Raw genomic sequence first — 101,442 nt, 5'->3', positions numbered from 1 at the left:
AGAAGGTCAGGAACTTCGAGGGGCTCCTGGATGCGCGAAAAAGAGACGCGACGGGGACCGGCGGGTACGGCGGAGGCGTTGCGCGAGGCTGCCAAGGGGTGTCCTTCCGGAAGGCACGGACGGAATCGGACTGCGCGCATGCCGAACGCCCCGGCAGGAGCCAGGGCGTGGAAGGGCAGCGCGAGGGAGCAGCATAACGCAAACAGGAAACGGATGTCCACACGTACTATAAGCGTCAACCTCGGCGCCGCCTTCAGGATGACACAGCGGGGTGAACTCGTCAACTTTCCCGCCGATCCGAAGCCCGGCGCCTTGACCTGGACAGGTTGCCTGCCCGTCAAATATCGTTAACTCTTAGGAAGGTTTCCTTTTTATTCCTGTCTCATCCCCCCAGGAGCACAGGTGCGCAAGAGCACAGTCGCCGCCATGACCGCCGCCACAGGAATGCTGGTCCTGCTGCCGGCCTCCGCGGCCCACGCCCACGGAACCATGTCCAACCCGCCCAGCCGCGTCTACGTCTGCAAGAACGAAGGCCCCGAGGCGCCGAAGTCCGACGCCTGCAAGGCCGCCGTGGCCGCCAGCGGGCCCCAGGCGTTCTACGACTGGAACGAGGTCTCGCTGCTCGAAGCGGGTGGGCGGCACCGCCAGCTCATCCCCGACGGCAAGCTCTGCAGCGCGGGCCGCGAGAAGTATCGCGGGCTCGACCTGCAGCGCGCCGACTGGCCCGCGACCCAGGTGCGGCCGGGCAACTTCACGCTGACCTACCACGCGTCCGCGCCGCACGGCAACAGCAACTTCGAGTTCTACATCACGCGCGACGGCTGGAACCCGACCATGCCGCTCAAGTGGTCGGACCTCGTCCACATCAAGACGTTCAACGGCCAGAACCCGACGACGTTCACGAACTGGACCATCAACCTGCCCCAGCGCAGCGGCAGGCACATCCTCTACTCGATCTGGCAGCGCGTGGTCGGCAGCAACGAGGCCTTCTACACCTGCTCGGACGTCGACTTCGGCGGCGGCAGCACGCCCACCCCGACGCCCACGCCGACGCCGACCCCCACGCCCACCCCGACCCCGACGCCGACTCCCACCCCCACGCCGACGTCGACGCAGCCCGGCGGCACGTGGAGCGCGGGCACGGCCTACCGGACGGGTGACCGGGTCACCTACGGCGGCGCGACCTACGAGTGCCTGCAGCCGCACACCGCCCTCACCGGCTGGGAGCCGCCGAACGTGGCCGCCCTCTGGAAGCGGATCTAGGAATTGGCCGGAACAGCGGCACGCTGGACCGCCACAGTCCTGAGTCTGCTGCTGGTCGTCGCCTGCGGACCCACCCGGTCCGCAGGCGATCCGGTCAACGCCGAGGACGTGATGTTCGTCCAGATGATGGTCCAGCATCATCGCCAGGGCATCGAGATCGCCGAAGTGGGCGCCGCCAGGGCGAAGACGCCGGAGCTGAAGACGCTGGCGTCGGCCATCGCGCTCACCCAGCAGGACGAGGTCGAGATGATGCTGCGCTGGCTGCACGCCTGGTCGCAGCCCCTGACCGCCGCCTCGGACTCCCACGACCACCACGGCGGCATGCCGGAGACCGACCGGAAGCAGATCGCCGACCTGAAGAAGTCCAAGAGCTTCGAACGTGACTTCCTCAACTTGCTGATCGCCCACCAGGACGACGCCGTCCAGATGGCCGGCGCCGAAACGGCAGGCGGCGCCAACCCGGAGGTGAAGCAGTGGGCGACCCGCGTCGAGGCGTCCCGCAAGGAGCAGATCCAGCAGATGCTGGCCCTGCTCAAGCGCGAACCCGCAAAGCGGACGTAGCCGGCGAACGGACCTGACCGGCAGGTCACCTCTCCACAGGTGGGGCGGTGACGCGCCGGTTGGCGTACAGGCTGGTGAGCGTGACGGTCGTCAGGACCGCGACGATCACCCCCAGCGAGGCGAGCGTGGGGATCTCCGGCACCGCCGGCCAGATGCCGTGCGCCCAGTGCAGCACGAGCTTGAGGCCGATGAAGCCGAGGATGACGCCGAGCCCGTGGTTCAGGTGCCGCAGCTTCTCCAGCACGCCCTGCAGCACGAAGTACAGCGCGCGCAGCCCCAGCAGGGCGAAGGCGTTGGTGACGAAGACCAGGAACGGGTCCTCGGTCACGCCGTACACCGCGGGCACCGAGTCGACGGCGAAGACGATGTCCGTGGCGAAGACGGCCACGATGGCGAGCGCGAGCGGGGTCAGGGCGCGCCGGCCCCCCTCGCGGACCGTCAGCCGGGAGCCCCGGTAGTCGCCGGTGACCGGCATGAACCGCCGCAGCAGGCGCACCGAGCGCATCGAGTCGATGTCGACCTGCTGCTCCCGGCCGCTCAGCGCCTCCTTGAGGATCTTCCAGGCGGTGACCACCAGGATGCCGCCGAACAGCAGGAACGCCCACGTGCCGCTCTGCAGCACCGCGGCGCCCAGCGCGATGAACACCGCGCGCAACACCAGCGCCCCGATGATCCCGTACAGCAGCACCCGCTGGGCCAGCTCGCGCGGCACCGCGAACGCGGACAGCAGCAGCATGAACACGAACAGGTTGTCCACCGACAGCGACTTCTCCACCACGTAGCCGGTGTAGAACTCCACCGCCACGCCGCCGCCGAACGCGCTCCACACGTAGACGCCGAACAGCAGCGGGAGCGCCAGGTAGAACACCGACCAGCCGACCGCCTCGCGCATCCGCACCTCGTGCGGGCGCCGCGTCAGGACGAAGTCGACGCCCAGCAGCAGGACCAGGCCGGCGATGGTGACCCCCCACAGGCCGGGTGAGCCGATCGTCTCCAGCTGGGCAGCCGTCATCGAACCGGGTGGAGCGAGCATGGAACCTCCTCGAACGAGAGCCGTTCGAGGTCTCCTTCACCCGCGGCGCGCGGGCGGCCGCCCGGGGACGAGGTCACGTCCGTACTGACCGGGCCGGCGCTTGGGAAGTACTCCCCTCGCCCCCCAAGAGTAGGCGAACCCGCCGGTACGAGCCACCGCCGGGAGACCGATTGACCGGTGCGGGGCCCCGGGACGATAGTGGAGGAAGCACGGAGGGGAGTACCCGCCGTCCGACGTCCCGGCCGTCATCACGGCCTCCGCAGGCCCGGCGGGACGGCCCTTCCCGGCGCGGGAGGGTGCGGGAAGACCTTCGTCCTCGCAGTCGAGGCCGAAGGAGTCCTCATGTTCTTCGAAATTCTGCTGGGCGCCCTGCTGATCCTCTCCGCCCTGGTCGCGGCCGCCGTGCTGTGGGTGGGACCGCCGCGCTCCCACGCCGAGCGCCGGCACCGTACGATCCCCGTCGAGGATCGGCCGGACTGGCCGGGACGGCGGGGCTGACAAACCTGGTAAGCTACGTGCCGTTGGTTCGGATTCGGCTGGAGGGAGGTGAGGTTTGATGACCGCGGTGAAGACCGCTGCCCTGCGCAGCGCCCGGACAATCCTCACGTCCCGGGCCCCGGTCTGACCCACTTCCACCCCTTGCCGTAAGCCGTCGGGCTTGCGTGGCGGGGTGATGCCTGCGTCTCGTCGGGGCCCCTTCCCGCAAGGTGTCTCACGTTGCCACAACTTTTCACCGATCCATCCGACGACGGTCTGACCCGATACGGGTGGACCGACGCGCTCGACGAAGACTTCGCCCCTCACCGGGCGGCCGGTCTGGTGCCGGCCCGGATCGTGCGCGTCGACCGCGGCCGCTGTGACGCGGTCACCGAGACCGGCCCCGTACGCGCCGGTCTCGCGGCGCTGCACTCCCCCGATCCGCTCCTGGCGCCCTGCACCGGAGACTGGGCCGCGCTGCGGCCGGGCCCCGAGCCGGAGCTGGTGGCGCTGCTGCCGCGCAGCAGCGCGATCGTCCGCTCGTCGGCGTCCGGCACCTCCCACGGGCAGGTGCTGGCCGCCAACGTCGACGTCGTCGCCATCGCGCTCTCGCTCGCGGCCCCGCTGGACGGGGCCCGGCTGGAACGCATGCTGGCCCTGGCCTGGGAGAGCGGCGCCCGGCCGCTGGTCGTGCTCACCAAGGCCGACCTGGCCGCCGACGCCGAAGCCGCCCGCGCCGAGGCGGCCACGCTCGCACCGGGCGTCGACATCCTGGTCACCAGCGTCACCACCGGCCAGAACATCGACGTCCTCACCGCGTCGCTGAGCGGCACCACGGTGCTGCTCGGCTCGTCCGGGGCGGGCAAGTCCAGCCTCGGCAACGCGCTGCTCGGCGACGACCTGCTCGCCATCGGCGCGGTGCGGGAGCGTGACGGCAAGGGCCGCCACACCACCGTCCGCCGCGAGCTCGTCCCGCTGCCGTCCGGAGGCGTCCTCATCGACACCCCCGGCCTGCGCGGGATCAGCCTGTACGACGCCGCGGACGGCCTGGAGCGGACCTTCGCCGAGATCGAGGCGCTGGCCCGCGACTGCCGCTTCGGCGACTGCGCCCACGACACCGAGCCAGGCTGCGCGGTGCAAGCCGCCATCGAGGCGGGCGAGCTGACCGAACGCCGCCTGAACAGCTACCGCAAGCTGCAGCGCGAGAACGCGTGGGCCGCCGCGCGGACCGACGCCCGGCTGCGCGGCGAGCGCACCGACAGGCAGAAGGCCATCACCAGCCATCTGCGCGCCACCTACAAGTTCAGGGACCAGCAGACATGACCGCCGACACGCCGCCAGCGGCGGCCGACCCGGTCGTGACCGCGTTCTTCGCCCTGCACGACGGCCTGCGCCGGGAGGGCCCCGGCTCCGACGCGACCACCCGCCGCCTGCTCGACCTGGCGGGGCCGCTGCCGGCGCGCCCGCGCGTGCTGGACGTCGGCTGCGGCCGGGGCCCGGCCGCGCTGCTGCTCGCCCGGGAGGCCGGCGCCGAGGTGACCGCGGTCGACCTGCACCAGCCGTTCCTCGACGACCTGGACCTCGCCGCCCGCGAGGCCGGGCTGCCCGTCCGCACGCTGCGGGCGTCGATGGCCGAGCTGTCCTTCCCCGGCGGGAGCTTCGACCTGATCTGGGCTGAAGGTTCCGTCTACAACATCGGCTTCGACACGGCGCTGCGCGTGTGGCGGCGGCTGCTCGCCCCCGGCGGCACGCTGGTCGTCACCGAGTGCGAGTGGAGCACCGGCTCCCCCTCGCCCGAGGCACGCGCGTTCTGGGACGGCCACTACCGGCTGCGCACCCACGAGCAGAACGCCGCCGCCGCCCGCGCCGCCGGCTACGACGTCGTCGCGGTGCACCCGCTCCCCGACGGCGACTGGCTCGACGAGTACTACACGCCGCTCGCCGAACGGGCCCGCGCCGCCGACCCGGCCGTGCCCGGGATGCGCGAGGCCGTCGAAGCCACCCTCCAAGAGATCGCCATGCGCCGCGACCACGGCGCCGAATACCAGTACACCGGCTACGTCCTGCGCCCGCAGGCCACCACGGAAACGGACATCATGACCACCTCCTGGATCACCCGCCCCGAGACCACCGCCGACCTCGCCCGCATCCGCGAGGTCAACCTCGCCGCCTTCCCCAGCGCGCACGAGGCCGACCTGGTCGAGGCGCTGCGGGCCGACTCCGAGGCGTGGCTGCCCGGCCTGTCGTGGGTCACCGAGACGGCCGACGGCGAGCTGGCCGGGTTCGCGCTGCTGACCCGCTGCCACGTCGACGGTGAGCCCGCGCTCACCCTGGGCCCGTGCGCGGTCTCGCCCGAGCACCAGCGGATGGGCGCCGGCTCGGCCGCCATCGAAGGGGCCCTGCGCGCCGCCCGCGAGCAGGGCGAGAACCTGGTGCTGGTGCTCGGCCACGCCGAGTACTACCCGCGCTTCGGCTTCACCCCGGCGTCCGGCTTCGGCATCCGGCCGCCGTTCGAGGTCGAGGACAAGTACATGATGGCGCTGGCCCTCGACCCGGCCCGCCCGGTGCCGACCGGCACGATCCGCTACCCGGCGGCGTTCGGGGTCTGACGGATGCGCGTGGACGGCGGCCGGGCAGTCCGGCCGCCGTCCACCGCCAGGGCATGACCGACGGTGAACGCGGCCTCCGCCGAGCACAGCAAGAGCACGGCGGAGGCGATCTCCCCGGGTCCGCCCACGCGCCCGGCAGGCTTCTGGCCGATCCCGCCCTGGCGGCCCTCGGGGGCGCCGCCTTGCCGGCTGATGCCGACCACGCCGTACGCATTCGTCGTCACTGATCCCGGCGTCCACGGCGGCGCACGCCCTGGTCACGGGGTCAGGGCTGCAGGAGGACCTTGACGGCGCGGCGCTCGTCCATCGCCCGATAGCCCTCGGCGGCCTGCTCCACGTCCCGGTACGGCCACAGGTCCGAGCCGCAGACGCAGGTGGCCGTCAGCCGGATGACCGCGTCGGTCGGCTCGATGATCGCGGGGTCCTGGCGGTCCTCGACACGGATGTCACCCGGGGCGTACAGCACTGCTCCCCGCATGAGTGGATCCCCTTCGGACGGCAGCGGATGCCCGCCCTCACACCGGGAACGGGCGGGCGGTCCGCGTCCGGGGACAAGATGGCCGTCCTTAGGCCGATGCTTTGCCCCGCTGAGCGCGGCCCGTACGGCAAGGACCTCACCGGCCTGGCCGGCGAGCTGCCGGGCGGTCGATCGGGTCGTTCCTGGAAGAGGCTCCTACCGCTCCGCCGGCTGGGGAGCGCGGTGGGAGGCGACGAGGCTGAGCACGCCGATGACGAGCACCGGCCAGCCGCCCGTGACCGGGAAGTAGAGGACGCACAGCCCGAGGCCGAGGACGAGCAGGTACCAGCCGAGCTGCGCGGGCAGCCGCCCGGTCGTGCGGATGATGTGCGCCGCCATCGTGCCCATGGCCAGCAGCGCGACCCCGGCGACCATGAACCACACGCTCGTCTCGCGGGCGTAGTAGTCAGGGAGGCTGTCGTCGGCGACGCTGCGGTAGAAGCCGTCGGCGGCGATCGCGCCCCACGCGTTGGGCTGGACGAACGCCCAGGCGAAGTGGAGCAGCGCCGTGGCGATGACGAGCCGGGGGATCCAGCGGGTCAGCGCGTTCATGCGGGCTCCGCCTCCTTCTGCGGGGCCAGCCGCAGCGCGCGCTGGTAGATGTCGCGCAGCTGGGGCGCGGGGACGGCCGGGATGATCTGCTGGGCGCCGATGAGGACCAGGTAGAGCAGGTGGGCCATGGGGTCCACGTCGCTCTCCGGGCCGCCGAGGTCCCGCCACAGCACCCGCAGGTAGTCGATGCGGGTGCGGTCGACGCGCTCCTGCACGGCGCGCACCTCGGCGTCCTGAAGCGCCCAGGCGCGCACCGCCGAGTCCAGTCCCTCGCTGACGCTCTCGTCGTCGAGGACGAGGTCGACCAGGGCGCGCAGCCGGGCGTCGGCGGTCCCCTCCGCCTCCTCCACCGCCGAGATGAAGCGCGCGGTGTGCTCGGCCTCGAAGTGCGCGAGCAGGTCGGTCTTGAAGCCCGCCATGCCTTTGAAGTGGTGGTAGAAGGAGCCCTTGGTGAGGTCGAGCTCCCCGCACAGCCGTTCGATGGTCAGCGCCCGGGCGCCGTCCTCGGTGAGGACGCGGAGCCCGGTGCGCAGCCAGTCGCGTTTTGACGCCATGCCAGCGACCATACCGTACCGTATGGTGCTGAGAGGTGAGGGGGTCAGCCGACCTCCGCGAGCGCCCTGCGGTAGAAGGCGACCTGGTCGACGGCCACGCGTTCGCGCAGCTCGGGGTCGGTGTAGAAGGTGAAGTGGGTGCCCGGGAAGACGCGCAGCTCGCCGTGCGGCGCCCGGTCCGCGAGCTCCCGGCTCGTCTCCAGCGGCGTCTCGTGGTCGTCGGCGGCGGCGCAGACGAGCAGCGGGCAGCGCAGCCGCGCCGCGGCCTCGGCGGGACGGTAGCGCATCATGTCCAGCAGGGCGCGGGGGGCGATGCTGTTGCGCCACAGCGTCTTCGTGTTCCCGCCGGTCAGCGTGCGGATGTGCGCGTCGGCCTCCGGGGTGGCCGTGACCGCCCGCTCGCCGGGCCGGCCCACCATGGGGATGTAGTGCGGGCTCAGGCCGAGCCTGCCGCGCACCGCGTCCCACACGATGGAGCTCATCAGCCGCAGGGTCTGGGAGGTGTCGCGGTTCTCGACCCCTTTCGGGAACCCGTTGAACGGGATCTGCGCGACCACGGCTGCGACCTTCGGATCGTCGGCGGCCACGACGATGGCGTGCGCGCCGCCGAGCGAGTTGCCCCAGAGCGCCACCCGCGCCGGGTCGATCCGCTCGTGGGCGCGGGCGAAGGCGAGCGCCGCGCGCAGGTCGTCGCGCTGCCCGGCGAGGTCGGGAAGCTGCCGGGGCTCACCGCCGCTCTCGCCGAAGCTCCGGTAGTCGAACACGAGCGCGCCGAACCCCTCCCCGGCGAACCCCTCCGCGTACGGGAACAGACGGTCCATCGTGCCGCTGAAGCCGTGGCACAGCACCACGCAGGGCACCCGCCCGGCGCCCGCGGGCAGGTAGAGGTAGCCGGCGCACCGGACGCCGCCGACGGTGAAGGACACCTGGGTCCGCTCGAACATACGGATCACCTCGAAGCCGTAGACTGACTGTCGGTAAGCACTCTAGCCCCGGAACTGACCACAGGTAAGTGAGATCCATGACACCCCAGCGGATCCTCGCCGCCGCCAGGACCCTGTTCGCCGCCCGCGGCTACCGGGCCACGTCCATGCAGTCCATCGCCGACCGGGTCGGCATCACCAAGGCCGCCCTCTACTACCACTTCGACTCCAAGGAGGAGATCCTCCACCAGCTCACGCTGCCCCTGCTGGACGAGTTGGAGGCGGTGCTCGCCGAGGCCGAGGCGTGCGGCGATCCCGGCGAGGTGCGGTGGCGGGCCGTCGAGGGCTACGTGGACGTGCACCTGCGCCACCGTGAGACGCTCACCATGCTGGTCAAGGACATGACGCTGCTGGTCCAGGCGCCGGTGGCCGAGCGGTTCCGCGCCGCGATCGCGCTGGCCAACGAGCTGGTGGCGGGGCCCGGCGGCGGGCTGGAGCAGCGGGTGCGCGCCTCGCAGGCGGTCGCCGGGCTGGCCGACCCGGTGGTCCTGTTCCGCGACGTGCCCGCCGACCGGCTCAGGGCCCTCATCCTGGACGGCACCCGCGCGCTCCTCGGCGAGCCGCCCCGCCCGCCCGAGTCCCCTCGCCCGCCAGAGCCGCCACGCCCACCCGAGTCCCCCCGCTCGCCCGAGTCCCCCCGCTCCCTGGAGGTGTCCCGCCCGCCGGAGGTCCCCGCCGGGCGGGGGCGTGCACGGGGCAGGAGCGGCGGGCGGCCGGCCGCGCTGACCCCGGAGCAGGCCGCGCGGGCCCGTGAGATGCACGCCGAAGGGCGCTCCGCCGAGGAGATCGCCACCACGTTCGGCGTCTCAAGAGCAACCGTCTACCGCAGTCTCAAAAACAAATGATTATGAGACTTTGATTTCGAGACAAGCACACGGAGGCGCGTTGCCGTTTTAGCAAGAATGTTTGCCATGATGACGGAGGCTGACGCACCATCACGCCATGATGAAGACGCAGTATGACGTGATCGTCGTCGGAGGCGGCGCCGCCGGACTGAGCGGCGCCCTGACGCTGGCGCGGGCGCGCCGCTCGGTGCTCGTGATCGACTCCGGCCTGCCGCGCAACGCCCCGGCGTCCGGAATGCACAACTACCTGGGACGCGAAGGCATCGCGCCGTCGGAGTTCCTGGCCATCGGCCGCGAGGAGGCGGCCTCGTACGGCGCCGAGATCGTCACCGGCGTGGCCGTGACCGCCGAACGGCTGGACGGCGGCGGGTTCCGCGTGGTGCTGGAGGACGGCACCACCCGCACGGCCGCGCGCCTGCTGGTGACCACCGGGCTGGTCGACGAGCTGCCCGAGGTGGCCGGGCTCGCCGAACGCTGGGGCCGCGAGGTGCTGCACTGCCCCTACTGCCACGGCTACGAGGTGCGCGACCGGCGCATCGGCGTGCTGGCGAGCGGCCCCATGGCCGTGCGGCAGGCGCTGCTGTGGCGGCAGTGGAGCGACCGCGTGACGCTATTCCTCAACGACGTGCCGGCGCCGACCGGCGAGGACCTCGAACAGCTCGCGGCCCGCGACATCGCCGTGGTCGGCGGCAAGGTCACCGGCCTGGAGGTGACGGACGACGCGCTCACCGGGGTGAACCTGGCCGACGGGCGGGTCGTCCCGGTCGAGGCCGTCGTCGTGGCGCCGCGCTTCACCGCGCGGACGGGCGTCCTGGCCGGGCTCGGCCTGGAGCCGGTCGACCACGAGATGGCCGGGCACGTGCTCGGCTCGCACATCGCCGCCGACCCGACGGGATCCACCGAGGTGCCCGGCGTCTGGGTCGCCGGCAACGTCGCCAACGTCGCCGAGGTCGTCATCGGCTCGGTCGCGGCGGGCGTGAAGGCCGCCGGCGCGATCAACGCCGACCTCGTCGCCGAGGAGACCCGCGAGGCCGTCGCCGCCCGCCGCACCCAGCCCGCCGAGCCCGGCGCCACCCCGACCGCCGACCACCCCGCCGAGCACGGCGGCACTCAGGTTCTCGGCGGGGAGGAGTTCTGGGACGCCCGCTACAGCGAGAGTGACCGCGTCTGGAGCGGCAACCCGAACGACATCCTGGTCCGCGAGGCCGCCGACCTTCCGCCCGGCACCGCGCTCGACCTGGGGTGCGGCGAGGGCGCCGACGCCATCTGGCTGGCCGGGCGAGGCTGGCGCGTCACGGCCGTGGACGTCTCCGGCGTGGCCCTGGAACGCGCCGCCCGCCAGGCGGCCGAGGCGGGCGTCGCCGACCGCGTCGACTGGCAGCGGCACGACCTCGGCCGGTCCTTCCCGGAAGGCGTCTACGACCTGGTCTCGGCGCACTTCCTGCACTCCTACGCCGAGCTGCCCCGCGAACGCGTCCTGCGCCGGGCCGCCGAGGCCGTCGCGCCGGGCGGGGTGCTGCTGATCGTCGGGCACGCCGGGTTCGCCTCCTGGGAGGAGAACCCGCACCCCGACGTGCACTTCCCCACCCCGCAGGAGGTCCTGCGCAGCCTGGAGCTCCGCGACGGCGCCTGGCAGGTGGAGCTGGCCGAGGAGCACGAGCGCGTCCAGATGCGCCCCGACGGCACCCCCGGCACCCGTACGGACAATGTGCTCAGGCTGCGGCGCCGCACCGGTTGAGCGGCGATGACGCTGGACGGGACGCGGGCGCGGCGGGCAACGTGGGGCGGGTGCACCACGAAACCTGGTACGACCGCCCCGAAGCCCGCCGCTGGACCTGCGAGCCCGCCCCCGCCGGGGTGCGGGAGTTCCACGCCGGCCTGGCCGGTTACGCGCCCACGCCGCTGACCGAGGTCCCCGGCCTGGCCTGGCCGCTCGGGGTGGGGCGGCTCCTGGTCAAGGACGAGTCGAACCGGCTGGGCCTGCCCGCGTTCAAGGCGCTGGGCGCCTCCTGGGCGATCCACCGGATCCTGGCCGCCCGCCCCGGGAACGATCCCGTACGGCTGGTCACCGCCACCGACGGCAACCACGGCCGGGCGGTGGCGCGGATGGCGCGGCGGTTCGGGCAGCGGGCGCACGTGTTCGTGCCGGAGGGCGTGCATCCGGCGGCGGTCGCGGCCATCGCGGCCGAGGAGGCGCGGGTCACCGAGGTCGCCGGCGACTACGACGAGGCGGTGCGCCGGGCCGCCGAGGCGGCGGAGGAGCCGGGCTCGGTGCTCGTCCAGGACACCGCCTGGCCAGGCTACGAGGAGACGCCCGGGTGGATCGTGGCGGGCTACTCGACGCTGTTCGCCGAGATCGACGAGCAGCTCGGCACCCCGGACCTGGTGGTCGTCCCGGCGGGCGTGGGGTCGCTCGCCCAGGCGGCGGTGATCCACTACCGCTCCGGCTCCGCTCCTGTGGCGCTGATGACGGTGGAGCCCGAATCGGCCGCCTGCGTGCTGGCCAGCCTCCGGCGGGGCGCGCCCGTCAGCGTCGGGACCGGCGACACGATCATGTCGGGGCTCAACTGCGGCACCCCGTCCAGCCTGGCGTGGCCGTACCTGAGAGACGGCCTGGACGCGGCGGTCGCGATCGGCGACGACGACAGCGCCGCCGCCGCGCGGGAGCTGGCCGGGCACGGGGTCGCGGCGGGCCCGTGCGGCGCGGCCTCGCTGGCGGGCGCCCGCGCGGCCCTGACCGGCGACGGCGCCGCCGCCCGCCGCGCGGCGCTGGGCCTCGGCCCGGACGCCACGGTCGTCCTGCTCAGCACCGAAGGCCCGGACGCCAACCCCGCCCTCTGACCGAGCGGCGTACGATCCCCCGCCCAGGTCCCGTGACCTGGGCGATATCAGGATGCGCCGGGCGATGCGGACGCAGTAGCGTCCAGACCCATGACACCCTCACGCACCAGGCCCCCCTTCGTAGCGGACGAGCGCACCCAGCTCGTCGGCTGGCTCGACATGCAGCGCGCCATCGTCCACTGGAAGTGCGAGGGCCTCTCCGAGGAGGACGCGCACCGCCCGGTCCTGCCGGACTCGCCGCTGATGACCGTGGCCGGCCTGGTGTCGCACCTGCGCTGGGTCGAGCACTGCTGGTTCGAGGTGCTGTTCATGGGCGGCCCGGCCGTCGGCCCGCAGTTCGACGAGGACGGTCCCGAGGACGCCGACATGATGGTCGACGACGTCCCGCTGGCCCGCCTGCTGGAGGAGTACGAGCGGCAGTGCGCCGTGTCGAACGAGATCATCGCCGCGCACTCCCTGGACGACGTGGGCAAGCATCCCGACTTCCGCTCCGCCGCCGCCAGCCTGCGCTGGATGCTCATCCACATGGTCGAGGAGACCGCCCGCCACGCCGGCCACCTCGACACCGTCCGCGAGCTCGTCGACGGGACCAAGGGCTACTACTGACGCGGGCGCCTCTTGCGGACCGGCGGCGCGCGCGTTCATGCTCGACTGGCAGCACGAGCCGATCCCGGGAGGCGCGGTGCACGGCCAGGTTCCTGACGACGCCCGCCGGAGCCGCCCATGACGGTGACGGCGACGCCGCCGGTCCGGCGCGCGGCGGCGGTCCCCAGGCGGGTGCGCACCCTCGCCGGGCTGTCGCTGCTGTCGCTGGCGCTGCTGCTGGCCGCGATCCTGGCCGGCGCGGCCAGCACGGGCGCCAGCCTGCGCACGATCGGGCATGACGCCGGGCCGCAGGTCCTCGCCACCACCGGCCTGTATCGGCAGATGTCGGAGATGGACGCGCTGGTGGCCGAGACGCTGCTGCTGGGCAGGGAGTACGGCCCGCAGCAGCAGGCCGACCTGACCGCCTACGACCAGCGGCGCCTGGAGATCTCCGAAAGCCTGCTCAAGGCCTACCGGCTGGCCCTGGACAACCCCACCGAGCAGCGTACGGTCGAGGCGCTGATCGAAGGGCTGGGCCGCTACGAACGGCTGGCGGCCGAGGCCCGGCTGCTCGACCGGCAGTCCGGGCACACCGCTGGTCAGCCGCCCGCCCCCGTGGTCGCCGCCTACCGGCGGGCCACCGACCTCATGCACCGCGAGCTGCTGCCCAAGGCGTACAACCTGACCCTGGAGACGGGCACGATCGTGCGGCGGGCACACGACGCCGAGCAGTCGGCCACCGCCCTGGCCCGCACCGCGGTCGTCCTCACCGGGATGCTCGCGCTCGCCTGCCTGGTGGGCCTGCAGACCTACCTGACGCGCAGGTTCCGCAGGGTGTTCGCGCCGGCCCTGGTGGTCGCGACCGTGCTGGGCGCGGCCGGGCTGGTGACCGGCGCCGTCCTGATAGAGCGGCAGGGCCGGGCGCTGGAGGAGGCCAAGCGCGGCGGGTTCGACGCGGTCCTGACGCTGACCAGGGCGCGGGCGATCAGCAGGAGCATGCACGGCGACCAGAGCCGCTACCTGCTCGACCCCGGGCGCAAGGACACCTACGAGCACACCTTCCTGGACAAAGCGCGGGCGATCGCCGCCGTCGAGTCCACGAGCCTGCCCGACTACCAGAGCAGGCTCGGCCCGGGCTTCCAGGGCCTGCTCGGCGGCGTGACCGGCGCGGACCGGACCAGGCTGTTCACCGCCTACCAGAGGTTCCAGCAGGCCGACGCGCGGATGCGCGGGATGTCGGGCGCGGCGGCGATCAAGTTCTGGGACGGCGAGCTCACCCAGGCGTACGAGGGCTACGACAAGGTGCTGGAGGAGCTGGTCCGGCGGCACGAGTCCGACTTCGAGCGGGCCATCGACAGCGGCGACGGGGCGCTGGAGACGCTGTGGCGGCTGGTCCCCGCCGGGCTGGCCGCCGGCGCCCTGCTCGTCCTGGCCGGCGTGTGGCCACGACTCAGGGAGTACCGGTGAGACGACTGCTGATCTGCCTGCTCCTGCTCCTCACCGCCTGCGGCACGGCGCGGCCGGAATCGCTCGTGGACAAGGACGAGGTGATCGTCGCCATCCGCTCCGACGTGCCGCTGATCAGCTTCAAGGGGCCGGACGGCGCCTACCACGGCTTCAACATCGACGTGGCCGAGGACCTGGTCTCCCGGCTGGGCAAGCGGATCCGCTGGCTGGAGATCACCGCGGGCGACCAGCTCACCGTGCTGACCGGCGGCCGCGCGGACCTGGTCTTCGCCCACATGTCGGTCACCCCGGAGCGCAAGAAGGTGATCGACTTCGCCGGGCCGTACCACGTCGACTTCCAGGACATCGCGGTCCGCCCCGCCGACAAGGACGCCATCCGCGACGTACGGGACCTGGAGGGGCGCAGGATCTGCTGGGTGCGCGGCACGAACATCGCCCAGCGGATCGTCGGCGAACGCCGGGTCCGGGCGATCCCCGTCGAGGCGCCCGACTACAACGTCTGCCTGGACATGATCGAGGACGGCCGCATCGACGCCATCTCCACCAACGCCCAGATCCTGGCGGGGCTGCTCACCAAGCCGGGCGTCGACCTGCACCTGGTGGGCGCGACGTTCAACGAGCAGCGCACCTCGATCGGCGTGCGCAAGGGCGACGTCGACGGCTGCGAGGAGCTCAACCGGGCGATCACCCAGATGTACCAGGACGGCACCGCCCACATGCTGCTGGACAAGTGGTTCGGCAGGTCGGGCATCGACCTGTCGGTGATCGCCGTCCCCCAGTTCGAGGGCTGCTCGTAGCCGGTTCAGGCGGGTGGCTCGGCGACCTCGGCGCCGAACCTGGCGACGAGTGACTGCTTGGCGCGGCCGGCGGCTTCGACGTCGTAGGGGACGAGCTTGACGGCCGCCGGGTCCGCGGCCTTGGAGTGGGCGGGCACCTCCGTGTTGGTGGGCAGCGCATAGAACCGCACGAGCGGTCCGAGCCGCTGGGAGGCGCCGCTGAGCGCCCAGTCGACGTACGTGCGCGCGCCGGCCGGGTTGTGCGCCCCGGCCAGCACGGCCAGGCCGCCGAGTTCGTAGCCGGTGCCCTCCTGGGGGAAGGTCACCTCCAGGTTCGGGTAGCCCTGCTCCTGGGCTGCGACGCAGTCGTGGGAGAAGACGACGCCGACCGCCGCCTCCTCCTTGGCCGCCTGCACGGCCGCCGCGCTGCCGGAGGCGTTGTAGCGCAGCACGTTCGGGTGGAGCCGGCGCATGTAGGCGAGCGCGGCGTCCTGGTCGCCGCCGTTGAGCAGCGCCTGGGTCCACAGGGCGGTGTAGGCGGTGCCGGAGGTGGCCGGGTGGGCGATGGCGACGCCGCCGCGCAGCCGCTCGTCCAGCAGGTCCGTCCAGGAGCGGACCGGCTTCAGGCCGCGCCTGGCCAGCTCCTCGGTGTTGTTGCAGAAGGCGAGCACGCCGGCGTAGACGCCGCTCCAGGCGTGCTCGGGGTCGACCGGATCCGCTCCAGCGCCTCCCCGCTCGACAGCCGGACGAAGTCGGCCTCCACGCCGGTGGCGTCGGAGAACCGCTTGACCATCATCGAGCACCACCGCTCGCTCGCCCCGCACGCGACCGTGATCTTGTCCCGGCGCTGCGCCGAGCACCCGGCGGCCAGCAGGACCGCCACCAGGGTGATGGCCAACGGCCTCATCGCGTCTCCCCACGGTTCGCCGGTGTTGCGCGGGTGCCGCTCCCATTCGACACTCCGCGGCGAGCCCCGCGCAACCGGTCTCAGCCGCGCGGCGCGTACATGATCACCAGGACGCCCGCCAGGCAGACGAGCGCGCCGATGACGTCCCACCGGTCGGGCCGGAAGCCGTCGACGGCCATCCCCCACGCGAGCGACCCCGCGACGAAGACGCCGCCGTACGCGGCGAGGATGCGGCCGAAGTTCGCGTCCGGCTGCAACGTCGCGACGAACCCGTACAGGCCGAGCGCGACGACGCCGGCCCCGATCCACAGCAGGCCCCGCTGCTCGCGCACGCCCTGCCAGATCAGCCAGGCCCCGCCGATCTCGGCGAGGGCGGCCAGGGCGAACAGCAGCAGGGAACGCGCGACGGTCATGCAGGCCAGTAGACCGCATCGCCGGCACTACGTTGACATTCTAGGGCATCTATGTTTTTTTAATGACTCTAAGCAAACTTACGGGCTCTCCAGGAGGATTCCTGACATGCCGCGCAACCCTCTGGCCGCCGTCTTCGGCAAGTACGCCACGGAGGCGACCGTCGCCGTCGCCGAGCACGTCACGCCCACGATGCGGCGCGTGCGCCTCGAGACCGACCGGCCCGTGGACTTCCCCTACACCCCTGGCCAGCACGTCAGGATCCAGCTCAAGGACCCGCTCTCGGTGGCGGGGATCATGCGCCCGGCCGACACGCTGCGCACGTACACGATCTGGGAGCTCTCCCCCGGCCGCCGCGCCCTGGAGCTGCGGATCCACCTGTACGACGGCGACGGCATCGGCCTGGAGTGGGCCCGGGCGGTCCGGCCGGGCGACCGGGTGACGTTCTGGTGGCCGCAGGGCGACTTCTTCACCCGCGAGGCGGACTTCCACGTGTTCGTCGGCGACGAGACGGCCGGCGCCGCCTTCGGGCCGATGATCGCCGGGCTGGACGGCTCGGCGGCGGTGTTCGGCGTGCTGGAGAGCGAGGGCCCCGAGCACGACCTGCCGATGCCGGGAGACCCGCCGCTGCGCCGCGTCCACCGGCACGGCGCGCCGGCCGCCTCCTCCCGCGTGCTGCTCGCGGCCGTGGCCGAGCTGGACCTGCCGGGCGACGCCGGGGCCGCCTACGTGGCCGGTGAGGCCAGGACCTGCCAGATGGTGCGCGACCACCTGGTCCGCGAGCGCGGCTGGCCGCGCACCTCGATCAAGGTCAAACCGTTCTGGGCCCCCGGCAAACGGGGCCTGCACTGACCCTTTCCGTTCCCATCACCAAGGAGAGACCATGAAAGTGATCATCGTGGGCGGCGGCATCGGCGGCCTCACCGCCGCCGTGGCGTTCCACCAGCGCGGCTGGCAGGTGGAGGTCCTCGAACGCGCCCCCGCGTTCACCGAGATCGGCGCGGGGCTGTCGATCCAGCCCAACGGCCTGCGCGCGCTGGACGTGCTCGGCCTGGGCGACACGCTGCGCGCCGGCGGCCAGGCCGAACCCCTCGCCGGCGTGCGGCACGCGAGCGGGAGCTGGCTGATCCGCAACGACACCGCCGACCTGAAGCGCAGGTTCGGCCAGTGGGTGATCGTGCACCGCGCCGACCTGGTCGCCCTGCTGTGCTCCGCCCTGCCGGGCGAGGCGCTGCGGGCCGGGGTCGACGTGCGGCACGTCGGGCCCGACGGCACGGTGGCCCACAGCGGCGGCACCTCGACGGCGGACCTGGTCGTGGGCGCCGACGGCGTGCGCAGCGTCACCCGGCGCTCCCTCTGGCCGCGCCTGCGCGGGCCGCGTTACGTCGGATACACCACCTGGCGGCTCATCGTCGCGCCCCGGCCCATCGAGGGCAGCGTGGAGACGTGGGGCGAGGGGCAGCGGTTCGGGCACCAGCCGATGCCCGACGGCAGCGTCTACTGCTACCTGATGGCCAACGCCCCGGCCGGCTCCCGTCACGGCCTCGACCACTTGCGCGAGCGCTTCGCCGGCTGGCACGACCCCATCCCCGCCCTGCTGGCCGACGCCGACCCGGAGACCGTGCTGCAGCACGACACCTACGAGCTGCCCGGCCTCCCCTCCTACGTCCAGGGCCGGGCCGCGCTCCTCGGCGACGCGGCGCACGCCATGGCGCCCAACCTCGGCCAGGGCGCCTGCCAGGCGCTGGAGGACGCGGTCACGCTCGCCGCCGCGGTCGACACCCGGGGCGTACGGGCCGGGCTGGCGGAGTACGACCGGGTCCGCAGGCCGCGCACCCAGAAGATCGTCCGCCTCTCGCGCCAGGCCGGGGCGCCCGCGCACTGGACCTCCGGTCCCCTGACGGCCCTGCGTGACCTGGCGCTCCCGAGGCTGCCCGACGCGTTCTTCGAGCGCTCGATCGTGCCGACCTACACGTGGACACCGTGACGCGCGCCCTTGCGCGCCGCCACGACGACGAGGAGCCCGGCGACGACCCCCGCGACGTACGGCGACGGCACGAGCAGGATCCCGCCCACCGCGCACCAGGCGGCGAGCCCCCACCCGGCCCAGGCGGGCACGGGCACGCCGCGTCCGGCCAGGCGCCAGATCAGGCAGCCGAGCAGGATCAGCGGCACGCTGAAGCTGCCGGGGCCCGCCCAGAAGGTGACCTCGTTCTGCAGTGACCCGACGGTCGGGGCGGCGCCGCCGCCGGTGAGCGCGAGCGGGACGGCCGCCCACAGCCCCCTGCTCGCCCAGCCGGTGATGTCGTCCCACGCGATGAGCGCCAGCAGCGTCAGGTGCCCCGCGCCCAGCACGACCATGATCCCGCTCGCCCAGCGGAGCAGCGGCTTCGTGGAGTCCATCGTGACGTCCCCTTCCGGTGGCCGTGATCTATACGGAGCCGTACAGAACGATGTGTACGGTAACGTACAAACCCGGACGCGATCAACGGAGGTGGCTGCGATCCCCGCCACACCACGCACGACCCGGGCCCGCTGGATCGAGGCGGGCCTCGAAGCGCTCGCCCGGGGCGGCCCCGACGCGGTGCGCGTCGAGACGCTGGCCGCCACGCTCGGCGTGACCAAGGGCGGGTTCTACGGCTACTTCGACGGCCGGCCCGCGCTGCTGGCGGAGATGCTGGACGAGTGGGAGCGCAGCTGCACCCGCGAGCTCATCGCCCAGGCCGAAGCCGAGGGCGGCGACCCGGCCGACCGCATCCGCCGGGTCGGCCAGCTCACCTTCACGGACGACTTCCACCGGGTCGACCTCGCGGTCCGGGCCTGGGCGCGGCATGACGAGGCCGTCGCCGCGCGGCTGCGGCGCGTGGACAACGAGCGCATGGACTTCCTGCGCGAGATGTTCGGGGCCTTCGTCGCCGATCCCAGGGAGGTCGAGGCGCGCAGCATCCTGGCGTTCTCGCTGGCGATCGGGCGCTACTTCATGGCCGTGGACCACCCCGGTTACAGCACGCTCGAAGCCGTCCACCTGGCCGGCGAGCACCTGCTGCGCCCGCCGTCGTGAGCGTGACGGTCAGGCCCAGCGGCCCGTGAACAGCTCCTCGCCCGGCGGGTCGCCGGGCAGACCGCCGGGGGCGCCGGGGCGCAGCCCGTCGAGCGCGATCGCGACCAGGCGGGCGCGGGCCCGGACGGCGGCGGGAAGCAGGTCGTCCCTGCCCTGCTTGCGGAGCTGATCCACCAGCGGGGAGCGGCCGAGCTGCTCGATCAGCAGGGCGACGTCGACGGCGGCGACGTCAGGGCGCAGCACCCCGGCGTCCTGGGCGCGCCGCACCAGGGCGTCGAGCAGGTCGTCGCCGCGGCGCGACGCGGCGTCCATCTCGTCGCTCACCTCGACGGCCCCGGCGATCGGGGCCAGCGTGCCCTGGCCGAACTCCACGCACGCGGCGACGAACCCGGCCAGCCCCGCCCACGGGTCGGGATCGGCCAGGCCCTGCTCGGCGGCCTCGTTCCAGTGCTCCAGTGACAGCACGGCGAGCCGCTGGAACAGCTCCTCCTTGGTCCGGTAGCGCCGGTAGAGGCTGCCGATGCCGACGCCCGCGCGGGCGGCGATGGCGGCGACGGAGGCGTGCGCGCCGTCCTCGGCCAGGATGGCGCGGGCGGCTTCGAGAAGCGCCCGGTCGTTGCGCGCGGCGCGATCGGTGCGGCTGGTCATCGCCCTGATCCTAGCAGACTTGCGGAGCGATTCGCTCCGGTGTAACGTCGCGGTCGAACCGGAGCGAATCGCTCCGCTATTGCTGAGGAGACGGACATGAACACCGAGAGGGCCGCGATCGAGCAGGTCGTCCGCGACGCCGAGAAGCTGCAGAACGACGTGGACGGCTTCACCGGGCTGCTGGCCGAGGACGTGTCGCTCGTCAACTTCACCGGCATCCGGCTGCGGGGCCGTGAGCAGGTGCGCGAGGTCATGGCCAAGGCGCTGCGCAGCCCGCTGAAGGACGTCCTCACCACCAACGAGCTGCAGGACGTCACCTTCCTGCGGGAGGACGTGGCGCTGGCCACCCTGGTCAAGCACGTCAATGACGGCAGGCGTGGCGCGCTGACGTTCGTGCTGGTCAAGGAGGGCGGCCGGTGGCTGATCGCGCTGGCCCAGACGACCCCGATCGTCTGACCCCCGGCTTAGTGGTTCGATCGGACCACGACGCCGCGGCCTCCCCGGCCACGCCCGCCGCCCCCGTCGCCATGACGGGCCCGTCGGCGACCGGCGCTGGCGGCCACCGGCGCCGGTGAGGCCCTGGCCCGGCGTCCGTGACGCGACGGCAGCCGGACCGGCGTGCCCGCAGCCCGGTGCGCCCGACATGCCGGAAGGCATCGCGCAGAGCGAGGACTGCCTGACCGTGGAGGTGACCGCACCGGCCCGCCCCGGGAAGAACCGGCCCGTCATGGTCTGGCTGCCCGGCGGGGGGTTCGTCACCGGCGCCGGCTCCATCTACGACCCGGCCCGGCTGGTCACGACCGGCGACCCCAACGGGCCGGGCAGCCCGCGCTGGCCCCGCCTGGACGCCGCCGACCGTGCGCTCCGGCTCGCCCCCGGCGCGGTACGGCCGTTCGACCTGAAGAACGCCCACCGCTGCGGCCTCTGGTCTTGACGGAACGGGGTTCCGCCCGTGCTCACGACGTGACCCGGCCGCGACATGATCACATCATGAGACGGCTGATCATCTCGTTGGCGGCACTGGGCGCGCTGCTGGGGGGCGCCGCCCCCGCGCAGGCGGTGGCCAAGGACCCTGTCCAGGCACTGAAGGCCGTTCTGGGCCCCGGGCGCGGCGTGAGCTTCACCGAGACGGCCACCCTCGCCGACGGCGCCTTCGAGCAGGCCGAGCTCCGGCGCAGGGGCGCCTTCGAGCTCGACGCCGAGGGGCGCGTCAAGGCCCTGGACGTCACCACCACCGGCGGCGAGCACGGCCCCGAGCGGGCCATCGGCTTCAACCACCGCATCGGCGGCACCAGCTACCGTTCCGGCGGTCTTGTGGGGAAGTGGCTGAAGAAGGGCAAGACCTGGTGGGAGGACCGCCACCAGATGCACCTCTGGCACACCGAGCTGCTGGGGTATGACGAGCAGCTCGTCAACCCGGGCGAGCCCGCGACGCTGGCCGCCCTGCTGAGGAACGGGGTGCGGAGCGGCGACACCGTCACCGGCGCGATCACGTTCAAGGAGCTCGAGCGGGTCTCCCGGTGGGCGGAGCACGCCTCGCACATCGGCTGGGACGGGGGCACGAGGGTCTCCTACACCCTCACGCTGAGCCCTTCGGGCCTGGTTAGCGGGGTGCGGAGCACGTTCACGCTCGCCGGCGGCCTCGACGAGCTGGTGGGGAAGACCGTCCACGTCGACACCCGCTACGAGCGGTGGGGCGGCAAGGTGCCGATCAAGGCGCCGGACCCCCGGAAGACGACCTCCGAGCTGTGTGTCGAGAAGCTGTGCAAGTGGCGCCTGCCTAGCTGAGAGCTTGATCGAAGTTGACCTTGACACCGTGACAAGGTCTTCACTGGGGCCGAGGAGGTGGCCCCATGCCGCTGCAGGAAACGGTTACGGTTCAGGTCGTGCGAGGGTTGGCGGACGACGGTGCGTCGGTGCGCCTGCGGGCCGCGATGGCGGCCGGCACGACGCCTGACCCGGGGTTCGTCGGCGCGCTCGTCGAGCGGTGCGCGGTCGAGCCCGACTTCCAGGTGCGGGAGATGCTGACGTGGGCGCTCACGCGCCATCCGGCGTCGCTGACGGTCCCGGTGCTGGTCGACGAAGTACGCTCGGAGCGGGCGCAGGCACGGAGCCAGGCGCTGCACACCCTGTCCAAGATCGGGGATCGGCGAGCCTGGCCGGCGATCACGCCGCGGGTGCTGGCCGACGCCGACGACGAGGTGGCGCGGAGCGCCTGGCGGGCGGCGGTCGCGCTCGCGCCCGAGGACGAGCGGCCGGAGCTGGCCGTGGCGCTGACCGCGCAGCTCGGGCGGGGCGGGCGTGAGGTGCAGCTGAGCCTCAGCCGGGCGCTGGTGGCGCTCGGCGAGGTGATCGAGCCGGCCCTGCGCGCCGCCGCGGCGGACCCCGACCCTCGGGTGCGCACGCACGCGGCGGCCACCGAGCTGCTGCTGCGCGACCCCGACTCCGGGTTCGAGTTCGCCATCGAGGAGGCCAAGCGCGCCGTGGCGCTCGGCGTGGAGTAAGAGCGTGGAGTGACAGGGTGGAGTGAGAGCGTGGAGTGGCAGGGTGAGCAGCAGCGACAGGTGAGGAGGAGTGGCAGGCGGTGTTGATCGGTGAGGTGGCGCGACGGTCCGGGGTCAGCGCGCGCATGCTCAGGCACTACGACGCGCTCGGCCTGGTGCGGCCGACGGGCCGCACCAGCGGCGGCTACCGGGAGTACGCCGCCGAGGACATCCGGCGGATCTTCCACATCGAGAGCCTGCGCTCGCTGGGGCTGTCGCTGCGTGACGTCGGCCGGGCGCTCGACGATCCCGATTTCACCCCGGACGCGCTCGTCGACGACCTCATCCGCCGGACCCAGGAGCGCATCGCGGCCGAGACGGAGCTGCTGACGCGGCTGCGCCGGATCGGCGCGGCGGAGCCGGAGGGGTGGGAGGACGTCCTCCAGGCCGTCGCGCTCCTCCAGGCGCTGGGCTCGAAGAGCGCCGGGCGGCGGCAGCACGCGGCCCTGTCGTCGGTCCAGGAGGCGGCGGTGCCGGTGGAGGCGCTGGCCGAGGCGGTGCTCAGCGAGTCGAACCCGCACGTCGCGGGCGCGCTGCGCTGGGCGCTGGCGCGCTCGGGCGGTGACGGGCCGGCGCTGCTGGCCGAGGGCCTGTCCTCGCCGGCGGCCGAGGTGCGCGAGCGCGCCGTCCGGTCCCTCGCCGAGCTTCCCGGCGCGGAGGCGGCCGCGCCGCTGCGCGACGCCCTGGCGAGCCCGGACCCGGTGGTCCGCAGGCACGCGGCCCTGGCCCTGGGGCCGCGCGGGGTGGCCGACGCGGTTCCGACGCTCGTCGACATGGTCGTCGAGGGGACGAAGGACGTCGAGGCGGCCGACGCGCTGGGCGCGCTGGCGGCCGATCCTGCGCTGGCCGACCGGATCGCCACCATGCTCGCCGATCGCCTCGCCCCCGCGGGAGTCGACCCGGCCGCACGCCGGCGGCTGCCTCAGGCGCTCGCCGACATCCCGGGCGCCGTGGCCTCCCGGATCCTGACGGAGCTGTCCGGGGACGGGGACCGCGCCGTCGCGCTCACCGCGTCCTACGTCCTCGGCCTGCGCGCCGCCCTCTGACGGTCATCCCGCGGCGCGGACCCGGGACTTGGCCAGGTAGTACAGCCCCGTCGCCAGCCCGGTGACCAGCAGCACGAGCCCCAGCGCGATCATCACCGCGATGACCGGCCAGCGCAGCCCGTCGGGCACGTGCAGCGCCAGGAACCAGGACCGCTCGGCCGCGCCGCCGGACAGCATGAGCGCGGGTACGACGCCCTGCGCCACCAGCGGCACCCAGCACAGCGTCAGGCTGACGATCACGTACGCGCGCCGCCCGGCCGGGGCCAGGTCGAGCCCGAGCCGTTCCAGCCAGGCGTCGGGCCGCTGCGGCCGGACCCGGTGGGCCGCTGCCACCCGGGGCGGGACCAGAGGCAGGGACGGCCGGCGGCGGGCGGGCCGGGAGCCGGTGCGCAGCAGGTGGAGGAGCTCCGGCGCGGTGCGGCCCAGGACGGCCGCGGCGACCCGGCCGAGCAGCCAGGCCAGCGCCGCGCCGCTCACCACGCCCACAAGGGGCCCCGCCCACACGGGACCGAAGCGTACGGCGAAGAAGGCGGGCGCGGCGCAGGCCGCGGTGAGGATCAGCACCAGCAGCACCTGGGTGAAGTCGGTGCCGTTGTCCAGCAGGTTGCCGCCGCGCCGGTGCGGGTCGGCCATCGGCACCGGGCGCAGCACCGAGACGAGCACGGTCACGCCGGCGCCGCCGCCCAGCAGCGCGGGGACGAGCGCGGCCGGCCACGGCCACAGCGCGTACTGCCCGGACAGCGCCGTGAAGGCGATCGTGAGGACGAGGGTGGGCGGCGCGGCGACCAGCAGCCAGCCGAGCTGGCGGCCCCGGACGTCGTGCCGGGCGGCGCCGGGGATCATCAGCTTGCCCCACAGCTCGGTGCCGTCCTCGCCGTAGAGGTTGGCCGACACGGCGGCGGTCCACAGCGCGAACAGCAGCCCCGTCCACGGCAGGAAGACGGGCGCGCCGACGGCCAGCGGCAGCAGGCAGAACACCATCGCGTAGCCGAGCGCGAAGCACGCGAGGTGGAAGCGCAGCAGGTCACGGGTCCAGGTGCGCAGCTCGCGGGCGGCGACGGCGGTGACCGGGCCGCGTACCCACCGGTCGGCGGAGGCGCGCATGGGCCGCCCGCTCGCCCGGCGCGTGGTCAGCCGGCGGCGCAGCAGCACCGACCAGCCGGCCAGGCAGGCGACGCCGAGCGCCGCCAGCCCGGCGAGGGCCGCGGCCGTGGTGAGCCAGTCGCCGCGCCCTGCCGCCCGGACGGCGGTCAGGCTCCACCCGGACGGCAGGGTGTGCACCCAGGCGGAGAACGCCGGGGGGAACCCGGTGCGCAGCGCCTCCCCCACCAGCGGCGACAGCACCCAGCCCGAGTGCGTCCCGGCCAGGAGGGCGGCGCTGACGAACCCGGCCAGCGCCGCCCCCACGCGTGACCGCATGACCTGCCCGAGCAGCGCGGTGACCAGCTTGGACGCCAGGACCGTGCCGCCGAGCTGCAGTACGGCGGCGAGCACGCCGACGGCGACGGCCGCCGGGCCGAGCCCGGCCGTGACGCCCGCGACCACGAGCGCGGCGAGCGCCACCAGCGTGACTACGGGGGCGACGCCGACGAACGCGGTCGCGGCCAGCCCCGTCGCCAGCGCGCGGTGCGTGAACGAGTGCAGCGCGAAGTGCTCCGGGCGCAGCGTCTCGTCGCCGCCGCCGAACAGTGCCGGGCCCAGCAGCCAGCCCGCCGTCCACACGGCCAGCGCCGCGCCGACCAGGTCGAACCGCAGCTCGGCGACGGGGTAGCGCTGTGCGGCCAGCAGCAGGACGCCCGCGGCCAGCGCGAGCCCCACCAGCCCGCCGGTGATCATCTGGGCCGCGCGCGGGCCGGTCATGGAGTTGCGCAGGACGGCCAGCTTCATCCGGATCAGGACGCCAGCCACGCCAGCTCCCCCACCTCAGGCAGCTGGCCGCCGACCAGGCTGACGAACCGCTCCTCCAGGCTCAGACCGCCGCGCACCGCCGCCAGCGGCCCGGTGGCCACGACCCGGCCGGACGCGATCACGGCGACGTGGTCGCAGAGCTGTTCCACCACGGCCATGACGTGGCTGGACAGCACGACCGTCCCGCCGCCCTCGACGTAGCGGCGCAGGATGACCTTGATCGTCGCCGCCGAGACGGGGTCGACCGCCTCCAGCGGCTCGTCCAGCACCAGCAGCCTCGGCGCGTGCAGCAGCGCGGTGGCCAGGCCGATCTTCTTGCGCATGCCGGTCGAGTACTCCATCACCAGCGTGCGGCCGGCGCCGTCCAGGTCCAGGACGGCCAGCAGCTCGTCCGCGCGCCGGTCGACGTCGGCCCGGTCCATGCCGCGCAGCAGCCCGGTGAAGCGCAGCAGCTCGCGGCCGGTCAGCCGTTCGGGCAGGGCGAGCCCGTCGGGCAGGACGCCGATGAGGCGCTTGGCGGCGGGCGCGTCGGCCCACACGTCGACGCCGAAGATCTCGGCGCGGCCCGCGTCCGGCCGCAGCAGGCCGATCGCCATGGACAAGGAGGTGGTCTTGCCCGCCCCGTTGGGCCCGACGAGGCCGAAGAACGACCCGTCGGGCACCTCCAGGTCGAGGGCGTCGACCGCGCGCTTGGGCCCGAACGTCTTGGACAGGCCGGCGAGCCGCAGCGCCGGCGGATGGCCACGCATGACTTCCCCTTCAAGCTCTGAACGGCACGTGTCGTACCGTTTCGAGGGCAAGTGTGTGGGCGGCGTTCCGCTCGTGTCAATACGGCACGTGCCGTGCCATCCGCCGTGGTCAGCGGTTGCGCAGCTCCGCCGCCACCGCGCGTTCGCGCAGCCGCTCGGCCTCGGCCCGGGACGCCTCCAGCTCGGCCCGCAGATCCTCCAGCCGCGCCCGCTCCAGCCGCAGGTCGAGCAGCACCTGGTCACGCTCGCGCCCGGCCGCCGCAGTCTCTTCCCGGGCGCGTTCGCTCTCCCGCCGCGCCCGCTCGGCCTCCTCGGCGGCCTGTACGGCCTGCGCGCGGGCCTCCTCGGTACGCGCCTGGGCCGCCTCGACGCGCTCGGCCAGCTCCTGAACGGCCTGATCCCTGGCCCGCTCGACCAGCTCGACGTGCCGCGCTGCCTCCTCGGCCCGCCGCTCGGCCGCCTCCGCGCGCCGCCCCGCCTCCTCCGCGGCCTGCAACGCCTGCCGCTCGGTGCTGGCCGCCTCCCGCAGCGCGGCGAGCGCCTGCTCCCTGGCCCGTTCGGCGTCGGCCAGCGCGGTGTCGCGCTCGGCCTCGGCCTCCTCCAGCCGCACCCGCATGTCGGCCGTCTGCCGCCGGGCGTGCTCGGTGGCCTCGCGGGCCAGTCGTACCTGCTCGAAGGCCTGCTCGCGCTCGGTGCGCGCGATCGCCACCCGCGTGTAGGCCTCCGCCTGCACGGCGCTGAGCCGGGCCTCGACCCCGGCGGGGCTCAGCTCCTCGGCCAGCGCCCGCGCCAGCGGCTCGATGGCCGCCGCGAGCCCGCTCTCCATCCGCTCGTAGAGCTGCTCGGCCCTGGCCAGCGCCCCTTCCAGGCCTGGCGTGGCCCGCCGCAGCTCCCGCTCGCGCTTGGCCGTGGCCTGGCAGTCGCGGCCCGGACAGTATTCCCTGGGCCGGCCGCGGCCCCGCTTCTGCTCGATCGCCGCTCCGCACTGCTTGCACGGGGTCACGGTGACGGCGTCGTCCGGGGCGGTCATTGGCGCACTCTAGCATTTCTGTTTTCCAGAAATTGAAATTCAGAAATTCGGTCACACGACGGCTTGACTCTTACGTGACGTGAGTCCGTACGGTCACCGGCATGGCGAAGAAGAAGATGACCTCCCCCCTCACCGCCGAGGAGAAGCGTGAGGTCTGGGGCGAGTGGGCCGACCGGGAAGAGGAGTACCTGGACGAGGTCGAGCAGCGGTGGGGCGACTCCGAGGCGTACGCGCAGTCGGCGAAGCGGGTCGCGACCTACGGCAAGGAGGACTGGGAGCGGATCAAGAGCGACAACGCGGCGATCGAGGCGCGCATCCGCGAGCTGATGGACGCCGGCGCCGACCCGGCCGGCGAGGCGGCCATGGACGTGGCCGAGGCGCAGCGGCAGCACATCTCGCGCTGGTTCTACGACACCACGCACGACTTCCACGTGCTGAAGGGCGAGCTGTACGTGGACGACCCGCGCTTCCGGGCGGGCATCGAGGCCGGCACGCGTCCGGGCGCGGCCGAGTGGCTGCGTGAGGCGATCCGCGCCAACGCCGAGCGGTTCAGCCGCGCGTGACGCCGCCGACGACCGTGGTCACCATCCGGTGCACGGCGTCCGGCTCGGGCCGGGCGCCGGTGCGGTCGGCGTAGAGCAGGTGGCCGGCGCCGATCAGGGTGGCGCCGAGCGTGTCGACGTCGGCGTCGGCGGTGACGCGGCCCAGCTCGCGTTCGGCGGCGAGGTAGGCGGCCAGCATGGTCGCGGCCTCCGTCAGGACCGGGATGCCGACGGGCCAGGTCGCGCGCAGCCGAGCGCGCAGCTCGTCGCGGAAGACGACGAGCGCGACGATTGCCACCGCGACCGACTCGAACAGGGCCGACAGCGCGGCCGTGAGGTTGCCGGCGACGGTCCCGGTGCCCGCGGCCTCGCGCAGGGCGGTGATCTGCGGGGCCATCCGGTGGACGCGGTCGAGCACGAACTCGGCGAGGAAGGCGTCGAAGTCGGCGAAGTGCCGGTGCAGGACGCCCTTGGCACAGCCCGCCTCGGTGGTCACCGCCCGGCTGGTCAGCGCGTTGGGCCCGTCGCGGAGCAGGATGCGCTCGGCCGCGTCGAACAGCTGATCGCGCACGTCGCGAATGGCCACACCGGTCGGCATCGTGCGTCCCCCTTGTCGAGTGGGCAGTTGCCCACTATGGTGGGCGCATGCCCACTATACCGTTGGGGGCCTCCGAGCCCCATCATGCCCGGCAGGTCGCCGAGGGGTTCGGCGCGGACGCCACCCTCTACGACCGGACCCGCCCCCGCTATCCCGGCGCCCTGATCGAGCGGATCGTCGCGAGCAGTCCCGGAGCCGACCTGCTCGACGTCGGCAGCGGGACCGGGATCGAGGCCCGGCAGTTCCAGGAGGCGGGCTGCCGCGTGCTCGGCGTCGAGCCCGACGAGCGGATGGCCGCCTTCGCCCGCGGCACCGGGGTCGAGACCGAGGTGGCGGCCTTCGAGACCTGGGACCGCGCCGGCCGGACCTTCGACGCGGTCGTCTCCGGGCAGGCCTGGCACTGGGTGGACCCGGTCGCGGGAGCCGCCAGGGCCGCGGAGGCGCTGCGGCCCGGCGGCCGGCTGGCGCTGTTCTGGAACGCGTTCCAGCCTCCGGCCGACTTCGCGGAAGCCTGCGCGGCGGTCTACCGCAGGGTGCTGCCCGAGCTGCCGATCTTCAGCCGTACGGTGCCCGACGTGGAGACGTACACCGCGCTGCTGGACAGGGCCGAGGACGGCATCCGGAAGGCGGACGCGTTCGGCGAGCCGGAGCGGTGGCGCTTCGACTGGGAGCGGCGCTACACCCGGGACGAGTGGCTGGAACAGATTCCGACGTTCGGCGGCCACAACCAGCTCCCGCCCGGCAAGCTCCGCGACGTCCTGGCGGGCGTCGGGGCCGCCGTCGACGCCTTGGGAGGCGCCTTCACGATGGGGTACGCCGCGGTCGTGGTCACCGCGGCCCGGACGGTGTGAACGCGGCGGCTACCCGGCCCTCTCCCCCGGCCGGGCCCGGCCGGGGGCGCTCCCTCAGCGCGTGAGCGACCGCTCGTGCTCCTCCTCGTCCAGGGGAACCTTCTCCCCGCCGTACGCGAGCGACATCCGGGCGCGCAGCCGGCCGAGCGGGCCGCGCAGCCGGGCGGGCGGGACCTCGGAGGCGGCGGGGGCGGCGTCGGCGAGCATCGGCACGGGCTCCTTGCCGCGCAGGTGCGCCTCCATGTCCTCGGCCAGCGGCGCGTGCACCTCGGTGAACGCGCCGCCGGGCAGCCGCTTGACCACGCCGGTCGGCAGGCCGTGCCCGACGAGCTCGGCGTCGGAGCGCTGCAGGCCCAGGCAGATCCGGTACGTGATGACGTACGCGAGCACGGGCCCGGCGATCACCAGCACGCGACCGGCGTAGGTGGTGGCGTTCAGGCTGATGTGGAAGGTGGCGGCGAGCTCGTCGTTGGCCCCCAGCAGCCACAGCACGCCGTAGAAGACGACGGTGGTCATGCCGATCGCCGTGCGGTGCGGGTTGTTGCGCGGCCGGTCGAGGACGTGGTGCTCGCGCTGGTCGCCGGTGATCCAGCGTTCCAGGAACGGGTAGAGCACCATGCCCGTGAGGACGAGGCCGAGCGGCACCAGCGCCGGGACGACGACGCTGAGCGGCACCGTGCCCGCATGGCCGGTGCCGAACAGGTTGACCTCCCAGGCGGGCATCAAGCGCAGCGCCCCCTCCAGGAAGCCCAGGTAGAAGTCGGGCTGGGAGCCGGCCGAGATGTCGGCCGGGGTGTAGGGCCCGTACAGCCACACGGGGTTGATCTGGGCGAAGCTGGCGAGCCCGGCCACCGAGCCCAGCGTGAACAGGAAGAACGCGCCGGTCTTGGCCATGAACGACGGGTAGAGCGGGGCGCCCACGACGTTCTTGCGGGTGCGGCCCTTGCCCGGCATCTGGGTGTGCTTCTGCACCCACATCAGCACCAGGTGCACCGAGACGAGCGCCAGCAGGATGCCCGGGATGAGCAGGATGTGCAGCGCGTAGAAGCGGGAGACGACGTCCTCGCCCGGATACTCGCCGCCGAACAGCAGGAAGGTCGCGTACGTGCCGACCACCGGCAGCGACATGAGCACGCCCTGGGTCACCCGCAGGCCGGCGCCCGACAGCAGGTCGTCGGGGAGCGAGTAGCCCGTCAGGCCCTCCAGCAGGGCCAGCGCGAGCATCGTGACGCCGATGACCCAGGTGAGCTCGCGCGGCTTGCGGTAGGCGCCGGTGAAGAACACGCGCAGCGCGTGGACCATCATGCCGCCGATGAACAGCAGGGCGGACCAGTGGTGGATCTGCCGGATGAGCAGCCCGCCGCGCACCTCGAAGCTGATCTGCAGAGTGGAGGCGTACGCCTCCGACATCTGCACGCCCTTCAGCGGGGCGTACACGCCGTCGTAGACCACGTGGCTCATGCTCGGCTTGAACCAGAACGTCAGGAACGTGCCGGTGAGCAGCAGGATGACGAAGGAGTAGAGCGCGATCTCGCCCAGCAGGAAGGACCAGTGGTCGGGGAAGATCTTGCGCAGGTTGCGGTTCAGGAAGCGGGCCGCTCCCAGGCGTTCGTCGAGGAACGACGATGTCCGGGCGACGCCGCCGGGGACCGTTTCCATGCGTGCTACTTCCTTTCTGTCCGCGTTCACCACTAAGACGCCACAGGGCGAGGAAATGTGACATCGGCGACGTCGCATGGGGTGCGCCCGATGTCACAATCGGCGGCGCTGCGGCGTCTTATGAGCGACTGACGCACGTTCGAGACACGGCGAGGTGAGCCATGGCGACCCCTTCACACACCGGCCCCGGCTCGTGGCACATCGTCCTGGAGGCGACCGAGGCGAAGCTGACGGCGCGCGGCCTGAAGGGGCCCCGGCTCCTGTTCGCGCCCACGCGGCTCGACGGCGCCTTCTACCTGCGGCCCGACGCCGTCCTGGCGGGCTTCGCGCTGGAGCTGCCCCTGCCCTCGCACCGGGCCGAGCCGCCGGTGCTGCGCTGGGAGTCGGCTGAGCTCGACCGCGACGGGCACGCCTGGCTGCGCTTCGGCAGCCAGGCGGTGCGCTCCCCCGTCACGGTCATGTGCGCGGAGATCCCCGGTGAGCGGCCCTACGTGAAGATCGTCCTGGAGACCGTGTTCTCCTCGCGGAACCTGCGGCTGCCCGCCTGGTTCCTGCCGCGGACGGTCACGCTGCGGCTGTTCACCGAGCTCCGCCCCTGGTGACCGGGGGCGGTCCTCACCACGAGATCGGGCCGAGCCGGTCGCTGAAGGTCCCGGTCGGCCCGTCCGCGCCGATCGTCGCGAGCCTGACGATCGAGTCGGTGCCCTCGGTGACGGTCAGCGTCCCGGTGTGGTGGTTCATGTCGGTGGCGGCGTAGGTGCGGTTCACGACCTCGCCGGGCGTGATGGCGTTGAACTTGATCTCCGGGAGCGCCTGCGCGTATCGGACGGTGAGCATGTTCAGCGCGGCCTTGGACGAGGCGTAGGCGAGCTCGTGCATCGACGCGGAGGGCTGGTCCGGGTCGGTGATCACCGCGAAGGAGCCGGCGCCGCTCGACACCATCACCACCCGCGGGCACTCGGCCTCGCGCAGCAGGGGCAGGAACGCGTGCGTGACCCTGACCGGCCCGTACACGTTCGTGTCGTAGACGGCGTGGATCTCCTCCGCCGTCGCGTCGGCGGGCGGGACGCCCCTGCCGGACGCGCCGGCGTTGTTGATCAGCACGTCCAGCCGGTCGGTGTGCTCCCGGACGAGCGTGACGGCGGCGGCCACCGACTCCTCCGACGTCACGTCCAGCGGCACCAGGACCACGCGCGCGCCGCCCGCGGCCAGCTTGCCGGCCGCCTCCCGCCCCCGGCCCTCGTCACGCGAGCCGAGAAAGATCGTCCACCCCAGCTCGCCGAGCCGCCGGGCGGCCTCCAGGCCCAGCCCCTTGTTGCCCCCGGTGATCAGCGCCGACGTCGTACGGACTGCCATGTCCACTCCCCATGTCAGGTGCGGGTCGTTCATTCGGTCGGCCATGAAGATGCCGGTGACCCGGCCTTTGTGACGTCGAGATGTCACAGATTCGGGGGAAGTGGCATCTTGTGCACGAAACCGATGGCGCACGACCAGTCAGGAGCACTCATGTCCAGCGGCGCGGATCCCGCCACCGAGGCGTTCGTCGCCCACCGCAACCTGCTGTTCACGGTCGCGTACGAGATGCTCGGCTCCGCCGCCGACGCCGAGGACGTGCTGCAGGAGACCTGGATGCGCTGGGCGGGCGTCGACCTCGGGGTCGTGCAGGACCCGCGCGCCTACCTGGTCAAGATCACCACCCGGCAGGCGCTGATGCGGCTGCGCGCCCTGGGCCGGCGCAAGGAGTCCTACGTCGGGCCGTGGCTGCCCGAGCCGCTGCTGACCGCGCCCGACGTGGCCGAGGACGTGGAGCTGGCCGACAGCGTGTCGATGGCGATGCTGCTGGTGCTGGAGACGCTCACGCCGACCGAACGGGCGGTGTTCGTGCTGCGCGAGGTGTTCGACCTGGGCTACGACGAGATCGCCGATGCCGTGGGCAAGAACGCGGCCGCCGTCCGCCAGATCGCCCACCGGGCCCGCTCCCACGTCGCCGCCCGCCGCCCGCGCGGCGACGCCTCCCCCGCCGAGATCCGGGGCGCGCTGGAGGCGTTCCGGCGCGCGGTCGAGACCGGCGACCTGCAGGGGCTGCTCGACATCCTCGCCCCCGACGTCGTCGTCCTGAGCGACGGCGGCGGCGTCAAGCAGGCGCTGCTGCGGCCCGTGCGCGGCGCCGAGCGGGTCGTCCGCGTCTTCGCCACCGGCCTGAAGAGGTTCGGCGCCGCGATGTCGCTCGAACCGGCGCAGGTCAACGGCGGCCCCGCGATGCTGATCCGGCTCGACGGCGAGCTCGACGGCGTCCTGGCCGTACGGGTCGAGCACGGCCTGGTCACCGGCCTGTACTACGTGCGCAACCCCGAGAAGCTGTCACGCGTAATGAGCGAGACCGCCATCCACCTGTGACCCGCGCGCGGGCTAGCGGTTGTAGAGCCGCCGCGCCAGCAGGTAGCCGGTCAGCGCGATGACCGCGCTCCACACCGCCGCCTGCGCCAGGCTCGCCCCCGGCGCGCGTCCGTCCAGCAGCGCGCGCAGGGACTCGATCACCGGCGTGAACGGCTGGTTCTCGGCGAACCAGCGCAGCCCGGCCGGCATCGACTCCGGCGGGACGAAGCCGCTGCCCAGGAACGGCAGCATCATCAGCGGCATCGGCAGGTTGCTGGCCGTGGCGACGCTCTTGGACATCAGCGCGAGCGCCACCGCCAGCCAGGTGATCGCGAAGGTGAACATCGCCAGCACCGCGGCCACGCCGAGCCAGTCCAGCACCGAGGCGGCCGGGCGGAAGCCGATCAGCAGCGCCGCCAGCAGCACCACCGCCATCGCGATGAACGTCTGCACCATCGCGCCGAGCACGTGCCCGGTCAGGACCGAGACCCGGGCGATGGCCATCGTCTTGAACCTGGCGATGATGCCCTCGGTCATGTCGGTGGCCACCGAGATCGCGGTCCCCTGCGCGGCCGCCGCGACCGTCATGATCATGATGCCGGGGGTGAGGTAGCCGGTGTAGGCGGCCCGGTCGCCGCCGATGCCCACGCCCATCGTCCCGCCCAGGACGAAGACGAACAGCAGCAGGAACACCACGGGCACGGCCGCGAACGTGATGATCAGCGTCGGGTAGCGCCAGATGTGCTTGACCTGGCGGCGCAGCATCGTGGCCGAGTCGATGACCGCGTTCATCGGGCGGGCTCCTTGGTGAGGGTGAGGAAGACGTCGTCCAGGTCCGGGCTGTGCACGGTCAGCTCGGCGACCTCGACGGCCTGGCCGTCCAGCCAGTCGAGCAGCTTCTTCAGCGTCCTGACGCCGCCCTCGTTGGGGATCTGGGCGGTCAGCGTCGCGTCGTTGCGCGAGGCGGCGCCCAGGTACGGGACCACCCTGCGGTAGCCGTCGGCGTCGGCGAAACGCACGACCACGCGGCCGCCCGGCACCAGCCGCTTGAGCTCGTCCGGGGTGCCCTCGGCGACCAGCTCGCCCTGGCTGAGCAGGGCGATGCGGCCGGCCAGCTCGTCGGCCTCCTCCAGGTACTGCGTGGTCAGGAAGATGGTGACGCCGTCCTGCTCGACCAGGTCGCGGACGATCTGCCACATCGTGCGGCGGCTGCGCGGGTCCAGGCCGGTGGTCGGCTCGTCGAGGAAGATGAGCCGGGGCGTGCCGACCATCGTCATCGCCAGGTCGAGCCTGCGCCGCATGCCGCCCGAGTAGGTGGCCGCCGGCTTGCCCGCGGCCTCCGTGAGGTCGAAGCGCTTCAGCAGGTCGCGGGCGCGTGCCCGGCCCCGGGCGCGGCCGAGGTGGAGCAGGTCGGCCATGAGCCGCAGGTTCTCCTCGCCGGTGAGGAAGCCGTCCACGGCCGAGAACTGGCCGGTGACGCCGATCGCGGCACGCACCTTGTCGGGCTCCGCGGCCAGGTCGTGCCCCGCCACCCGGATCTCGCCGGCGTCGGCCTTGATCAGCGTGGACAGGATCTGCACCGTGGTGGTCTTGCCCGCGCCGTTGGGGCCGAGCAGGGAGAAGATCGTGCCCTGCGGGATGGTGAGGTCGATGCCGTCCAGGACGCGGTGCGGCCCGTACGCCTTGCGCAGCCCGGTCACCGAGATGGCGGCGTCCGCCACCGCGCTCACCTCCGGTCCCAGGTGACGGGCAGGCTGACGACGCCCTGCACCTGCGTGGGGTCGGTGCGCGTCCGCACCTCGTGCTCCGGCACGGCCAGGCGCAGGCCCGGGAAGCGGGCGAGCAGCGCGGGGAAGGCGACGCGCATCTCGACGCGGGCGAGCTGCTGGCCGAGGCACTGGTGCACGCCGTGGCCGAACGCGAGGTGCCCGGCGGTGGCGCGGCGCAGGTCGAGCAGGTCGGGGTCGGGGAACTTGGCCGGGTCCCGGTTGGCGACGTCGAGCGCGACGACGACCGTGTCGCCCGCCTTGAGCTGGACGCCGTCGAGCTCGACGTCCTCCCGCACACCGCGCATGCCGAGGGCGGCGATGGACAGGTAGCGCAGCAGCTCCTCGACGGCGCCGCCGATCAGGCCGGGGTCGGCGCGCAGGGCGGCGAGCTGCGCGGGGTTGCGCAGCAGGGCGTAGGTGCCGAGCGCGAGCATGTTGGCGGTGGTGTCGAGCCCGGCGCTGAGCAGGAAGGCGGCCACGCCGCCGAGCTCGTCGTCGTCCAGCTCGCCGCCCTGCGCCAGGTCGCTGAGCAGGTCGTCGGTCGGCTGGGCGCGCTTGGCGAGCGCGAGCTCCCGCAGGTACACGCCGAGCTCGGCGAACGCGGTGTACTGGGCCTCGGCGGCCTCCGCCGTCCCGGCGTCGGCGAGCGTCCGCGTCTGGTCCTGGAACCGGCCGCGGTCCTCGTACGGGACGCCGAGCAGCTCGCAGATCATGAGCGCGGGGACGGGCCGGGCGAAGACGTCGAGCAGGTCGGCGGGCGGCCCCTGCCGCTCCATGGCGTCGAGCCGCTCGCGGGTGATCTCGGTGACCCGTTCGGTGAGCAGGTTCATCCGGCGGACGGTGAACCGGCCCGTGAGCAGCTTGCGGAAGCGGGTGTGCTCGGGGGCGTCCATGCCGGTCAGGTCGCCGACGGGGGCCGGCGGCAGGTGCCCGCCCATCAGCGGGTGGTACAGGGTCTCGTAGCGGGAGCTGAAGCGCGGGTCGGCGAGGATCTGCCGGACCGCCGCGTAGCCGGTGGCCAGCCACACGCCGGGCGCGCCCTCGGGCGTGGCCAGGCGGGCGATCGGCCGTTCGGCGCGCAGGGCGGTGAGCGCGGGGGCGGGATCGAAGGGGCAGCCGGGCGCGCGGTCCAGGGACGGGGCGACCGGCTCATCGCGATAGTACGTGTTCGACATACGTTGAAAGCTACGTTGCGCCGGAAAATGCTGTCAATCAACCGGAGTGCATAAGTCCAGGTCAGAGCGGCGAAACTGGTGCAATGACGATGGGCGCGAATGCACCGTCTTGTTGCAATGGGTGATGGCGAACGCAATACTGACGGCATGCCTGGAGGACGCTTGACCCAGCGGGACCGGCAGCGCATCTCGGCCGGGCTCGCCCAAGGGCTGCCCTATGCCGAGATCGCCCGGCGGCTCGACCGGCCGACCTCGACGATCAGCCGGGAGATCGCCCGCAACGGCGGTCCCGCCGCCTACCGGCCCGAGCAGGCCCACCGGGCGACCGAGCGGCGGGCCCGGCGCGGCCCCCACGCCGCTCCCCGGTCCGCCGGATCGGCCGCCGGCCGGGCCGCCGAGGCCGAGGACACCGTCGTCGAGATGGCGGTCGCGATGGGGCTGCCCAGGATGATGGCCCGCGTCCTCATCGCCCTGTGGCTGAGCGACGAGGGCAGGCTCACCTCGGCCGGGCTGTCCGACCGGCTCAGGGTCAGCCCCGCCTCGGTCTCCCTGGCCGTCGGCTACCTGGTCCAGCAGGGGCTGATCAGGCGCGAGCGCGACCCGCAACGCCGCCGCGACGTCTACGTGGTCGACGACGACGCCTGGTACCAGGCGATCGTGACCAGCGCGTGGCAGACGCTCCACGCGGCGGAGACCGCCAAGCAGGCGGGCGAGAGCTTCGGCCCCGAGACGCCCGTCGGCCGCCGCCTCGCCCACGGCGGCGCCTTCCTGGAGCGGATCAGCCTCGACGTCCTGGAGTCCGCCGAACGCTGGCGCCACCTGCTGCCGTGACCCCCGCCTGGTCAGGTCCGGCCCTGGGCGCGGTCCTTGCCGAACGTGACCTCGGGGTGTCGCGGCGACGGCCCGTCCAGCAGCGGCTGCCGCGTGCCCCTCAGGTGCCGGTCGAGGAAGGCCGCCACGTACGTGCGGGTGAGCTCCACGGCGCGCCCCGCCGCCATGATCCCGGTCGCGGGCCGGACGCCGAAGGCGGCGGTCAGCACCGGCCCGTCGGTGAACGACTGGTGCTCCGCGCCGGTCACGACGAGCCAGCGCTTCCACCCGGTCAGCAGCTTCCAGTCCCGGTCCCACGAGCCGTCGCCGCCGCCGGGCCCGTGCTGCGGGGTGCCGACGAACATGAACGGCCGCGCGAGCCCGCCCCGGGGGATCCTGGCGTAGGTGCTGCCGTCCAGGTCGATCCCGGCGCGCACCCGGGGGTCCGTCACCATGGCCGCCAGGGCGGCGGCCCCGCCGATCGACTGGCCCGCCATCGCGATCCTGCCCGGATCGACCAGCCCGGTGCCCGCCAGCCGGTCCAGGACGAACGACACGTCGGCCGCCCGGCCGCGCACCACACGGGCGCCGAAGCCGGGGTCGGTGTCGCTGTCGCAGGCCAGGCACTCCGCGACCGTCCCGTCCCGCCACGTGGTCGCGTAGCTCTCATGGGTGTGGTCGATCCCCGCCACCGCGTACCCCCGGCTGGCCAGGTCCTCGGCCAGCGACGTGAGCAGGCTGACCGGCTTGGTGAAGCCGGGCGACAGCACCACCAGCGGCAGCTCGCGCCCCGCCGGCTCGGCGTCCCGGATCGCGTGCGTCCGCGTCCGGCTCAGCAAGTCGTACGGGACGCCCGCGATCCGGCCGCCCTTCAGGTTGAGCTCCGACTCCTTCGGCGTCATGTACGGGGCCGGCTCCCCGTCCCGCCGCTCGGCCGGATACCACAGCGTGACCTTGAGCCGCCGGGTCCGGGCGTCGGGGTCCCAGGGGTCGGGGCGGGAGTCGTCCTCCACGTACATGGTCCTGGTGCCGACCCGGTGCGGGCCGGTGGGGGCGGGCAGCGTGGCGGGACCGGCCGGCGTGGCCGGGGCGGCGGCCGTCCGGGGCGGGGCGGGCGCGGCGCACGCGGTCGCCAGCGTGACGACGGCGAGCGCCGCCAGGATCGCTCTCATGAGGCCTCCCTCAGCAGGCGCAGGCCCTGCGCCAGCGCGGGATCGCGCCCGGCGGCGGCGTCGCGCGGGGTCAGGGGCGCGTAGTGGTCGGGCGGCACGCCGATCCGGTCGATCACCTCGCGGTGCGGCCCGAGATGGCGCTTGCCCGGCAGGCTCAGCGTGGTGTGGTTGCCGAGCCGGTACGCCTGCGCCGGGCCGGAGATCACCCCGGCGGTCCTGGTGCCGACCAGCTGCCCCGCGCCCAGGGCCTTGACGGCGGAGCTGAAGTGCTCGCACGCCGAGGCGCAGCTGCGGTCGACGAGCACGACCAGCGGCAGTCCGACCAGCTCGACGGTGTCGTCGGTGCGCGACGTCTCGCACCGGCCGTCGCCCGCGCACTGGTAGGCGGTGACCTGGCCGTGCGCGAACGCGCTCACCAGCCGCACCGCCTCGTCCGGGCTGCCGCCGCCGTTGCCGCGCAGGTCCAGCACGACACCGGCGAGCGTCCGGCCCGCGCGCAGCCGCGCGATCGCCCTGAGCGCCCGGTTCGCCGAGTCGGGCGCGAACCCGGCCACCCGTACGTAGGCGACGTCGTCGTCCAGCAGCCTCGACCGCACCACCTGGAGCTCGGCCAGGTCCCGCTGGTAGAGGCCGGGCCTGAGCGTCACGCTCCAGCGGCGGCCGGTGCTCTCCCGCAGCAGGCTCAGCCGGACCGGCCGGGCCCGGGGGTAGGGCTCGTACAGGGCGGCGATCGCGGCCGTGGCCTTCCCGCCGATGAACGGGGCCGATCCGTCGATCGACTCGATCACGTCGCCGGGCCGCAGCCCGGCGGCCCGCGCCGCGCCGCCGTGCACGGCCGTGACGAACAGCGGGGGCACCGCGGCGGCGGGGTTGCCGTGCACCTGCGGGCCGTCGGCGCTCGCCTGGAGGCCCAGGCCGTAGCCGTCGCCGTCGTAGTGGCCCGGCGGCCGGGCGAGGCCGTGCGTCCAGCGGGCGTGGTTGTCGCCGAGGCTCGCCACGATGGCCTCCAGGGTGACGACGGCCGGCTGGTCGCCCAGCCCGGGGACCTGGCCGGTGATCTTCCGGAAGGCGGTCTCGAACGCGGCCCAGTCGGCCTTCCGGTCGCCGGTCAGCGCGGGCATGGTGGCTTCGGGCAGGTCGCGGCCGTGGCGGTCGAGCTCCCGCGTCAGCGCGGCGAACCCGGCGGTCAGCAGCGAGCGGGCGTCCAGGGCGGCGCCGCCGTAGTAGGAGCCGAGGATGCAGAAGTACGCCTGCTCGATGACGTCGATCGTGGTGGCCGTCTCGGCGGCGGGCGGGCCCGCGGGACGCTCGCAGGCCGTCCCGGCCGCTGTGCTGCCTGTGCCGCCCTGGCTGCGCGGCGGCGCGGGCGCCGTGCACGCGGTGGCGGCCAGGAGCAGGGCGAGCCCGGCGGCCGCTGTCCTGGCCGTCATGACAGGCGCCTCCGCACCCACCGGAAGGACAGCCCCGTCAGCGCGGCGGTGAGCAGCGCGTAGATGCCCGTCTCCATCCACTGCAGGGCCCAGAAGCGGTCGAGGGGCTGGTAGGCGGCCCGCTGCCGGTAGCCGAGCCGGCTGAGCTCGGCCAGGCAGGCCTCCGGGCCCTGCCGCGCCTGCTGTGTCCCGCAGGGCCCGGAGGTGACGGAGACGCCGTGGACGACCGCCTCGTCACCGCTCGCGGCCAGCGTGCGGCCCGAACCGTCGATGAGCTCGCTCGACAGCACCCACGCCCCCGTGTGCCCGGGGATCGCCTGGGTCAGCGTCACCGTGGTCAGCCCGTCGCGGCGCACGCCGAACATGTCGACGTTCTCCTGGGCGAGGTCGAACGTCGAGGTGACCGGCGGCATCAGGTGCGGCCTGACCAGCAGCGGCATGGCGACCTGGACCGCGGTGAAGACGAGCAGCGTGAGCGCCATCGCGGGCAGCGTCCGCTTGACGAGCATGCCGATGCTCACGCCGAGGACGAAGGCGAAGGCCGCGAAGCCGAGCGGAAGGATGCCGCGCGCGCTGAACACCAGCGGGTCCATGAGCGCGAAGCCCTCCGGCGCCGACTGGTCGAGCGGGCCCGACCACCAGGTGACCGCGAGCCCGCTGACCCCGGCGGCGGCGGCCGCGACCAGGCCGGTGAGGGCGAGCTTGACCGCCAGCCAGCGCCTGCGGGTGATGCCCTGGTTCCACACCAGCAGGTGGGTGCCGGCCTCCAGCTCGCGGGTGATCAGCGGCGCCCCCCAGAAGAGGCCGACGAGGGCGGGCAGGATCAGGACCACGAGGGTGCCGGCCAGGAACGGCATCCGGTACGCGTCGAAGAACCGGTCGTAGAAGTGCAGGCACTCCGCGCCGGGCGCGCAGGCGGCGAGCCCGGCCGCGTAGTCGGCGGCCAGCCGCGAGCCGGTCGGCGCCAGGACGGCGGCGAGCGCCACGAGCAGGGCGGACGTCATCAGGGCCGCGCCGCGGAACTGCCGCCAGGTGAGCCAGATCATCGCCGCACCTCCAGGGCGGGCCGGGGGTCGGCGGCGGTGGAATCGTCCATGTACGCCAGGACCAGGTCCTCCAGCGTGAGCCGGCTGACCGTCCAGGCCGGGTCGAGTATCGGCCGGTCGGTGCGGACGACGTACGTGCTCTGCCGGTCGGTGTGCCGGGCGGAGACGACGTGCTGGTCGGCGGGCAGCGTGCCGGGGTCGCGGCGCGGGCCGGTGAGGCGGTGGTGGGTGGCCAGCAGCCGCTCGGCCTCCCCCGCGATCCGGACCCGGGAGTCGACCAGCACGATCAGGTAGTCGCACGTCCGTTCCAGGTCGGAGACCAGGTGGGAGGAGAGCACGACGCTGAGCTCGTGCTCGACCGTCGCCTCCATCAGCCCTTGCAGGAACTCGCGGCGGGCCAGCGGGTCGAGCGAGGCGACCGGCTCGTCCAGGATCAGCAGCTCGGGCCGCTTGGCCAGGCCGAGGGTGAGGGCGAGCTGGGCGCGCTGGCCGCCGGACAGCCGGCCGGCGCGCTGGGCAGGGTCGAGGCCGAGCCGGGCGATCCGCTCGCGCGCCGTCGCGGCGTCCCAGCCGGTGTTGAGCCGGGCGCCCAGCCGCAGGTGCTCGGCGACGCTCAGCCCGGCGTAGACGGGGGTGTCCTGGGCGACGAAGCCGACCTTGGCCAGTTGCGCGGGCCCGGCGGCGGGCCGGCCGCCCAGCACCGACAGCCCGCCGGTCGTCGGCTGGAGCTGGCCGCCGGCCAGCTTCAGCAGCGTGGTCTTGCCGGCTCCGTTGGGCCCGACCAGCCCGACGACGTGCCCGTCGGGGATGTCGATGGTGCACTCGCGTAACGCCCAGCGTCTGCCGTATCGCTTGCCCAGCCCGCGGGCCTCCAAGACGGAACTCACGCGATGTCCTCCTGTGCGGCGGTCCTGAATGTGGTCATGAAGAGGGCCTCGATGCTCTCGTCGTCGAGCCCGGCCCGGCGCGCCTTGGCCAGCCAGTGCCGCAGCTCCAGCCGCAGCGGGCCGTGCGCGGCCAGCGACGTGCCGGCGAGCGTGGCCGTCACGAACGTCCCGACGCCCGGCCGGGCGGCGACCAGGCCCTCGTGCTCAAGCTCCCGGTACGCCTTGAGGACGGTGTTGGCGTTGATCGCCAACTGCGCCACGACCTCCTTGAGGGTCGGGAGCTGGTCGCCCTCGTGGAGCAGCCCCAGCCGGAGCGCGTGCCGTACCTGCTGGACGATCTGCTGGTAGGGCGCGAGGCCGGACTTGGCGTCCAGGTAGAACTCGATCACCATTTCTCCATTTATCTAGTGTTCTAGGACATTAGATGGTTGCAGATATGGCCAGGGTTAACTACTCCGGAAGCGCGCACGACCTGCACAGGACCCGCACACAGGCTGCGCGGCGCCCGCAAACCCGTCTGCTTTGATGACGCCGTGCCCGAGGGGACAAGGAGCCGAACCGTCATGCGTCATCCCACAGAACACCCGCCCCGGCGCGCCGTCCGGGCCGTCCTGCGCAGCCCCGTGGCCGCCGCGCTCGCCGTCGCCGTCGTCCTGGCGGGCGCGGGCACGGCCGCCGCCAACGACTGGGTGCCGATCTTCCGGACCGAGCGGATCGAGCCGGTCGGCGTCGGCGCCGCCGACCTCGTCGCCCTGCCCGACCTGAGCGCGTACGGCGACGTCGTCGTGACCGGCGGCGACGGGCCGCGCGAGGTCCCGGACGCGGCGGCCGCCAAGGCGCGCACCGGGCTCGACGTGCCCGTGGTGCGCACGCTGCCGCGCGGCGTCGCCGGCGAGCCCGTCCACCAGGTCGTGGACGAGATGACCGCGACGTTCACGTTCTCCGCGGACCGGGCCGGCAAGGCCGCCGCCGAGGCCGGGCAGCCGCTGCCGCCGCCCCCGCCGGGGCTGAACGGGCAGCGGGTGCGCCTGGTCGCCGGGCCCGGCGTGGCCGGGATCTGGTCGCAGCCCGCCGGGGTGCCCGCCCTCGTCGTCGGCCGCGCCGTCGCGCCCCGCGCGCTGTCGTCCGGCGTCCCGTACGCGAGCGTGCGCGACTACCTGCTGACGCTGCCCGGCCTGCCGGACGAGGCCGCCGCGCTGCTGCGCGCGTTCGGCCCGGAGCGGGACACCCTGCCGCTGCCCGTGCCGGCCGGGCGGTTCACCACCTCCCGGGCGATCGTGCATGGGGTGCCGGCCACGGTGATCGCCACCCGCGACCGGACGCTGGCGGCCGTCGTGTGGGTGGACGGCGGCGTGGTGACCGCCGTGGCGGGCGCGCTGGACGCCGCCGAGGTGCTGGCGGTCGCCCGGGACCTCCGATGACCGGAGGCACGCCGCCGAGCCCGCCCGCCGTGCGGTGCTCGGGCCTGCGCAGGCGCTACGGCAGGCGGCCCGCCGTCGAGGACGTGTCGCTGGAGGTGGGCCGCGGCGAGGTGGTCGGGCTGCTCGGCCCGAACGGCGCCGGCAAGTCCACGGTGATCAAGATGCTGCTCGGCCTGGTCCGCCCCGACGCGGGCGAGGCGGCGCTGCTCGGCCGGCCCGCGGGCGATCCCGCCTCCCGCGCCCGCGTCGGCTACCTGCCGGAGCTCTTCCGCTACCAGCCCTGGCTGAGCGCGGCCGAGGTGCTGGCCCTCCATGTCAGGCTGGCGGGCGTCACCGTGCCCGCGCCGGAGCGGCACGAGTGCCTGTCCCTCGTCGGGCTGGGCGAGCGCGCCGCCGACCGCGTGGGCGGCTTCTCCAAGGGCATGCAGCAGCGGCTCGGCCTGGCGGTCGCCCTGGTGGCCCGGCCCGAGCTGGTGATCCTGGACGAGCCGACCAGCGCGCTGGACCCGCTCGGCCGCGCCGACGTGCGCGACATCGTCCTGTCGCTGAAGGCGCGCGGCGTCGCCGTGCTGCTCAACTCGCACCTCATCGGCGAGGTCGAACGGGTCTGCGACCGCGTCGTCATCCTCGACCGGGGCCGGGTCGCCGCGTCCGGGACCCTCGGCGAGCTGCTCGGGCGGCGCGAGCTCCGGCTGCGCCTGACGGACCTCTCCCCCGAGGCGCGGGCGCGGCTGGCCGCGACCGGGGACGTGCGGCGGGACGGCGACGGGTTCACCGTGGCGCTGCCGGCCGGCGACGACGAGGCGGCCGTCCCCGAGCTGGTGCGCGACCTGGTCGCGCTCGGCGTGCGCGTGCACGCGGTCGAGCCGGCGCGCGTCAGCCTGGAGGAGCGCCTGCTCGGCATCCTGCGGGCCGGTCAGGAGGACGCCGCATGACGGTCCTCACCGTCGCCGCGCTCACCCTGCGCGAGGCCTCCCGGCGGCGCGCGCTGCTGGCCGTCGTCGTGCTCACGGCCGCGCTGCTCCTGCTGAGCGGCTGGGGGTTCTCCCGGCTCGCGGCGGAGAGCGGCCTCGGCACGCTCACCAGCGGCCAGGCCAGGCTGGCGGCCTCCCAGCTGCTCAACCTGGTGATGTTCGGCCTCAGCCTGATCGCGGCGCTCGGCACCGCCTTCCTCGCCGGGCCCACGCTGTCGGGCGAGACCGAGTCGGGCATCGCGCTCGCGGTGCTGGCCCGGCCGGTCCGCCGCTCGGCGGTGCTGCTGGGCAAGTGGCTGGGGCTGGCCGCGTTCGGCAGCGGCTTCATCGTGCTCGCCGGGCTGGCGCAGTGCCTCGTCGTCCTGGCGACGGTCGGCTACTGGCCGCCGCGACCGGCGACCGCCCTGGCGCTGCTCGCCGGGCAGACGGTCGTGCTGCTCACGCTGGGCCTGCTGCTGGCCACGGTCGTCTCGCCGATGGCCTCCGGCGTCGTCGCGGTGGGGCTGTTCGGTGCCACCTGGGTCGCCGGGGTGGTGGGCGGCATCGGCCAGGCGCTCGGCAACGACGGCGTCGCGCGCGTCGGCGCCGTCTCGCGGATGCTGCTGCCCACCGACGGGCTGTGGCGCGGCGCCATGCACGCCTTGCAGGACCCGGTCGTCCTGGCGCGGTTCGGCGCCGAGTTCGACGGCTTCCCGTTCCTGGGCGAGGCGCCGCTCTCGGCCGCCTACCTCGGGTGGGCGGCGGCGTGGGTGGCGATGATGTGGGCGCTCACCGCGGTGTCCTTCCAACACAGGGATCTGTGACTGGTACGGGCCTTCGCCCCGCTTCACGATCGGACGGTGGAGATCCTCCCGTACGTGCTCGCGGCCGGAGGCCTCACCGTGGTCGTCATCGGCTTCCTCGGCCTGACCGAGCGGCTGCCCCGCAACGGCGACGGCCGCCCGTCCCGCTAGCCGGGGCCGGGCATGCGCAGCGCGATCATGGCGACGTCGTCCTGGCCGGAGACCGGCATGCGGCTCAGCACCTCGTCGCAGAACTGCTCCAGCGGCGCCCGCGCCAGCTCGCCCGCGTGCTCGCTCAGCCGGGCCAGCCCGTCGTCGAGGTTCTCCCCCGGCCGCTCCACCAGGCCGTCGGTGTAGAGGAGCAGCGTCGCCCCCGGGGGCAGCGGCTCGCGCGCCGAGACGTACTCGCGGGGGTAGGGCACGCCGAGCAGGGGATTGGCCCCCGCCGTCAGGAAACGCCCCTCACCCGCGTACGTGACCAGCAGCGGCGGCGGGTGCCCGGCGACCGCGTAGTTGAGCCGGTGGCCGCCGTCGTGCGGCTCGATCCTGGCCAGCACGCAGGTCGCCGTCTCGTCGCCGTACAGCGTCTCGGTCGCCATGTTGAGCCGGGACAGGATCTCCCCCGGCGGCTCGCGCCGGTCGACCACCATGCCGCGCAGCATGTTGCGGAGCTGGCCCATCGCCACGGCGGCCCGCAGGTCGTGCCCGGCCACGTCGCCGATGGCGAGCACGGTCGCGCCGTCCGGCAGCACGAACGAGTCGTACCAGTCGCCGCCCACCTCGGCGGCGGCCAGGCTGGGCCGGTAGCGGGCGGTGATCAGCAGGCCGGGCACGCGCGGCGGGTCCGCGAGCAGGCTGTGCTGCAGGGCGAAGGCGATCTGGCGGGTCCGCTGGAAGTGCATGACGTTCTGCAGCGCGTCGTGGGCCTGCTCGAAGATCTGCCGCAGCAGGTCGATCCCGGCCCGGCCGATCGGCGGGCGGTCGCCGCAGGTCGCCGCGGTGACCACGGCGGCGACCGTGCCGTTGACCGACACCGGCAGGATCGCCAGGCTGTTGGCGCGGCTCAGCTCCAGCCAGGTCCGGGTACCCGCCGGGCCCAGGTCGGGCGGGGGCGAGCCCGGCGGGAACGTCTCCAGGAACGGCCTGGCCAGGCGCACCGCGCGCACGAACCGCGCGTCGGACGGCAGCCGCTGGGCGCTGAAGCGCGGCATGCGCGGCAGCCCGGGGCCCGCCGCCGTCGCCACCCGCTCGACGACCAGCGTCGTCTCCCCCGCCAGCCCCTCCGCCAGATCGGTCACCAGGTGGACGCCGCAGCCGTCGGCGAGCTCGGGCACGATGACGTCGGCCAGGGCGCCGAGCATCTCCTCCACGGACGTGCGGTTGGCCATCGCCTCGGCGGCCCGGCTCAGCAGGCGCAGGCGGCGCTGCGCCTGCCACTGCTCCTCGATGTCCGTGCAGCTCCCCACCCACTCGATCACCCGGCCGTCCTGCTTGATCGGCACGGCGCGGACCTGGAAGTGCCGGTAGCCGCCCTCCGTGGTGCGCAGCCGGTAGGTGTGCTCCCACCGGTCGGGCACCCGCTCCAGCGCGCGCTGCCACGACTGCGCCGCCTCGGCCCGGTCGTCGGGGTGCAGGGCGTGCAGCCAGCCCTCGCCGCGGAACTCCTCCCACGGCTGCCCGGTCACCCGCTCCCAGCCGGGGCTCGGCTCGCTCACGCCGCCCTGGGGGCCGGTCACCCAGATGATCTGCGCGCTGACTCGTACCAGGCTCTCGTAGCGGCGCAGGATGCGGCGGCGCTCGTCGGCGATGTGCTGGATCTCGCGGGCGGAGCCGACCTGGTCCGTCACCTCCAGGCACATCACCAGGACGCCGCGCCGGTCGGCGAGCGGCCGGTCGTCGAACGTCGTCTGGGACAGGCTGAACGTGAAGAACCGCTCCTGCCCGCTCTCGGTCACCAGGGTCGGATCGCCCGGCATGTCCGTGACGACGATCGGCTCACCGGTGTCGAAGACCTGGTCGAACAGCAGGAAGTAGTCCTTCCTGACGAGGTCGGAGAACGCCTCCCGGATCGGCACGCCGAGCGGGCGCTCGCCGAACAGCGACCGGTAGCCGCGGTTGGTGTAGAGCAGCCGGTGGTCGTGGCCGAGGGTGACGGCGATCCCGACGGGCGCGGGCTCCAGCACCTCGAAGGTCAGCCCGCTGACGCCGTCGCCACCGCGCTCCCCGGCACCGCTCATGATGACTCCTCCCGATGACGCGCGCGAGCAGGACGTCATCACATGCTGGGCGGCGGACGGTCAGCACGAGCCGCGTGACACGCGTGACCGTACGAAGGAGTTCACCAGTCCTGGTCAAAGGCATGCCAACCGTGCGTCGCCGTCCGGCGCATATTCGTTGGCGTGGCGGCTCGGGCGCGGGCTAGCGTTGCTGCCGCGATCCGCCCACACGTGACAGACCCGTACCTGACAGACCCTTACCTGACAGATTGGAGACGCGGGATGACCTCTCAGCTCGTCGCGCTCAGCTTCGACGCCCACGATCCCGTCCGGCTCGCCCGGTTCTGGGCCGGAGTCCTGGGCTGGGAGTCGGCCGACGATCCCCGCGAGGGCATCACGCTCCTGCCGGCCGACGACACCGGGTTCCGGCTGCGGTTCCTCCCGTCCCAGGAGGACAAGCTCGTCCAGAACCGGATGCACTTCGACCTCACCAGCAGTTCGCTGGAGAACCAGCGTGAGACCGTGGCCCGCGCGCTCGAACTGGGCGGCCGGCACATCGACATCGGGCAGAGCCCCGACGATCCGCACGTCGTCCTCGCCGACCCCGAGGGCAACGAGTTCTGCGTCATCGAGCCGGGCAACAAGTTCCTCGCCGACTGCGGGTTCATCGGCGCGCTCTCCTGCGACGGCTCGCAGCAGGTCGGCTACTTCTGGAGCGAGGCGCTCGGCTGGCCGCTGGTCTGGGACCAGGACGAGGAGACCGCGATCCGCTCGCCGCACGGCGGCCCCAAGATCGCCTGGGGCGGCCCGCCGGTGGCGGCGAAGCAGGGCAAGGCCCGGCTGCACTTCGACATCACGCCCGCGGACGGCGACCAGCGGGCCGAGGTCGACCGCCTCCTCTCGCTCGGCGCGCAGCGGATCGACCTCGGCCAGGGCGACGTTCCCTGGGTGGTCATGGCCGACCCCGACGGCAACGAGTTCTGCGTGCTGCCTGCCGGCTGACCCCGCCGGTGGAGCGCGCTCCTCAGCGGCCGGTCATCCAGCGCGAGGGGCGGGAGGGGCTGGGCGGCTCGGTCCCGCTCGCGCTGCTGACCGGCTTGATGCTCTGGCCGCCGGGCTCTGGCTCAGCCGCCCGCGGCCGGGAGCACGGCGACGGCCTCCACCTCGACGAGCTGGTCGTCGTAACCGAGCACGGTCACGCCGAGCAGGGTGCTGGGCACGTCGTGCTCGCCCATGTACTCCCGATAGACCTCCCAGGCGGCGACCAGGTCGGCCTGCCGGGAGGAGGCCACGTACACGGTGGTCTTGGCGACGTCCGTCAGTGACGCGCCGACCTCCTCCAGCGAGATCACGAGGTTGCGCATCACCTGGTGCGTCTGGGCGACGTAGTCGCCGGCCGCGACGGTGTCACCGTTGAGGTCGAGGGGGCACGCGCCGGCCACCCAGATGTTGCGCGCCGGCGCGTCGGCGACGGCGGCGTAGGCGTAGTCCACCTGCTGCGTGAGCCGGGGATTGCGGACCAATCTGACACTGCTCATGACATGCTCCTCATGGTTGTTGCCGGGGCCAGCTCGGTGAACGGCCCAGGTGTGCGACGATCTCGTCCAGCGTCGTCCCGCCCTCCCAGGCGAGCGCCGGCGCGAAGGGCGCCCGTGGCGCGCGGCGGGCGTCGCCGTCGGGCACGGCCTTGGCCACGGCCAGCGCGGCCTCCAGCAGGCCGGGCGGGAACTCGACCCCGGCGCCCAGCGCCTTGGCGAGGTCCCAGGAGTGGACGACGTAGTCGATGAAGTGGAAGCCGATCGCCTGCCTGCCGGGGAAGACCGCCCCGCTGCCGAACTCGGGCAGCGGGAAGTCGCGCTCCGGCACGCCGTCGACGGCGAAAGCCGCCAGCACGTGCTCGGCCGAGGCCCGGTAGCCCGCCGCCGGGTCGGCGCCGAGCGGGCGCGTCTCCCAGCAGGCCAGGCCGCCGTCGCCCCTGGACGCGGCGGCGAACCCGTAGTGCTGGGCCGCCATGTGGGCGAGCAGGTCGTGGACCGTCCATCCGGCGCAGGGCGTCGGGCGTGACAGGTCCGGCTGCCGCACCCTGGCGGCCAGCTCCACGCTGACCCGGACCGCCTGGGCGTCGAGCGCGACGATCGGTTCCCCATTTGTAGGCATTGGCTTATGATCTGCGCATGCTTATCATCTGTCAAAAGGTTTTCGCGGGCGCGTCATGAGCCGACGTGACCTGGCCGAGATGCTGCATCCGCTCCTGCAGGCGCTCATCGCCGCCGAACGGCCCGTGCTGGCGGAGCACGGGGTGACCATGTGGGGCTACGCCGTCCTCGGCGCGCTCCACGACGGCTCGGTGCGCACCCAGGCGGCGCTGGCCGAGGCGATCGGCGCCGACAAGACCCGCATCATCGGCACCCTCGACCGGCTCCAGGCCGCCGGGCTCATCACCCGCGAGCCCGATCCGCGCGACCGCCGCGCCCGCATCCTGGCGATCACCGACGAAGGCCAGCGGCTGTGCGGCTCGATCCGTGCCCGGATCCAGGAGGCCGAGGACCGCCTGCTCGCCCACCTGCCCGAGGCCGACCGCGAGACCTTCCTGCGTGCCCTGCACACGCTCCACCGGCTGGTCCGGGAGGCGGGGGTCACGCTCTGACGGGGCCGCCCAGGGCGCGGACGGCCTGCTCGAAGCGCCGCGCCTCGGCCGGGTCCACGGTGAGGGCGTCGGGCCTGCCCTTCTTCCAGGCCGTGAGCGGCGCCGCCGGCGGCTGTTCGATGAGCGCGGCGATCGGCGGCACGGCCTTGCTCACGGACTGCGCGAACACGGCCGAACCCGCCCGCACGAGCGCGCGCAACGGCTGCCGGAAGGGCGTGTGCAGGCTCGTCGCGACGAACACCGGGTTGTAGAGCACGTACCGGATGCCGGCGGACCCGTAGGCCGCCCCCAGCAGCTCACTCGCGCGGGCGCCCTGCATGGTCGCGGTGAAGCCCCGGTAGCCGTTCCTGAGCTGGAGGTCGTCCCAGTGGATCCGGCCGCCCTGCCCGGCGCCGCACAGGTTGACGATCACCGGTCGCGGCGCCCGCTCCAGCGGGCCGCGCAGCCCTTCGGCCATCAGCCAGCGGTTGATCACGTACAGGGCGAAGGTGTGCTCGAAGCCCTCCTCCGTCTCGACGCGCGCCGGGTTGAACCGGAACGCGGCGAGCACCAGGGCGTCGACGACGGGGTGTTCGGCGGCGACCCGTGCCACCAGGTCGCGGGTCCGGCTCACCGAGCTGAGATCGCACCTGACGAACCGGGCTCCCGGCGCCTCCTGGCGCAGGCGGCGGCCGCCTTCCTCGCTGCTGCCCACGGCCACGACGCGGTCGCCGCGTCCGGCGTGGTGGCGGGCGAGCGCGAGGCCGATGCCGCTCGTGCCGCCGGTGATCACGATGGTGCGGGACATAAGTTGAGGTCCTCCTCAAGTTGAGATGGCCCTCAAGTTAGCTAAGCTTGCGGACATGCGCAAGGACGCCGTGCACAACCGCGAACGCCTCCTGGAGGCGGCCCGGCGGCTGTTCGCCGACCGCGGGCTCGACGTGCCGCTCGAGGAGATCGCCCGCACGGCCGGGGTGAGCATCGGGACGCTCTACAACCGCTTCCCCACCCGCGACGCCCTGGTGGAGGCCGTGTTCGCCGACCGGGTCGCCCGGGTGGGCGAGCTGGCCGAACGGGCGCTCGCGGCCGGCGACGCCTGGGAGGGGTTCACCGCGTTCCTGACCGGCGTGTGCGAGCTCCAGGCCGCCGACCTCGGCTACAACGACCTCGCCGCGCGGACCGCGACGGCCGGCGACCGCGGCCCCGCGCTGATGGAAGAGATCCTCGACCGCGCCCGGCGGTCCGGCGACCTGCGCGACGACGTCACGCTCACCGACCTGGCCTTCGTGATCTGGGGCGTCGCGGCGACCGTCAAGGCCACGCACGACGTCGCGCCGGGAGCCTGGCGGCGGCACCTGGCGCTCTCGCTCGACGGCCTGCGCGCCGCCGCCGCCCGGCCGCTGCCCGCCCCTCCCCTGTCCGCCGAGCAGGCCCGCGCGGCGATGCGCGCGTGCTGAGCGCATCGGTCAGGAATGGAGAAGCGCCCCGCCCCTCTCCCGCCCTAGCGTGACGTGCATGGACATCACCATCTACGCAAGCTTCCTCCCGCACGACGACCCGGACGCCTCCCTGGCCTTCTACCGCGACGCCCTCGGCTTCGAGGTGCGCGGCGACGTGGGCGCCGAGGGGATGCGCTGGATCACCGTCGGCCCGCCCGGCCAGCCCGGCACGTGCATCGTGCTGGAGCCGCCCGTCACCGACCCGAACGTCAGCGAGGACGAGCAGCGCGCCATCGCCAGTCTCATGGACAAGGGCGTCTACGCCGGCATCACGCTGGCCACCCCCGACCTCGACGAGACGTTCAAGCGCGTCCAGGCCGCCGGCGCCGACGTCGTCCAGGAGCCGACCAGCCAGCCGTGGGGCGTGCGCGACTGCGCCTTCCGCGACCCGGCGGGCAACCTGGTCCGCATCAACGAAGCGCGGTGACCGGCGCGCCACGCACCTGAGACCGACGAATAACCTCGAAGCTGGTCGGATCACACCCCGGCGAGTGCGCGAAGGCGACCTCAGCGAGCCTGAGCAGAAACAGATGGAGAGAGCATGAGCACGGCCCCTGGCCAGGACGCGCAGTCGCCTGCGCGGCACGACGCCGACACGCACGACCTGATCCGCGTCCACGGCGCCCGCGTCAACAACCTCAAGGACGTCAGCGTCGAGATCCCGAAGCGCCGGCTGACGGTGTTCACCGGCGTTTCGGGCTCGGGCAAGAGCTCGCTGGTGTTCGGCACGATCGCCGCCGAGTCGCAGCGGCTGATCAACGAGACCTACAGCGCGTTCGTCCAGGGCTTCATGCCCTCGCTGGCCCGGCCCGAGGTCGACGTGCTCGACGGGCTGACCACCGCGATCATCGTGGACCAGCAGCGGATGGGCGCCGATCCGCGCTCCACCGTCGGCACCGCGACCGACGCCAACGCGATGCTGCGCATCCTGTTCAGCCGCCTCGGGCAGCCGCGCATCGGCTCCCCCCAGGCGTTCTCGTTCAACGTCCCCACCGTCCGGGCCAGCGGCGCGATCACCGTCGAACGCGGCGCGCGCAAGACGGAGAAGGCGACGTTCACCCGCATCGGCGGCATGTGCACCCGGTGCGAGGGCCGGGGCACGGTCTCCGACATCGACCTCACCCAGCTCTACGACGACTCCAAGTCGATCTCCGAAGGCGCGTTCACCATCCCCGGCTGGAAGTCCGACAGCTTCTGGACCGTCCGCGTCTACGCCGAGTCCGGGTTCGTCGACCCCGACAAGCCGATCCGCGACTACACCAAGAAGGAACTGCAGGACTTCCTCTACAAGGAGCCGACCAAGGTCAAGGTCGACGACGTCAACCTCACGTACGAGGGCCTGATCCCCAAGATCCAGAAGTCGTTCCTGTCCAAGGACCGCGAAGGCATGCAGCCGCACATCCGGGCGTTCGTCGACCGGGCGGTCACCTTCACCACCTGTCCCGAGTGCGACGGCACCCGGCTCGGCGAGGAGGCCCGCTCCTCGCGCATCGCCGGGATCAACATCGCCGACGCCTGCGCCATGCAGATCAGCGACCTGGCCGAGTGGATCCGCGGCCTCGACGAGCCGTCGGTCGCGCCGCTGCTCGCCAAGCTGCTGCACACCCTGGAGTCGTTCGTCGAGATCGGGCTCGGCTACCTCTCGCTCGACCGGCCCGCGGGCACGCTGTCGGGCGGCGAGGCGCAGCGCACCAAGATGATCCGCCACCTCGGCTCCGCGCTCACCGACGTCACCTACGTCTTCGACGAGCCCACCATCGGCCTGCACCCGCACGACATCCAGCGGATGAACAACCTGCTCAAGCGGCTGCGCGACAAGGGCAACACCGTCCTGGTCGTCGAGCACAAGCCGGAGACGATCGCCATCGCCGACCACGTCGTCGACCTCGGCCCCGGCGCCGGCACGGACGGCGGCAGCATCTGCTACGAAGGCACCTACGAGGGCCTGCGGGCCGGCGGCACCATCACCGGCCGCCACCTCGACGACCGCGCCCGGCTCAAGGACACGGTACGCGAGCCGACCGGCAAGCTGGAGATCCGCGGTGCCAACCGGCACAACCTGCGCGACGTCGACGTGGACATCCCGCTCGGCGTGCTCTGCGTCGTCACCGGCGTCGCCGGATCCGGCAAGAGCTCGCTGATCCACGGATCGATCCCGGCCAGGGCGGGCGTCGTCTCCGTCGACCAGAGCGCGATCAAGGGCTCGCGGCGCAGCAATCCGGCGACCTACACCGGGCTGCTCGAACCGATCCGCAAGGCGTTCGCCAAGGCCAACGGCGTCAAGCCGGCGCTGTTCAGCGCCAACTCCGAGGGCGCCTGCCCCACCTGCAACGGCGCCGGGGTCGTCTACACCGACCTGGGGATGATGGCCGGCGTCGCCACCACCTGCGAGGACTGCGAAGGGAAGCGGTTCCAGCCTGCGGTGCTCGAATACCGCTTCGGCGGGCGCGACATCAGCGAGGTGCTCGCCATGCCGGTGACCGAGGCCGCCGAGTTCTTCGGCTCCGGCGAGGCCCGCACCCCGGCCGCGCACGCCATCCTCGGCCGCCTCGCCGACGTCGGGCTCGGCTACCTCAGCCTCGGCCAGCCGCTCACCACGCTGTCCGGCGGCGAGCGGCAGCGGCTCAAGCTCGCCACCCACATGGCCGACAAGGGCGGCGTCTACGTCCTCGACGAGCCGACCACCGGACTGCACCTCGCCGACGTCGAGCAACTGCTCGGCCTGCTCGACCGGCTCGTCGACGCCGGCAAGTCGGTCATCGTCATCGAGCACCACCAGGCGGTCATGGCGCACGCGGACTGGATCATCGACCTCGGCCCCGGCGCCGGGCACGACGGCGGCCGGGTCGTCTTCGAGGGCACGCCCGCCGACCTCGTCGCCGCCCGCTCCACCCTCACCGGCGAGCACCTGGCCGACTACGTGGGCGCGTAGCGACCGGCCGGTCAGCGGCGGCGTCGGTTAGCGTACGTGTCGTGGAGTCCTTCATCCGGTCGTGGGCGGCGTTGCGCGCCGCGGTCGCAGAGCTCACCGACGACGATTTCGCGCGGCCGTCCGGCTGCGCCGGCTGGCTGGTGCGTGACCTGGTGTGCCACCTGGTCATCGACGCCCAGGACGTGCTGATCACGCTCGTGACCCCCGCCGACGCGGAGCCTACCCGCGACGCGGTGACCTACTGGGAGGTCAGCCGGACGCCGCCGACCGGTGACGACCCGCTCGACGCGCTGATCGTCCGGCTCGCCGCCGCGTACGAGGAGCCCCGGCTGCTCAAGTTCCACCTCGACGACGTCGGCTCGGCCGCCGGGCGCGCCGCCGCCCTCGCCGACCCGGGCCTGCGGGTGAGCACCCGTGACGTGGTGCTCACCGCGGGCGACTACCTCACCGCCTACGTCCTGGAGTGGACGCTGCACCACCTCGACCTGGTCGCGCACCTGCCCGGCGCGGCCGGGCCGCCCGCCGAAGGGGCGGCCCGGTCCAGGGCGATGCTGGAGCGGATCGCCGGCGCCGCGTTCCCCGCGTCGTTCTCCGACGCCGACGCGCTGCTGGTCGGCACCGGACGGCGCGCGCCCACCCGCGCGGAGGCGGCGGAGCTGGGCGAGCTGGCGGCCAGGCTGCCGTTCGTGATCGGCTGAACCACCCCGGGGCGGTTCAGCACTCACCGCCCCAGTACATGTTCCTGATCGTCGCGCCCACGGCCCCGTCACGCAGGTCGAGCTTGTAGCCGCTGCCGGGGTAGAAGTGCAGGCACTTCGGATACCACTTCGAGCCGCCCTGGTGCCGGTACTCGAAGTACACGTGGTCGGCGCCGTCCTCCTGGCGGCCGTTGTTGACGATCACCCAGAACGACTTGCCGTCCGGAACGTTCCCGGCGGTCTGGTAATAGAGGTAGTCCGGGGTCTGGTTGCCGTTGTACAGGCACACGTTGCCCGGCTTGCAGCCCCAGACGGTGGTGTCGCCGGCCGAGGCCGGGGGCGCCATCAGCGCCAGCGCGAGGGTCGCGGCGGCGGACAGCGCGATCACGGTGCTCTTCCTGGTCATGAGCGGTCCTTTCCGTTAGGCGGCGGGGCTTTCCTGACCAGGGACGTTACGCCCGGCCGCTTTCGACGCGCTTTCGCCGCCTCCGCCGGGGCCCTCGCCCGCGGGCCGTTCGTGGCGCACGATGGCACCACAGCCGAAAGCCACCGAGAGTCCGGAGGACTTCCTTGAGCACACCACCGGTGCCGTTCGATCCGGAGCTGGGCGCAGCCCTGGCCGTGCTGGCCGAGTACGTGTCGCCGTCGATCACCCTGGACACGCTCGGCGCCCTGCGAGCGGCCCGCGAGGTCATCCCGTCGCAGACCGACGAGGAGCTGTCCCGGGGCGGCGCGCTAGTCGTCGGCCGGCACACGGCCCCCGGCCCGCACGGCGACGTGCCGCTGCTGGTGTGCCGCCCGGCGGGTGCGGCCACGCCGCTTCCGGCGATCTACTACACGCACGGCGGCGGCATGATGTTCGGCGACGCCCGCACCGGGCTCGACGACCTGCTCGACTGGGCGCTGGAGCTGGGCCTGGTGGTGGTGTCCGTGGAGTACAGGCTCGCCCCCGAGCATCCGCATCCCGTGCCGGTGGACGACTGCTATGCGGGCCTGGCGTGGACCGCCGAGCACGCCGCCGAGCTGGGCGCCGATCCGGCGCGCCTCGTCGTGGGCGGGCCCAGCGCGGGCGGCGGGCTGGCGGCGGCGCTGGCCCTGTTGGCCCGCGACCGGGGCGGCCCGGCCCTGATCGGCCAGTTGCTCATGTGCCCGATGCTCGACGACCGCAACGACACGCCGTCGGCGGCGCAGATGGCGGGCCTGGGCATCTGGGACCGCACCTCGAACGAGACCGGCTGGACGGCCCTGCTCGGCGACGCGCGCGGCGGGCCGGACGTGTCCCCGTACGCGGCCCCGGCGCGGGCCGGCGACCTGTCCGGGCTGCCGCCCGCGTTCGTCGACGTCGGCTCGGCCGAGACGTTCCGCGACGAGGACGTCGCCTACGCCACCCGGCTCTGGCAGGCGGGCGGGCAGGCGGAGCTGCACGTGTGGCCGGGCGCCTTCCACGGGTTCGACCTGATGGCGCCGCAGGCGGTGCTGTCACAGGAGGCGAGGGCGGCCCGGCTGCGCTGGCTGCGGCGGCTGCTGGCCTGAGCGCAAGAATCCGCCGGCGGCTCCGACCACCTCCGAGACGAAGCTGTCAGAGGAGGACGAATGTCGCAGTTGCTGAAGGTGCAGTGCTTCAACGTGTCGAGGGACGGGTTCGGCGCCGGGGAGGGGCAGAGCCTGGAGCGGCCGTTCGGCCACGCCGATCCCGGCCCGATGTGGTCCTGGGCGGGCGCCACCGCGAGCTGGGTGAACCGGACCGACCCGGGCGGCACGCGCGGCCTGGACGACTACCTGACCCGCGACTGGGGCAACAACATGGGCGCGGAGATCATGGGCAGAAACAAGTTCGGCCCGCAGCGGGGCCCGTGGGAGAACCACGACTGGCAGGGGTGGTGGGGTGACCGGCCGCCGTTCCGCACGCCGGTCTTCGTTCTCACCCATCACGTACGGCCGTCGTTCACGCTGGCCGACACCACGTTCCACTTCCTCGACGCGAGCCCGGCCGAGGCGCTGGAGCGGGCCAGGCGGGCGGCCGGCGGCCGGGACGTGCGCCTGGGCGGCGGGGTGGCCACAATCCGCGAGTTCCTGGCGGCCGACCTGGTCGACACGCTGCACATCGCCGTCGCGCCGGTCGAGCTCGGGCGGGGCGAGCGGCTGTGGGAGAGCCACACCGAGCTGCTCGACCGCTTCCACCTCGACACGGTGCCGAGCCCGAGCGGTATGACTCACCTGCTGTTCTGGAGGCGCTGATCGGCGGCGCGGGAGCGGAAGGTGCGGCGGTAGGCGTCCGGGGCCACGCCCACCGCGCGGTTGAAGTTGCGGCGCAGCGTGGTGGCGGTGCCCATGCCGGTGGCCGCCGCGATGGCGTCCATGCTCTCGCCGGTGGTCTCCAGCAGCTCCTGGGCGCGCCGGATCCGCTGCGTCAGCAGCCACTGCAGCGGCGTGGTGCCGGTGACCGACCTGAAGTGGCGGCCCAGGGTGCGCGAGCTCATCCGCGCCTGGCGGGCCAGGTCCTCGACGGTCAGCGGCTGGTCGAGCCGTTCCATCACCCAGGGGAACAGGCCGGTGAGCGGGTGGTCGCCCGGCTCCGGCACCGGCGTGGTGACGAACTGGGCCTGGCCGCCGTCCCGGTGCGGCGGCACGACCAGCCGCCGGGCGACCACGTTGGCCACCGAGGAGCCCCGGTCGAGGCGTACCAGGTGCAGGCACAGGTCCATGGCTGCGGCCTTCCCGGCTGAGGTGAGCACGCTGCCGTTGTCCACGTACAGGACGTCGGGGTCCACCGTCACCTTGGGGTAGCGGGACGCCAGGACCTCGGTGTGCGCCCAGTGGGTGGTGGCGCGCCGCCCGTCGAGCAGCCCGGCGGCGGCCAGCACGAACACGCCCGTGCACAGCGAGACCACGCGCGCGCCCGCCTCGTGCGCGGCGCGCACCGCGTCGACCAGGTCGGCGGGCGGGTCCACGTCGACGTCGGCCCAGCCCGGGACGATCACGGTGTGGGCGCGCGGGAGGTGGCCGAGGCCGTGGTCGGGCTCCAGCAGGAACCGGCCGGCGCGCACCGGGGCCGGCCCGCACACGGCCAGGTCGTACCAGGGCTCGACGCCGGCCGGGGCGAACCCGAACACCTCGTAGGCGAGGGACAGCTCGAAGTGCAGCATGCCGTCGGTGACGGCCAGCGCAACAGTGGTCATGTCCGGAATTGTATGGGCAATGGCGTTCCAGACACTCGTGCGGGCCGCCCGTGATCGGAAGGATGAACGCAACAGATCGACGCGAGTTCGGGGAGCACCCATGCAATCATCAGCGCACACGGTGGCGGTTTTCGGCGCGTACGGGCACACCGGGCGTTTCGTCGTGGCGCGGTTGCGGGAGCGCGGGTTCGTCCCGCTGCTGACCGGGCGCGACTCCGCCAGGCTCAAGGAGCTGGCCCACGAGACGGGGCTGGAGTTCCGCACGGCGTCGGTCGACGACCCCGGCGCGCTCGACCACGCGCTGGCCGGGGCGGCGGCCGTGGTCAACGCCGCCGGGCCGTTCGCCACGACGGCGGCCCCCGTGATCGAGGCGGCGCTGCGCGCGGGCATCCCGTACGTGGACGTGGCGGCCGAGATCGAGGCCAACGCCGACACGTTCGCGCACTTCGGCGACCGGGCCCGGGCGGCGGGCGCGGTGATCGTCCCCGCGATGGCCTTCTACGGCGGCCTGGGCGACCTGCTGGCCACGGCCGCGATGGGCGACTGGACGTCGGCCGACGAGGCGCACATCGCGTACGGGCTGAGCGGCTGGCACCCGACCGCCGGGACGCGGGCGGCGGGCGTGGTCTCCCGGCAGCGGCGGGACGGGCAGCGGGTCCGCTTCGCCAACGGCCGGCTGGAGTACCGCCACGACGACCCGCCGCTCCTGGAGTGGCCCTTCCCCGCGCCACTGGGGCCCCGGCCGGTCGTGGGCGAGTTCTCGATGGCCGACATCGTCACCGTGCCGAGCCACCTGTCCATCCCCGAGGTGCGCACGTACATGACGGTCGAGGCGGCCAGGGAGGTCGTCGCGCCCGACACGCCGACGCCGGCCCCGGCCGACGAGCTGGGACGGTCGGAGCAGACGTTCCTCGTGGAGGTCGTCGTGCGCTCCGGCGGCGCCGAGCGGCGGGCCGTGGCGCGAGGGCGCGACATCTACGCCTTCACCGCGCCGCTCGTGGTCGAGGCGGTCGACCGCCTGCTCACGGGACGGACCAGGGCGACCGGCGTCGTCTCCGCCGGTGAGGTCTTCGACGCGCCGGACTTCCTCCGCGCGCTGTCCGCCGACCTCACCGTGGAGCTGGAGTCCTAGGCGCCGGGCTCGGGCGGGAGCCGGCGGGCCCGCGTGGCCTCGCGGACCACGGCCCAGGCGTCCGCGACCGGGCCCAGGTGGGCGAGCTTGTCGGGGTTCAGCACCGTACGGATCGTCTGGATCTGCCCGTCGAGGATGTCGAGCGACCAGATGTTGACGATCCGGCCGTCGCGGTCGCGGAAGATCGCGCCCGGCCGCCCGTTTACCTCGCGCGGCTCCACGGAGCCGCCGATCCGGGCGAACGGCGGCACGATCGAGGCCAGCGTGCGGGCCACGTTCGCGGCGCCGAACACGCCCTCGCCCCACAGCGGGGCCTTGCCGCCGCTGTCGGCGACCAGCTGGACGTCGGCGGCCAGCAGCTCGCGCAGCCCGGCGACGTCACCTTCGGCGAAGGCGTCGAAGAAGCGCCCGGCCAGCTCCTCCCGCTCGCGCCGGCCCGCCTCGAAGCGGGCGCGTCCCGCGTCCATGTGGCGGCGGGCCCGCACGGCGAGCTGGCGGCAGGCCGCCTCCGACCTGCCGACCGCCGCCGCGACCTCGCCGAAGCCGAACCCGAACACCTCACGCAGCACGAACACGGCCCGCTCCAGCGGGCTCAGCCGTTCGAGCAGCAGCAGGGCCGCCATCGACACCGAATCGGCCAGCTCGGCCGCCCGCTGCGGATCGTCGTACGGATCGGTGAGCAGCGGCTCGGGGAACCACGTGCCGACGTACTCCTCCCGCCGGACGCGGGCCGAGCGCAGCACGTCGATCGCGATGCGGGTCACCACCGCCGACAGGAACGCCTTGGCCGACGCGGGCGGCGTCGTGATCGCCTCGTAGCGCAGCCAGGTCTCCTGTACGGCGTCCTCGGCGTCGCTCACGCTGCCCAGGATGCGGTAGGCGATCGAGAACAGCAGCGGCCGCAACTCCTCGAACTCCTCGGCCCTGCTCATGCGGGCTCCTTCCCGTCGTCGCGCCTGCTTCCGGTACCTGAGACGAGACAGCCCGCCGTTCTGTGACATCGGCCCGCATGTCACAGAACGCCGGGCTGTCTCGTCTCGGGGCGGACACACCGTACGGACGACAAGGGGTTGATCATGAACGAGCGGAAGGTCGCGCTGGTCACCGGCGCCAACAAGGGCATCGGCCGGGCCGCCGCCGCCCAACTGGCGGCGCTGGGCATGACGGTGCTGGTCGGCGCCAGGGACGCGCGGCGCGGCGAGGAGGCCGCGGCGGCCCTGCGCGCCGCCGGCGGGGACGCGCACGCCGTCACCCTGGACGTCACCGACCCGGCCACGGCACGGGCCGCCGCCCGGCTGGCCGAGGAGCGTTTCGGCCGCCTGGACGTGCTCGTCAACAACGCCGGCATCACCGGGTCCGGGCAGGTCGCGCCGCAGGACGCGCTCGACCAGCTCCCCAGCGTCGTCGACGTGGACATGGTGCGGGCGGTCTTCGAGACGAACGTGTTCGGGGTGATCACGGTGACCAACGCCATGCTGCCGCTGCTGCGCCGCGCCCCCGCGCCGCGCATCGTCAACGTCAGCAGCGGGGCCGCGTCGCTGACCATCGCCGCCACCCCGGGCGGGCCGCTGGCGGCGCTGCCCGCCTCGGCCGCCTACACGCCGTCGAAGGCCGCGCTCAACGCGCTGACCGTCCAGTACGCCAACGAGCTGCGCGAGGACGGCATCCTCGTCAACGCCGCCGACCCCGGCTACGTCGACACCGACATCAACGACCACCACGGCTTCCGCACGCCCGACGAGGGCGCGGCCGTCCTCGTGCGGCTGGCGACGCTCGGCGACGACGGGCCGAGCGGCGGCTTCTTCAACGACAGCGGCCCGGTCCCGTGGTGACGCCCCCGGCGCCCGGGCGGTCCGTCATGGGAGCGGGCGGGCGCTGAGCCGGCAGTCGCGGGGCCGCTCGGGGCGTTCGCCGGTCCAGCCCGCCTCGGGGGCCCATGCCTGGTAGGTCATGAACGTCCCCTTGGCGAGCCCGTCCGTGCTCTCGTCCGCGATCGCGGCGTGCTCCGCCAGAACGGCGCCGGTCCGGGGGTCGAGGATGGTGGTGTACCGCTGCGCCACCTCGTCGTCGGCGCCGAACTCGGCGGTGAAGCCCTCGCTGTCCCTGAAGGTGACCGCGAGTCCCGGACGTCCCAGCGGGTCGGTGATCGTGCCGCGCACCCGGGTCGTCGGCAGTCCGGCGAGCAGCCGCAGGGCGGCCGCCCTGACCGAGGGCTTCACCGGGAGCTCCAGCAGGGCGGTGGAGGTGGCGAGGAACTTCTCGAAGCTGTAGCCGGGCTCCTTGGCCCGCCGGATCTTCCAGTAGGCCCGCAGTTTCTCCCGGAGCTGTCCGGCGTCGCCGGGCAGCGCCGCGAGGTCGGCCAGCGTGAGCTCACCGATCCGGGAGTCGCCGAGCACGCCGCCCGGCTCGACCGCGCGCGTGTAGACGCACTGCGTGGGCTTGGACCGCAGCCGGAGCTTCGCGCAGTCTCCCGCCCGGGTGCCCCGCGTGCACACGCGCTGGACCGTGCCCGGGGAGCCCGCCGCCCGCCACGCCCGCTCGTCCGCCTCGGTGGCGGGGCGGACGAACTGCTGCCACTGCTCCGCCTGTACGGGGTCGCGGAGGTCGCGCGGCTGCCAGAGGTCGATCCGTGACGAGAACAGCACGTTGAACGCCTGATTGCCCGCCCGGACCCGGATCAGCGTGTCGTTGAGCAGTGGCCGCCGCCAGTAGGCGCCGCGCTCGTCCGGCAGCTTCGCGACCCGGTCCGCGAGCTGGAGCAGGGCGCTGTTGCCGCCTTCGGGCACGAGCACAGGTGCGGGAGCGGGGGTCATGTTCGACACCAGCGTGACGACGGCCAGGACGACGGCGATCGTCGTCGCGGCGGCTCCCAGGGTCCATCCCCAGGCCGGGCCGCGCCGGCGGGCTCCTGCCGGCGGTCCCTGCTCGCGCCGGGCGGCGGCGAGCCGGAGTCGGGCCCTCTCGACCACCTCGGGCGAGGGCGGCGGGGCGTCGGGCAGCGCCCGCGCCAGGAGGCTCAGCTCATCCATGGGTCTCCTCCAGCGGGTTGACGTCGCCGAGCGCCTTGCGGAGCTGCTTGCGGGCGCGGTGGAGCCGGGAGGCGACCGTCCCGGCCGGGATGCCGAGGGCGGCGGCGACCTCGGCGTGGCTGAGGTCGCACAGCGCGCTCAGCAGCAGGACGTCGCGGTCGCCCCGGTTGAGCCCGGCCAGCGCCCCCGCCAGCCTGCCGGTCAGCCGGTCCGCGGTCACGCGGGTCAGCACCGCGTCCTCGGGATCGTGCTCGGCGCGCTCGGCCGTCCGGCTGAGCGCCTTCCACTTGCGGATCTCGGTGCGGCGATGCCGGGCGATGAGGTGGGTGGCGATGCCGTACAGCCAGGGGCGCACCCCGCCGCGCGCGGCGTCGTAGCCGCCCCGGCAGGCCGCCAGGAACACCTCGGCGGCCAGGTCGTCAGCCACGTCGTCGGACAGCCGCCTGGCGATGTAGCGGTGGATCTCGGTGAAGTGCGCGGTGAAGACCTGCTCGAAGTCCACCTGCAGATCGGGTGGGTCGGCCAGGTCGGGTGGAACAGCCATGCGGGCGTCTCCGCGGGGTCGGTGAACGATGGTCGCCCCTTCTTGCCCGAAGCGCCCTGCCGCTTTCACGGGCCGTCGCCGTGGGCGGGTGACCTGGCCGGCTCCGTCAGGCGTTGAGGATGAGGTCGGCGGCGCGGGAGCGCACCTGGGCGGGGGTGCGGCCGTCGTGCTCGGCGGCCAGGAAGTGCTGGCCGATGGTCAGGCAGAAGGCGAGCAGGCTGCGCGCCTCGACCTCGTCGGGGTCGGCGCAGAAGGTGCCGATCTGTTCGCGCAGCAGGTCCATGCGCCGGTTGTCCACGTGCCGCAGGCGTGCGGCGACGGCCTCGTCACGCCGGGCCCAGTGCCGCACCGCCAGGTCGATCGGCAGCAGCCGCTCGGAGAGCGTCAGCTGCCCGGCCAGCCGGACCTTGGTACGGGCGTCGCCTCCCGCGCGTTCGACCCGGTCGAGAACCTCGTCGATGCTCTCCCGCTCCCAGGTGTCGAGCATGGCCTCCAGCAGGGCGTTGCGGTCGGTGAAGTAGCCGTAGAAGCCGCCCTTGGTCACCCCCAGCGCCTTGGCCAGCGTCTCGACCCGGACGGCGTCCACCCCGGACGCGGCCAGCACCCGCAGCCCCTCCTCGATCCACTTCTCCCGCGGTGTACGCAACGAGCCCATCTGTGGCCTACCTCACCTCTCGCCTGGTTGTACGGTGCCGTATAACAGGTCTAACCTTACGTTATACGGCACCGTATAACGGAGAGAGGAAACCCGTCATGTCATTCGGTTTCGTCGCGTTCCACTACCCCGCCCCCGAGCACCTCGAGGCGTTCGTCAAGGAGTGCCACCAGGTCGCCGAGATGTCGCGGAGCCAGCCGGGCTTCGTGTCCGTCGGGGTCTGGGTCACCCCGGACGGAGACGCCGTCGTCACCACCGGCGAGTTCGAGTCCGAGGAGGCGTTCCAGGCGGCGGCCCGGATCGGCCGCGAGATCGGCGCCACGCCCGACGGCATCAGCGACCTCGAGGTCCGGCCCCGCGAGGTCACCTTCCTGGTGTCGCGGTGACGGGGCGGCCGACATGTCCATGAGGCTCCCCGTCACCGAGCACACCTCGCGGCCGTGGCGCATCCACGAGATCGCCCCGGACTTCCGCATCGAGGACGTGTGGGCCTTCCGCACGCCCGGCGCCGGCCCCGACGACTTCCCCGCGATGCTGGCCGCGCTGCGTGCCCGCACCGCGCCGCAATATCAGTCCTGGCCGGTCCGGTTCCTGTTCGCGGTCCGGTGGAAGCTCGGCGCGCTGTTCGGCTGGGACGAGCCCGGCGCCGGACTCGGCGGGCGGGTCGGCTCCCTGCTCGACCGCCTGCCCGCCGACCTGCGCCGCTCCCCCGGCGTGAACGACCCCAACATCCCGTTCACACCGCTGTACGCGATCGCCGAGGAATCCGCCCAGGAACTGGCCAACAAGACCGTCCACACCGTCTGCCACCTGGGCTGGGTGCCCACCGCCGACGGCGAGTACGAACTGCGCATGGCGGCCCTGGTCAAGCCCAACGGCCTGTTCGGCAGGGCGTACATGGCCCTCATCAAGCCGTTCCGCTACCTCGTCGTCTACCCGGCCATGACCCGCCGATGGGAGCAGGCCTGGCGTGACCGCGCCGAGCTCACGTACGGGCGGGTTCGCTGACGCCGAACCACCGCCGCAGGGCCGCCCGGAGCGCCTCGACCTCCGCGGGGCCGGGCCGGGGAGACGCGGACGCCCAGGCCACGTAGCAGTCCGGCCGCAGGAGCAGGGCCGTCGGCGCGGGAGCCTCGGCGCGGGCCGTGACGACGTCGACCTGGTCGTGGCCGAGAGCCCGCGCCAGTGAGGCGTCGTCGGTCAGGTCGAGCAGCAGGGGCCGCGCGCTCCTGGTGAGCTCGGCCAGGCGGACCGGTCCGGCGGGGGTGCGCAGGTCCAGGTCCGGGGCGAAGCGGCCGGTCAGCGGGTGCGCCTCGGCGCCGCCCGGGTCGTAGCGGACGTCGGCGCCCGCGGTGAGCTCGGCCAGGCGGCGCACGGCGCCGGGGTCGCGGAGCAGTTCGGCGAACACCTCGCGCAGGCCGGTGACATCGCTGCCGGGGGCGATCAGGGCCGCCTGCGCCTGCGCGTTCAGCACCATGCGCCGGGCGGCCGCGCGCCGCTCCGGCTCGTAGGTGTCCAGCAGTCCGGGCGGGGCGCTCCCCCGGATCTCGGCGGCGAGCTTCCAGCCGAGGTTGACCGCGTCCTGCAGGCCGAGGTTGAGCCCGGGACCGCCCCCGGTGGCGGCGTACACGTGGGCGGCGTCACCGATCAGGAACACCCGGCCGTCGGCGAACCGCTCGGCCACCCGGGTGTTGCCGCCGGTCAGCCGGCGCAGCGCGTGCGGCCCCGGGCCGCTGGGCGGGCCGAGCGGCACCTCGGCGCCGAGGACCCGGCGGACGCTCGCCCGCAGCTCCTCCAGGCTCATCGCGGCGGCGGTCGCCGGCTGGTCCCATTCGGTGGTGCTGACCAGCGGCGGGTGGCCGGGCATCGGCGCGTAGGAGAACCCGCCGCGCTCGGTGCGGTGGGGCATGAACGGCGCGACGGCGCCGTAGCCGGGCACGTGCAGCGCGCCGGTCGCGGGATCGACCCAGTCCGCCGGGACCGTCGCGTGCGCCGAGCGCACGGTCATGCGGTCGTAGGTGACGCCGGGGAACCCGATGCCGGCGAGCTTGCGCGTGGCGCTGTGCGCTCCGTCCGCCCCGACCAGGTAGCGGGCCCGCACCTGGTACGTGCCGTCCGGGCCCGCAACGTCGGCGGTGACCGCGTCCCCGTCCTGCGCCAGTCCGGTGAGCTCGTGGCCGCGCCGGATCTCCACGCCGAGCTCGATGGCGCGCTCCTCCAGGACCTGCTCGATGCGCCGCTGCGGCACCGGCAGGGTGTGGACGGGGCTGTGCTCCAGCAGGCTCAGGTCCAGGCCCAGCGCGCCGAACATGAAGTAGGCGGAGTTCGGCCGCGGCGGTTCCGCGCTGCCGCTGAGGGGTTCGCACAATCCTCGGTGGTCGAGCATGCGGACGACCTGGCCGAGCAGCCCGTTCGCCTTCGGCTCGTCGCTCGGCTGCGGCAGCCGCTCCAGCACGAGCGGCCGGACGCCGCCCAGGCTCAGCTCGCAGGCCAGCATCAGCCCGTTCGGGCCGCCGCCGGCGATGACGACCTCGGTGATCAACGTGTGCTCCCGTGGTAGTGGCCGGCGAGGAACACGACCTCGGCGCCCTGCCGCCGGATCCGCTCCGCCCGCCCGGCGCAGTCGGCCAACAGCGACAGCGTCTCCCCGGGGGCCAGCTCCAGCCGCTCCGGGTCGCCGCCGATGACGCGGACCGCGGTGCGGTGCAGGTCGTCCCGGATGATGCCCAGCTCACGCCTGACCACGTCCGGGTCGAAGCGCTCGCGGGACAGCCCTCCGTTGCGTACGAACCCTGTGTCGTACGTGATGCCCTTGGCTCTCATGGCATGGGTCCTTCCGGTGGGATGGGACGCTCACGCTAGGCCAGAAAAGTGCGTGCACGCAAGTTTGCGTACGCGCATCGAAAGATGGGATGCTAGGCCCGTGACGACGAGACGGACGGGGCTGCGCGAGCAGAAGAAGCAGGCCACCCGGGACGCCCTGCGCACGGCCGCCCTGCGCTTGGCGCTCGAACGCGGACCGGACAACGTCCGCGTCGACGACATCGCCGAGGCCGCCGGGGTCTCCCCCAGGACGTACAACAACTACTTCTCCAGCCGCGAACAGGCGATCGTCGCCGCCGTCACCGGCGACCGGGAGGCGCGGGTGGCGGCGGCGGTGGCCGCCCGGCCCGACGGCGTCGGGCTCGCCGACGCCGTCATCGAGGCGGTCGTGGGCCAGTACACCGCCCCGGACGCCGCCGGCCGGGACGCGCTGCTGCTGATCACCACCCGTCCCGCGCTGCGCGAGGCGTTCGTCGAGGCCACCACCGCGATCGAGCACCCCCTCACCGACGCCATCGTCGCACGCGTCGGTGACGGCGGCGAGCATCAGCACACCGCGCGGGTGCTCGCCGCGAGCGTCGCCGCCGCGGTCCGCGTGGCGCTGGAGCGGTGGCTGAGCGCGGCCGTCTCGTCCGTCACGGCCGGTGGGCTGGTCGTGCCGTCCGGGTCGCTCCCGGACCTCCTCCGCGCCGCGCTCGCCCCCCTCGCCCCCGCCCTGGACGCCGCCGACCGCGCCCGAGGCGGTGGGATCCGTGACGCCGGCGACCGCGCCCGAGGCGGTGGGACCCGTGAGGGCGGGCCCGCCGGCCGGGCCTGAGCGGTTACTTCGCGACGGCCTCGCGGACGGCGGGGGCGACCTCCTGGCCCCAGCGGGCCAGGAGGGTGAGGTCGGCGGCGCCGTGGCCGGTGTCGAAGAGCGTGAAGCCGGACGCGCCGTGCTCCAGCACCGCCCCGGTCAGCTCCTCGACCCACTGCGCCACCGAGCCGCCGATCCACCGGCCGTCGCGGTCGCGGGTGGCGGGCAGCGGCCGGTCGGTGATGCGGCCGGGCAGGTTGAACACGGTACGGATCTCGCCCGGGTCCCGGCCTGCCGCTGCCGCCGCCTCGTCGATGACGGGACGCGAGGTCCGGTAGCGCTCGCTGAGCCAGTCGGCCGCGTGGCCGGGGATCCACCCGTCGGCCACCCGCCCGGTGGCGGCCAGCGACTTCGGCCCGACCGAGCCCGTCCACACCGGCGGCGCGGCGACGGGCGCTGGCTCGATGCGGCGCACTCGGTAGTGGGTTCCCTCGTAGGTGACCGGAGGGCCGCCGCCGGACAGCAGCTTGACCAGGACGATCGCCTCCTCGAAGGCGTCCACGGCCGCGCCCGGCGACAGCCGGGGCACGCCCATGTCCGTGATGCGGTCCCACAGCCCGCCCGCGCCCATGCCGAGCACGACGCGGCCGCCCGACAGCGCCGACAGCGACGTCACCGTCCGCGCCAGCATCGGGGCGGGCCGGGTCGGCAGGTTGGTCACGTTGGCGAATCCCGCGATGCGCTCGGTGCGGCCCAGCAGGAAGCCGAGCGCGGCGTAGGCGTCGAGGCGCCCGCCGAGGTACGGGTGGTCGGAAAGGGTGAAGATGTCGAGCCCGTCCCGGTCGGCCTGCTGGGCCATGCGCAACAGCTCCGGCACGTCGTCGATGCCGGAATGCGCGCCGAAGCCGAAGACGACGTCATGTGCGGACATGGTTCTGCCTTTCCCTCAGGCCGCGCCCGAAAAGGATTGCGGTTCGTGCCACGAACCATATTAGTTCGTGGCACGAACCGCAAATTCCGGCTTTCGTCTCAGCGCACCTGATCGGGCTCCAGGAAGACGGTCGGCACCTGGTTGTCGGTCACCACGCGGCCCAGCAGGGCGGCCAGCGTGTCGCGCTCGGCGGCGGTGAACCCGGCCGTCAGCTCCTCGACGCGGCGGCAGGTCTCGGCGTAGAACTCGTCGGCCAGCCTGGCGCCGCGCCGGGTGAGCGCCACCCGCACCGCCCGGGAGTCGTCGGGGTCGGGCCTGCGCTCCACCAGGCCGTTGCGCTCGGTCCGGTCGACCAGGCCGGTGAGGCTCGACTTGGCCAGGCCGAGCACCCCGCCCAGCTCGGTCATGCCATAAGGCTGCGCCATCAGCACGCACAGCAACTGACCCTGCTGCTGGGTGATGCCGTATTCGCGGGCCGACTCCACGTACACGGCATTGACCAGGAACGTGGACCGCACCAGCGCGGCCACCGCCCCTATCTCGCCGGCGACATTCTCACTCATCGGCCAAGCGTAACAAATTCGCGCCACGAACTACCCGGCGGCCTAGCATCGGGCGCGTGGAAGCGATGGGTGAAGAGACGCTGGAAGCCGTGTTCGAGGAGCAGCGGCCCAGGCTGTTCGGTCTGGCCTACCGGCTGCTCGGCTCGGCGGCCGAGGCCGAGGACCTGGTCCAGGAGACGTTCCTGCGCTGGCGTCAGGCCGGCCGGGCCGACGTGCCGGCCGCCTGGCTGACCAGGGTGATCACGAACCTGTGCCTGAACGAGCTCGCCTCCGCGCGGCGGCGGCGGGAGAGCTACGCGGGGCCGTGGCTGCCCGAGCCCGTGCTCACCGGCGACGGCGCGCTCGGGCCGCTGGAGACCGTCGAGCAGCGCGAGTCGGTGTCGCTGGGCCTGCTCGTCCTGCTGGAACGGCTGAGCCCGGCCGAGCGGGCCGTGTTCGTGCTGCGCGAGGCGTTCGGGCACAGCCACGCCGAGATCGCCGCCATGCTCGGACTCGGCGAGGCGCACTCGCGCCAGCTCCACCGCCGCGCGCGTGAGCACGTCGGCGCGGCGCGCAAGCGCTTCGACGCCGACCGCGACCAGCACCGCCGCATCGTCGAGAAGTTCCTGGCCGCGACCCTGGACGGCGACGTGGCGGGCCTGGAACGGCTGCTGGCCGCCGACGTCGTCGCCTGGGCGGACGGCGGCGGCTCGACCGCGGCGCGGCGGCCGGTGCGCGGGCGCGCCAGGGTGCTGCGCTACCTGGGCGGGTTCGGCCTCCGTCCCGAGGCGGCGGCGGTGACGGCCGTGATCGCCGAGGTCAACGGCGAGTACGCGGCGCTGCTGCGGCACGACGGCGAACTGCGCGCGGTCATGGCCGTGGAGATCGCCGGCGGGCGCGTCACCGCGGTGCGGACGATGGTGAACCCGGACAAGCTGGCATTCGCCGCCGCCCAGCTCGTGTGAGCACGCTCACAGCGCGACGCTGTCACGAATCGCCCGGCTCGCCGGTTCAGGTGGGGACTTCGAACGGGAGGAACCATGACAGGACACATCGTGGTGCTGGGCGGCGGCTACGCCGGTCTGGGCGCGGCCAAGCGGGCGGCCCGGCGGCTGCGCGGCACCGGGGCCCGGGTGACGCTGGTGAACGCGGCCGACCGGTTCGTGGAGCGGGTGCGGCTGCACCAGCTCGCCGCCGGGCAGCGGCTGCCCGACCTGCCCCTGCGCGGCCTGCTCGACGGCGCCGGGGTGCAGCTCGCGGTGGCCACGGTGACGGGGATCGACCTCGCCGCCCGGGTCGTCCGGCTCGACGCGGCCCCGTACGAGCTGGGCTACGACGTGCTGGTCTACGCGCTCGGCAGCGGCGCCGACCTCGGCGCGGCGCGAGGGCTGGCCGAGCACGCGTACACGGTCGCCACCGAGCGCGAGGCGGCCAGGCTGCGGTCCCGGCTGGCGGCGGCGCGGTCGGTCGCCGTGGTGGGCGGCGGGCTGACCGGGATCGAGGCCGCGGCCGAGTTCAAGGCGGCCCGCCCGGGACTGGAGGTCAAGCTGGTGTCCGGCGGCCCGATCGGGGCCGGGCTGTCCGCGCGGGCCCGCCGCCACCTGCGCCGGGCCTTCGACCGGCTGGACGTCACCGTGCGCGAGCACGCCCCCGTCGCCGAGGTCGGCCCCGGCGGGCTGCTCCTGCGCGACGGCGGCGAGGTGCCCGCCGACACGGTGGTGTGGGCGGCCGGGTTCCGCGTCCCGGAGCTCGCGGCGGCCTGCGGGCTGGCCACGGACGAGCACGGCCGCATGCTGGTCGACGCGACCCTGCGCTCGCTCTCGCATCCGGAGGTGCTCGGCGCCGGCGACGCCGCCGCCGTGCGGGGCTCGCGCATGTCGTGCCAGACCGGCCTGCCGCTCGGCCTCCAGGCGGGCGACGCGGCGGCCGCGCTGCTCACCGGCCGCGCCCCGCGACCGGCGCGGATCCGGTACGTGTGGCAGAACATCAGCCTGGGCCGCCACGACGGCGTCACGCAGTTCACCCGCGCCGACGACAGCCCGAGCGGGCCCGTCCTGACCGGGCGGCCCTCCGCGCTCTTCAAGGAGGTCATCACCCGCGGCACCGTCTGGCGGATGCGGCACCCCCACCTGTCGCCCTGACGAGGGCCGATGGCGCGATCTGTGGGGTGCGTGTCGTTGACGCCATCGGGGCGCGGGCTGGACCGTGGAAGGGTGCAAGCACACCGCATCGCCTTCGTGATCTACGAGGGGTTCCAGTCGCTCGACCTGGTCGGGCCGCACGAGGTGTTCCAGCTCGCCGGAGGCTACGACTGCGCGATCGTCGCCCCCGTCCCCGGGCCGGTCCGCGCCGAGCACGGCCTGCCGGTGCACGCCTCCCACGGCGTCGCCGACCTCCCGCCCGCCGGCTTCGACACGCTGGTCGTCGCGGGCGGCGGAGGCGTCTACGAGGCCAGGAACGACCCGGCGCTGACCGGCTGGATCGCCGCCGCGGCCGACGGCGCCCGGCGGGTCGCCTCGGTCTGCAGCGGGGCGTTCCTGCTGGCCGAGGCCGGGCTGCTGGCCGGTCGCCGTGCCACCACCCACTGGGCCAGGGCCGAGCGGCTGGCCCGCGAACACCCGGAGGTCACCGTCGACCCCGATCCGATCTTCGTCCGTGACGGGCCCGTCTGGACGTCGGCCGGGGTGACCGCCGGGATGGACCTGGCGCTGGCGCTGGTGGAGGAGGACCACGGGCAGCGGGCCGCGCTGGAGGTGGCCCGCCAGCTCGTGCTGTTCCTGCGCAGGCCGGGCAACCAGTCGCAGTTCAGCGTGGGGCTGTGGTCCGCGCAGCCCTCCTCCGACCCGGTACGCCGGGCCGTGGCGGCCATCCACGCCGACCCCGGCGCCCGCCACGACATCACCGACCTGGCCGCGCACGCCGGGCTCAGCCCCCGCCACCTGCAACGCCGCTTCACCGCCGAGCTCGGCCTGCCGCCCGGCGCCTACGTCGAGCGGGTCCGGGTGGAGGCGGCGCAGCGGGCCCTGGAGGACGGCGGCGACCCCGTCGACGTCATCGCCCGCCGCTACGGCTTCGGCACCGCCGAGACCCTGCGGCGCAGCTTCCACCGCCGCCTGGGCGTCGCGCCCTCCGACTACCGAGACCGTTTCCGATCCACCACGGGAGGACATCCGTGACCACGTACGGACTGCTGATCTTCGACGACGTCGAGGAGCTGGACTTCGCCGGGCCCTGGGAGGTGTTCACCACCTCCGCCATCCTGCGCGCCGACGCCGACCTCGCGGTGCTCGTCGCCGAACGGCCCGGCCCGGTCCGGGCCAGCAAGGGCCTGCGGGTGCTGCCCGACTGCACCCTGGACGACAGCCCGCCGCTGGACGTCCTGCTCGTGCCGGGCGGGCGCGGCGCCCGCGAGGTCCAGCCGCACAACCCGGCAGTCACCGGCTGGATCGCCAAGACCGCCGAGCAGGCCACCTGGGTGGCCAGCGTGTGCACCGGGGCGTTCCTGCTCCACGCCGCCGGACCGGCGCGCGGGCGCCGGGTGGCCACCCACTGGGCCTACGAGGACGCCCTGGAGGCGCGCGGGGACGTCACCGTCGTCCGCGACGCCCGCTATGTCGTGGACGGCAACGTGATCTCCACCCAGGGCGTGTCCGCCGGGATCGACAGCGCGCTGTGGCTCGTCGGCCGGCTGCACGGCCGCGACCACGCGCGCGCCGTCCGCCGCGAGATCCAGTACGACCCCGCCCCGCCGTATCTGGCCGACGAGCCGCTTCAGGCGGGCGGGTAGGCCGTCGAGACGAGGCGGGCCAGGAAGGCGTCCAGGTCGTCGAGGCCGTAGGCGGCCAGGACGTCGGGCGGCTGGGTGAGCAGATAGGTCAGCGCGCTGTTGATCGCCAGCGTCACCGTGGCCGCGCCGTGCCGGGTGGCCGGGAGCCCGGCGGCCCGCTGGGCGGCCAGGTGCAGGTCGAGGTCGGCGCGGGTGAGGCGGGCCAGGGTCTCGCGCACCTGGGCGTTGCGCGCGGCCTCGGCGTGCAGTTCGAGGTAGGCCAGGATGCGGGACCGGTTGTCCGTGAGCGCCCGGTCGATCATGCGGCGCAGCAGCGCGAGCAGTCCGTCCACGTCGTGCACCTCGGCCTGCTGGAGGTCGCTCCAGTAGCGCTCCACGCACCGCTCGGCGGCGGCCCGCAGCAGGCTGTCGCGGGTCGGGAAGTAGTTCTTGGCCGTGCCCTCCGGCAGCCCGGCGACCCGGTCCAGCGCGCGGTGGGTCAGCCCGCGCCCGCCCTCCCCGGCCAGCACCTCGATGGCCGCGTCGCGCAGCCGGTCGCGCCGGTCCCTGTTCTCCACCATGACGGCCCATTCTCCCGCTCGACACAACCACCACAAACGTGGTACCACATTTGGGGTGATGAGAATGAGGAAAGCCGCCGTCGTGGGAGCCGGGGTCGGCGGGCTGACGGCCGCCATCGCCCTGCGCCGCATCGGCTGGGAGGTCTCGATCTTCGAACGCTGGCCGCGCATCGTCGCCGAGGGCACGGCCCTCGGCATCCGGCCCGACGCCCAGGCCGCGCTGGCGGGCCTCGGCCTGGGCGAACGGCTGCGCGAGCGCACCGTCCCCTACCGGCACGCCCGCATCCGCACCCCCGACGGCCGCCACCTGGCCGACCTGCCGCTGGAGCGCATCGAACGGCGCGGCGGAGCGCCCGTCCGCATGCTGTCGCGCGTGTCGCTGATCGAGATGCTGGTGGAGGAGGTGGACCCGGCGACGATCAGCACCGGCGTGGAGATCACCGACCCCGCCGCGCTGCGCGACTCCCACGACCTGGTGATCGGCGCCGACGGCGTGCGCAGCGCGGTGCGCCGGGCGTTCTTCGCCGCCCCGACCCGGCCCCGCTACGCCGGCATCGTCGCCTGGCGCGGCGTCGTCCACGGCTTCGAGCCGCAGGAGTACGGCGAGACCTGGGGGCGCGGGCAGATGTTCGGCATGACGCCGCAGTCCCCCGGCGTCACCAACTGGTACGCGCCCGTACGGACCCCGAAGGGGGTGCGCGAGACCCTCGGCGACCTGCGCGCCCGTTTCGCCGGCTGGCACGACCCGATCCCGCGCGTGCTCGCCGCCGCCGAGGAGGACGCCGTGCTGCGGCACGAGGTCCACGACCTCGCCCCGCCGCTGGCCTCGTACGTGACCGGCAACGTGGCCCTGCTGGGCGACGCCGCCCACGCCATGACTCCCGCGCTCGGGCAGGGCGCCTGCCAGGCACTGCTCGACGCGACCGCGCTGGCCGCCTGCCTGCGCGACCACCCCGGCGACGTGCCCGGGGCGCTGCGCCTGTACGACGCCGGGCGGCGTCCGGCGGCCGAGCGGATGGTCACCGCCTCGCGCTGGATGACGCGCCTGGCCGGAGCGGGCCGCCTGGCCGGGCCTCGCAACGCCCTCATGCGCCTGGGGAGGCGGTGAACCCGGTTCGCGGAGAATGCCAGGATGGGGCGCATGGGCGCGGGGGAACTGCACGGGAGAAAGCCCGAAGAGGACACGATCGCCGAGCTGCTGGCGGCGGCTCGGGGCGGCGCCAGCTCGGCGCTGGTGCTGCGCGGCGAGGCGGGCATCGGCAAGACGGCGCTGCTCGACCACGCCGCCGCCACCGCGGGCGACCTGCGGGTGGTGCGCGGCACGGGGGTCGAGTTCGAGGCGGAGCTGCCGTTCTCGGGCCTGCAACTGCTGCTGCGCCCGGCGCTCGGATCACTCGGCGCGCTGCCCGGCCCGCAGCGCGCGGCCCTGGAGGGGGCGATCGGGCTCGGGCCCGCGACGGGCTCCGAGCCGATGCTGGTGGGGCTGGCCGCGCTCTCCCTGCTGGCCGAGCACGCGGGTGAGACGGGGCTGCTGTGCCTCGTCGACGACGCGCAGTGGCTCGACCGGGCGTCACGGGACGCGCTCCTGTTCGCCGCCCGGCGCCTGCACGCCGAGGGCATCGTCATGATCTTCGCGGCGCGGGACGGCGAAGGCTCCTTCCCCGCCCCCGGCCTGCCCGAGCTGCGCCTGTCCGGGCTGGCCCCGGAGGCCGCGGCGGCCCTGCTCGACCGGCACCCGCTCGCGCCCGCCGTCCGCTTCCGGCTGCTCGCCGAGGCGGGCGGCAACCCGCTGGCGCTGCTGGAGCTGCCGATCGCGCTGGCCGCCGAGGGCGGCAGCGCGTTCGCGCCGGGCGCGCTGCCCCTCACCGGCCGCCTGCAACTGGCCTTCCACGGCCAGGTCAGCCGGATGCCCGCGGCCTGCCAGAGCCTGCTCCTGGTGGCGGCGGCCGACGAGACCGGCGAGCTGGCCGTGATCCTGCGCGCCGCCGCCGAGCTGGGCGCCACGGTCGAGGACCTGTCCCCCGCCGAACGGGCCGGCCTGGTGGTGCGCGGCGACGCCGACGGCACCGTGATCCGCTTCCGCCATCCGCTGATCCGCGCCGCCGTCCACCAGCGCGCGCCGCTCGGCGAACGCCTCGCCGCGCACCGCGCGCTCGCCGCCGCGCTCGGCTCGCCCGAGCACGCCGACCGCCGTGCCTGGCACCTGGCGGCGGCCGCCACCGGCGCCGACGAGGAGGCCGCCGCCGCGCTCGAACGCACCGCCGCCCGCGCCCGCGAGCGCAGCGGCCACGAGGCGGCCGCCGCCGCGTACGAGCGGGCCGCCAGGCTGAGCGCCGATCCCTCCGCCAGGGCCCGCCGCGAGGCCCTGGCCGCGGAGGCGGCGCTGGAGGCCGGCGACATGGACCGCGCCCGCGCCTTCGGCGACCGCGCGACCGGGCCGGACAGGCCCCCGGCGGTACGGGCGCGGATGGCGCAGGTGCGCGCGCTCGCCGACTTCTGGCAGGGCGCCTACCCGGCCGCCCACCGGCTGCTGCTCGACGGCGCCGGCCTCGTCCGCGACAGCGACCCCGGCCAGGCCGCCACGCTGCTCGTCCAGGCCGTGCACACCGCCTGGTACCTGGGCGAACAGCAGCTCGCCGGCACGCTGGACCGGCTGGCCGCGCTGCCGCTGGACGACGCCGACCCGCTCGCCCCCGTGGGCCCGTACCTGGTCCATCTCGACCCGTCGGGCCGGGCCGGCGGGCCGCCGCCGCTGGCCGGTACGCTCGCCGCGATCCGGCGCCGGGGCGAGGTCCCCGGCCAGGTGCTGATGATCCTCTGCGGCGCGGCGCTCGTGCTGGGCCAGGACGCCGACGCCTACGAGCTGGCCACCGCCCTCGCCGCCGAGCAGCGGGACCGGGGCGGCGCCGGGCGGCTGCCCACGGTGCTGTTCTTCGTGGCCGAGGGCGAGGTGTTCACCGGACGGCACCGCGACGCGCTCGCCACGGCCGCCGAGGCCCTCCGGCTCGCCCGCGACACCGGCCAGCAGCAGTGGGTCAGCCAGTTCAGCAGCGTGCTCGCCTACCTCGCCGCCGCCGAGGGCGACGAGGCGGCCTGCCGGAGCCACGCCGAGGCGGGGCTGGCCGGAGCCACCGCCGGGGCCGTCTCCCCCGGCGCGCCCTGGGCGCACTGGTCGCTCGGCCTGCTCGACCTGGGTCTGGGCCGCGCCGAGGCGGCGCTGGCCCGCTTCGAGCGCCTGACCCGCGAGCCGATGCGCCACCACATCTGCGCCACCCGCTCCACCCCCGACCTCGTGGAGTCCGCCGTACGGGTGGGCGCGCCCGAACGCGCCGCCGAGCCGCTGGCCCGCTTCGAACGGTGGGCCGAGACGGTCCGGCAGCCGTGGGCCGACGCGCTCGTCCTGCGCTGCCGCGCGCTGCTCGCCGACGACGACCGGGCCGAGGCGCTCTACACGGCGGCACTCGGACGCCACGACCAGGACGGCCGCGCGCTGGAGTACGCCAGAACCGCGCTGCTCCACGGCGAGTGGCTGCGCCGGGCCAAGAGGAAGGCCGAGGCACGCGGCTCGCTGAGCGACGCCCTGGAGGTCTTCGACCGGCTCGGCATGCGGCCGTGGGCCGCCCGCGCCCGCGCCGAGCTGACCGCCACCGGCGCCCAGGCCGCCGAGCAGGCCGAAGGCGCGGCCTCCGCGCTCACCCCGCAGGAGCTGCAGATCGCCCGGCTGGCCGCGCGGGGCCTGTCGAACCGCGACATCGCCGCGCAGCTCTTCCTCAGCCACCGGACGGTCGGCTACCACCTGTACAAGGCCTACCCGAAGCTCGGCATCGCCTCCCGCGGCGAGCTGAAAGATCTGGACCTGTGAGATCGTGGACCTCATGGAGGTACAACCCGGGCAGATGCTCCCCGTGGACGTCGAGACGGTCCCGCCGTACGAGCTGGCTCCCGGCGTGGTCGTGCGGACGCTCCCCGGCATGCCGGGCATCCGGACGTGGGTGATCGACCTCGCCCCCGGGACCGAATGGCCCGACGTGGACGTCCACGAGACGTACGGCGAAGCGTACTTCGTCGTCAGCGGCGAGCTCATCGAGGGCGAGCGCACCCACGGCCCCGGCACGTACGTCGCCTTCGGGCCGCGCACCAGCCACCGGCCCCGCACGGAGACCGGCGTGCGCGCCTTCGGCTTCAACTACGACGAGCGCCCCGGCGCCTAGCCGGCGGCCCGCGCGTTCAGGCGATCAGGAGGCGCAGGCCGAGCTCGGCCGCGTCGAGGCCGAGGAGCTCCCGGTTGCGTTCGGCCCAGCGGCCGGAGGCGAGGTCGTCGCGCAGGGTGCGCACCGTGCGCCGCTCGGCCTCCGGCCCGACCCTGGACCAGACCGACATCCCGCGACGGACCCGCTCGTCCAGGTACGCCTCCGGCCGCCGCCAGTAGGCCTCGAAGAAGCCGTCGGCGCAGTCCCACGGGATCGGCACCGGCTCCGTGCGGGCGCCGATCGCGGCGGCCAGCTCGGTGATCGCCGGGCGGCCGGTGAGCAGGCCGGCGACCTCCGGCAGGTAGTCGCGCGTGAGCCAGAACCGCCGCAGCCATCCGGCCTCGCTGGTGTCGTGCGTGAACACGACCACGCGACGGGCCACCCGCCGCATCTCGCGCAGCCCGGCGATCGGGTCCCGCCAGTGGTGGACGGAGGAGACGGTCATCGCGGCGTCGAAGGACCGGTCGCCGAACGGCAGGCTCTCCGCCGACCCGGCCAGGCACGGCGCCGCGTCGGGGGCGCGCTGCGACCGCATGAGCGCCGACGGCTCCACCGCGACGACCCGGCGGTCTCGGGGCTCGTACGAGCCGGTGCCCGCCCCGACGTTCAGCACGGTCCTGGCGTCGCCGAGCGCTGCCAGGATGCGCTCGGCGACGCGGGGGTCGGTGCGCCGCGTCGCGGTGTAGGCGGCTCCGATGGTGTCGTACAACTGCGTGCCGGACATCAGCCCTGCCTCTCCCCGCTGGTCCCGCCATTGCATCACAGCGGGGGCGAACCGCGGAGCCCCCGGTTGACCTTGACACGGTGACAAGGGCTTCGCTGGGCGGCATGACCGCGATTGCGCGAGTCGGCGATGGCGGTCGCTGGGCTGGACGCGGAGCGGGACCGGGAGGCGCTCGACTCGGTCGTCCTGACGTTCACGCACTCCAACCCGCGCAGGGAGCGGCTGCCGGTGTTCCCCGACGAGGCGCTGCGCGGCCTCGCCATGCCGGTCCTCGTGATCGCCGGAGACCGTGACGCGATGTTCGACTCCCGGGGGACCGCCCGGCGGATCCGCCGGTGCGTCCCTCGGGCGAGCGTGAAGCTGCTTCCCGGCGTCGGTCACGCGATCTTCGGCCAGGCGGCGACGATCACCGGGTTCCTGGCCGGGGATCGCCGGAGGGCGTAGGCGGGACGGCCGTGGCGATGCAGTCGAGGACCCGCCTGAGCCCGTAGCGGAACTGCTCGTCGCGGCTCAGGTGCGGCTGGCGCGCCTCCGTCACGATCTTCGCGAAGATCGGGTACTGCCCGCTCTTCACGAGCTGGTCGATGTACGGGTAGCTGCGCGCCATCCACTCCGGCTCGGTGAGCCCGCTGAGGCGGAACTCCCTGGCCGAGCTGATCTCCTCCCGGACGGTGCCCTCGACGTAGCTGTTGAGGAGGCCCACGAGGCTGAGGTTCTCGTCGATGGGGACGAAGGGGTCGAGCACCCCCATCAGCCGTTCGATCAGGAGCAGCTGGTTGGGCCCGAAGCTGGGCAGCGACCGCTGCACGGCGGCGATCCACGGGTGGCGCAGCCACATGGCCCGCAGCTCGTCGGCGTAGCGGGTCAGGTCGGCCCGCCAGTCGCCGGAGGGCAGGCCGGTGACGTCGATCTCGCCCATCAGCCGGTCGGCCATGAGCTCGATCAGGTTGTCGCGGCTGGGGACGTAGCGGTAGAGGGACATCGCCCCGGCGCCGATCTCGGCGGCGATCCGCCGCATGGTGGCGGCCTCCAGCCCTTCGGCGTCGGCGATGCGGACGGCCGCCTCGGTGATCTGGGCGCGGCTGTAGGCCGGCTTCGGCCCCCGGGCGGGGCGCTCGGGCCGCATCCAGATGTTCACGTACTCGGCGTCCGCCACCGTCACACCTCCTTGTTGCGTACATAGTACCCAGTGGCTTAGCCTGGCCGACATAACCGCGTACAACGTACCCAGTGGAGGTGTCCGTGTCTGATCCCATCGTGGTCGCCGAAGGGCTGCGCAAGTCCTTCGGCGACACCCACGCCCTGCGGGGCCTGGACCTGAGCGTCCCGAGAGGAACGGTCTGCGGCCTGCTGGGGCCCAACGGCGCCGGGAAGACCACGGCGGTGCGCATCCTGGCGACCCTGTCCGCCCCCGACGCCGGGCACGCCCGCATCGCCGGGCACGACGTCGTCCGCGAGGCCGCCCAGGTGCGCGAGCGGATCGGGCTCGCGGGCCAGTACGCCGCCGTGGACGAGAAGCTCACCGGCCGGGGCAACCTGCGCATGTTCGGGCGGCTCTACCACCTGCCACGGCGTCAGGCGCACCGCCGGGCCGACGAGCTGCTGGAGCGCTTCGGCCTGACGGAAGCCGCGGACCGGCCGGTCGGCGGCTACTCCGGCGGCATGCGGCGCCGCCTCGACCTGATCACCTGCCTCATCCTCCGCCCCGAGGTGCTCTTCCTGGACGAGCCGACCACCGGCCTGGACCCGCGCAGCCGCGGCGAGATCTGGGACAGCGTCCGCGAACTGGTGGCCGACGGCACCACGGTGCTGCTCACCACCCAGTACCTGGACGAGGCCGACCGGCTGGCCGACGACATCGCCGTCGTCGACCAGGGGAAAGTGATCGCCACCGGCGCCCCGGACGAGCTGAAGGCCACGATCGGGGACCGCCTCGACGTCGTCCTCGAAGACCCCGCCACGCGGCCCGCGGCGGCGGCCGTGCTGAACGCCCTGGCCGGCGCCGAGCCCGCGACGGCCGACGCCGACCGGCTCAGCGTCGCCCTGCCCGCCACCGGCCTCCGGCTCGCCGACATCGTGCGCGACCTCGACCGCGCCGGGGTCGCCGTCGCCGACGTGAGCCTGCGCCGCCCCACCCTCGACGAGGTGTTCCTGCGCCTCACCGACCGCAAGGAGCCCGTCCGATGACCGTGATCCCCGTGCCGCTGGGCCGCCTGCGCTGGACGCTCACCGACGGCCTCACCCTGGCCGGCCGCGAGCTGAGCCGGTTACGGCAGGAACCCGGGCAGATCGTCGCCGCGCTGCTCTTCCCGGTCGTCATGGTGCTGCTGTTCGGCTACGTCTTCGGCAGCGCCATCCAGGTGCCGGGCGGCGGCGACTACCGCGCGTACCTCATGCCGGGCCTGTTCGCGATGGTGACCTTCACCGCCGTGCAGGGGGTCATGGGGCGGATGGCCGCCGACGCCTCCCGGGGCGTGATGGACCGCTTCCGCTCCATGCCGATGGCCCGACTGGCGGTGCCGTTCGGCCACAGCGGGGCCGACTCCCTGATCGGCGTGCCGCTGCTGGGCGTCATGGTGGTCACGGGCCTGCTGGTGGGCTGGCGGCCGCAGCAGGGCCTGCTCCCCGCCGCCGAGGCGTTCGCGCTGATCGTGCTGCTGCGCTACGCGCTGGGCTGGGTGGGCGTCTACCTGGGCCTGGCGGTGAAGGACGAGCAGGTCGCCGAGGCGATGGTGCCGCTGGGCCTGCCGTTCACGATGCTGTCGAACGCGTTCGTCCCGACGGACGGCATGCCCGCCTGGCTGCGGTTCGTCGCCGAGTGGAACCCGGTGAGCGCGCTCACCGCCGCCGTCCGACGGCTGTCCGGCAGCCCGGGAGCCCTGCCCGGGGACGCGGCCTGGCCGCTCACGCATCCGGTAGCCGCCGTCCTGCTCTGGTCGGCCGCGCTGCTGGTGATCTTCGTCCCGCTGTCGCTGCGCGCCTACGCGCGCAAAGGACGCTGAACGCCTCATGGAGGAGATCATGGTCACCGAGAAGGACCGTGACGCGGCCGTCCGGCGCCTGCGGGACGCGTACGCCGACGGCCACGTCACGCACGAGGAGATGGACGGGCTCCTGCACCGGCTGCTCACCGCCGGGACGCGCGGCGAGCTCCGGGCGGCGCCGGCCACGCTCCCGGAGGAGGACCCGGGCGCCACGGCCGAGATCGCCGCGGCCGCCGGATCCGCCACGCCCGCCGCTGACGCCCCTGGTCAGGCGCCGGGCTTGACGAACTCCTCGATCAGCACTGGATACTGCTCCCCGCCGCGTCCGGCGGCGATCGCGCGGTCGGCCAGCGCCTTGATGAGCTTGGGCAGCTCGGCGTTGACCCCGACCGCCTCGCTCTCCTCGACCAGGTGCGCCATCGCCCGCACGTCGGTCTCCAGGGCCGACACGTCGGCCGGGTAGGAGCCCGCGTCGACCTGCTCGGCGTATCCGGGCAGCCAGCCGGCCACCTCCTCGGCGATCATCCGCGTGAACGGCGTGAACGTCGCGGCGTCCACGCCCGCCGTCCTGAGCAGCGCCACGCCCTGGAGCCAGCCGTTCAGCACGCTCCACATCATGGCCAGCCCGGCCACGTCGTACAGCGAGGCCAGCCCGTGGTCCTCACCCAGGTAGGTGAGGGTGCCGAGCGCTTCGAGGACCGGCCGGTGCGTCTCGAAGTCCTGGTGCGGCCCGCTGTGCAGGATCACCGCCCCGGCGGTCCCGATGGACGGCGGGATGGCCATGACGGCGCCGTCGAGGTAGCGGGCGCCGCGCTCCCCGGCCCACCGGGCGGTCTCCCTGGCCTGGGCCGAGTCGCCCGACGTCAGGTTGACCAGCGTGGCGCCGTCCAGGTCGGCCGTGGCCAGCAGCTCGCGCACGGCCTGGTAGTCGGTGAGACAGATGATCGTCAGCGGGCTCGCCTTGATCGCGTCGGCGGCGGTGGGGGCCGGTCGCGCCCCCTCGGCGACCAGGTCGCCGGCCTTGGCCGCCGTGCGGTTCCACACGGTGGTGGGGTGCCCGGCCCTGAGGAACGCCCCGGCCAGCGCCCGGCCCATCAGCCCGAGCCCGAGAACGGTAACGGAAGAGGTGGTTTCGTTGTTCATGCCAGCATCGTCAACGTTGATACCGGTATGAAGGTCAAGTGAGGGTGCGATGCGGATCGGGGAACTGAGTCGCCGGACGGGCGTCAACGCCCACCAGCTGCGCTACTACGAGTCCCAGGGACTGCTGGAGGCCGAGCGCGGGTCCAACGGCTACCGCGAGTACGACGAGGACGCCGTGCTGCGGGTGAAGCAGATCCGCCACCTGCTCGGGGCCGGGCTGTCGTCGGAGGACATCGCCTACCTGCTGCCGTGCGCGGCCGGGGAGGAGCCTGAGCTGCTGGGCTGTCCCGAGCTGCTGGACGCCATGCGGGCGCGGATGCGGCGGCTGGAGGACCAGATGGACCGCCTCGCCCAGTCGCGCGACGCCCTGGCCCGCTACATCGTCGCGGCCGAGCGCACGAGCGCCGACAGCTACCCGCCCTTCCACGGCGCGGGCCTGGCCGTCACGGGAGTCGGATGAGACGCCGCTCGACGGCGGCCGTGACGGCGGCCGTGCGCGTGTCGACGCCGAGCTTGCCGTAGATGTGCACCAGGTGGGTCTTGACCGTCGCCTCGGTGATGAACAGCCGCCTGGCGATCTCCCGGTTGCCCGCGCCGCTGGCCAGCAGCTCCAGGATCTCCACCTCACGGCCGCTGAGCGCGGGCGCGGGCTCGCGCATCCGCCGCAGCATCCGCGTCGCCACCTTGGCCGACAGCACCGTCTCGCCGCGCGCCGCGGCCCGGATGCCCTGGAACAGCTCCTCCGGCGGGCAGGCCTTGAGCAGGTAGCCGGTGGCCCCGGCGTCGACGGCCCGCATGATGTCGGCGTCGGTCTCGTACGTGGTCAGGACCAGGACCTGCGGCGGCGGGGACAGCTCGCGGACGCGCCGGGTGACCTCGACGCCGTCGAGGCCGTCGCCGAGCTGCAGGTCCATGAGCACGACGTCCGGCCGCGCGGCGGCGATGCCGCGCAGCGCCTCGGCCCCGCCCTCGGCCTCGCCGACGATCTCCATGTCGTCCTCGCCGGACAGCAGCGCCACCAGCCCCGCCCGCACCACGGGATGGTCGTCCACCAGGAACAGCCTCATCGCTCCCCGATCCTGCCGGGCACCCGGGCGGCGACCGCCGTCCCCTCGCCGGGCGCGCTCTCGACGGTCAGCACGCCGCCCACCTCCGCCAGCCGGTCGCGCATCGCCCGCAGCCCGAAGCCCCGGCCGGGGGCCGGGACCGGCTCGGCGAACCCGGTCCCGTCGTCGAAGACGTCCAGCGTCACCTCGCCGTCGAGGTAGGACAGGGTCACGGTGGCGGTGCGGGCGCCGGAGTGGTCGCGGACGTTGGCCAGCGCGCCCTGGGCGACCCGCAGCAGCGCCGCCTGCACGTCGGGCTCCAGCGGGTACGGCTCGCCCTCCAGCCGGAAGCGGACCCGGGCCGCGCCCGCCTCGCTCTCGCCGAGGCGGGCCAGCGCCTCGGGCAGCGTCACGTCGACCAGGCCCGGCGGCTGGAGGTCGCGGACGAACCGGCGGGCCTCGTCGAGGTTCTGCTCGGCGGCAGCGGCGGCCCGCCGGACGTGGGCGCGGGCCTGGGCGGGGTCGGCCGTCCACATCCGGTCGGCGGCCTGCAGCAGCAGGCCCATGCTGGTCAGCCCCTGGGCGAGCGTGTCGTGGATCTCCCTGGCCAGGCGCTCGCGCTCCTCCAGGACGCCCGTGCGGTGCCGCGAGTCGGCCAGCGTGCCGCGCGTGCGGATCAGGTCGTCGATGAGGAGCTGCCGGGCGGCGCTCTCCCGCTGGAGCTCCCAGAAGATCACCGCGGTCATGGTGGCGATGCCGATCGGCGCGAGGATGAGGCTGGGGTCGATCTCCCGGGCGATCTTGAGCTGGGCCGCGATGACGATCAGCGTGAGCGTCGCGGCGGCCACGGCGAACCCGCGCGCGCTCAGCAGCCGCAGGCACACGAACAGCAGCGGGACCGCGCACCAGCTGAACGACGGCGCGAGCACCACCAGCGCCAGCCAGATCACGGCCACGCAGCCGAGCCACACCAGCCGGCCGCGCCCGAGCCGGCCCCAGAACACGATCCCCACCGCGTACGCCACCGCGAGGACGGCGCAGACGACCAGGGCGGCGACGGTCTGCGCGACCAGCCCGTGCCGCGACACCAGCCGCAGCGCGGAGGCCACGAGCAGCAGGTAGAACCCCACGTGCATGGCCCAGTTGAGCCACGTGCGCTCCCTCATCACCCCTCCCCGTCCGCTCATCTTCCGACGTTATCCCCTGTGGTCGGAGGGCGGATCAACCGATCGGTTGACCGGCGGCCCGGCCGATCGGCGCGCGGGGATCGTCCGTCCTCGCGATGGCGGCGGGCCCGCCCGGCGGCAGGCTGGGACCGCAAGCTTCACCCGCTGACCTTGGGAGACATGATGACCGGATCGTTCCGCACCCGCCTGATCGCCGGCGCCGTCACGGGGCTCGCGCTCCTGACCGCCGCCCCCTCCCCCGTCCAGGCCGCCGCGCCCGCCCCCGCCGTCGTCCAGACGGGCACGCTGTCGGCCGGCGCCGCGCTCAAGGTCGCCGACGCCGCGCTGAAGGAGGCCGCCAAGCTGAAGCAGCGCGTCACGGTGGTGATCGTCGACCGGTCCGGCGCGACCCGGCTGGTGCTCAAGGGCGACGGCGCGGGCCCGCAGACCGAGGAGTCGGCCCGGCGCAAGGCGTTCACCGCCGTGTCCTTCGGCCGGGCGACCAGCGAGCTCGCCAAGGGCCTGACCGGCTCCGGCCCGAACATCGCCGACATCCCGGGCACCCTGTTCCTGGGCGGCGGCGTTCCCGTGGCCTCCGGCGGCGCCCCCGTCGCGGGCATCGGCGTCGGCGGCGCCCCCAGCGGCGAGATCGACGAGGCCATCGCCCTCGCCGGCGCCAAGGCGGTCGCCGGGCAGCTCGGCTGAACCGCCCTCCGACGTGCAGGATGATGGGATGAGGCGCCGGACGATTCTGGCCTGCGGGATCGGGCTGCTGCTCGCGGCCTGCGGTTCCCGGACGCGAGACGGTGTGAAAGGAGACAACGTGCTCAACGAGGAACTACGGGCCGCCGCCGCGCGCGGTGACGCCGCCGCGGTGCGCGACGCGCTGGCGTCCGGGGCCGACGTCGAGTCCCGTGACGGGCAGCGCCGCACCGCGCTGCTGCTGGCCGCCGCGGCCGACCACGTCGAGGCCGCCAAGGTGCTCGTCGCGGCCGGGGCCGACCCCGACGCGCAGGACGCCAGGCAGGACACCCCGTGGCTGGTCACCGGCGTGACCGGGAGCGTCGAGATGCTGCGGGCGCTCCTCCCGGCCGGCCCCGACCTGACGATCCGCAACCGCTACGGCGGCGTCTCCCTCATCCCCGCCTGCGAGCGCGGCCACGTCGACTACGTGCGCGAGGTGCTCAAGACCGGCATCGACGTGAACCACGTCAACGACCTCGGCTGGACCGGGCTCCTGGAGGCCGTCATCCTGGGCGACGGCGGCCCCGCCCACCAGGAGATCGTCCGCCTGCTCATCGCGGCCGGCGCCGACGTCGACCTGGCCGACCGCGACGGCGTCACCCCGCTCGCCCACGCCGTCGCCAAGCAGCAGACCGAGGTGGCCGCCCTGCTGCGCGGGGCCGGGGCGCACTGACGCCGCGCGGGCCCGCGCCGGCTCAGGTCACGGGCAGGGCGGTGGCCAGCAGGATGACGCCGATCGACCCGATCAGCGACGAGATCGCCAGCGCCCGGGCCAGGGCGCGGCGGCCGGCGCCGCTGGCCCAGCCGTGCAGCGCGGCGGCCACCATGACCGCGCAGAAGAGCAGCAGCTTGGCCGCCAGGATCCGCCCGTAGCCGGGCTCGGCCAGCGAGTCCCAGGTGACGCCCTTGTGCCAGGCGATCGCCACGCCCGTGGCGAGCTGCACGGGCAGGAACACCGCGGCGGTGATCACCCCGAACCGGCGGCCGACCGCGGTCAGCATCTGGGCCCGCAGCCGGTCGTCGAGCTGCCGCCGGGCCAGCGGCAGCACCACCAGCGAGACCGTGAGCTGCCCGCCGACCCACAGCGCCGCCGCCAGCACGTGCAGGAACCGGACCACCGCCCACCACGTCATCGGGCGCCCACCCGGAACAGGCCGTGCGCGCCCGCCTCGGCGTGCCGCATCGTGTGGTCGACCACCGGATACGTGCCCGGCTCGGGGAAGACCAGCTCGGCGAAGCCGCCCTGGGCCGGGGCCAGGTCCAGCACCTGGGCGGCGCCCGGATCGTTCGTGCGCACCTGGTACGCCCCTTCCTTGTAGACCGTGTCGAACGGCGCCCCGACCACGTGCAGGGCCGTGCCCGAGCTCGGACCGGCGGCCACGGCCCAGATCCGCACCCGCTCGCCGGCCCTGGCGGTCAGCGGCGCGTGGTCGTAGCCGGCGGCGGTGCCGTTGAACATCCAGCCGTCCGGCCGGCCCTCGCGGATCTTGGCCACCTGCGCGTCGCCGCCCGGCTCGCCGAGGTGGAGCTCGCTCTGTACCAGAAGGTACTCCCGGTCCACGGCGGGCAGGCCGGGAGGGTCGATGATCACCGCGCCGAACATGCCGTTGGCGATGTGCTGGCTCATCGGCATGGTGGAGCAGTGGTAGAGCCAGGCCCCGGCGAACCCGGCCCGGAAGCGGTACGTGAGCCGCTCCCCCGGCTCGATGGTGCGCATGACGCCGTCGGGCGCGTTGGCCCCGGCGTGGAAGTCGATGCCGTGGCCGGTGGTGCCGCCGTTGACGAACGTCACGGTGAAGACGTCGCCGACCTTGCCGCGCAGCACCGGGCCGGGCACGGTGCCGTCGAACGTCCACACCCGCTGCCGCACGCCGGGCGCGACCTCCCGCACGACGGTGTCGTCCACGCGGATCTCGACGGCGTGCTCGGTGCCGCCCGGCGCGGGGTCGAGCGCCGCGTCGTACGGGCTCCAGCCCGGCGACATGGGGGCGCCCAGGTCGAGGCCGCCCGCCGTGGCGTGCCCGTCGTGCCCGGTGGCGGCCCCGGCGTCGGACTGGACGTCGGACCGGGCCTCGGACCGGGCCTCGGTGCGGGCGCCCGAGGGGACGATGCGCATGGTCATGCCGGCGGCGCGGTGCCCGGCGACCGTGCACCAGCCGTCCACCGGCGCGGCGAGCGGGGCCAGCGTCAGCGTGGCGCGTTCCCCCGCTCCCAGCAGCGGGGTGCGCTCGCCGGTGGCCAGCCGCAGGTCGTGCCGCTGGGCGTCGGCGTTGGTGACCCGCAGCGTCAGCACGGTGCCTGCGGGGGCCTCGATCACGGCGGGCCGGACCCTCATGCCGGACAGCGTCACCTCCACGGTGCGGGCCCCGGTGGCGGTGACGGTCACCGGCGGGCCGCCCGTGCCGGTCATCGACACGACGACCGCGCCCGCCGTCAGCAGGCATCCGGCCGCCACCCCGGCCACCGCGGGCCACGTGGACGCGCGCCCGGCCCGCGTCCCGTCCGCGTCCGCCCCGGTACGGGACCGGACCAGCGCGAGCACGGCCAGCAGCACGAACGCGGCGACGGCGGCCAGCACCAGCGCCCAGCCCACCAGCCGCAGCGGCTCAGGCACCGGCAGCGCGAGCAGCGGCACGCCCAGGTTGAGCGCCGCCAGCCGCGCCTTCCAGCCGCGCTCCAGCAGGGCGGCGTTCTCCTTGAACCGGACCGGGCCGCCGCCGAGCACGGCGGGCAGCAGGTGCAGCAGCGAGCCGAGCAGCACCTGGGCGACGAACCCGGCGAGCACCAGCGGCAGCAGCGGCTCCAGCGCGGCGGCCACCTGCCCGGCCGGCCGGGTGGCCACGACGACCAGGTTCGCCGCCAGCGCCACCTCGAACCACACCACACCGGCCCCCAGCGTCCAGGCCGCCCCGGTGTGCGGGCGCCGCGCGCGTACCGCCGGGACGAGCGGGGCCAGCGCCGTCAGCGCCCCGGCCGCGTACAGGACCAGTCCCGCGGTGGCCGCCCACCGCCAGCCCGCCGCGAGCGCGCCGACGGCGGCGGCCAGACCCGGCGCGGCCAGCCACAGCCCGATCCGGGAGGCGCGGCGGGTGCCGTCCGGCATGCGGGTGCGCAGCACGGTCGGCCACAGCGTGAACAGCGTGCCCAGCACGGTCAGGCCCACCCAGCCGAGCACGTTCGCCTCGGCGTGCGCAGCCTGGAGCCGCTCGTGCGTCACGCCGCCGCCGGGCTGCGCGGCCAGCAGCCCGCCCAGCGCGCCTCCGGCCGCCAGCGCCACGGCCGCGCTCACGTACCAGCCGATGACGTGCCCGAACCTGCCAGGCAGCGCCCGGCGCAGCAGCGTGACCAGCACGTACGCGTGCCACAGCACCACGGCCACCACCACGGCCGCCCCGGCGACGGCGGGCTGCCACGGCCCGGCACCGACCCCGTACAGGATCGCCGCCGTCGCGGCGTTGAGCAGGGCCAGCCGCGCCAGGCTGCCGTGCCGGGCGGGCGCGCGGGTGCGCAGCAGCGCGACGGCGAAGTGCTCGCTCCAGATGAGGATCGCGGTCGAGACCGCGCCGAGCAGGAACACGTGGACGAGCAGCCAGCGCGGCGCCGGCAGCGCGTCGCCCGCGAGCGCCGCGGCGAGGGTCAGGCCGAGCCAGCCGACGACGATGGCGTTCGCCCGCAGGTGCCACGACGCGCGCGGGCGCGCCGGGCCCGGCCGGACGCGCACCTCGACGGGGATCTCCTGCCTGGTCACCGGGTCACCTCGCGCAGGATGCGGTCCACGACGTCGGCGGCGGAGTGGTCCTCGGGCAGCCCGGTGAGGAAGCCGGCGTCCTGGCCGAGCGTGAGCAGGGCGGGCTCGCGGTAGCCGTCGGCCCGGTGCTGGCCGAGGCCGACGGCGGCGAGCAGCGCGTTGCACAGGCACCGGCGGCCGTCGGCCTCCTCGGCGGGCCTGCCCTTGCGCTCGTAGGCGTCGACCGGTTCGGCCGCGCAGCGGTAGCCGATCCCGCCGCCCGGTCTCACGTACGGGGTGCGCAGGTAGCCCAGGTCGCACAGGCGGGGCCGGTCGGCGTACACGGTGGCGTCCGACAGCGTGCCCGGCAGGTCGGCGATCTTGAACGGGAAGCCGGTCGGCGAGGCGCGCGGGTCGTTGCGGACCTCCAGCGTGCCGTCGGCGGCCTGCCGCAGCAGCCGCCGCCGCAGCCCGGGGTCGAGGCCGGACTCGCGGCACAGCGCGAACGCCGAGCCGACCTGGATGCCGGCGGCCCCGGCCGCCCGCGCCCGCGCCAGGCCGCCGGGCGTGCCGTAGCCTCCGGCCAGCCAGAACGGCAGCCCGAGCGCCGCCATCTTCGCGGGGTCGGGCTCGTCGCGCGGCCCGTAGACGGGCTGGCCGTCGGCGTCGAGCCGCATCCGGCCGCGCGGCGGCGCGCTGTGGCCGCCGGCGACGGGCGTCTCCAGGACGAAGCCGTCCGGCCGGGTGGCCGGGGTGCGCGCCAGGTAGAGGGCCAGGACGTGCGAGGACACGATGGCCAGCAGCCGGGGCCGGGCGAGCGGCCGGGTGAGGCCGAGGAGCGCGCCCGGGTCCAGCTCGGCGTGGTGGCCGGTGTCGTCGCCGCCCGCCACGGTGACGGCGACGCGGGCGGGCCGGTGCGCGGCCAGGTCGTCGAGCAGCCTCGGGATCTCCGCCGGGATGCCGGCGCCCACGAGCACGTAGTCGACGCCGGCCAGCATCGCCCCGTAGACGGCGGCGGGCGTGGCCATCTGGATCTTCTCCAGGTAGTTGATCCCGACCGGGCCGTCATGGCCCTCCTTGGCGAGGAACACCTCGGCGAAGTTCGCGACCACGGCCAGCTCGTCGCGGGCGCGGCTGGGCCGCAGCCCGAGCCGGGGCACCGGCCGGTACGGCAGCCCGGGATCGGCCCCGCCGGGCACGAAGTAGCGGCCGAGCACCCGCTCGGCGACCTCGGGCGCCGGGAAGCGGGCCAGCGCCCGGCGCAGGTGCCCGCCGGGGTCGCCGCGCTGCAGCCGCCGCGCCAGGGTGGCGTCCAGCGCGGTGCCGGACACGACGCCGAGCTGCCCGGTGGCGGCCACGGCGCGGGCCAGCCGCCACCCGGACACCCCCACGCCCATGCCGCCCTGGATCAGGAGCGGGACCGCCGGGGCGGGGACGAGCGCGCCCGGGCCGCCGGGGGTGGCGAACGGGCGGCCGGTCACCGGGTGCTCCCGGGGCGCGCGGTGCGGCGGCGGTAGACGACGTAGGGCCGCCACAGGTAGGCGACCGGCGCCGACCACACGTGGACGAGCCGGGTGAACGGCCACATCGCCAGGAACACCCACGCCGACAGCGCGTGCAGCTGGAAGATCAGCGGCACGCCCGTCATCAGCGACGGGTCGGGGCGCAGGGTCAGCACGCCGCGGAACCAGACGGCGATCGTCGCCCGGTAGTCGTAGCCGCCGCCGATCAGGTTCTCGCCCACGGTCCCGGCCATGCCGAGCAGGATCACCACCGCCATGACGGCGAACAGCGCCTTGTCCGTGCGGGTGGTGGTGCGGCGGACGCGCGGGCTGGTGAGGCGGCGGGCCAGCAGCAGCGCCAGCCCGGCCACCACCATCACCCCGGCGACGGTCCCGGCGGTCACCGACACCAGGTGGTAGACGTGCTCGGACACGCCGGCGGCCTCGGTCCAGCTCTTGGGCACCAGCAGGCCCAGGGCGTGGCCGCCGATCGCGGCGAGCACGCCGAGGTGGAACAGCGGCGAGCCGAGCCGCAGCAGCCGGCTCTCCAGCACCTGGGTGGTGCGGGTGGTCCAGCCGAACTGGTCGACGCGCCAGCGCCACACGTGCCCGACGACGAAGACCGTCAGGGCGATGTACGGGACGACGACCCACAGGGCGACGCTCATGGCCGCGCCTCCATTTCGTTCACGGCCGGCCCGAACGGCGCCAGCCCGACCTCCTCGGCGGGCGGCCCGGCGAGCGCGAGGTCGGCGACGGCGGCCTGCTCGGCCGCCGACAGTCCGGGCAGCTCCGCGCAGAGCGCGTCGAGGACGAGCGCGTACGGGGACCCGCTGTCGTGCAGGGCGGTGCGGATGAGCTCCAGGCCCTTGCGGTGCTGGCGCAGCGGCGCCTCGCCGGCGGCGGGCCCGGCCAGGGCGGCGAACTCGCACACCACGGGCAGGAAGTCGGGCAGCTCGCCGTCGGGCGGGGTGAGCCCGGCCACCCGGTAGCGCTGCTTCAGCGTGAGCAGGGCCATGCCGCGGCGGCGGGTGTCGCCGTGCAGGTAGTAGGTGAGGTAGAGGCTGGAGCGGCGGCGCAGGTCGAACGTCTCGACGTAGGCGCGGGCCAGCGGCATCGGCTCCGCGTCGGCGAACCAGCGCAGGAACCGCTCCAGCGCGTCGCGGGCGGGCGAGGCGGGCAGCGTCGCGGCGGCGCGGCCGAGCCCGGGGCGGGCGGCGAGCAGCCCGGCGTCGGGATACTGCAGCAGCAGGGAGACCAGCCGGAACAGGGTCGCCCGGCCGGGCGCGTCCTCGGCGCGGGCGGCGCGCCTGGTCAGGAGCTTCACGGCGTGCCTCCCTTGCCCACGAAGAGCTTCAGGCCCGTCCGGCCGTCGGTGCGGCGGCCGGTGAGGGCGGCGGGGTGGAACTCGCTCATGCCGGGCCCGCCGTCGCCGTCCAGGCTGCATCCGCCGGCCTGGGCGGACAGCGCGGCGGCGTCCTCGCGGTGCGCGGCGGGCACGACGTAGCGCTCCTCGTACTTGGCGATGGCCAGCAGCCGGTACATCTCCTCCAGGTCGGCCGCCGGCATGCCGACGGACTCCAGCAGGTCGCCGGAGACGGCGCCGTCGAGGGTCCGGGCCCGCATGTGGGCGCGCATCGCCGACAGCTTCATCAGCACCCCGGCCACCACCTCGGTGTCCCCGGCGGAGAACAGGCTCGCCAGGTAGTCCAGCGGGATGCGCAGCTCGGTGATGGCGTGGAAGACGTTGTCGGGGTCGTCGGCGTCGGCGCCCGCCCCGGTGACCGCGTCGAGCACCGGCGACAGCGGCGGGATGTACCAGACCATGGGCAGCGTCCGGTACTCCGGGTGCAGCGGCAGCGCCACCCGGTAGCGCATGGCCAGCCGGTAGATCGGCGACCGCCGCGCCGCCTCGATCCAGTCGTCGCTGATGCCGGAGGCGCGGGCGGCCTCGGCCACGGCGGGGTCGTCCGGGTCCAGGAACACCTTCCGCTGCGCCTCCAGCAGGTCGCGCGGGTCGGCGACCCGGGCCGCGTCCAGCACGGCGTCGGCGTCGTACAGGACGAGGCCGATGTAGCGCAGCCGGCCCACGCACGTCTCGGCGCAGACGGTCGGCTGCCCGGCCTCGATCCTCGGGAAGCAGAACGTGCACTTCTCGGCCTTGCCGGTCCGGTGGTTGACGTACACCTTCTTGTACGGGCACGACGAGACGCACATGCGCCAGCCTCGGCAGCGGTCCTGGTCGACCAGGACGATGCCGTCCTCCTCGCGCTTGTACATGGCGCCCGACGGGCAGGCGGCGACGCAGGCGGGGTTGAGGCAGTGCTCGCAGATGCGCGGCAGGTGGAACATGAACGTCCGGTCGAACTCCAGGCGCACCTTCTCCGCCATCGCGGCCAGGTTGGGGTCGCCGTGGGCGTGCTCGGGGGCGCCGCCGAGGTCGTCCTCCCAGTTCGCGCCCCAGGTGATGGTCAGGTCGTCGCCGGTGATGGCCGACTTGGGGCGGATGACCGGGGTGTGCGGGCCGGCGGGCGCGTTGATCAGCGTGTCGTAGTCGTAGGTCGCCGGCTCGTAGTAGTCGTCGAGCTGCGGCAGGTCGGGGTTGGCGAACAGGTTGAGCAGCCGCCTGGCCCGGCCGCCGGCCCGGAGTTTGAGCCGGCCGCGCCGGTCGAGCTGCCAGCCGCCGCGCCAGCGTTCCTGGTCCTCGTAGCGCTTGGGGTAGCCGACGCCGGGCTTGGTCTCGACGTTGTTGAACCACACGTACTCGACGCCGTCCCGGTTGGTCCAGGTCTGCTTGCAGGTGACCGAGCAGGTGTGGCAGCCGATGCACTTGTCCAGGTTCATCACCATGGCGACCTGGGCGAGCACGCGCATCAGTACGTCACCTCCTGGCCGCGCCGGCGGATCACCGTGATCTCGTCACGCTGGTTGCCGGTCGGGCCGTAGTAGTTGAAGCCGTAGGTGAACTGGGCGTAGCCGCCGATGAGGTGGCTGGGCTTGAGCAGCAGGCGGGTGAGCGAGTTGTGCACGCCGCCGCGCCTGCCGGACCTCTCCGTCAGCGGCACGTTCACGTTGCGGTCCTTGGCGTGGTACATGTACACGGTCCCCGCCGGCATCCGGTGCGAGACGACCGCGCGGGCGACCACGACGCCGTTGCGGTTGTACGCCTCGATCCAGTCGTTGTCGGCGACCCCGATCTTCGCCGCGTCGGCGTCGCTCATCCAGATCGTCGGCCCGCCGCGTGACAGCGCCAGCATGTAGGCGTTGTCCTGATACTCGGAGTGGATCGACCACTTGGAGTGCGGGGTGAGATAGCGGACCGTGACCTCGGCCGCGTCCCCGTCGCCCTGCTCGCCGAAGTGGCGGCGCATGTTGAGCGGCGGCCGGTAGGCGGGAAGCTGCTCGCCCAGCTCGGCGATCCACTCGTGGTCGAGGAAGAAGTGCTGGCGGCCGGTCAGCGTGTGCCACGGTTTGTCGCGTTCGACGTTGATGACGAAGGCGGAGTAGCGGCGCCCGCCGGTCTCCGAGCCCGACCACTCGGGTGAGGTGATGACGGGCTGCGGCCGGGTCTGGGTGTCGGCGAACGTGATCCGCTTGCCCTCGTGCTCGGCGGCCAGGTCGGCCAGCCGGGTGCCGGTGCGCCGTTCCAGCGTCTCGAAGCCCTGCGTGGCCAGCCTGCCGTTGGTGGTGCCGGACAGCGCCAGGATCGCCTCGCACATCCGGTCGGCGCTCTCCAGGGAGATCCGGCCGCCGGGGGTGACGCCGTTCTTGGCGCGCAGGTGGTCGAGCTCGGGGCCGACCTCGTACGTGACGGCCTTGGTCGTCAGACCCAGCTCCTCGAAGAGCGGGCCGACGGCGCGCATCCGCTCGCCGACGGCGGCGTAGTCGCGCTCGATCGTCACGATCTTCGGCATGGTCCGGCCGGGGACGGGCTCGCACTCGCCGTGCTTCCAGTCGAGGGCCCGGCCGCCGGGCTGGGCCAGCTCGTCCGGGGTGTCGTGGGCGAGCGGCACGGCCAGCACGTCGGTGCGCCGCCCGAGGTGGGCGGCGGCCAGCTCGGAGAAGCGGTCGGCCAGCGTGAGGAAGGCGTCGTAGTCGCTGCGGGCCTGCCACGGCGGCGCGATGGCCGGGTTGAACGCGTGCACGAACGGGTGCATGTCGGTCGAGGACAGGTCGTGCTTCTCGTACCAGGTCGCGGCGGGCAGCACCACGTCGGCGAACAGCGCCGTGGACGTCATCCGGAAGTCGATCGTGGTCAGCAGGTCGAGCTTGCCCTCGGCGGCCTCCTCGCGCCAGGTCACCTCGGCGGGCCGCAGCCCCTCCTCGTTGCGGGTCTCGGCGTCGGCGCCGAGCAGGTGGCGCAGGAAGTACTCGTTGCCCTTGCCCGAGGAGCCGAGCAGGTTGGCCCGCCACACGGTGAGCACGCGCGGGAAGTTGGCCGGGTCGCCGGGGTCCTCGGCGGCGAAGCGCAGCCGCCCGGACTTCAGCTCGGCCACGACGTGCTCGGCCGCCGGGACGCCCTTGGCGGCGGCCTCGTCGGCGAGGGTGAGCGGGTTGCGGTCGAACGTCGGGTGCGAGGGCAGCCAGCCGAGCCGCGCCGCCTGGGCGTTGCAGTCGGCGAACGACCTGCCCGCGAACCTGCCGGGGCCGAGCGGGCTGGCGAGCTCGTCCGCGCCGATCCGCTCGTAGCGCCACTGGTCGGTGGCCAGGTACCAGAACGCGGTGCCGGCCATGTGCCGGGTCGGCCGCTGCCAGTCGAAGGCGAACGCCAGATGCTGGAAGCCGGTCACCGGCCGGACCTTCTCCTGGCCGACGTAGTGCGCCCAGCCGCCGCCGTTGACGCCCTGGCAGCCGGTCAGCAGCACCAGCGTGAGGAAGGAGCGGTAGATCTGGTCGGAGTGGAACCAGTGGTTGGTGCCCGCCCCCATCGCGATCATCGACCGGCCGCGGGTGCGCTCGGCGTTGCGGGCGAACTCCCGGGCGATCCGGGTGATCGTCGCCGCGGGCACGGAGGTGATCTCCTCCGCCCAGGCGGGCGTGTACGGCTGGGCGGCGTCGTCGTACGACGCCGGCCACTCGCCCGGCAGGTCGCGGGCCACTCCGTACTGGGCCATGAGCAGGTCGAACACGGTGGTGACGAGCCTGCCGCCGACCTCGGTGACCGGGACGCCGCGCCGCATCGCGGCGCCGCCCTCGGTGTCGCCGGTGTCGAAGCGCGGCAGGTCGACGGCGACCGCGTCCGGCGCGCCGAGCAGTGTCAGCTTCGGCGTGACGCCGTCCAGGCCGAGGTTCCAGCGGCCCTCGCCCTCCTGCCCCCAGCGGAAGCCGAGCGAGCCGTTCGGCACGACCGGGCGGCCGGTCGGCTCGTCCAGCAGGACGGTCTTGAACCGCGCGTTCTCGCTCTCCTCGCCGAGGTCGGCGGCGGTCAGGAACCCGCCGGGCACGTACGCGTCCCCGCGCGGCTCCAGCGTCACCAGGAACGGCAGATCGGTGTATTTCCTGACGTAGTCGGTGAAGTACGGGACCGTGCGGTCGCGGAAGAACTCCGTCAGCGTCACGTGCCCCATCGCCATGGCCAGCGCCCCGTCCGTGCCCGGGTGCGGGGCCAGCCAGTCGTCGGCGAACTTGACGTTGTCGGCGTAGTCGGGGCTGACCGCGACGACCTTGGTGCCCTGGTAGCGCGCCTCGGTCATGAAGTGGGCGTCGGGCGTGCGGGTGACCGGGATGTTGGAGCCCCACATGATCAGGTAGCGGGAGTTCCACCAGTCCGCCGCCTCGGGCACGTCCGTCTGGTCGCCCCACACCTGCGGGGAGGCGATCGGCAGGTCGGCGTACCAGTCGTAGAAGGACAGCAGCGTGCCGCCGATCATCGACAGGAACCGGGTGCCCGCGGCGAACGAGGCCATCGACATCGCCGGGATCGGCGAGAACCCCACCACCCGGTCCGGCCCGTACTCCTTGATCGTGTGGACGTGCGCGGCGGCCATCAGCTCGACGGCCTCGTCCCAGCTCGCCCGGACCATGCCGCCCTTGCCGCGCGCCCGCTTGTAGGCCCGCGCCCGCTCCGGGTCGCCGGTCAGCTCCGCCCACGCCAGCACCGGGTCACCCAGCCGGGCGCGGGCCTCGCGCCACATCTCCAGCAGCACCCCGCGCACGTACGGATAGCGCACCCGCGACGGCGAGTAGGTGTACCAGGAGAAGGACGCGCCACGGGGGCAGCCGCGCGGCTCGTACTCGGGCGACTCCGGCCCCACCGACGGGTAGTCGGTCGCCTGGTGCTCCCACGTGATCAGGCCGTCCTTGACGAACACCTGCCAGGAGCACGAGCCGGTGCAGTTCACGCCGTGGGTGGAGCGCACCACCTTGTCGTGCGACCACCGGTCCCGGTAGAAGCGGTCCCAGGCGCTCGGGTCCACCTGGTGCAGGGTGCGGCCGTCCGCCGACACCTCCGACCTGGTGAAGAAGGCGCGGGCGGCGAGCAGCGGCCCCATGCCGGGGATGGCGTCGATATCAGTCACAGGTCTTCCTCACCGTCGGATGAGTTCAGCCTCGTGGTGGGGACGCCTGTCCCGGCAGGGACCAAAGTCCCTAGGTGCGGGCCCGATGGGCCCACGCGGATCGCGTCAGAGGGGCACGTGCCAGAGCAGCCGCGTGCCGCCGCCCTCGGGCGACTCCACGTCCGCCTCGCCGCCCAGCAGCGCCGCCCGTTCGCCGATGTTGCGCAGGCCGCTGTGCCGGGCCCGCTCCCCCACGCCGACGCCGTCGTCGCTCACCACGAGCGTGAGCGCCGAGCCGGCGACCTCGACCAGCACGTCCGCGCGGGTGGCCCGGGAGTGGCGCACCACGTTCGACAGCGCCTCGCGCAGCACCGCCAGCAGGTGCTCGGCGACCGCGTCGGGGACGAGCGTGTCCAGCCGGCCCTCCATCCGGAGGCCCGGCATGAAGCCGAGATGCCCGCCCGCGCCCTCGACCAGGTCGACGATCTGCCCGCGCAGGCTCGGCGCCGCCTCCTCGCGCGGTCCCTGGAGGGCGAAGATGGACGAGCGGATCTGCCGGATGGTCTCGTCCAGCTCGTCGATGGCGTGCTGCAGCCGCTTGCCCGCCTCCGGCCGCTCGACCAGCCGGACCGTGCTCATCAACGTCATGGCGGTCGCGAACAGCCGCTGGATGACCAGGTCGTGCAGGTCCTTGGCGATCCGGTCGCGGTCCTCCAGCAGGCCGAGCCGCTCGGCGTCGCGGCGGGCCTCGGCCAGCTCCAGCGCGATCGCCGCCTGCCCGGCGAACGACTGCAGCATCTGCCGGTCGGCGTCGCTGAACGGCAGCCGCCCGCTCCGCTTGGCCAGCGTGAGCACGCCGTGCACCTTCGGCGCGGTGCCCAGCGGCACCATAAGGCCGGGACCGAGGCCGAGCCGCCGCAACGGCGAGCCGGTGCCGGGCGCGCCGTGCAGGTCCTGGTCGGTCATCGGCTCGCCCCGGGTGAACACCTCGCCGACGGACGTGCCCGGCACCGGGAAGGCGGTGCCCCGCACGTCGGCCGCGCCCTCCCCCTCGGCGACCGCCACACTCAGCGACTCGCCCGACGGCTCCGGCAGCAGCACCTCGACCAGGTCGGCGTCGCACATCTCGCGGGCCCGCGCCGCCACCGTGGTGAGCACCTGCCGGGGCTCGGCGCCGGACAGCAGGCTCGTGGTCACCTCGGCCGACGCCTGCAGCCAGGTCTCGCGCCGCCGCGACTCCTCGTACAGCCGGGCGTTCTCCACCGCGACGCCCGCCGCCGTGGCCAGCGCGATCACGACGGCCTCGTCCTCCTCGTCGAACTCGCCGCCGCCGCGCTTCTCCGTCAGGTAGAGGTTGCCGAACACCTCGTCGCGCACCCGGATCGGCACCCCGAGGAAGGTGCCCATCGGCGGATGGCCGGGCGGGAACCCGTACGACTCGGGATGGTCGGAGATGCGCCCCAGCCGGACCGGCCGCGCGTCCTTGATCAGCAGCCCGAGCAGGCCGAGCCCGTGCGGCCAGTGCTCGATCCTGGCGATCTCCTCCTCGGTCAGCCCGACCGGGATGAACTGCACCAGCGTGCTGTCGTCGCCGACCACGCCCAGCGCCCCGTAACCGGCGTCCACCAGCTTCGTCGCGGTCTCCACGATCCGCCGCAGCACCGTCTCCAGGTCCAGGTCGCTGCCCACGGACACCACGGCCTCGAGCAGCGCGTGCACCCGGTCCCGGGTGGCCAGCACGGCGTTCAGCCGGGTCTGCAGCTCGGCCAGCAACTCGTCCAGCCGCATCTGGGGCAGCAACGGGCTGTGCTCACTTTCGGACATACCGCTCAGTGTCGCACCGGCACCCGGCGATGCCGCGTTCAGGACCTTGGTCCCTTTTGCCGGAAAGCCGAGTGCGGATAGCGTCAAGGCATGATTCGCGTGTTCCTTGTCGACGACCATGAAGTGGTACGGCGCGGCGTCGCCGCCCTGCTCGACGGCGAGGACGACATCGAGGTGATCGGCGAGGCCGGCACGGCGGGGTCGGCCGTGGCCCGCATCCCGGCCCTCAAGCCCGACGTGGCGGTGCTCGACGTGCGGCTGCCCGACGGCAGCGGCGTGGACGTCTGCCGCGAGGTCCGCTCCAAGCTCCCCGGGCTCGCCTGCCTGATGCTGACCTCGTTCGCCGACGACGACGCCCTGTTCGACGCCGTCATGGCCGGGGCCGCCGGCTACGTGCTCAAGCAGATCCACGGCTCCGACCTGGTCGGCGCGGTGCGCACCGTCGCCTCCGGGCAGTCGCTGCTGGACCCGCAGACCACCGCCGCCATGCTCCAGCGGCTGCGCGACCAGGCCGCCCGGCGCGACCCGCTGGCCGCGCTGACCGAGCAGGAACGGCACATCCTCGAACTGATCGGCGAGGGCCTGACGAACCGGCAGATCGGCGAGCGCCTGTTCCTGGCGGAGAAGACGGTCAAGAACTACGTGTCGAACCTGCTGGCCAAGCTGAACATGCAGCGCCGCACCCAGGCCGCCGTGCTGGCCGCCCGGCTGCGGGCTGATCGGCGGGATTGACGGGACTTTCGCCCCTGCCGGACGCCCGGCCGCACCGGCCAGGCTGGGGGCATGCGACTCGACTCATCCGGCCTGCGGGTGCTCTCCCGCGCCGAATGCCTGCGCCTGCTGGGCTCCGCTCCGATCGGGCGGATCGTCTTCACCGACCGGGCGCTGCCGGCCGTGCAGCCGGTCACGTTCTGCCTGGACGGCGAGCGCATCGTGATCCGCACCGGGCCGGGCTCCAAGCTCGCGGCGGCCACCCGGCACTCGGTGGTCGCCTTCGAGGCCGACGCCTTCGACCCGGACCTGCGGACCGGCTGGTCGGTGACCGCGGTCGGGCACGCGCGCGCCGCCCGCGACGCGTCGGAGGTGGCGCACCTGGCCAGGCTGCCGCTGACGCCGTGGGCGCCGGGCGAGCGCGACCACTTCATCCTGGTCAGGGCGGAGCAGATCTCCGGCCGGGCGATCAGGTGACCGCCGGTTCGCCCGGGTTCGCGCGCGGCACCCGCATGGCCAGCACCTGTCCCGGCCACGCCTCGTACCGGAAGGGCTCGGCAGGCGTGAAGCCGTTGCGCACGTAGTAGCCCACCAGCTGACCGCCGCCGCCCGCCCAGCAGTCGACACGCAGCAGCTCCGCCCCGGCCCGCCGGGTCTCCTCGACGGCGAGGGCTAGCAGGGTCGCGCCGATGCCCCGGCCCGCGTGCCGCCGGTCGGAGACGAGCAGCCGGACGTACAGCTCGGGCTCGTCGGCCGGGGCGATGGGCATCTCGGCGCTCGGCCCGGAGTCCAGCACCATCGCGCCGACGGGCTCGCCGCCGAGCTCGGCGATGTGGGGAGCGCCGCCGGCCATGAGCTGCTCGATCCGCGCCGCGCCGCCGGGGCGCTGGGAGTAGGGCTGGGTGCCCCACTGCTCGGTGTTGCCGCGCGCGTTCATCCAGATCACGGCCGCGTCCATCATGGCGAGCACGGCCGGGGTGTCGGCGGGCCCGCCCGGCCGGATCCGCAGGGTGTCGTCGTTCACGGCGGCAGTCTAGTGAGCGGATATACGCTGGAGTGCGTCATTAATGGGCGGGTGACGCGGCGGGCAGCGGGCCGTCGCGCCCGGGGCCGAACAGCATCGCGGACAGGTGCTCGACGCCCTGGCACACCGCGCCCACGGCCACGCACTCGTCGCCGAGCACGGAGGCCCGCACCTGCGGGGTGCGCAGGCACATGGTCTCCAGCTCGCCTCTCAGCGGCTCCAGCAGCACGTCGGCCGAGCGGGAGAAGCCGCCGCCGAGCACCACCAGCTCGGGGTCGACGGTGAGGGCCATCGCGGCGGTGGCCAGCGCGAGCACCTTGACGTACCGCAGGACCGCGCCGCGCGCCGCGGCGTCACCGCCCCGGGCTGCCTCGAACACGGCCGCCGCGACCGCGTCGGGCGGCGTGCCCGGCTCCACGGCGGGGAAGGCGTGCAGCAGGTCGCCCACGTGGCCGAGGTTGAACAGCGGGTGCAGGCCGATCTCCCCCGCCGCGCCGCCTGTGCCGCGCAGCGGGACCCCGTCGAGCACGATCGCGGCCCCGGCCCGGCGGCCGACGTGCAGGAACACCAGGTTCCCCGCGTCGCGGGCGACGCCCCTGCGGCACTCGGCCAGGGCGGCGAGCCGGCTGTCGTTGTCGACCAGGACCGGGCAGCGCAGCCGCGCGCCCAGGTGCTCGGCCAGCGGCACGCCCGGCCAGTCGCGGATGGCCCGCGACGCGACGACGCGCCCCTCCAGGTCGACGTGGCCCGTGCTCCCCGCGACCGCGATCCGGACGTCGGAGGCGGCGGTGCCCGAGCCGGTCAGGCAGGCGTCGACGACGCGGTCCACGGCGGCCAGCCGCTCGGCGCGCGGCTGCTCGGGGGTGACCGGCTCGCGCGTGGTGTGCAGGACGGCGCCGTCGAGGTCGGCCACGACCGCGAGCACCTTGTGCGCCCCGATGTCGAGCCCGAGCACCCGGCCCGCCTCCGCGCGGAAGCGGTAGCGGCGCGCGGGCCTGCCCTTCTCCCCGCCGCTGGGGTCCAGCTCGGCGACCCAGCCCAGCCCCGTCAGGTCGTCGACCGCCGCCTTGACGGTGGCTCTGGCCAGGTCGGCGCGCTCGGCGAGCTGGGTCAGCGTCAGCGGCCCGGCGGAGCGCAGGGCGGAGAGCGCGGCGAGCGCGTTGTGGCGCCGCAGCCGCTGGAGGTCGCCGCCGGTCACCGGAAGCGTCACGGATCACCCTTCTTGACGGACCTTAATGGTGGACTCCATCATAAATGCGAGCGGGGGTCCGGCCGCAGGCTCCTCGCCCCCGG

109 protein-coding genes and 3 pseudogenes are annotated in these 101,442 nt (G+C 74.0%); 57 read left to right on the top strand and 55 right to left on the bottom strand.

Annotated features, from left to right (window positions below; translation table 11 throughout):
- Positions 1-402 precede the first annotated feature (402 nt).
- Together ACWDXC_RS35585 and ACWDXC_RS35580 are read left to right on the top strand one after the other, a co-directional pair.
- Positions 403-1,263, top strand: a complete 861-nt coding sequence (locus ACWDXC_RS35585) for a lytic polysaccharide monooxygenase auxiliary activity family 9 protein (RefSeq protein WP_219507713.1) — start codon at positions 403-405, stop codon at positions 1,261-1,263.
- A 3-nt stretch (positions 1,264-1,266) separates the two neighbouring features.
- Positions 1,267-1,824, top strand: coding sequence for a DUF305 domain-containing protein (locus ACWDXC_RS35580; RefSeq protein WP_357588026.1), 558 nt, complete (start codon positions 1,267-1,269; stop codon positions 1,822-1,824).
- Between the two features lie 25 nt (positions 1,825-1,849).
- Here the strand turns inward: ACWDXC_RS35580 and ACWDXC_RS35575 are convergent, their stop codons facing one another.
- Positions 1,850-2,857 carry a TerC family protein gene (locus tag ACWDXC_RS35575; protein WP_449989607.1) on the bottom strand — a complete coding sequence of 336 codons (1,008 nt, stop codon included), beginning with the start codon at positions 2,855-2,857 and terminating at the stop codon, positions 1,850-1,852.
- 342 nt (positions 2,858-3,199) lie between these two features.
- Between ACWDXC_RS35575 and ACWDXC_RS35570 the strand changes: the two genes are divergently transcribed.
- The 4 genes and pseudogenes from ACWDXC_RS35570 to ACWDXC_RS35555 all read left to right on the top strand — a co-directional run bounded on the left by ACWDXC_RS35570 (position 3,200) and on the right by ACWDXC_RS35555 (position 5,943).
- Positions 3,200-3,355 carry a hypothetical protein gene (locus ACWDXC_RS35570; protein ID WP_449989604.1) on the top strand — a complete coding sequence of 52 codons (156 nt, stop codon included), beginning with the start codon at positions 3,200-3,202 and terminating at the stop codon, positions 3,353-3,355.
- A 219-nt stretch (positions 3,356-3,574) separates the two neighbouring features.
- A complete protein-coding gene (gene rsgA, locus ACWDXC_RS35565) occupies positions 3,575-4,657 on the top strand; it encodes a ribosome small subunit-dependent GTPase A (RefSeq protein ID WP_449989601.1) in 1,083 nt (360 codons plus the stop codon).
- A pseudogene (locus ACWDXC_RS35560) lies at positions 4,654-5,211 on the top strand (class I SAM-dependent methyltransferase); the annotation flags it as partial. The gene rsgA and the pseudogene ACWDXC_RS35560, both read left to right, overlap by 4 nt.
- A gap of 219 nt (positions 5,212-5,430) precedes the next feature.
- A complete protein-coding gene (locus ACWDXC_RS35555) occupies positions 5,431-5,943 on the top strand; it encodes a GNAT family N-acetyltransferase (RefSeq protein WP_449989626.1) in 513 nt (170 codons plus the stop codon).
- Here ACWDXC_RS35555 and ACWDXC_RS35550 read toward each other — a convergent pair.
- The 5 genes and pseudogenes from ACWDXC_RS35550 to ACWDXC_RS35530 all read right to left on the bottom strand — a co-directional run bounded on the left by ACWDXC_RS35550 (position 5,919) and on the right by ACWDXC_RS35530 (position 8,510).
- On the bottom strand, positions 5,919-6,167 hold the full coding sequence (locus ACWDXC_RS35550) for an SDR family oxidoreductase (protein ID WP_449989598.1): 249 nt from the start codon (positions 6,165-6,167) through the stop codon (positions 5,919-5,921). The two genes, ACWDXC_RS35555 and ACWDXC_RS35550, sit on opposite strands and share 25 nt — an antisense overlap.
- A gap of 104 nt (positions 6,168-6,271) precedes the next feature.
- Positions 6,272-6,421 (bottom strand): annotated as a pseudogene (locus ACWDXC_RS35545) (IMP dehydrogenase); the annotation flags it as partial.
- A 195-nt stretch (positions 6,422-6,616) separates the two neighbouring features.
- A complete protein-coding gene (locus tag ACWDXC_RS35540) occupies positions 6,617-7,012 on the bottom strand; it encodes a DUF6463 family protein (protein ID WP_449989595.1) in 396 nt (131 codons plus the stop codon).
- Complete coding sequence (locus ACWDXC_RS35535; RefSeq protein WP_364180199.1) at positions 7,009-7,566, bottom strand: TetR/AcrR family transcriptional regulator; 558 nt, start codon at positions 7,564-7,566, stop codon at positions 7,009-7,011. Before ACWDXC_RS35535 ends, ACWDXC_RS35540 begins: the two co-directional genes overlap by 4 nt.
- Positions 7,567-7,610: 44 nt before the next feature.
- Positions 7,611-8,510 carry an alpha/beta hydrolase gene (locus ACWDXC_RS35530; protein ID WP_449989592.1) on the bottom strand — a complete coding sequence of 300 codons (900 nt, stop codon included), beginning with the start codon at positions 8,508-8,510 and terminating at the stop codon, positions 7,611-7,613.
- A gap of 77 nt (positions 8,511-8,587) precedes the next feature.
- Between ACWDXC_RS35530 and ACWDXC_RS35525 the strand changes: the two genes are divergently transcribed.
- The 6 genes from ACWDXC_RS35525 (at position 8,588) to ACWDXC_RS35500 (ending at position 15,084) form a co-directional block, all read left to right on the top strand.
- Positions 8,588-9,394, top strand: a complete 807-nt coding sequence (locus tag ACWDXC_RS35525) for a TetR family transcriptional regulator (protein WP_449989589.1) — start codon at positions 8,588-8,590, stop codon at positions 9,392-9,394.
- 97 nt (positions 9,395-9,491) lie between these two features.
- The gene (locus tag ACWDXC_RS35520; protein ID WP_449989586.1) at positions 9,492-11,132 is read left to right on the top strand and encodes an FAD-dependent oxidoreductase; all 1,641 of its coding nucleotides are present in this window, start codon (positions 9,492-9,494) and stop codon (positions 11,130-11,132) included.
- A 50-nt stretch (positions 11,133-11,182) separates the two neighbouring features.
- Complete coding sequence (locus tag ACWDXC_RS35515) at positions 11,183-12,235, top strand: diaminopropionate ammonia-lyase (RefSeq protein ID WP_449989583.1); 1,053 nt, start codon at positions 11,183-11,185, stop codon at positions 12,233-12,235.
- A gap of 90 nt (positions 12,236-12,325) precedes the next feature.
- Positions 12,326-12,841: a DinB family protein gene (locus ACWDXC_RS35510; protein WP_219507699.1), complete on the top strand. Its 516-nt coding sequence runs from the start codon at positions 12,326-12,328 to the stop codon at positions 12,839-12,841.
- Positions 12,842-12,958: 117 nt separating this feature from the next.
- Positions 12,959-14,287, top strand: a complete 1,329-nt coding sequence (locus ACWDXC_RS35505; protein WP_449989580.1) for a hypothetical protein — start codon at positions 12,959-12,961, stop codon at positions 14,285-14,287.
- A complete protein-coding gene (locus tag ACWDXC_RS35500) occupies positions 14,284-15,084 on the top strand; it encodes a substrate-binding periplasmic protein (protein ID WP_449989577.1) in 801 nt (266 codons plus the stop codon). The genes ACWDXC_RS35505 and ACWDXC_RS35500 overlap by 4 nt, the downstream gene beginning before the upstream one ends.
- Before the next feature lie 5 nt (positions 15,085-15,089).
- On the opposite strand, the gene ACWDXC_RS35495 is transcribed toward ACWDXC_RS35500, so the two are convergent.
- The 3 genes from ACWDXC_RS35495 to ACWDXC_RS35485 all read right to left on the bottom strand — a co-directional run bounded on the left by ACWDXC_RS35495 (position 15,090) and on the right by ACWDXC_RS35485 (position 16,383).
- On the bottom strand, positions 15,090-15,734 hold the full coding sequence (locus ACWDXC_RS35495; protein ID WP_449989574.1) for an extracellular solute-binding protein: 645 nt from the start codon (positions 15,732-15,734) through the stop codon (positions 15,090-15,092).
- Complete coding sequence (locus ACWDXC_RS35490) at positions 15,686-15,970, bottom strand: hypothetical protein (protein ID WP_449989571.1); 285 nt, start codon at positions 15,968-15,970, stop codon at positions 15,686-15,688. Before ACWDXC_RS35490 ends, ACWDXC_RS35495 begins: the two co-directional genes overlap by 49 nt.
- Positions 15,971-16,050: 80 nt before the next feature.
- The gene (locus tag ACWDXC_RS35485) at positions 16,051-16,383 is read right to left on the bottom strand and encodes a YnfA family protein (RefSeq protein ID WP_219507693.1); all 333 of its coding nucleotides are present in this window, start codon (positions 16,381-16,383) and stop codon (positions 16,051-16,053) included.
- Between the two features lie 106 nt (positions 16,384-16,489).
- Between ACWDXC_RS35485 and ACWDXC_RS35480 the strand changes: the two genes are divergently transcribed.
- Both ACWDXC_RS35480 and ACWDXC_RS35475 read left to right on the top strand, forming a co-directional pair.
- The gene (locus tag ACWDXC_RS35480) at positions 16,490-17,233 is read left to right on the top strand and encodes a siderophore-interacting protein (RefSeq protein WP_364180181.1); all 744 of its coding nucleotides are present in this window, start codon (positions 16,490-16,492) and stop codon (positions 17,231-17,233) included.
- Between the two features lie 31 nt (positions 17,234-17,264).
- A complete protein-coding gene (locus ACWDXC_RS35475) occupies positions 17,265-18,368 on the top strand; it encodes an FAD-dependent monooxygenase (RefSeq protein WP_449989567.1) in 1,104 nt (367 codons plus the stop codon).
- Here ACWDXC_RS35475 and ACWDXC_RS35470 read toward each other — a convergent pair.
- Positions 18,350-18,784, bottom strand: a complete 435-nt coding sequence (locus tag ACWDXC_RS35470) for a DUF6463 family protein (protein WP_219507688.1) — start codon at positions 18,782-18,784, stop codon at positions 18,350-18,352. The two genes, ACWDXC_RS35475 and ACWDXC_RS35470, sit on opposite strands and share 19 nt — an antisense overlap.
- A 91-nt stretch (positions 18,785-18,875) precedes the next feature.
- On the opposite strand from ACWDXC_RS35470, the gene ACWDXC_RS35465 reads away from it, so the two are divergent.
- On the top strand, positions 18,876-19,442 hold the full coding sequence (locus ACWDXC_RS35465; RefSeq protein ID WP_308125861.1) for a TetR/AcrR family transcriptional regulator: 567 nt from the start codon (positions 18,876-18,878) through the stop codon (positions 19,440-19,442).
- A 9-nt stretch (positions 19,443-19,451) separates the two neighbouring features.
- Here the strand turns inward: ACWDXC_RS35465 and ACWDXC_RS35460 are convergent, their stop codons facing one another.
- On the bottom strand, positions 19,452-20,090 hold the full coding sequence (locus ACWDXC_RS35460; protein WP_449989563.1) for a TetR/AcrR family transcriptional regulator: 639 nt from the start codon (positions 20,088-20,090) through the stop codon (positions 19,452-19,454).
- 96 nt (positions 20,091-20,186) lie between these two features.
- Between ACWDXC_RS35460 and ACWDXC_RS35455 the strand changes: the two genes are divergently transcribed.
- The 5 genes from ACWDXC_RS35455 to ACWDXC_RS35435 all read left to right on the top strand — a co-directional run bounded on the left by ACWDXC_RS35455 (position 20,187) and on the right by ACWDXC_RS35435 (position 23,679).
- Positions 20,187-20,546 (top strand): SgcJ/EcaC family oxidoreductase, encoded by a 360-nt coding sequence (locus ACWDXC_RS35455; protein WP_449989561.1) that lies wholly within the window; start codon positions 20,187-20,189, stop codon positions 20,544-20,546.
- Between the two features lie 19 nt (positions 20,547-20,565).
- Entirely contained in the window at positions 20,566-21,024 is a 459-nt protein-coding gene (locus ACWDXC_RS35450) for a carboxylesterase family protein (RefSeq protein WP_449989623.1), read from the top strand.
- A gap of 56 nt (positions 21,025-21,080) precedes the next feature.
- Positions 21,081-21,878, top strand: a complete 798-nt coding sequence (locus tag ACWDXC_RS35445; RefSeq protein WP_449989558.1) for a hypothetical protein — start codon at positions 21,081-21,083, stop codon at positions 21,876-21,878.
- Between the two features lie 65 nt (positions 21,879-21,943).
- Entirely contained in the window at positions 21,944-22,594 is a 651-nt protein-coding gene (locus ACWDXC_RS35440; protein WP_449989555.1) for a HEAT repeat domain-containing protein, read from the top strand.
- A gap of 80 nt (positions 22,595-22,674) precedes the next feature.
- Entirely contained in the window at positions 22,675-23,679 is a 1,005-nt protein-coding gene (locus tag ACWDXC_RS35435; protein ID WP_449989552.1) for a MerR family transcriptional regulator, read from the top strand.
- A gap of 3 nt (positions 23,680-23,682) precedes the next feature.
- Here ACWDXC_RS35435 and ACWDXC_RS35430 read toward each other — a convergent pair whose 3' ends face one another.
- The 3 genes from ACWDXC_RS35430 to ACWDXC_RS35420 all read right to left on the bottom strand — a co-directional run bounded on the left by ACWDXC_RS35430 (position 23,683) and on the right by ACWDXC_RS35420 (position 27,366).
- Positions 23,683-25,587 (bottom strand): hypothetical protein, encoded by a 1,905-nt coding sequence (locus ACWDXC_RS35430; protein ID WP_449989550.1) that lies wholly within the window; start codon positions 25,585-25,587, stop codon positions 23,683-23,685.
- Positions 25,572-26,336 carry an ABC transporter ATP-binding protein gene (locus ACWDXC_RS35425; RefSeq protein WP_449989548.1) on the bottom strand — a complete coding sequence of 255 codons (765 nt, stop codon included), beginning with the start codon at positions 26,334-26,336 and terminating at the stop codon, positions 25,572-25,574. Before ACWDXC_RS35425 ends, ACWDXC_RS35430 begins: the two co-directional genes overlap by 16 nt.
- A gap of 109 nt (positions 26,337-26,445) precedes the next feature.
- Positions 26,446-27,366 (bottom strand): hypothetical protein, encoded by a 921-nt coding sequence (locus ACWDXC_RS35420; RefSeq protein ID WP_449989545.1) that lies wholly within the window; start codon positions 27,364-27,366, stop codon positions 26,446-26,448.
- A gap of 101 nt (positions 27,367-27,467) precedes the next feature.
- On the opposite strand from ACWDXC_RS35420, the gene ACWDXC_RS35415 reads away from it, so the two are divergent.
- Positions 27,468-27,929, top strand: a complete 462-nt coding sequence (locus ACWDXC_RS35415) for a TipAS antibiotic-recognition domain-containing protein (RefSeq protein WP_357587992.1) — start codon at positions 27,468-27,470, stop codon at positions 27,927-27,929.
- Here ACWDXC_RS35415 and ACWDXC_RS35410 read toward each other — a convergent pair.
- Entirely contained in the window at positions 27,916-28,506 is a 591-nt protein-coding gene (locus tag ACWDXC_RS35410) for a TetR/AcrR family transcriptional regulator (RefSeq protein WP_449989542.1), read from the bottom strand. The genes ACWDXC_RS35415 and ACWDXC_RS35410 overlap by 14 nt on opposite strands.
- A 47-nt stretch (positions 28,507-28,553) precedes the next feature.
- Between ACWDXC_RS35410 and ACWDXC_RS35405 the strand changes: the two genes are divergently transcribed.
- Positions 28,554-29,357, top strand: a complete 804-nt coding sequence (locus ACWDXC_RS35405; protein WP_449989539.1) for a class I SAM-dependent methyltransferase — start codon at positions 28,554-28,556, stop codon at positions 29,355-29,357.
- Positions 29,358-29,411: 54 nt separating this feature from the next.
- On the opposite strand, the gene qcrB is transcribed toward ACWDXC_RS35405, so the two are convergent.
- A complete protein-coding gene (gene qcrB / locus ACWDXC_RS35400) occupies positions 29,412-31,016 on the bottom strand; it encodes a cytochrome bc1 complex cytochrome b subunit (protein WP_449989536.1) in 1,605 nt (534 codons plus the stop codon).
- Between the two features lie 161 nt (positions 31,017-31,177).
- Here qcrB and ACWDXC_RS35395 point away from each other — a divergent pair, with 161 nt between their 5' ends.
- On the top strand, positions 31,178-31,618 hold the full coding sequence (locus tag ACWDXC_RS35395) for a hypothetical protein (protein WP_449989533.1): 441 nt from the start codon (positions 31,178-31,180) through the stop codon (positions 31,616-31,618).
- A gap of 13 nt (positions 31,619-31,631) precedes the next feature.
- On the opposite strand, the gene ACWDXC_RS35390 is transcribed toward ACWDXC_RS35395, so the two are convergent.
- The gene (locus ACWDXC_RS35390) at positions 31,632-32,372 is read right to left on the bottom strand and encodes an SDR family NAD(P)-dependent oxidoreductase (protein ID WP_449989530.1); all 741 of its coding nucleotides are present in this window, start codon (positions 32,370-32,372) and stop codon (positions 31,632-31,634) included.
- Positions 32,373-32,522: 150 nt separating this feature from the next.
- Between ACWDXC_RS35390 and ACWDXC_RS35385 the strand changes: the two genes are divergently transcribed.
- Positions 32,523-33,413 (top strand): RNA polymerase sigma-70 factor, encoded by an 891-nt coding sequence (locus tag ACWDXC_RS35385; RefSeq protein WP_449989527.1) that lies wholly within the window; start codon positions 32,523-32,525, stop codon positions 33,411-33,413.
- A gap of 12 nt (positions 33,414-33,425) precedes the next feature.
- On the opposite strand, the gene ACWDXC_RS35380 is transcribed toward ACWDXC_RS35385, so the two are convergent.
- Genes ACWDXC_RS35380 through ACWDXC_RS35370 form a run of 3 tightly spaced genes read right to left on the bottom strand, consistent with a single transcriptional unit; the run spans position 33,426 to position 36,336 of the window.
- Positions 33,426-34,184 carry an ABC transporter permease gene (locus ACWDXC_RS35380; protein ID WP_449989524.1) on the bottom strand — a complete coding sequence of 253 codons (759 nt, stop codon included), beginning with the start codon at positions 34,182-34,184 and terminating at the stop codon, positions 33,426-33,428.
- Positions 34,181-35,113 (bottom strand): ATP-binding cassette domain-containing protein, encoded by a 933-nt coding sequence (locus ACWDXC_RS35375; protein ID WP_449989620.1) that lies wholly within the window; start codon positions 35,111-35,113, stop codon positions 34,181-34,183. Before ACWDXC_RS35375 ends, ACWDXC_RS35380 begins: the two co-directional genes overlap by 4 nt.
- A gap of 5 nt (positions 35,114-35,118) precedes the next feature.
- Positions 35,119-36,336, bottom strand: coding sequence for a cytochrome P450 (locus ACWDXC_RS35370; RefSeq protein ID WP_449989522.1), 1,218 nt, complete (start codon positions 36,334-36,336; stop codon positions 35,119-35,121).
- A gap of 147 nt (positions 36,337-36,483) precedes the next feature.
- Between ACWDXC_RS35370 and ACWDXC_RS35365 the strand changes: the two genes are divergently transcribed.
- The gene (locus tag ACWDXC_RS35365) at positions 36,484-37,167 is read left to right on the top strand and encodes a helix-turn-helix domain-containing protein (RefSeq protein WP_449989520.1); all 684 of its coding nucleotides are present in this window, start codon (positions 36,484-36,486) and stop codon (positions 37,165-37,167) included.
- A gap of 11 nt (positions 37,168-37,178) precedes the next feature.
- Here ACWDXC_RS35365 and ACWDXC_RS35360 read toward each other — a convergent pair whose 3' ends face one another.
- From ACWDXC_RS35360 to ACWDXC_RS35340, 5 genes are read right to left on the bottom strand one after another with little or no spacing between them, the layout of a single operon-like run.
- Positions 37,179-38,318: an alpha/beta hydrolase family protein gene (locus ACWDXC_RS35360; protein WP_449989517.1), complete on the bottom strand. Its 1,140-nt coding sequence runs from the start codon at positions 38,316-38,318 to the stop codon at positions 37,179-37,181.
- Complete coding sequence (locus ACWDXC_RS35355) at positions 38,315-39,748, bottom strand: S41 family peptidase (protein ID WP_449989514.1); 1,434 nt, start codon at positions 39,746-39,748, stop codon at positions 38,315-38,317. The genes ACWDXC_RS35360 and ACWDXC_RS35355 overlap by 4 nt, the downstream gene beginning before the upstream one ends.
- Positions 39,745-40,794: an ABC transporter permease gene (locus tag ACWDXC_RS35350; RefSeq protein ID WP_449989511.1), complete on the bottom strand. Its 1,050-nt coding sequence runs from the start codon at positions 40,792-40,794 to the stop codon at positions 39,745-39,747. Before ACWDXC_RS35350 ends, ACWDXC_RS35355 begins: the two co-directional genes overlap by 4 nt.
- Complete coding sequence (locus ACWDXC_RS35345) at positions 40,791-41,681, bottom strand: ABC transporter ATP-binding protein (protein WP_449989508.1); 891 nt, start codon at positions 41,679-41,681, stop codon at positions 40,791-40,793. The genes ACWDXC_RS35350 and ACWDXC_RS35345 overlap by 4 nt, the downstream gene beginning before the upstream one ends.
- A complete protein-coding gene (locus ACWDXC_RS35340; RefSeq protein ID WP_357587968.1) occupies positions 41,678-42,070 on the bottom strand; it encodes a GntR family transcriptional regulator in 393 nt (130 codons plus the stop codon). The genes ACWDXC_RS35345 and ACWDXC_RS35340 overlap by 4 nt, the downstream gene beginning before the upstream one ends.
- A 174-nt stretch (positions 42,071-42,244) precedes the next feature.
- Here ACWDXC_RS35340 and ACWDXC_RS35335 point away from each other — a divergent pair, with 174 nt between their 5' ends.
- The 3 genes from ACWDXC_RS35335 to ACWDXC_RS35325 are packed head-to-tail and all read left to right on the top strand — an operon-like array spanning position 42,245 to position 44,879.
- On the top strand, positions 42,245-43,102 hold the full coding sequence (locus ACWDXC_RS35335) for a hypothetical protein (RefSeq protein ID WP_449989506.1): 858 nt from the start codon (positions 42,245-42,247) through the stop codon (positions 43,100-43,102).
- Positions 43,099-44,037 (top strand): ABC transporter ATP-binding protein, encoded by a 939-nt coding sequence (locus ACWDXC_RS35330; protein ID WP_449989503.1) that lies wholly within the window; start codon positions 43,099-43,101, stop codon positions 44,035-44,037. Before ACWDXC_RS35335 ends, ACWDXC_RS35330 begins: the two co-directional genes overlap by 4 nt.
- A complete protein-coding gene (locus ACWDXC_RS35325; RefSeq protein WP_449989500.1) occupies positions 44,034-44,879 on the top strand; it encodes an ABC transporter permease subunit in 846 nt (281 codons plus the stop codon). Before ACWDXC_RS35330 ends, ACWDXC_RS35325 begins: the two co-directional genes overlap by 4 nt.
- A 146-nt stretch (positions 44,880-45,025) precedes the next feature.
- Here ACWDXC_RS35325 and ACWDXC_RS35320 read toward each other — a convergent pair whose 3' ends face one another.
- Entirely contained in the window at positions 45,026-47,095 is a 2,070-nt protein-coding gene (locus ACWDXC_RS35320) for a SpoIIE family protein phosphatase (protein WP_449989497.1), read from the bottom strand.
- 261 nt (positions 47,096-47,356) lie between these two features.
- On the opposite strand from ACWDXC_RS35320, the gene ACWDXC_RS35315 reads away from it, so the two are divergent.
- Positions 47,357-48,076 carry a VOC family protein gene (locus ACWDXC_RS35315; RefSeq protein ID WP_449989494.1) on the top strand — a complete coding sequence of 240 codons (720 nt, stop codon included), beginning with the start codon at positions 47,357-47,359 and terminating at the stop codon, positions 48,074-48,076.
- A gap of 122 nt (positions 48,077-48,198) precedes the next feature.
- Here ACWDXC_RS35315 and ACWDXC_RS35310 read toward each other — a convergent pair whose 3' ends face one another.
- Together ACWDXC_RS35310 and ACWDXC_RS35305 are read right to left on the bottom strand one after the other, a co-directional pair.
- Positions 48,199-48,612 carry a RidA family protein gene (locus tag ACWDXC_RS35310; RefSeq protein ID WP_449989491.1) on the bottom strand — a complete coding sequence of 138 codons (414 nt, stop codon included), beginning with the start codon at positions 48,610-48,612 and terminating at the stop codon, positions 48,199-48,201.
- Positions 48,613-48,622: 10 nt separating this feature from the next.
- Positions 48,623-49,231: a TIGR03086 family metal-binding protein gene (locus ACWDXC_RS35305; protein WP_449989488.1), complete on the bottom strand. Its 609-nt coding sequence runs from the start codon at positions 49,229-49,231 to the stop codon at positions 48,623-48,625.
- Between the two features lie 55 nt (positions 49,232-49,286).
- Here ACWDXC_RS35305 and ACWDXC_RS35300 point away from each other — a divergent pair, with 55 nt between their 5' ends.
- Complete coding sequence (locus ACWDXC_RS35300) at positions 49,287-49,721, top strand: MarR family winged helix-turn-helix transcriptional regulator (RefSeq protein WP_449989485.1); 435 nt, start codon at positions 49,287-49,289, stop codon at positions 49,719-49,721.
- Here the strand turns inward: ACWDXC_RS35300 and ACWDXC_RS35295 are convergent.
- The gene (locus ACWDXC_RS35295) at positions 49,711-50,508 is read right to left on the bottom strand and encodes an SDR family NAD(P)-dependent oxidoreductase (protein WP_449989483.1); all 798 of its coding nucleotides are present in this window, start codon (positions 50,506-50,508) and stop codon (positions 49,711-49,713) included. The genes ACWDXC_RS35300 and ACWDXC_RS35295 overlap by 11 nt on opposite strands.
- A 55-nt stretch (positions 50,509-50,563) precedes the next feature.
- On the opposite strand from ACWDXC_RS35295, the gene ACWDXC_RS35290 reads away from it, so the two are divergent.
- The 4 genes from ACWDXC_RS35290 (at position 50,564) to ACWDXC_RS35275 (ending at position 54,829) form a co-directional block, all read left to right on the top strand.
- Entirely contained in the window at positions 50,564-51,157 is a 594-nt protein-coding gene (locus ACWDXC_RS35290; protein ID WP_449989480.1) for a TetR/AcrR family transcriptional regulator, read from the top strand.
- A gap of 58 nt (positions 51,158-51,215) precedes the next feature.
- Positions 51,216-51,626 (top strand): VOC family protein, encoded by a 411-nt coding sequence (locus tag ACWDXC_RS35285; protein ID WP_449989478.1) that lies wholly within the window; start codon positions 51,216-51,218, stop codon positions 51,624-51,626.
- A gap of 114 nt (positions 51,627-51,740) precedes the next feature.
- On the top strand, positions 51,741-54,131 hold the full coding sequence (locus ACWDXC_RS35280; protein ID WP_449989475.1) for an ATP-binding cassette domain-containing protein: 2,391 nt from the start codon (positions 51,741-51,743) through the stop codon (positions 54,129-54,131).
- 41 nt (positions 54,132-54,172) lie between these two features.
- On the top strand, positions 54,173-54,829 hold the full coding sequence (locus ACWDXC_RS35275) for a maleylpyruvate isomerase N-terminal domain-containing protein (protein WP_364180106.1): 657 nt from the start codon (positions 54,173-54,175) through the stop codon (positions 54,827-54,829).
- Between the two features lie 16 nt (positions 54,830-54,845).
- On the opposite strand, the gene ACWDXC_RS35270 is transcribed toward ACWDXC_RS35275, so the two are convergent.
- Positions 54,846-55,235: a hypothetical protein gene (locus ACWDXC_RS35270; RefSeq protein WP_449989472.1), complete on the bottom strand. Its 390-nt coding sequence runs from the start codon at positions 55,233-55,235 to the stop codon at positions 54,846-54,848.
- A gap of 164 nt (positions 55,236-55,399) precedes the next feature.
- Here ACWDXC_RS35270 and ACWDXC_RS35265 point away from each other — a divergent pair, with 164 nt between their 5' ends.
- Positions 55,400-56,362 carry an alpha/beta hydrolase gene (locus tag ACWDXC_RS35265; RefSeq protein ID WP_449989469.1) on the top strand — a complete coding sequence of 321 codons (963 nt, stop codon included), beginning with the start codon at positions 55,400-55,402 and terminating at the stop codon, positions 56,360-56,362.
- 60 nt (positions 56,363-56,422) lie between these two features.
- Positions 56,423-57,067, top strand: a complete 645-nt coding sequence (locus ACWDXC_RS35260; protein ID WP_449989467.1) for a dihydrofolate reductase family protein — start codon at positions 56,423-56,425, stop codon at positions 57,065-57,067.
- On the opposite strand, the gene ACWDXC_RS35255 is transcribed toward ACWDXC_RS35260, so the two are convergent.
- Positions 57,043-58,008, bottom strand: a complete 966-nt coding sequence (locus ACWDXC_RS35255) for a helix-turn-helix domain-containing protein (RefSeq protein WP_449989464.1) — start codon at positions 58,006-58,008, stop codon at positions 57,043-57,045. The two genes, ACWDXC_RS35260 and ACWDXC_RS35255, sit on opposite strands and share 25 nt — an antisense overlap.
- Positions 58,009-58,108: 100 nt before the next feature.
- Between ACWDXC_RS35255 and ACWDXC_RS35250 the strand changes: the two genes are divergently transcribed.
- Positions 58,109-59,140 carry a saccharopine dehydrogenase family protein gene (locus ACWDXC_RS35250; protein WP_449989461.1) on the top strand — a complete coding sequence of 344 codons (1,032 nt, stop codon included), beginning with the start codon at positions 58,109-58,111 and terminating at the stop codon, positions 59,138-59,140.
- Here the strand turns inward: ACWDXC_RS35250 and ACWDXC_RS35245 are convergent.
- Positions 59,137-60,072, bottom strand: coding sequence for an RNA polymerase sigma-70 factor (locus tag ACWDXC_RS35245; protein WP_449989459.1), 936 nt, complete (start codon positions 60,070-60,072; stop codon positions 59,137-59,139). The two genes, ACWDXC_RS35250 and ACWDXC_RS35245, sit on opposite strands and share 4 nt — an antisense overlap.
- Before the next feature lie 144 nt (positions 60,073-60,216).
- On the opposite strand from ACWDXC_RS35245, the gene ACWDXC_RS35240 reads away from it, so the two are divergent.
- Entirely contained in the window at positions 60,217-60,972 is a 756-nt protein-coding gene (locus ACWDXC_RS35240; protein WP_449989456.1) for an SDR family NAD(P)-dependent oxidoreductase, read from the top strand.
- 24 nt (positions 60,973-60,996) lie between these two features.
- Here ACWDXC_RS35240 and ACWDXC_RS35235 read toward each other — a convergent pair whose 3' ends face one another.
- The 3 genes from ACWDXC_RS35235 to ACWDXC_RS35225 form a co-directional block, all read right to left on the bottom strand.
- Positions 60,997-62,169: a CU044_5270 family protein gene (locus ACWDXC_RS35235; protein WP_449989454.1), complete on the bottom strand. Its 1,173-nt coding sequence runs from the start codon at positions 62,167-62,169 to the stop codon at positions 60,997-60,999.
- Positions 62,162-62,713: an RNA polymerase sigma factor gene (locus tag ACWDXC_RS35230; protein ID WP_449989451.1), complete on the bottom strand. Its 552-nt coding sequence runs from the start codon at positions 62,711-62,713 to the stop codon at positions 62,162-62,164. The genes ACWDXC_RS35235 and ACWDXC_RS35230 overlap by 8 nt, the downstream gene beginning before the upstream one ends.
- A gap of 106 nt (positions 62,714-62,819) precedes the next feature.
- Positions 62,820-63,368 carry a TetR/AcrR family transcriptional regulator gene (locus ACWDXC_RS35225; protein WP_449989448.1) on the bottom strand — a complete coding sequence of 183 codons (549 nt, stop codon included), beginning with the start codon at positions 63,366-63,368 and terminating at the stop codon, positions 62,820-62,822.
- A gap of 98 nt (positions 63,369-63,466) precedes the next feature.
- On the opposite strand from ACWDXC_RS35225, the gene ACWDXC_RS35220 reads away from it, so the two are divergent.
- Both ACWDXC_RS35220 and ACWDXC_RS35215 read left to right on the top strand, forming a co-directional pair.
- The gene (locus tag ACWDXC_RS35220) at positions 63,467-63,754 is read left to right on the top strand and encodes an antibiotic biosynthesis monooxygenase family protein (protein WP_219507604.1); all 288 of its coding nucleotides are present in this window, start codon (positions 63,467-63,469) and stop codon (positions 63,752-63,754) included.
- Between the two features lie 13 nt (positions 63,755-63,767).
- The gene (locus ACWDXC_RS35215; RefSeq protein ID WP_449989445.1) at positions 63,768-64,376 is read left to right on the top strand and encodes a DUF2867 domain-containing protein; all 609 of its coding nucleotides are present in this window, start codon (positions 63,768-63,770) and stop codon (positions 64,374-64,376) included.
- Here ACWDXC_RS35215 and ACWDXC_RS35210 read toward each other — a convergent pair.
- Positions 64,354-65,910, bottom strand: coding sequence for an FAD-dependent monooxygenase (locus ACWDXC_RS35210; RefSeq protein WP_449989443.1), 1,557 nt, complete (start codon positions 65,908-65,910; stop codon positions 64,354-64,356). The genes ACWDXC_RS35215 and ACWDXC_RS35210 overlap by 23 nt on opposite strands.
- The gene (locus tag ACWDXC_RS35205) at positions 65,907-66,191 is read right to left on the bottom strand and encodes a hypothetical protein (RefSeq protein ID WP_449989440.1); all 285 of its coding nucleotides are present in this window, start codon (positions 66,189-66,191) and stop codon (positions 65,907-65,909) included. Before ACWDXC_RS35205 ends, ACWDXC_RS35210 begins: the two co-directional genes overlap by 4 nt.
- Positions 66,192-66,291: 100 nt before the next feature.
- Here ACWDXC_RS35205 and ACWDXC_RS35200 point away from each other — a divergent pair, with 100 nt between their 5' ends.
- Complete coding sequence (locus ACWDXC_RS35200) at positions 66,292-67,008, top strand: TetR/AcrR family transcriptional regulator (RefSeq protein WP_449989437.1); 717 nt, start codon at positions 66,292-66,294, stop codon at positions 67,006-67,008.
- 4 nt (positions 67,009-67,012) lie between these two features.
- Here ACWDXC_RS35200 and ACWDXC_RS35195 read toward each other — a convergent pair whose 3' ends face one another.
- On the bottom strand, positions 67,013-67,918 hold the full coding sequence (locus tag ACWDXC_RS35195; RefSeq protein WP_364180079.1) for an LLM class flavin-dependent oxidoreductase: 906 nt from the start codon (positions 67,916-67,918) through the stop codon (positions 67,013-67,015).
- Positions 67,919-68,016: 98 nt separating this feature from the next.
- Positions 68,017-68,481 (bottom strand): MarR family winged helix-turn-helix transcriptional regulator, encoded by a 465-nt coding sequence (locus tag ACWDXC_RS35190; protein WP_449989434.1) that lies wholly within the window; start codon positions 68,479-68,481, stop codon positions 68,017-68,019.
- Positions 68,482-68,546: 65 nt separating this feature from the next.
- On the opposite strand from ACWDXC_RS35190, the gene sigJ reads away from it, so the two are divergent.
- The 4 genes from sigJ to ACWDXC_RS35170 all read left to right on the top strand — a co-directional run bounded on the left by sigJ (position 68,547) and on the right by ACWDXC_RS35170 (position 72,247).
- The gene (sigJ, locus tag ACWDXC_RS35185) at positions 68,547-69,425 is read left to right on the top strand and encodes an RNA polymerase sigma factor SigJ (protein WP_449989617.1); all 879 of its coding nucleotides are present in this window, start codon (positions 68,547-68,549) and stop codon (positions 69,423-69,425) included.
- A 75-nt stretch (positions 69,426-69,500) separates the two neighbouring features.
- Complete coding sequence (locus ACWDXC_RS35180; protein WP_449989431.1) at positions 69,501-70,601, top strand: NAD(P)/FAD-dependent oxidoreductase; 1,101 nt, start codon at positions 69,501-69,503, stop codon at positions 70,599-70,601.
- Positions 70,602-70,673: 72 nt separating this feature from the next.
- On the top strand, positions 70,674-71,636 hold the full coding sequence (locus ACWDXC_RS35175; RefSeq protein ID WP_449989429.1) for a GlxA family transcriptional regulator: 963 nt from the start codon (positions 70,674-70,676) through the stop codon (positions 71,634-71,636).
- Complete coding sequence (locus ACWDXC_RS35170; RefSeq protein ID WP_449989426.1) at positions 71,633-72,247, top strand: DJ-1/PfpI family protein; 615 nt, start codon at positions 71,633-71,635, stop codon at positions 72,245-72,247. Before ACWDXC_RS35175 ends, ACWDXC_RS35170 begins: the two co-directional genes overlap by 4 nt.
- Here the strand turns inward: ACWDXC_RS35170 and ACWDXC_RS35165 are convergent.
- The gene (locus tag ACWDXC_RS35165) at positions 72,232-72,807 is read right to left on the bottom strand and encodes a TetR/AcrR family transcriptional regulator (RefSeq protein ID WP_357587936.1); all 576 of its coding nucleotides are present in this window, start codon (positions 72,805-72,807) and stop codon (positions 72,232-72,234) included. The genes ACWDXC_RS35170 and ACWDXC_RS35165 overlap by 16 nt on opposite strands.
- Before the next feature lie 58 nt (positions 72,808-72,865).
- Here ACWDXC_RS35165 and ACWDXC_RS35160 point away from each other — a divergent pair, with 58 nt between their 5' ends.
- The 3 genes from ACWDXC_RS35160 to ACWDXC_RS35150 are packed head-to-tail and all read left to right on the top strand — an operon-like array spanning position 72,866 to position 77,018.
- Positions 72,866-73,915 carry an FAD-dependent monooxygenase gene (locus tag ACWDXC_RS35160; RefSeq protein WP_449989423.1) on the top strand — a complete coding sequence of 350 codons (1,050 nt, stop codon included), beginning with the start codon at positions 72,866-72,868 and terminating at the stop codon, positions 73,913-73,915.
- A gap of 33 nt (positions 73,916-73,948) precedes the next feature.
- A complete protein-coding gene (locus tag ACWDXC_RS35155) occupies positions 73,949-76,669 on the top strand; it encodes an AAA family ATPase (protein ID WP_449989422.1) in 2,721 nt (906 codons plus the stop codon).
- A 13-nt stretch (positions 76,670-76,682) separates the two neighbouring features.
- Positions 76,683-77,018 carry a cupin domain-containing protein gene (locus ACWDXC_RS35150; protein ID WP_449989420.1) on the top strand — a complete coding sequence of 112 codons (336 nt, stop codon included), beginning with the start codon at positions 76,683-76,685 and terminating at the stop codon, positions 77,016-77,018.
- A gap of 16 nt (positions 77,019-77,034) precedes the next feature.
- Here ACWDXC_RS35150 and ACWDXC_RS35145 read toward each other — a convergent pair whose 3' ends face one another.
- Positions 77,035-77,781 (bottom strand): class I SAM-dependent methyltransferase, encoded by a 747-nt coding sequence (locus tag ACWDXC_RS35145; protein ID WP_449989417.1) that lies wholly within the window; start codon positions 77,779-77,781, stop codon positions 77,035-77,037.
- A 129-nt stretch (positions 77,782-77,910) separates the two neighbouring features.
- Here ACWDXC_RS35145 and ACWDXC_RS35140 point away from each other — a divergent pair, with 129 nt between their 5' ends.
- Positions 77,911-78,225, top strand: coding sequence for an alpha/beta fold hydrolase (locus ACWDXC_RS35140; protein WP_449989415.1), 315 nt, complete (start codon positions 77,911-77,913; stop codon positions 78,223-78,225).
- Here the strand turns inward: ACWDXC_RS35140 and ACWDXC_RS35135 are convergent.
- The gene (locus ACWDXC_RS35135) at positions 78,188-78,943 is read right to left on the bottom strand and encodes a TetR/AcrR family transcriptional regulator (RefSeq protein WP_449989412.1); all 756 of its coding nucleotides are present in this window, start codon (positions 78,941-78,943) and stop codon (positions 78,188-78,190) included. The genes ACWDXC_RS35140 and ACWDXC_RS35135 overlap by 38 nt on opposite strands.
- An 80-nt stretch (positions 78,944-79,023) precedes the next feature.
- On the opposite strand from ACWDXC_RS35135, the gene ACWDXC_RS35130 reads away from it, so the two are divergent.
- The 3 genes and pseudogenes from ACWDXC_RS35130 to ACWDXC_RS35120 all read left to right on the top strand — a co-directional run.
- Entirely contained in the window at positions 79,024-79,968 is a 945-nt protein-coding gene (locus ACWDXC_RS35130) for an ATP-binding cassette domain-containing protein (protein ID WP_449989409.1), read from the top strand.
- Entirely contained in the window at positions 79,965-80,783 is an 819-nt protein-coding gene (locus ACWDXC_RS35125; protein ID WP_449989406.1) for an ABC transporter permease, read from the top strand. The genes ACWDXC_RS35130 and ACWDXC_RS35125 overlap by 4 nt, the downstream gene beginning before the upstream one ends.
- Positions 80,784-80,790: 7 nt before the next feature.
- Positions 80,791-80,946, top strand: a pseudogene (locus ACWDXC_RS35120) (DUF1707 SHOCT-like domain-containing protein); the annotation flags it as partial.
- Between the two features lie 86 nt (positions 80,947-81,032).
- On the opposite strand, the gene ACWDXC_RS35115 reads toward ACWDXC_RS35120, so the two are convergent.
- Positions 81,033-81,908 (bottom strand): NAD(P)-dependent oxidoreductase, encoded by an 876-nt coding sequence (locus ACWDXC_RS35115; RefSeq protein WP_449989403.1) that lies wholly within the window; start codon positions 81,906-81,908, stop codon positions 81,033-81,035.
- Positions 81,909-81,957: 49 nt separating this feature from the next.
- On the opposite strand from ACWDXC_RS35115, the gene ACWDXC_RS35110 reads away from it, so the two are divergent.
- Positions 81,958-82,368: a MerR family transcriptional regulator gene (locus ACWDXC_RS35110; protein WP_449989400.1), complete on the top strand. Its 411-nt coding sequence runs from the start codon at positions 81,958-81,960 to the stop codon at positions 82,366-82,368.
- Here the strand turns inward: ACWDXC_RS35110 and ACWDXC_RS35105 are convergent.
- Together ACWDXC_RS35105 and ACWDXC_RS35100 are read right to left on the bottom strand one after the other, a co-directional pair.
- Positions 82,352-82,975 carry a response regulator gene (locus tag ACWDXC_RS35105; RefSeq protein ID WP_449989397.1) on the bottom strand — a complete coding sequence of 208 codons (624 nt, stop codon included), beginning with the start codon at positions 82,973-82,975 and terminating at the stop codon, positions 82,352-82,354. The genes ACWDXC_RS35110 and ACWDXC_RS35105 overlap by 17 nt on opposite strands.
- Positions 82,972-84,120, bottom strand: coding sequence for a sensor histidine kinase (locus tag ACWDXC_RS35100; protein WP_449989394.1), 1,149 nt, complete (start codon positions 84,118-84,120; stop codon positions 82,972-82,974). The genes ACWDXC_RS35105 and ACWDXC_RS35100 overlap by 4 nt, the downstream gene beginning before the upstream one ends.
- A gap of 180 nt (positions 84,121-84,300) precedes the next feature.
- On the opposite strand from ACWDXC_RS35100, the gene ACWDXC_RS35095 reads away from it, so the two are divergent.
- On the top strand, positions 84,301-84,825 hold the full coding sequence (locus ACWDXC_RS35095) for a GlcG/HbpS family heme-binding protein (RefSeq protein ID WP_364180040.1): 525 nt from the start codon (positions 84,301-84,303) through the stop codon (positions 84,823-84,825).
- A 118-nt stretch (positions 84,826-84,943) separates the two neighbouring features.
- Entirely contained in the window at positions 84,944-85,537 is a 594-nt protein-coding gene (locus ACWDXC_RS35090) for an ankyrin repeat domain-containing protein (RefSeq protein ID WP_449989390.1), read from the top strand.
- Positions 85,538-85,559: 22 nt separating this feature from the next.
- Here the strand turns inward: ACWDXC_RS35090 and ACWDXC_RS35085 are convergent, their stop codons facing one another.
- The 8 genes from ACWDXC_RS35085 to ACWDXC_RS35050 form a co-directional block, all read right to left on the bottom strand.
- A complete protein-coding gene (locus ACWDXC_RS35085; RefSeq protein ID WP_357587918.1) occupies positions 85,560-85,997 on the bottom strand; it encodes a hypothetical protein in 438 nt (145 codons plus the stop codon).
- On the bottom strand, positions 85,994-88,612 hold the full coding sequence (locus ACWDXC_RS35080) for a multicopper oxidase domain-containing protein (RefSeq protein ID WP_449989386.1): 2,619 nt from the start codon (positions 88,610-88,612) through the stop codon (positions 85,994-85,996). The genes ACWDXC_RS35085 and ACWDXC_RS35080 overlap by 4 nt, the downstream gene beginning before the upstream one ends.
- The gene (locus tag ACWDXC_RS35075; protein WP_449989383.1) at positions 88,609-90,072 is read right to left on the bottom strand and encodes a nitronate monooxygenase; all 1,464 of its coding nucleotides are present in this window, start codon (positions 90,070-90,072) and stop codon (positions 88,609-88,611) included. The genes ACWDXC_RS35080 and ACWDXC_RS35075 overlap by 4 nt, the downstream gene beginning before the upstream one ends.
- Positions 90,069-90,761: a respiratory nitrate reductase subunit gamma gene (gene narI, locus ACWDXC_RS35070; RefSeq protein ID WP_449989381.1), complete on the bottom strand. Its 693-nt coding sequence runs from the start codon at positions 90,759-90,761 to the stop codon at positions 90,069-90,071. Before narI ends, ACWDXC_RS35075 begins: the two co-directional genes overlap by 4 nt.
- Positions 90,758-91,420 (bottom strand): nitrate reductase molybdenum cofactor assembly chaperone, encoded by a 663-nt coding sequence (gene narJ, locus ACWDXC_RS35065; protein ID WP_449989379.1) that lies wholly within the window; start codon positions 91,418-91,420, stop codon positions 90,758-90,760. The genes narI and narJ overlap by 4 nt, the downstream gene beginning before the upstream one ends.
- Complete coding sequence (gene narH, locus ACWDXC_RS35060; RefSeq protein WP_449989376.1) at positions 91,417-92,967, bottom strand: nitrate reductase subunit beta; 1,551 nt, start codon at positions 92,965-92,967, stop codon at positions 91,417-91,419. The genes narJ and narH overlap by 4 nt, the downstream gene beginning before the upstream one ends.
- Positions 92,967-96,584, bottom strand: coding sequence for a nitrate reductase subunit alpha (locus tag ACWDXC_RS35055; RefSeq protein WP_449989614.1), 3,618 nt, complete (start codon positions 96,582-96,584; stop codon positions 92,967-92,969). Before ACWDXC_RS35055 ends, narH begins: the two co-directional genes overlap by 1 nt.
- Positions 96,585-96,716: 132 nt before the next feature.
- Positions 96,717-98,414: a GAF domain-containing protein gene (locus ACWDXC_RS35050; protein WP_449989373.1), complete on the bottom strand. Its 1,698-nt coding sequence runs from the start codon at positions 98,412-98,414 to the stop codon at positions 96,717-96,719.
- 90 nt (positions 98,415-98,504) lie between these two features.
- Here ACWDXC_RS35050 and ACWDXC_RS35045 point away from each other — a divergent pair, with 90 nt between their 5' ends.
- Both ACWDXC_RS35045 and ACWDXC_RS35040 read left to right on the top strand, forming a co-directional pair.
- Complete coding sequence (locus ACWDXC_RS35045) at positions 98,505-99,146, top strand: response regulator (RefSeq protein ID WP_219510735.1); 642 nt, start codon at positions 98,505-98,507, stop codon at positions 99,144-99,146.
- A gap of 51 nt (positions 99,147-99,197) precedes the next feature.
- Positions 99,198-99,602: a pyridoxamine 5'-phosphate oxidase family protein gene (locus ACWDXC_RS35040; protein ID WP_219510733.1), complete on the top strand. Its 405-nt coding sequence runs from the start codon at positions 99,198-99,200 to the stop codon at positions 99,600-99,602.
- Here the strand turns inward: ACWDXC_RS35040 and ACWDXC_RS35035 are convergent.
- Together ACWDXC_RS35035 and ACWDXC_RS35030 are read right to left on the bottom strand one after the other, a co-directional pair.
- Complete coding sequence (locus ACWDXC_RS35035) at positions 99,595-100,149, bottom strand: GNAT family N-acetyltransferase (RefSeq protein WP_364180022.1); 555 nt, start codon at positions 100,147-100,149, stop codon at positions 99,595-99,597. The genes ACWDXC_RS35040 and ACWDXC_RS35035 overlap by 8 nt on opposite strands.
- 40 nt (positions 100,150-100,189) lie before the next feature.
- Positions 100,190-101,359, bottom strand: a complete 1,170-nt coding sequence (locus tag ACWDXC_RS35030) for an ROK family protein (RefSeq protein ID WP_449989368.1) — start codon at positions 101,357-101,359, stop codon at positions 100,190-100,192.
- Positions 101,360-101,442 lie beyond the last annotated feature (83 nt).

Source organism: Nonomuraea sp. NPDC003214 (assembly GCF_053590035.1).
Note: the sequence above shows the minus strand (reverse complement) of the source record. Positions and strands in the feature narration are given on the sequence as shown.

What these genes read in the sequence shown, in the direction of transcription:
- ACWDXC_RS35575 (WP_449989607.1), bottom strand. Translation starts at nt 2,857, where the DNA reads ATGCTCGCTCCACCCGGTTCGATGACGGCTGCCCAGCTGGAGACGATC.
- ACWDXC_RS35570 (WP_449989604.1), top strand. Translation starts at nt 3,200, where the DNA reads ATGTTCTTCGAAATTCTGCTGGGCGCCCTGCTGATCCTCTCCGCCCTG.
- ACWDXC_RS35555 (WP_449989626.1), top strand. Translation starts at nt 5,431, where the DNA reads ATGACCACCTCCTGGATCACCCGCCCCGAGACCACCGCCGACCTCGCC.
- ACWDXC_RS35540 (WP_449989595.1), bottom strand. Translation starts at nt 7,012, where the DNA reads ATGAACGCGCTGACCCGCTGGATCCCCCGGCTCGTCATCGCCACGGCG.
- ACWDXC_RS35535 (WP_364180199.1), bottom strand. Translation starts at nt 7,566, where the DNA reads ATGGCGTCAAAACGCGACTGGCTGCGCACCGGGCTCCGCGTCCTCACC.
- ACWDXC_RS35530 (WP_449989592.1), bottom strand. Translation starts at nt 8,510, where the DNA reads ATGTTCGAGCGGACCCAGGTGTCCTTCACCGTCGGCGGCGTCCGGTGC.
- ACWDXC_RS35525 (WP_449989589.1), top strand. Translation starts at nt 8,588, where the DNA reads ATGACACCCCAGCGGATCCTCGCCGCCGCCAGGACCCTGTTCGCCGCC.
- ACWDXC_RS35520 (WP_449989586.1), top strand. Translation starts at nt 9,492, where the DNA reads ATGATGAAGACGCAGTATGACGTGATCGTCGTCGGAGGCGGCGCCGCC.
- ACWDXC_RS35510 (WP_219507699.1), top strand. Translation starts at nt 12,326, where the DNA reads ATGACACCCTCACGCACCAGGCCCCCCTTCGTAGCGGACGAGCGCACC.
- ACWDXC_RS35505 (WP_449989580.1), top strand. Translation starts at nt 12,959, where the DNA reads ATGACGGTGACGGCGACGCCGCCGGTCCGGCGCGCGGCGGCGGTCCCC.
- ACWDXC_RS35490 (WP_449989571.1), bottom strand. Translation starts at nt 15,970, where the DNA reads ATGAGGCCGTTGGCCATCACCCTGGTGGCGGTCCTGCTGGCCGCCGGG.
- ACWDXC_RS35485 (WP_219507693.1), bottom strand. Translation starts at nt 16,383, where the DNA reads ATGACCGTCGCGCGTTCCCTGCTGCTGTTCGCCCTGGCCGCCCTCGCC.
- ACWDXC_RS35480 (WP_364180181.1), top strand. Translation starts at nt 16,490, where the DNA reads ATGCCGCGCAACCCTCTGGCCGCCGTCTTCGGCAAGTACGCCACGGAG.
- ACWDXC_RS35475 (WP_449989567.1), top strand. Translation starts at nt 17,265, where the DNA reads ATGAAAGTGATCATCGTGGGCGGCGGCATCGGCGGCCTCACCGCCGCC.
- ACWDXC_RS35470 (WP_219507688.1), bottom strand. Translation starts at nt 18,784, where the DNA reads ATGGACTCCACGAAGCCGCTGCTCCGCTGGGCGAGCGGGATCATGGTC.
- ACWDXC_RS35460 (WP_449989563.1), bottom strand. Translation starts at nt 20,090, where the DNA reads ATGACCAGCCGCACCGATCGCGCCGCGCGCAACGACCGGGCGCTTCTC.
- ACWDXC_RS35455 (WP_449989561.1), top strand. Translation starts at nt 20,187, where the DNA reads ATGAACACCGAGAGGGCCGCGATCGAGCAGGTCGTCCGCGACGCCGAG.
- ACWDXC_RS35445 (WP_449989558.1), top strand. Translation starts at nt 21,081, where the DNA reads ATGAGACGGCTGATCATCTCGTTGGCGGCACTGGGCGCGCTGCTGGGG.
- ACWDXC_RS35440 (WP_449989555.1), top strand. Translation starts at nt 21,944, where the DNA reads ATGCCGCTGCAGGAAACGGTTACGGTTCAGGTCGTGCGAGGGTTGGCG.
- ACWDXC_RS35425 (WP_449989548.1), bottom strand. Translation starts at nt 26,336, where the DNA reads ATGCGTGGCCATCCGCCGGCGCTGCGGCTCGCCGGCCTGTCCAAGACG.
- ACWDXC_RS35420 (WP_449989545.1), bottom strand. Translation starts at nt 27,366, where the DNA reads ATGACCGCCCCGGACGACGCCGTCACCGTGACCCCGTGCAAGCAGTGC.
- ACWDXC_RS35415 (WP_357587992.1), top strand. Translation starts at nt 27,468, where the DNA reads ATGGCGAAGAAGAAGATGACCTCCCCCCTCACCGCCGAGGAGAAGCGT.
- ACWDXC_RS35410 (WP_449989542.1), bottom strand. Translation starts at nt 28,506, where the DNA reads ATGCCGACCGGTGTGGCCATTCGCGACGTGCGCGATCAGCTGTTCGAC.
- ACWDXC_RS35405 (WP_449989539.1), top strand. Translation starts at nt 28,554, where the DNA reads ATGCCCACTATACCGTTGGGGGCCTCCGAGCCCCATCATGCCCGGCAG.
- qcrB (WP_449989536.1), bottom strand. Translation starts at nt 31,016, where the DNA reads ATGGAAACGGTCCCCGGCGGCGTCGCCCGGACATCGTCGTTCCTCGAC.
- ACWDXC_RS35395 (WP_449989533.1), top strand. Translation starts at nt 31,178, where the DNA reads ATGGCGACCCCTTCACACACCGGCCCCGGCTCGTGGCACATCGTCCTG.
- ACWDXC_RS35390 (WP_449989530.1), bottom strand. Translation starts at nt 32,372, where the DNA reads ATGGCAGTCCGTACGACGTCGGCGCTGATCACCGGGGGCAACAAGGGG.
- ACWDXC_RS35385 (WP_449989527.1), top strand. Translation starts at nt 32,523, where the DNA reads ATGTCCAGCGGCGCGGATCCCGCCACCGAGGCGTTCGTCGCCCACCGC.
- ACWDXC_RS35380 (WP_449989524.1), bottom strand. Translation starts at nt 34,184, where the DNA reads ATGAACGCGGTCATCGACTCGGCCACGATGCTGCGCCGCCAGGTCAAG.
- ACWDXC_RS35370 (WP_449989522.1), bottom strand. Translation starts at nt 36,336, where the DNA reads ATGTCGAACACGTACTATCGCGATGAGCCGGTCGCCCCGTCCCTGGAC.
- ACWDXC_RS35365 (WP_449989520.1), top strand. Translation starts at nt 36,484, where the DNA reads ATGCCTGGAGGACGCTTGACCCAGCGGGACCGGCAGCGCATCTCGGCC.
- ACWDXC_RS35360 (WP_449989517.1), bottom strand. Translation starts at nt 38,318, where the DNA reads ATGAGAGCGATCCTGGCGGCGCTCGCCGTCGTCACGCTGGCGACCGCG.
- ACWDXC_RS35355 (WP_449989514.1), bottom strand. Translation starts at nt 39,748, where the DNA reads ATGACGGCCAGGACAGCGGCCGCCGGGCTCGCCCTGCTCCTGGCCGCC.
- ACWDXC_RS35350 (WP_449989511.1), bottom strand. Translation starts at nt 40,794, where the DNA reads ATGATCTGGCTCACCTGGCGGCAGTTCCGCGGCGCGGCCCTGATGACG.
- ACWDXC_RS35335 (WP_449989506.1), top strand. Translation starts at nt 42,245, where the DNA reads ATGCGTCATCCCACAGAACACCCGCCCCGGCGCGCCGTCCGGGCCGTC.
- ACWDXC_RS35330 (WP_449989503.1), top strand. Translation starts at nt 43,099, where the DNA reads ATGACCGGAGGCACGCCGCCGAGCCCGCCCGCCGTGCGGTGCTCGGGC.
- ACWDXC_RS35325 (WP_449989500.1), top strand. Translation starts at nt 44,034, where the DNA reads ATGACGGTCCTCACCGTCGCCGCGCTCACCCTGCGCGAGGCCTCCCGG.
- ACWDXC_RS35320 (WP_449989497.1), bottom strand. Translation starts at nt 47,095, where the DNA reads ATGAGCGGTGCCGGGGAGCGCGGTGGCGACGGCGTCAGCGGGCTGACC.
- ACWDXC_RS35315 (WP_449989494.1), top strand. Translation starts at nt 47,357, where the DNA reads ATGACCTCTCAGCTCGTCGCGCTCAGCTTCGACGCCCACGATCCCGTC.
- ACWDXC_RS35310 (WP_449989491.1), bottom strand. Translation starts at nt 48,612, where the DNA reads ATGAGCAGTGTCAGATTGGTCCGCAATCCCCGGCTCACGCAGCAGGTG.
- ACWDXC_RS35305 (WP_449989488.1), bottom strand. Translation starts at nt 49,231, where the DNA reads ATGCCTACAAATGGGGAACCGATCGTCGCGCTCGACGCCCAGGCGGTC.
- ACWDXC_RS35300 (WP_449989485.1), top strand. Translation starts at nt 49,287, where the DNA reads ATGAGCCGACGTGACCTGGCCGAGATGCTGCATCCGCTCCTGCAGGCG.
- ACWDXC_RS35295 (WP_449989483.1), bottom strand. Translation starts at nt 50,508, where the DNA reads ATGTCCCGCACCATCGTGATCACCGGCGGCACGAGCGGCATCGGCCTC.
- ACWDXC_RS35290 (WP_449989480.1), top strand. Translation starts at nt 50,564, where the DNA reads ATGCGCAAGGACGCCGTGCACAACCGCGAACGCCTCCTGGAGGCGGCC.
- ACWDXC_RS35285 (WP_449989478.1), top strand. Translation starts at nt 51,216, where the DNA reads ATGGACATCACCATCTACGCAAGCTTCCTCCCGCACGACGACCCGGAC.
- ACWDXC_RS35280 (WP_449989475.1), top strand. Translation starts at nt 51,741, where the DNA reads ATGAGCACGGCCCCTGGCCAGGACGCGCAGTCGCCTGCGCGGCACGAC.
- ACWDXC_RS35270 (WP_449989472.1), bottom strand. Translation starts at nt 55,235, where the DNA reads ATGACCAGGAAGAGCACCGTGATCGCGCTGTCCGCCGCCGCGACCCTC.
- ACWDXC_RS35260 (WP_449989467.1), top strand. Translation starts at nt 56,423, where the DNA reads ATGTCGCAGTTGCTGAAGGTGCAGTGCTTCAACGTGTCGAGGGACGGG.
- ACWDXC_RS35255 (WP_449989464.1), bottom strand. Translation starts at nt 58,008, where the DNA reads ATGACCACTGTTGCGCTGGCCGTCACCGACGGCATGCTGCACTTCGAG.
- ACWDXC_RS35250 (WP_449989461.1), top strand. Translation starts at nt 58,109, where the DNA reads ATGCAATCATCAGCGCACACGGTGGCGGTTTTCGGCGCGTACGGGCAC.
- ACWDXC_RS35245 (WP_449989459.1), bottom strand. Translation starts at nt 60,072, where the DNA reads ATGAGCAGGGCCGAGGAGTTCGAGGAGTTGCGGCCGCTGCTGTTCTCG.
- ACWDXC_RS35240 (WP_449989456.1), top strand. Translation starts at nt 60,217, where the DNA reads ATGAACGAGCGGAAGGTCGCGCTGGTCACCGGCGCCAACAAGGGCATC.
- ACWDXC_RS35235 (WP_449989454.1), bottom strand. Translation starts at nt 62,169, where the DNA reads ATGGATGAGCTGAGCCTCCTGGCGCGGGCGCTGCCCGACGCCCCGCCG.
- ACWDXC_RS35230 (WP_449989451.1), bottom strand. Translation starts at nt 62,713, where the DNA reads ATGGCTGTTCCACCCGACCTGGCCGACCCACCCGATCTGCAGGTGGAC.
- ACWDXC_RS35225 (WP_449989448.1), bottom strand. Translation starts at nt 63,368, where the DNA reads ATGGGCTCGTTGCGTACACCGCGGGAGAAGTGGATCGAGGAGGGGCTG.
- ACWDXC_RS35220 (WP_219507604.1), top strand. Translation starts at nt 63,467, where the DNA reads ATGTCATTCGGTTTCGTCGCGTTCCACTACCCCGCCCCCGAGCACCTC.
- ACWDXC_RS35215 (WP_449989445.1), top strand. Translation starts at nt 63,768, where the DNA reads ATGTCCATGAGGCTCCCCGTCACCGAGCACACCTCGCGGCCGTGGCGC.
- ACWDXC_RS35205 (WP_449989440.1), bottom strand. Translation starts at nt 66,191, where the DNA reads ATGAGAGCCAAGGGCATCACGTACGACACAGGGTTCGTACGCAACGGA.
- ACWDXC_RS35195 (WP_364180079.1), bottom strand. Translation starts at nt 67,918, where the DNA reads ATGTCCGCACATGACGTCGTCTTCGGCTTCGGCGCGCATTCCGGCATC.
- ACWDXC_RS35190 (WP_449989434.1), bottom strand. Translation starts at nt 68,481, where the DNA reads ATGAGTGAGAATGTCGCCGGCGAGATAGGGGCGGTGGCCGCGCTGGTG.
- sigJ (WP_449989617.1), top strand. Translation starts at nt 68,547, where the DNA reads ATGGGTGAAGAGACGCTGGAAGCCGTGTTCGAGGAGCAGCGGCCCAGG.
- ACWDXC_RS35180 (WP_449989431.1), top strand. Translation starts at nt 69,501, where the DNA reads ATGACAGGACACATCGTGGTGCTGGGCGGCGGCTACGCCGGTCTGGGC.
- ACWDXC_RS35165 (WP_357587936.1), bottom strand. Translation starts at nt 72,807, where the DNA reads ATGGTGGAGAACAGGGACCGGCGCGACCGGCTGCGCGACGCGGCCATC.
- ACWDXC_RS35160 (WP_449989423.1), top strand. Translation starts at nt 72,866, where the DNA reads ATGAGAATGAGGAAAGCCGCCGTCGTGGGAGCCGGGGTCGGCGGGCTG.
- ACWDXC_RS35155 (WP_449989422.1), top strand. Translation starts at nt 73,949, where the DNA reads ATGGGCGCGGGGGAACTGCACGGGAGAAAGCCCGAAGAGGACACGATC.
- ACWDXC_RS35150 (WP_449989420.1), top strand. Translation starts at nt 76,683, where the DNA reads ATGGAGGTACAACCCGGGCAGATGCTCCCCGTGGACGTCGAGACGGTC.
- ACWDXC_RS35145 (WP_449989417.1), bottom strand. Translation starts at nt 77,781, where the DNA reads ATGTCCGGCACGCAGTTGTACGACACCATCGGAGCCGCCTACACCGCG.
- ACWDXC_RS35140 (WP_449989415.1), top strand. Translation starts at nt 77,911, where the DNA reads ATGGCGGTCGCTGGGCTGGACGCGGAGCGGGACCGGGAGGCGCTCGAC.
- ACWDXC_RS35125 (WP_449989406.1), top strand. Translation starts at nt 79,965, where the DNA reads ATGACCGTGATCCCCGTGCCGCTGGGCCGCCTGCGCTGGACGCTCACC.
- ACWDXC_RS35115 (WP_449989403.1), bottom strand. Translation starts at nt 81,908, where the DNA reads ATGAACAACGAAACCACCTCTTCCGTTACCGTTCTCGGGCTCGGGCTG.
- ACWDXC_RS35110 (WP_449989400.1), top strand. Translation starts at nt 81,958, where the DNA reads ATGCGGATCGGGGAACTGAGTCGCCGGACGGGCGTCAACGCCCACCAG.
- ACWDXC_RS35105 (WP_449989397.1), bottom strand. Translation starts at nt 82,975, where the DNA reads ATGAGGCTGTTCCTGGTGGACGACCATCCCGTGGTGCGGGCGGGGCTG.
- ACWDXC_RS35100 (WP_449989394.1), bottom strand. Translation starts at nt 84,120, where the DNA reads ATGAGGGAGCGCACGTGGCTCAACTGGGCCATGCACGTGGGGTTCTAC.
- ACWDXC_RS35095 (WP_364180040.1), top strand. Translation starts at nt 84,301, where the DNA reads ATGATGACCGGATCGTTCCGCACCCGCCTGATCGCCGGCGCCGTCACG.
- ACWDXC_RS35085 (WP_357587918.1), bottom strand. Translation starts at nt 85,997, where the DNA reads ATGACGTGGTGGGCGGTGGTCCGGTTCCTGCACGTGCTGGCGGCGGCG.
- narI (WP_449989381.1), bottom strand. Translation starts at nt 90,761, where the DNA reads ATGAGCGTCGCCCTGTGGGTCGTCGTCCCGTACATCGCCCTGACGGTC.
- narH (WP_449989376.1), bottom strand. Translation starts at nt 92,967, where the DNA reads ATGCGCGTGCTCGCCCAGGTCGCCATGGTGATGAACCTGGACAAGTGC.
- ACWDXC_RS35055 (WP_449989614.1), bottom strand. Translation starts at nt 96,584, where the DNA reads ATGGGGCCGCTGCTCGCCGCCCGCGCCTTCTTCACCAGGTCGGAGGTG.
- ACWDXC_RS35050 (WP_449989373.1), bottom strand. Translation starts at nt 98,414, where the DNA reads ATGTCCGAAAGTGAGCACAGCCCGTTGCTGCCCCAGATGCGGCTGGAC.
- ACWDXC_RS35045 (WP_219510735.1), top strand. Translation starts at nt 98,505, where the DNA reads ATGATTCGCGTGTTCCTTGTCGACGACCATGAAGTGGTACGGCGCGGC.
- ACWDXC_RS35040 (WP_219510733.1), top strand. Translation starts at nt 99,198, where the DNA reads ATGCGACTCGACTCATCCGGCCTGCGGGTGCTCTCCCGCGCCGAATGC.